General features: G+C 46.3%; 89 protein-coding genes, 1 other RNA gene and 2 riboswitches (1 of these 92 only partly in view). Of the genes, 19 read left to right on the top strand and 71 right to left on the bottom strand.

Annotated elements, in window-relative coordinates; translation table 11 throughout:
* Positions 1 to 82: 82 nt before the first annotated feature.
* The 9 genes from P771_RS18455 to P771_RS18435 all read right to left on the bottom strand — a co-directional run bounded on the left by P771_RS18455 (position 83) and on the right by P771_RS18435 (position 21,337).
* Positions 83 to 2,206 carry a hybrid sensor histidine kinase/response regulator gene (locus tag P771_RS18455; protein ID WP_051617331.1) on the bottom strand — a complete coding sequence of 708 codons (2,124 nt, stop codon included), beginning with the start codon at positions 2,204 to 2,206 and terminating at the stop codon, positions 83 to 85.
* A 3-nt stretch (positions 2,207 to 2,209) separates the two neighbouring features.
* Positions 2,210 to 3,463, bottom strand: coding sequence for an HDOD domain-containing protein (locus P771_RS0112715; protein ID WP_028575435.1), 1,254 nt, complete (start codon positions 3,461 to 3,463; stop codon positions 2,210 to 2,212).
* A 78-nt stretch (positions 3,464 to 3,541) separates the two neighbouring features.
* Entirely contained in the window at positions 3,542 to 6,493 is a 2,952-nt protein-coding gene (locus tag P771_RS18450; RefSeq protein WP_051617330.1) for a cache domain-containing protein, read from the bottom strand.
* Between the two features lie 69 nt (positions 6,494 to 6,562).
* Complete coding sequence (locus P771_RS17585) at positions 6,563 to 6,955, bottom strand: response regulator (protein WP_051617329.1); 393 nt, start codon at positions 6,953 to 6,955, stop codon at positions 6,563 to 6,565.
* A 111-nt stretch (positions 6,956 to 7,066) separates the two neighbouring features.
* Positions 7,067 to 9,103, bottom strand: coding sequence for a methyl-accepting chemotaxis protein (locus P771_RS0112700; protein ID WP_028575434.1), 2,037 nt, complete (start codon positions 9,101 to 9,103; stop codon positions 7,067 to 7,069).
* Positions 9,104 to 9,512: 409 nt separating this feature from the next.
* Entirely contained in the window at positions 9,513 to 10,919 is a 1,407-nt protein-coding gene (locus P771_RS0112695) for a sigma-54-dependent transcriptional regulator (protein WP_028575433.1), read from the bottom strand.
* A gap of 25 nt (positions 10,920 to 10,944) precedes the next feature.
* The gene (locus P771_RS18445) at positions 10,945 to 14,016 is read right to left on the bottom strand and encodes a PAS domain S-box protein (protein ID WP_208595971.1); all 3,072 of its coding nucleotides are present in this window, start codon (positions 14,014 to 14,016) and stop codon (positions 10,945 to 10,947) included.
* A 203-nt stretch (positions 14,017 to 14,219) separates the two neighbouring features.
* Positions 14,220 to 17,825, bottom strand: coding sequence for a PAS domain S-box protein (locus P771_RS18440; RefSeq protein ID WP_051617327.1), 3,606 nt, complete (start codon positions 17,823 to 17,825; stop codon positions 14,220 to 14,222).
* Positions 17,826 to 17,887: 62 nt separating this feature from the next.
* Positions 17,888 to 21,337 (bottom strand): PAS domain-containing hybrid sensor histidine kinase/response regulator, encoded by a 3,450-nt coding sequence (locus P771_RS18435; RefSeq protein WP_051617326.1) that lies wholly within the window; start codon positions 21,335 to 21,337, stop codon positions 17,888 to 17,890.
* 474 nt (positions 21,338 to 21,811) lie between these two features.
* On the opposite strand from P771_RS18435, the gene P771_RS19015 reads away from it, so the two are divergent.
* Entirely contained in the window at positions 21,812 to 21,985 is a 174-nt protein-coding gene (locus P771_RS19015) for a hypothetical protein (protein WP_162832165.1), read from the top strand.
* A 413-nt stretch (positions 21,986 to 22,398) separates the two neighbouring features.
* Here the strand turns inward: P771_RS19015 and P771_RS0112670 are convergent, their stop codons facing one another.
* Positions 22,399 to 23,100 (bottom strand): PEP-CTERM sorting domain-containing protein, encoded by a 702-nt coding sequence (locus P771_RS0112670; protein WP_028575432.1) that lies wholly within the window; start codon positions 23,098 to 23,100, stop codon positions 22,399 to 22,401.
* Between the two features lie 483 nt (positions 23,101 to 23,583).
* Positions 23,584 to 23,706, bottom strand: coding sequence for a hypothetical protein (locus P771_RS19165; protein WP_279614516.1), 123 nt, complete (start codon positions 23,704 to 23,706; stop codon positions 23,584 to 23,586).
* 49 nt (positions 23,707 to 23,755) lie between these two features.
* Positions 23,756 to 23,838, bottom strand: a riboswitch (cyclic di-GMP riboswitch).
* A 607-nt stretch (positions 23,839 to 24,445) separates the two neighbouring features.
* On the opposite strand from P771_RS19165, the gene P771_RS0112645 reads away from it, so the two are divergent.
* A complete protein-coding gene (locus P771_RS0112645) occupies positions 24,446 to 24,841 on the top strand; it encodes an AbrB/MazE/SpoVT family DNA-binding domain-containing protein (protein ID WP_208595970.1) in 396 nt (131 codons plus the stop codon).
* Positions 24,831 to 25,157 carry a type II toxin-antitoxin system PemK/MazF family toxin gene (locus P771_RS0112640; RefSeq protein ID WP_028575430.1) on the top strand — a complete coding sequence of 109 codons (327 nt, stop codon included), beginning with the start codon at positions 24,831 to 24,833 and terminating at the stop codon, positions 25,155 to 25,157. The genes P771_RS0112645 and P771_RS0112640 overlap by 11 nt, the downstream gene beginning before the upstream one ends.
* 124 nt (positions 25,158 to 25,281) lie before the next feature.
* Here the strand turns inward: P771_RS0112640 and ssrA are convergent.
* From ssrA to P771_RS0112625, 3 genes are all read right to left on the bottom strand, one after another.
* Positions 25,282 to 25,646: a transfer-messenger RNA gene (ssrA, locus tag P771_RS0112635) on the bottom strand.
* 74 nt (positions 25,647 to 25,720) lie between these two features.
* Positions 25,721 to 27,358 (bottom strand): 4Fe-4S binding protein, encoded by a 1,638-nt coding sequence (locus P771_RS17565; RefSeq protein WP_035244520.1) that lies wholly within the window; start codon positions 27,356 to 27,358, stop codon positions 25,721 to 25,723.
* A complete protein-coding gene (locus P771_RS0112625) occupies positions 27,358 to 28,206 on the bottom strand; it encodes a DUF362 domain-containing protein (protein WP_337833576.1) in 849 nt (282 codons plus the stop codon). The genes P771_RS17565 and P771_RS0112625 overlap by 1 nt, the downstream gene beginning before the upstream one ends.
* A gap of 330 nt (positions 28,207 to 28,536) precedes the next feature.
* Between P771_RS0112625 and P771_RS0112620 the strand changes: the two genes are divergently transcribed.
* From P771_RS0112620 to P771_RS0112610, 3 genes are all read left to right on the top strand, one after another.
* Positions 28,537 to 29,310 carry a TSUP family transporter gene (locus P771_RS0112620; protein ID WP_028575427.1) on the top strand — a complete coding sequence of 258 codons (774 nt, stop codon included), beginning with the start codon at positions 28,537 to 28,539 and terminating at the stop codon, positions 29,308 to 29,310.
* A gap of 101 nt (positions 29,311 to 29,411) precedes the next feature.
* Positions 29,412 to 29,726 (top strand): cupin domain-containing protein, encoded by a 315-nt coding sequence (locus P771_RS0112615; protein ID WP_028575426.1) that lies wholly within the window; start codon positions 29,412 to 29,414, stop codon positions 29,724 to 29,726.
* 15 nt (positions 29,727 to 29,741) lie between these two features.
* Positions 29,742 to 29,939, top strand: a complete 198-nt coding sequence (locus P771_RS0112610) for a ferredoxin (RefSeq protein WP_028575425.1) — start codon at positions 29,742 to 29,744, stop codon at positions 29,937 to 29,939.
* A 3-nt stretch (positions 29,940 to 29,942) separates the two neighbouring features.
* Here the strand turns inward: P771_RS0112610 and P771_RS0112605 are convergent, their stop codons facing one another.
* From P771_RS0112605 to P771_RS0112570, 8 genes are all read right to left on the bottom strand, one after another.
* Positions 29,943 to 30,611, bottom strand: a complete 669-nt coding sequence (locus P771_RS0112605) for an ABC transporter ATP-binding protein (RefSeq protein WP_028575424.1) — start codon at positions 30,609 to 30,611, stop codon at positions 29,943 to 29,945.
* 9 nt (positions 30,612 to 30,620) lie between these two features.
* A complete protein-coding gene (locus tag P771_RS0112600; protein WP_028575423.1) occupies positions 30,621 to 31,793 on the bottom strand; it encodes an ABC transporter permease in 1,173 nt (390 codons plus the stop codon).
* Between the two features lie 113 nt (positions 31,794 to 31,906).
* Positions 31,907 to 32,437 (bottom strand): DUF2318 domain-containing protein, encoded by a 531-nt coding sequence (locus P771_RS0112595; protein ID WP_051617324.1) that lies wholly within the window; start codon positions 32,435 to 32,437, stop codon positions 31,907 to 31,909.
* Positions 32,438 to 32,484: 47 nt separating this feature from the next.
* On the bottom strand, positions 32,485 to 32,934 hold the full coding sequence (locus P771_RS17560; protein ID WP_035244517.1) for an RrF2 family transcriptional regulator: 450 nt from the start codon (positions 32,932 to 32,934) through the stop codon (positions 32,485 to 32,487).
* A 278-nt stretch (positions 32,935 to 33,212) separates the two neighbouring features.
* Positions 33,213 to 34,352, bottom strand: a complete 1,140-nt coding sequence (locus tag P771_RS0112585; RefSeq protein WP_028575421.1) for a protoglobin domain-containing protein — start codon at positions 34,350 to 34,352, stop codon at positions 33,213 to 33,215.
* 2 nt (positions 34,353 to 34,354) lie between these two features.
* A complete protein-coding gene (locus P771_RS17555; protein WP_244147328.1) occupies positions 34,355 to 35,524 on the bottom strand; it encodes a M20 family metallopeptidase in 1,170 nt (389 codons plus the stop codon).
* Positions 35,521 to 36,060 carry a GNAT family N-acetyltransferase gene (locus P771_RS0112575; RefSeq protein ID WP_028575420.1) on the bottom strand — a complete coding sequence of 180 codons (540 nt, stop codon included), beginning with the start codon at positions 36,058 to 36,060 and terminating at the stop codon, positions 35,521 to 35,523. The genes P771_RS17555 and P771_RS0112575 overlap by 4 nt, the downstream gene beginning before the upstream one ends.
* 386 nt (positions 36,061 to 36,446) lie before the next feature.
* A complete protein-coding gene (locus tag P771_RS0112570) occupies positions 36,447 to 36,953 on the bottom strand; it encodes a PilZ domain-containing protein (protein WP_028575419.1) in 507 nt (168 codons plus the stop codon).
* 435 nt (positions 36,954 to 37,388) lie between these two features.
* Between P771_RS0112570 and wecB the strand changes: the two genes are divergently transcribed.
* From wecB to P771_RS0112525, 7 genes are all read left to right on the top strand, one after another.
* Positions 37,389 to 38,486, top strand: a complete 1,098-nt coding sequence (gene wecB, locus P771_RS0112565; RefSeq protein ID WP_028575418.1) for a non-hydrolyzing UDP-N-acetylglucosamine 2-epimerase — start codon at positions 37,389 to 37,391, stop codon at positions 38,484 to 38,486.
* Between the two features lie 304 nt (positions 38,487 to 38,790).
* Positions 38,791 to 39,678: a PEP-CTERM sorting domain-containing protein gene (locus tag P771_RS0112560; RefSeq protein WP_028575417.1), complete on the top strand. Its 888-nt coding sequence runs from the start codon at positions 38,791 to 38,793 to the stop codon at positions 39,676 to 39,678.
* A gap of 235 nt (positions 39,679 to 39,913) precedes the next feature.
* Positions 39,914 to 40,678, top strand: coding sequence for a metallophosphoesterase (locus P771_RS0112555; RefSeq protein ID WP_051617323.1), 765 nt, complete (start codon positions 39,914 to 39,916; stop codon positions 40,676 to 40,678).
* 46 nt (positions 40,679 to 40,724) lie between these two features.
* The gene (locus P771_RS0112550) at positions 40,725 to 41,984 is read left to right on the top strand and encodes a coiled-coil domain-containing protein (protein ID WP_028575415.1); all 1,260 of its coding nucleotides are present in this window, start codon (positions 40,725 to 40,727) and stop codon (positions 41,982 to 41,984) included.
* A gap of 196 nt (positions 41,985 to 42,180) precedes the next feature.
* A complete protein-coding gene (locus P771_RS0112540; protein WP_035244515.1) occupies positions 42,181 to 42,543 on the top strand; it encodes a response regulator in 363 nt (120 codons plus the stop codon).
* A gap of 90 nt (positions 42,544 to 42,633) precedes the next feature.
* The gene (locus P771_RS0112535) at positions 42,634 to 43,662 is read left to right on the top strand and encodes a sigma-54 interaction domain-containing protein (protein WP_084301895.1); all 1,029 of its coding nucleotides are present in this window, start codon (positions 42,634 to 42,636) and stop codon (positions 43,660 to 43,662) included.
* A 338-nt stretch (positions 43,663 to 44,000) separates the two neighbouring features.
* Positions 44,001 to 44,834 (top strand): PEP-CTERM sorting domain-containing protein, encoded by an 834-nt coding sequence (locus tag P771_RS0112525; protein ID WP_028575411.1) that lies wholly within the window; start codon positions 44,001 to 44,003, stop codon positions 44,832 to 44,834.
* 108 nt (positions 44,835 to 44,942) lie between these two features.
* On the opposite strand, the gene P771_RS0112520 is transcribed toward P771_RS0112525, so the two are convergent.
* The 44 genes from P771_RS0112520 to P771_RS17510 all read right to left on the bottom strand — a co-directional run bounded on the left by P771_RS0112520 (position 44,943) and on the right by P771_RS17510 (position 99,602).
* Positions 44,943 to 46,349, bottom strand: a complete 1,407-nt coding sequence (locus tag P771_RS0112520) for a mannose-1-phosphate guanylyltransferase/mannose-6-phosphate isomerase (RefSeq protein ID WP_028575410.1) — start codon at positions 46,347 to 46,349, stop codon at positions 44,943 to 44,945.
* 24 nt (positions 46,350 to 46,373) lie between these two features.
* A complete protein-coding gene (locus tag P771_RS0112515) occupies positions 46,374 to 47,645 on the bottom strand; it encodes a TIGR03790 family protein (RefSeq protein ID WP_035244571.1) in 1,272 nt (423 codons plus the stop codon).
* A complete protein-coding gene (locus P771_RS17550) occupies positions 47,635 to 48,999 on the bottom strand; it encodes a phenylacetate--CoA ligase family protein (RefSeq protein ID WP_035244513.1) in 1,365 nt (454 codons plus the stop codon). The genes P771_RS0112515 and P771_RS17550 overlap by 11 nt, the downstream gene beginning before the upstream one ends.
* A 21-nt stretch (positions 49,000 to 49,020) precedes the next feature.
* Positions 49,021 to 50,919 (bottom strand): asparagine synthase (glutamine-hydrolyzing), encoded by a 1,899-nt coding sequence (gene asnB, locus P771_RS0112505; RefSeq protein WP_028575408.1) that lies wholly within the window; start codon positions 50,917 to 50,919, stop codon positions 49,021 to 49,023.
* A gap of 72 nt (positions 50,920 to 50,991) precedes the next feature.
* Positions 50,992 to 51,843, bottom strand: a complete 852-nt coding sequence (locus P771_RS0112500; protein WP_028575407.1) for a DsbA family protein — start codon at positions 51,841 to 51,843, stop codon at positions 50,992 to 50,994.
* 20 nt (positions 51,844 to 51,863) lie between these two features.
* Entirely contained in the window at positions 51,864 to 53,402 is a 1,539-nt protein-coding gene (locus tag P771_RS17545) for a right-handed parallel beta-helix repeat-containing protein (RefSeq protein WP_051617321.1), read from the bottom strand.
* Positions 53,386 to 55,782, bottom strand: coding sequence for a HEAT repeat domain-containing protein (locus P771_RS0112490; protein ID WP_161635979.1), 2,397 nt, complete (start codon positions 55,780 to 55,782; stop codon positions 53,386 to 53,388). The genes P771_RS17545 and P771_RS0112490 overlap by 17 nt, the downstream gene beginning before the upstream one ends.
* Before the next feature lie 68 nt (positions 55,783 to 55,850).
* Complete coding sequence (locus P771_RS0112485; RefSeq protein WP_028575405.1) at positions 55,851 to 58,973, bottom strand: hypothetical protein; 3,123 nt, start codon at positions 58,971 to 58,973, stop codon at positions 55,851 to 55,853.
* Positions 58,974 to 58,991: 18 nt separating this feature from the next.
* Positions 58,992 to 60,365 carry a glycosyltransferase gene (locus P771_RS0112480; RefSeq protein ID WP_161635978.1) on the bottom strand — a complete coding sequence of 458 codons (1,374 nt, stop codon included), beginning with the start codon at positions 60,363 to 60,365 and terminating at the stop codon, positions 58,992 to 58,994.
* A 19-nt stretch (positions 60,366 to 60,384) separates the two neighbouring features.
* Complete coding sequence (locus P771_RS0112475; protein ID WP_028575403.1) at positions 60,385 to 61,971, bottom strand: hypothetical protein; 1,587 nt, start codon at positions 61,969 to 61,971, stop codon at positions 60,385 to 60,387.
* 88 nt (positions 61,972 to 62,059) lie between these two features.
* Positions 62,060 to 62,809, bottom strand: coding sequence for a hypothetical protein (locus P771_RS0112470; protein ID WP_150112196.1), 750 nt, complete (start codon positions 62,807 to 62,809; stop codon positions 62,060 to 62,062).
* Between the two features lie 110 nt (positions 62,810 to 62,919).
* Complete coding sequence (locus tag P771_RS0112465; RefSeq protein WP_028575401.1) at positions 62,920 to 64,119, bottom strand: ATP-grasp domain-containing protein; 1,200 nt, start codon at positions 64,117 to 64,119, stop codon at positions 62,920 to 62,922.
* Complete coding sequence (locus tag P771_RS0112460) at positions 64,119 to 65,282, bottom strand: ATP-grasp domain-containing protein (protein WP_028575400.1); 1,164 nt, start codon at positions 65,280 to 65,282, stop codon at positions 64,119 to 64,121. The genes P771_RS0112465 and P771_RS0112460 overlap by 1 nt, the downstream gene beginning before the upstream one ends.
* 3 nt (positions 65,283 to 65,285) lie before the next feature.
* Positions 65,286 to 66,350 (bottom strand): hypothetical protein, encoded by a 1,065-nt coding sequence (locus P771_RS0112455; protein ID WP_150112195.1) that lies wholly within the window; start codon positions 66,348 to 66,350, stop codon positions 65,286 to 65,288.
* A 148-nt stretch (positions 66,351 to 66,498) separates the two neighbouring features.
* Positions 66,499 to 67,116 carry a GNAT family N-acetyltransferase gene (locus P771_RS0112450; protein WP_028575398.1) on the bottom strand — a complete coding sequence of 206 codons (618 nt, stop codon included), beginning with the start codon at positions 67,114 to 67,116 and terminating at the stop codon, positions 66,499 to 66,501.
* A 23-nt stretch (positions 67,117 to 67,139) separates the two neighbouring features.
* Positions 67,140 to 68,228, bottom strand: a complete 1,089-nt coding sequence (locus P771_RS0112445) for a hypothetical protein (protein WP_028575397.1) — start codon at positions 68,226 to 68,228, stop codon at positions 67,140 to 67,142.
* A gap of 14 nt (positions 68,229 to 68,242) precedes the next feature.
* On the bottom strand, positions 68,243 to 69,364 hold the full coding sequence (locus P771_RS0112440; RefSeq protein WP_028575396.1) for a glycosyltransferase: 1,122 nt from the start codon (positions 69,362 to 69,364) through the stop codon (positions 68,243 to 68,245).
* A 26-nt stretch (positions 69,365 to 69,390) separates the two neighbouring features.
* Complete coding sequence (locus tag P771_RS0112435) at positions 69,391 to 70,410, bottom strand: polysaccharide deacetylase family protein (RefSeq protein WP_028575395.1); 1,020 nt, start codon at positions 70,408 to 70,410, stop codon at positions 69,391 to 69,393.
* Positions 70,403 to 71,503: an NAD(P)-dependent oxidoreductase gene (locus P771_RS18430; protein WP_051617320.1), complete on the bottom strand. Its 1,101-nt coding sequence runs from the start codon at positions 71,501 to 71,503 to the stop codon at positions 70,403 to 70,405. Before P771_RS18430 ends, P771_RS0112435 begins: the two co-directional genes overlap by 8 nt.
* A 16-nt stretch (positions 71,504 to 71,519) precedes the next feature.
* Positions 71,520 to 72,779, bottom strand: a complete 1,260-nt coding sequence (locus P771_RS0112425) for a Glu/Leu/Phe/Val dehydrogenase dimerization domain-containing protein (protein ID WP_028575394.1) — start codon at positions 72,777 to 72,779, stop codon at positions 71,520 to 71,522.
* A gap of 84 nt (positions 72,780 to 72,863) precedes the next feature.
* The gene (locus P771_RS18425; RefSeq protein WP_161635977.1) at positions 72,864 to 73,859 is read right to left on the bottom strand and encodes a glycosyltransferase family 2 protein; all 996 of its coding nucleotides are present in this window, start codon (positions 73,857 to 73,859) and stop codon (positions 72,864 to 72,866) included.
* A gap of 47 nt (positions 73,860 to 73,906) precedes the next feature.
* A complete protein-coding gene (locus tag P771_RS0112415) occupies positions 73,907 to 75,469 on the bottom strand; it encodes a hypothetical protein (protein WP_028575392.1) in 1,563 nt (520 codons plus the stop codon).
* A gap of 34 nt (positions 75,470 to 75,503) precedes the next feature.
* Positions 75,504 to 76,166 (bottom strand): hypothetical protein, encoded by a 663-nt coding sequence (locus P771_RS0112410; protein ID WP_028575391.1) that lies wholly within the window; start codon positions 76,164 to 76,166, stop codon positions 75,504 to 75,506.
* 22 nt (positions 76,167 to 76,188) lie between these two features.
* Complete coding sequence (locus P771_RS0112405; protein ID WP_028575390.1) at positions 76,189 to 77,313, bottom strand: glycosyltransferase family 4 protein; 1,125 nt, start codon at positions 77,311 to 77,313, stop codon at positions 76,189 to 76,191.
* Positions 77,313 to 77,528, bottom strand: coding sequence for a four helix bundle protein (locus P771_RS19245; RefSeq protein WP_161635976.1), 216 nt, complete (start codon positions 77,526 to 77,528; stop codon positions 77,313 to 77,315). Before P771_RS19245 ends, P771_RS0112405 begins: the two co-directional genes overlap by 1 nt.
* A 178-nt stretch (positions 77,529 to 77,706) precedes the next feature.
* Positions 77,707 to 79,020, bottom strand: coding sequence for an O-antigen ligase family protein (locus P771_RS0112395; protein ID WP_028575389.1), 1,314 nt, complete (start codon positions 79,018 to 79,020; stop codon positions 77,707 to 77,709).
* A gap of 3 nt (positions 79,021 to 79,023) precedes the next feature.
* Complete coding sequence (locus tag P771_RS0112390) at positions 79,024 to 79,965, bottom strand: polysaccharide deacetylase family protein (RefSeq protein WP_161635975.1); 942 nt, start codon at positions 79,963 to 79,965, stop codon at positions 79,024 to 79,026.
* Positions 79,966 to 80,008: 43 nt separating this feature from the next.
* Positions 80,009 to 81,496 (bottom strand): oligosaccharide flippase family protein, encoded by a 1,488-nt coding sequence (locus tag P771_RS0112385; protein WP_028575387.1) that lies wholly within the window; start codon positions 81,494 to 81,496, stop codon positions 80,009 to 80,011.
* A 151-nt stretch (positions 81,497 to 81,647) separates the two neighbouring features.
* A complete protein-coding gene (locus P771_RS0112380; protein WP_028575386.1) occupies positions 81,648 to 81,992 on the bottom strand; it encodes a hypothetical protein in 345 nt (114 codons plus the stop codon).
* 64 nt (positions 81,993 to 82,056) lie between these two features.
* Positions 82,057 to 82,899 (bottom strand): HesA/MoeB/ThiF family protein, encoded by an 843-nt coding sequence (locus tag P771_RS18420; RefSeq protein WP_051617319.1) that lies wholly within the window; start codon positions 82,897 to 82,899, stop codon positions 82,057 to 82,059.
* A gap of 84 nt (positions 82,900 to 82,983) precedes the next feature.
* Complete coding sequence (locus P771_RS0112370) at positions 82,984 to 83,727, bottom strand: class I SAM-dependent methyltransferase (RefSeq protein WP_028575385.1); 744 nt, start codon at positions 83,725 to 83,727, stop codon at positions 82,984 to 82,986.
* Positions 83,728 to 83,730: 3 nt separating this feature from the next.
* Positions 83,731 to 84,987: a TIGR04063 family PEP-CTERM/XrtA system glycosyltransferase gene (locus P771_RS0112365; protein WP_028575384.1), complete on the bottom strand. Its 1,257-nt coding sequence runs from the start codon at positions 84,985 to 84,987 to the stop codon at positions 83,731 to 83,733.
* A gap of 198 nt (positions 84,988 to 85,185) precedes the next feature.
* Positions 85,186 to 86,847 carry a TIGR03087 family PEP-CTERM/XrtA system glycosyltransferase gene (locus P771_RS17525; protein WP_150112194.1) on the bottom strand — a complete coding sequence of 554 codons (1,662 nt, stop codon included), beginning with the start codon at positions 86,845 to 86,847 and terminating at the stop codon, positions 85,186 to 85,188.
* 318 nt (positions 86,848 to 87,165) lie between these two features.
* Positions 87,166 to 88,224 (bottom strand): SDR family oxidoreductase, encoded by a 1,059-nt coding sequence (locus tag P771_RS17520; RefSeq protein ID WP_035244509.1) that lies wholly within the window; start codon positions 88,222 to 88,224, stop codon positions 87,166 to 87,168.
* A gap of 235 nt (positions 88,225 to 88,459) precedes the next feature.
* Entirely contained in the window at positions 88,460 to 89,500 is a 1,041-nt protein-coding gene (locus tag P771_RS0112345) for a FemAB family XrtA/PEP-CTERM system-associated protein (protein ID WP_051617317.1), read from the bottom strand.
* 256 nt (positions 89,501 to 89,756) lie between these two features.
* A complete protein-coding gene (locus P771_RS17515; protein ID WP_035244507.1) occupies positions 89,757 to 90,629 on the bottom strand; it encodes an XrtA system polysaccharide deacetylase in 873 nt (290 codons plus the stop codon).
* Between the two features lie 97 nt (positions 90,630 to 90,726).
* Entirely contained in the window at positions 90,727 to 91,590 is an 864-nt protein-coding gene (locus tag P771_RS0112335) for an exosortase/archaeosortase family protein (RefSeq protein WP_035244505.1), read from the bottom strand.
* A gap of 58 nt (positions 91,591 to 91,648) precedes the next feature.
* Positions 91,649 to 92,323 (bottom strand): exosortase C-terminal domain/associated protein EpsI, encoded by a 675-nt coding sequence (locus P771_RS0112330; protein WP_051617316.1) that lies wholly within the window; start codon positions 92,321 to 92,323, stop codon positions 91,649 to 91,651.
* Between the two features lie 8 nt (positions 92,324 to 92,331).
* The gene (locus P771_RS0112325; protein WP_028575380.1) at positions 92,332 to 93,633 is read right to left on the bottom strand and encodes an outer membrane beta-barrel protein; all 1,302 of its coding nucleotides are present in this window, start codon (positions 93,631 to 93,633) and stop codon (positions 92,332 to 92,334) included.
* 170 nt (positions 93,634 to 93,803) lie between these two features.
* Positions 93,804 to 94,382: a polysaccharide biosynthesis/export family protein gene (locus P771_RS0112320; protein WP_028575379.1), complete on the bottom strand. Its 579-nt coding sequence runs from the start codon at positions 94,380 to 94,382 to the stop codon at positions 93,804 to 93,806.
* 78 nt (positions 94,383 to 94,460) lie between these two features.
* The gene (locus P771_RS0112315; RefSeq protein WP_028575378.1) at positions 94,461 to 95,855 is read right to left on the bottom strand and encodes a TIGR03013 family XrtA/PEP-CTERM system glycosyltransferase; all 1,395 of its coding nucleotides are present in this window, start codon (positions 95,853 to 95,855) and stop codon (positions 94,461 to 94,463) included.
* A 70-nt stretch (positions 95,856 to 95,925) separates the two neighbouring features.
* Positions 95,926 to 96,720: a polysaccharide biosynthesis tyrosine autokinase gene (locus P771_RS0112310; RefSeq protein ID WP_028575377.1), complete on the bottom strand. Its 795-nt coding sequence runs from the start codon at positions 96,718 to 96,720 to the stop codon at positions 95,926 to 95,928.
* Positions 96,717 to 98,246, bottom strand: a complete 1,530-nt coding sequence (locus P771_RS0112305) for a GumC family protein (protein ID WP_028575376.1) — start codon at positions 98,244 to 98,246, stop codon at positions 96,717 to 96,719. Before P771_RS0112305 ends, P771_RS0112310 begins: the two co-directional genes overlap by 4 nt.
* Positions 98,247 to 98,249: 3 nt before the next feature.
* Complete coding sequence (locus P771_RS17510; RefSeq protein WP_161635973.1) at positions 98,250 to 99,602, bottom strand: sigma-54 interaction domain-containing protein; 1,353 nt, start codon at positions 99,600 to 99,602, stop codon at positions 98,250 to 98,252.
* A 624-nt stretch (positions 99,603 to 100,226) separates the two neighbouring features.
* Between P771_RS17510 and P771_RS0112290 the strand changes: the two genes are divergently transcribed.
* The 6 genes from P771_RS0112290 to P771_RS0112265 all read left to right on the top strand — a co-directional run bounded on the left by P771_RS0112290 (position 100,227) and on the right by P771_RS0112265 (position 108,956).
* Positions 100,227 to 102,641 (top strand): tetratricopeptide repeat protein, encoded by a 2,415-nt coding sequence (locus P771_RS0112290; protein ID WP_028575374.1) that lies wholly within the window; start codon positions 100,227 to 100,229, stop codon positions 102,639 to 102,641.
* A 98-nt stretch (positions 102,642 to 102,739) separates the two neighbouring features.
* A complete protein-coding gene (locus tag P771_RS18415; RefSeq protein ID WP_051617314.1) occupies positions 102,740 to 104,359 on the top strand; it encodes an AAA family ATPase in 1,620 nt (539 codons plus the stop codon).
* A 1-nt stretch (position 104,360) separates the two neighbouring features.
* Positions 104,361 to 104,987: a CAAX prenyl protease-related protein gene (locus tag P771_RS0112280; RefSeq protein WP_028575373.1), complete on the top strand. Its 627-nt coding sequence runs from the start codon at positions 104,361 to 104,363 to the stop codon at positions 104,985 to 104,987.
* Between the two features lie 105 nt (positions 104,988 to 105,092).
* Positions 105,093 to 106,673, top strand: coding sequence for a diguanylate cyclase (locus P771_RS18410; RefSeq protein WP_051617313.1), 1,581 nt, complete (start codon positions 105,093 to 105,095; stop codon positions 106,671 to 106,673).
* A gap of 344 nt (positions 106,674 to 107,017) precedes the next feature.
* Positions 107,018 to 107,116, top strand: a riboswitch (cyclic di-GMP riboswitch).
* Between the two features lie 48 nt (positions 107,117 to 107,164).
* A complete protein-coding gene (locus P771_RS0112270) occupies positions 107,165 to 107,935 on the top strand; it encodes a choice-of-anchor N protein (RefSeq protein ID WP_028575372.1) in 771 nt (256 codons plus the stop codon).
* A 133-nt stretch (positions 107,936 to 108,068) separates the two neighbouring features.
* A complete protein-coding gene (locus P771_RS0112265) occupies positions 108,069 to 108,956 on the top strand; it encodes a PEP-CTERM sorting domain-containing protein (RefSeq protein WP_028575371.1) in 888 nt (295 codons plus the stop codon).
* A gap of 54 nt (positions 108,957 to 109,010) precedes the next feature.
* Here the strand turns inward: P771_RS0112265 and P771_RS0112260 are convergent, their stop codons facing one another.
* The 5 genes from P771_RS0112260 to P771_RS0112240 all read right to left on the bottom strand — a co-directional run.
* Positions 109,011 to 111,068, bottom strand: coding sequence for a ThiF family adenylyltransferase (locus P771_RS0112260; RefSeq protein ID WP_028575370.1), 2,058 nt, complete (start codon positions 111,066 to 111,068; stop codon positions 109,011 to 109,013).
* 14 nt (positions 111,069 to 111,082) lie between these two features.
* Positions 111,083 to 113,338 (bottom strand): efflux RND transporter permease subunit, encoded by a 2,256-nt coding sequence (locus P771_RS0112255; RefSeq protein WP_035244502.1) that lies wholly within the window; start codon positions 113,336 to 113,338, stop codon positions 111,083 to 111,085.
* A 9-nt stretch (positions 113,339 to 113,347) separates the two neighbouring features.
* Positions 113,348 to 114,133 (bottom strand): outer membrane lipoprotein-sorting protein, encoded by a 786-nt coding sequence (locus P771_RS17495; RefSeq protein ID WP_051617312.1) that lies wholly within the window; start codon positions 114,131 to 114,133, stop codon positions 113,348 to 113,350.
* Between the two features lie 109 nt (positions 114,134 to 114,242).
* Positions 114,243 to 115,115, bottom strand: a complete 873-nt coding sequence (locus P771_RS17490) for an N-acyl amino acid synthase FeeM domain-containing protein (protein WP_150112193.1) — start codon at positions 115,113 to 115,115, stop codon at positions 114,243 to 114,245.
* A 163-nt stretch (positions 115,116 to 115,278) separates the two neighbouring features.
* Positions 115,279 to 115,343: the 3' end of a DUF1302 family protein gene (locus P771_RS0112240; RefSeq protein WP_161635972.1), read on the bottom strand. 1,591 nt of this gene lie beyond the right edge of the window; 65 of the gene's 1,656 nt are visible here — the last part of the coding sequence; the start codon falls outside the window, past its right edge — the gene reads right to left on this strand; it ends in the stop codon at positions 115,279 to 115,281.

The raw sequence follows: 115,343 nt of genomic DNA, 5'->3' as shown, positions 1-115,343 counted from the left end.
CAACATAAAAATTTGTTACTAATCATGCTGATTAAACGGGGGTAAGCGATCTCATTTGTGCTATCGGATCTTTGAAAAAATACTATTGAGTGTCCAGAACGTTCCGAACTTTGAGCACCAAATCTGAAATCTGATATGGTTTGCCAATAAAACCGGCAGCTCCAGATTGCAGTGCTTCCTTGGCCTGACCCTTGGAAGAGTACCCACTGGAAATAAGAACTTTAGCATTTGAATTAACCTTTAAAATTTCCTCCAAGCACTTATGCCCACCCATTCCAGGCATATTCAGGTCCAGGATGATCAGATGGATGTCCTCAAATTTTTGAGAGTAAATTTTCAGGGCTTCTTCGCCACTGGATGCTGTAAAGACTGAATATCCCATCATCTGCAGGGCCTCTTTGGTCAACTCCCTGATATCTTCTTCATCATCAACGACCAGTACGGATTCATCCCCTTTCTGCAAGGATATATCTTCTTTGCTGTCAGCCACATCAAGAATTGCTCCAGACACGGCTGGCCAGTAAATCTTGAATATACTACCCTGGCCAGGCTCGCTGTAACAGGATATATGCCCATTATGAGCTTTAACAGATCCATAGACAGAAGCCAGTCCCAGCCCTGTGCCTTTTCCTGTTTCCTTGGTGGTATAAAAAGGATCAAAAATGTGCTTCATGATCTCTTTGTCCATGCCAAGTCCGGTGTCGGTAACAGTTAACAGCACATATTCTCCAACTTCGGTTTTCATATACTTCTTTACAAAGTCTGAATCCAGGATGATGTTCCGGGTCTCAATCAGGAGCTTTCCACCATCAGGCATGGCATGACCGGCATTTATCCCAAGGTTCAGCAAGACCTGTTCGATCTGGACTGGGTCCGCATTAACAGGCCACAATTCTTTGTCCAGATGAAGCTCAATCTCCACCATCTTTGGAATGGTTCTTTCAAGTATCATTACAGCGGACTCAATTTCCTGATTCAGGTCAACAAAAACTCTTTGGGCCTCTGCCTTGCGGCTGAAGACTAGAAGCTGGCGTATCATCTGTGATGCCCGGTCAATCGAGCTGGAAATCTTTACCAAACGATGTACATCTGCATGATTTTCATCCTTCTCTCCTAATAAAAGCTGAACATTGCCACTCATGGCCTGAAGCAGATTATTGAAATCGTGAGCCACGCCTCCGGCCAATGTTCCGACAGATTCCATTTTCTGAGAATGCAGAAGTTGTCTTTGAAGTTCTTCTCTGTCTTTTTCCGCCTTCTTCTTATCTGTAATATCAACCAGGAACCCATCGTGGTAAACAACCGGGCCGCCCTGATGCTCCCTGACCTCCCTCATATTCAACAAGGCCCAGAACGGCCTGCCACTTCGACGTCTAAGACGGACTTCCCGGTTTTGTACAAGACCCTGCGAATTAAGCTGTTCCAAATGTGATTCCCTATCCTGACGATTCAGATACAGTTGATCCCCGATGTCTAATGATTCTTTCAACATTTGATCAGACGAGTCAAAACCTGCAATTTCTGCGCAGGCCGGGTTGACCTTTAAGAACTTTCCTTCTGGAGACGTCCAGAAGATTCCCACAGGGGAATTCTCAAAAACATTCTGGTAGAGCCGTTCAGTATGTCTGGCATATTTTTCCAGTTCCTGGTTCATCTCCCTCATCCGGTCATATGCCTCAATCCGGCCCAGGGCTGAGGCACTGGATAACAGGACAATGGATATCAGATAAAAGCTGGTATCTGAAATCTGCATCTTGTCCTGATCAAGAATACCGACAAACATCCCCCTGATCCTTGATGGAGAGGCCATGGATCCCAAAATAAGACTGCCACTCTGGCCGGTGCAAGACAATATCACCGGCCTGCTCCGATTAAGGACCCAGGCAAAAGTATGGTCTTCAATAAGTCTGTCGATCTCCTGATTCAGGACAGAGCTATCCTCTGCAGGGTTGCAATAGGCCTGATAAAATGAGTTGTCCTGGCTGGAAACCAGGTAGAAAGACACTGCCTTAAGCTTGATCAGGGTATTGAGTCTGACTGCAGTTTCCTTAAGAATATAGTCTGCATCCATTGAAGACCCTGGGTTCTTGTCAAACCTCCCCAGATTGGCAGCCATCTCCAAGGCATCAACACCTTTTCTTCTCTCTTCTCGAAGATACTGTATTTCCTGCTCCAGTCGGCTGATGATCTTGTCTTTTTCATCCATAAATTACTCCCTGCCTAAAAAGATATGGACGACGTCCTGAATTTGTCTTTCAGCCCGCTGAACTAATGGGTAAAGATCACTGGTCTCAATTCCTATGCCCTGCCATACTTTTTCCTCCAAATCCGGGAAGACACCCTCTCGATTATCTTCAGCTCTAGAAGCAACAGCCAGGAGGTTGGCCAGATTAACCACCCCTGCATCCAGCTGATTTCTTGCCTTAAGGGGTTCATGGTGAAAACGAACCATCTGTTCCAGGACTATGGGAAGTTTCCACTTGTTGCAAAGCAGTCCACCAACTTTTGCATGATCAAATCCAATTACATCCTGCTCGGCCAGATACAGAGGAATATTTTTGTTTCTTGAATACAGGAGGGCTTCCAGACACATCTCAGGCATCTTTTTAATCATTACCAGCCGCCCAAGATCATGCAGAAGTCCAGCAATAAAAAAACGCTCTTCATTTATGCTTTCAGTATATGACGAAATAAGTCCTGAGTATAAGCCGCAACTTATGCTGTGCTTCCAGAACAGCTCCATATCCATGATACTATTGGGAATCCCTTTAAAATTTTTGACAACTGAAATTCCTGCAGCCAGTGAAGTCAGTTCCTTTGTTCCCAGAATAGCTACTGCCCGGCTGACCGAATCTATCTTGGCCGGAAAACTGTAAAAGGCGCTATTAACCAGTTTAAGCAGCCTAGCCGTCAGGCTGCTGTCCTTGTTGATCAGTTCAGCTAAATGGACGGCCGAACTAAAAGGAGACTCCATGATTTCAATCAGCTTGTAAAAAATATCTGGCAGGGAAATCAGATCGATCTGGTCATCAACCAGATCGCGGGGAGAAATCCTGCCACCTGGGCTGGAGTAAGAGGTGGTATGATCCATTTTAAAAAAATCAGGCAAGGAATCGGGAAAAATTTCTCCTGAGGCAAACCTCCTGGCCATACTTTCAATGGCGATGCGGACAATTTCTTTCACAGCCGGATGATTCAGGTTGCAGTAGGACAAGAATGGCTTGATGAATTCTTCACTTTGTCTGATGTATTCAGGACCGATCATGGACATCCTGGCATCATCCATATCTTCTTGTTTCAGCCCAGCTATATCGGCCCGGCTGATACCCCATGCTTTACAGGTCCTGATCAAATCACTTTCAAAGACGGCCCCCTTTGCAAGGATCAGTCGGCCATGTGGGGTCAGCAAATCAGAAGCCAGAGTCATTCCCGACTTAATATCATCGATATTTATAAATCCCATAGCATCATCTCCACGGCCTGGGCTTGATAGCATAAAATATCTTTTAAAACTCTAGCACTCATACACCAATCCATATCATCAGTCATCCCTGTCCAATACTTCCCGAACCTTGTCCATAAGCTCGGTGATCCTAAAGGGCTTTCCAATATATCCTGCAGCCCCGGACTCTAATGGTTTACCAGCCTGGCCCTTAAGAGAGTAGCCGCTGGCTATCAGCACTTTAGCCTGTGGATTGATCTTGAGCATCTCTAAGAGACACTGCCCACCACCCATATCCGGCATTCCAAGATCAAGAATGATCAGGTCAATATCTTTGAAGCCTTTGGTATAAATCTCCAAAGCCTCTCTTGCCCCGGCCGCGCCAAGGGCATTATATCCTGCAATTATCAGAGCTTCCATTGTCAATTCCCTGATATCCTGCTCATCATCCACCACCAGTATGGTTTCAGTTCCACCTTTGATCTCTTTGTCTAGCGCTTGATCAACCTGCTCAGGATCAGAACCCTCCAATGCTGGCAGGTAGATCCTGAAAACTGTGCCCATTCCTGGTTCACTGTAACAGGTTATCTCACCTTTATGGGACTTTACAATCCCATAAGCCGAAGCCAGCCCGAGTCCAGTACCCTGCCCTACATCCTTGGTGGTGAAGAACGGATCAAAGATCTGTTCCAGTATATCTTTGTCCATGCCGACTCCGGTATCAGAAACACTCATGAGCACGTATGGCCCGGGCTTCAGTCCAAAGCCCTTTTCATTGTCAATTTGGACATTCATGGTCTCAATAAGCAGAGTCCCTCCCTCAGGCATGGCATCAGCCGCATTGGAACCGAGGTTAAGCAGGATCTGCTCCATTTGCACCGGATCACCCAGAATTGGTTTCAGATCCGGATCAAGCATAAGTTCAAGCTTGACCATTCTGGGAATGGTCCTTTTAAGCACTGAAGCAGAACTTTGAATTTCACGATTAAGGTCCAGAGCTTTTCTTTGAGTCTCGGCTTTACGACTGAAAATAAGCAGCTGCTTGACCAGTTGAGATGCCCGTTCAATACTTCTCTCAATAATTTTTAGGCGGTTTTTATCAGGATGGTCTTGAGACTTATTCATGTTCAAAAGCTGGACATTTCCGCTTATGGCATGGAGCAGGTTATTAAAGTCATGGGCCACACCTCCAGCCAGAACACCGATTGATTCCATTTTCTGCGATTGAAATAGCTGGGCCTGCAACTTTTCTCTTTCCTCCTGGGCCTGTCTGGCTTCGGTAATGTCCCGATCAAAGGCACAGGCCAGGAACCCACCTTTGTATTCAAAGTAATTGGTTGAAATCTCCACTGGAAAAACCCGGCCATCCTTGGTCAGGTGTCTTGACTCAAACCTCATGTGTACCTTTTTTCTAAGCTCATTCTTATGATCTTCCCACTTGTCAGCAGGAAAGTCAGGATCAATGTCAAATACTTTCATCTTAAGCAATTCGTCTTTGGAGTAGCCAAGGGAGGAACTGGCTGAGTCATTGGCATATAAAATATCACCCTCCTCTCCGACCCAGATAATGCTGTCTGAGGCTTTATCCATGGCAAACTGAGTCATTCTAAGGGCATCCTCAGCCTCTTTTCTTTTAATATTTCCCATGACCTGGGCCGCCAGGGAAGCCATGGTATCCATAAATGACTCTTCATCAGGATGCCAGGCTCTTTTTTCTCCAACATGTTCCAGACAGATCACTCCTGCCAGCTTGCCACCAACCATAAACCCGACATCAAGAAGAGAAAATATTCCTTTGGGAGCCAGGTAGCTGTCTTTTAGCTCAAAAGTCCTTGGATCATTATAGGCATCTATGGCATAAATTCTCTGGTCACTTTTAATCGCCTCAAAATAAGCTGGATGGTCGGCTATTGGAAACAGATGCCCTCTGCTGATTTCTCCAGTGTCTGCCTCATAAAGAGAAATACACTTCAAATCAGCTTCATCATCTGAAACAAGCCAAATTCCGGCTCGGGCCGCTTTCAGGGTCATTGAAGAAACCTTGGTGATCTTGTCAAAAGCTTTTTCCACGTCTCCGGAAAGAATCATCTGATCCAGAGCAAGCATTGCAATGGCCGTCCGCTGACTTGCTGTCCGTTCCTGGGTCTGACTTATAAATGCCAAAGCCTCTTCAGCCTTCTGGTGAGCGGATTTGGCGTCTGTCATGGCCAGTTTAGCTTTTTGGGCCTGTTCTTCAGCCTGCTGTCCCTTGGCCTCGGACCTCTTAATCAAATACCTCAAATGAGAAACCATCTTATTCAGGGAACCAGTCAGGGAACCAATTTCGTCCCTGTTTCTGACTTTCAGAACCTTGTCCAGATTACCGGAAGCAACGCTGTCGGCAAAGGCCACTGTTTCCAGAAGCGGCCTTAAAATATTCATCACAGTATAATAAACAACTACTCCGATGAGCAGGATAATCAGACTTGTAAAAAACAGGGACAGTCTTCTCAGGTCTTGAACCACTGTCTGAACATCATTGATGTAAACACCAGTGCCTACAACCCACTGCCAGGGCTCAAATCCAGCCACATAGGAAAGCTTGGGCTCAACCCGGGTTTCATCATCATAGTATTGCCAATCATAGGTTATAAAGCCTGAACCATGCTCATCAACAATCTCTCCGAATCTGTCAAAGAGCTGGGCAAGCCCGATGGCGTCATGGCTGGCCAGTCCCCTGCCCTCCATATCCGCTCTCATGGGGTGCATGACCAGCCTGTGCAGCGAGTCATTGATCCAGAAGTAATCCTGGCCACCTTCTCCGTACGTCATGGACCTCAATATCTCCACAACCATATCCTGGGCCTCTTCCTGACTTAATTGACCGGATTTCTCCAGTTGATGAAAATAATCAAACATGCCCAGGGCACTGTTGACCAGTTCTCTTGTCGACCGTTCCTTACCCTGATAAATTAGATCCCTGGACAATGGTATGTGGTAAAACATAATCAGGATCAGAAACAGTATGACCGGAATCACACCAATGGCTGCCAGCTTATATTTTATGCTCACTTTCCTAACCTTTGGTCTCTAATTATCAATATGTACGCCTGAATCACCAAACTGCCTGTTATCAAGTCATTATGAGCAGGCTACGCATTCCAGCTTGCCAATTGCTGCATTGACTGTTCTCAGCAGATCGTCAGCCTTAAAAGGCTTGAACAGCAGCCATTTGCAATTCATTTTTTTTAATCTGCTTTGGGTGTCCTTTTCCCCGTACCCGGTCATGGCAATGATTTCCGGTTTTCCACCTTGCCGGACCATGTTTTCGATCATTTCCAGCCCGCCCATTTTGGGCATCTTGATGTCTGTTATCACAAGGTCAACCTTAAGCCCTTGGTTTGATAAAACTTCAAGTCCTTCCAGCCCGTTGCCTGCCTCATAAACCATGAATCCATGTTTTTTCAAAATAATTTTCAGAGAAAAGCGAAACATGGCTTCGTCATCAACAATCAGTATGTTTTTGTTGTTCATAGTGCTATGCCGGGGTCATTGGCGCTGATTGAATGATAAAATATATCTGCCTGATTGCCTGCCAGGTATCCCGTGAATACCCGGCAGGTTTATTGATCAAGCACTGTTTTCCTAGCTCTGTTTCAGTTTATGAACCAGTTCCTGAAGATCAGAAGCCTGTTTGGCCAGCTCAGAAATGGCCTGGGCTGACTGGGCCATGACATCGCTGGTTTCGGCTGCTATCCTGTTAATGTCTTCAACGCTCTGGTTAATCTCTTCACTGGCTGAAGACTGCTCTTCACTGGCCGTGGCAATGGATCTGACCTGGTCTGATGCCAGCTCCACCAAGGATACAATTTCTTCCAGAGCCTTGCCCGAAAGATTGGCCAGCTTGGTGGCCTCACCCACGGCCTTGACCTCTTCCTGCATACCCTGGATATTGCTCCTTGTACCTTCCTGAATGGCAGTAATGGCCTCGCCAACCTCTTTGGTGGCATTCATGGTCTTTTCAGCCAGCTTCCGAACCTCATCAGCAACAACAGCAAAGCCTCGTCCGGCATCACCGGCCCTGGCTGCTTCAATGGCTGCATTCAGAGCCAGCAGGTTGGTCTGGTCAGCAATGTCATCAATTACATTCATGATCTTGCCGATCTGTTCAGCCTGACTTCCCAGCTTGTCCATGTTGCCCATCATGGCCTGGGCCTGATTTTCCACCTTATTAATGGCCGAGACAGCCTCCACCACCACTTCTGACCCTTCCTGGGCCTTTATTTTTGCCTTGTCAGAACCTTCAGCTGCACTTGAGGCATTTTTGGCAACCTCCAGCACTGTGGCATTCATTTCTTCCATGGCTGTGGCAGTCTCGCTGGTCCTGCTTTTTTGTTCCTCTGCCCCTCTGCTGGCCTGTTCAACCTGAGCAGCAAGTTCTTCCGACGCAGAAGTCAACCTTTCCACTACTTCTTCAATACTGCCGGCAGCCTGCAGCATTCCGTCCCTTTTGGCGGTTTCTGCCTGTTTCCTGGCCTCCTGGGCTTCCATGGTGGCTACCCTGGCCTTTTCAGTCTCCTGCTGGGCCAACTCAGTCTGGCTTTCAGCTTCCTGCATTTTCTCAATCAGGTTTTTGACCATGGCCTGGATACTTATATTGAGCTTTCCGATCTCATCTTTTTGATCAATTCCTGACCTGGCATCCAGATCTCCATTGGCCACAGCCTGGGCAAAGGCCATGATCTTATTCATGGGCGAAATAATGGTCCGACTGACCATCAGGGCAATGACCATGCCAAGGCCAAGAAAAAACAGAGTAGATACTGCAATTGCCCATCTTAAAGCGTAGACAGGGGCAAAAACATCATCCCTCATAGCGCCAACTGCTATGGACCAGCTTGTCCCTTCAATGGGTGCATACCCAAAAAAACGGTCCAAACCCATGAACGGGTACTGATCAAAACCGGATTCTCCCCTGGTCATGCGCGTAAACATGGCTGCCAGATCAGCGTACGCCGGATTGGTCCTGGCTTCTTCGATAAAGTTCCTTTGATCCATGACCAGCTCTCTGTCATCGTGGGCAAGGAGAGTACCTCTACCATCAATTATGTAGGAGTAACCTTCAAGTCCGTAACCAACGGTATCGGTGACATCGCTGAGGATGGCGCCGTCCAGCCTGGCGATTACCACGCCCAGAACTTCCCTTCTGTCGCCTCTGATGGGTGCGGCCACAATAAATACAGGTCGGTTGATCACTCTGCTGATGATGATTTCAGAGAAAACAGTTTCTCCCTGCATGGCTCTTTGAAAATAGTCCCGGTCTCTCAAGGAGGCTGTTGTTCCATCCGGATATCTGGCTTCACCATTGGGAAGAATTATCCCCATTCCCAGGTAGCCCAGCCTTTCAGTCTCTTCTTCCAGGGCCAGTCTTTGTTGCTGCCAGTTCATGGACTGGATCACATTCCTGTTGGCCACGCCCTCCACTGCCAGGCGGTGGTAGTCCATCCGACTGGTCACCAGCTGGGCCGCATCCCTGGCTATCAAAGGAATATTCTCTTGAACCTGGCCAATTACAGCCCTGGAAGCCCGGTCATAAGCAATAAAGCCAAGACCTGAACAGACCAGCAGCAATAAAACCATAAACCCGCCCAGCAACTTGACCCTGATGGAAATGTTCTTCATTTTTCACCCTCCTTAATGAAGCAGTCCTTATTCATCTCAATGTCTTAAAACCAATATTATCAGGCAGACATGTTTAAAGTCTTCCTAAGCATCTGGCGTGCCATTCTTGGCGACACCATAACCGTTTATAAACAAAGACATTATTCATTGAAGGGAGAATTGACAGAACCAGACGTCAACCTTGATTGACAAAAATCTTTTGAATAAAGAAATAGAATGGATTTCCTGCGTCAATCAGGGTTGACGAATTTATTTAGTCAACCCTGATTGACGAAAAGCGTACTTCTCCAGGTAGGATCTATAAAAGCAAATCAGAAAGGATACAGATGTGGTGGATGAACGATACCCATAAAGCTGCCTGACAGCCCGGGGTTCAGGTTTGCGGTATGACCGGCATGTTGAGTCAGATTCAGAATTGTCTTTTTTTCAGACGTTTGTTCAGGGCCTGTCTGGAAATGCCCAGGATCAAGGCTGCCTTGGCCTGATTGCCTTGCGTTTTCTGCAGTGCCTGGCTGATGAGTTTTTCCCCTGCTTCCTCCAGGGTTGGCAGGGGCTCAGGATAAAACCAATCCTGAAAACGGGCTGTTGACCCGTTGTTTTCAGGGAGTATATCCTCCAAGCCGCTCATCAGGCTGGCCAGGCTTTTTTCCAGATACTCCATCCCGCCGCCAGCCACCGCTGCATAGACCAGAGACCGAAGCTGACGCACATTGCCTGGAAAATCATAAGAGGAGAGTATGGTTATTATGCGTTGGTTAAGGGTATGTTTCTCAACCCCATGTTCCTTGCAGGCTGATTCAAAAAAATGTTCTGCCAGAAGCAGGACATCTGAACCACGTTCTCGAAGAGGTGGGAGATGGACCTGATAGGTATTGATTCGGTAATAGAGGTCAGCCCTGAATCCTCCCTGTTCTTTGCTTGCGTCCAGATCCTGGTTGGTGGCGGCTATGATCCTGGCATTGGCTTTCTTGGGTTTATCAGATCCAAGGGGCAGGTAAACATGGTCCTGGACCAGCTTCAAAAGTTTAATCTGGGATGACTGGCTCAAGTCACCAATCTCATCCAGAAAAAGAGTCCCGCCCTCAGCCTGTTCAACAAGGCCTTTTCTATGTTCATGAGCATCTGTAAAAGCACCCCTTACATGGCCGAAAAGAGTATCTGCAAACACGTTGTCATCCAGGCCAGCCACGTTAAGGCTGACAAATTCTCCACCTCGTCGGCTGAGCTTATGCAGGGCCGACGCCACCAGATCTTTACCGGTTCCGGTTTCACCTGTGATCAATACTGGATCTGAAGCAGGAGCTACCACTTCAAGGTAGCTGAACATCCTTTTCATTGCCTGATCTTGAGTGATTATCCCCTGAAAAGCCTCAGGACAATCCAGCTTCCCGGTTAAAAGCTTCTGCCTGAGCCTTGCGTTCTGGTATAATAGCAGCGAGTGACTCATGGCCCGACGGACTGTAGTTATCAGCCTGTCCTGCTCCACCGGCTTGACCAGATAATCAAATGCCCCGGATTTAATACACCTGACAGCTGTATCGGTTTCATCATTTCCGGTTACAACCACCACCTGGACCTGGGGACAACTGTCCCGGACCTGTTTTAAAACCTCTTCACCAGAAACCCCAGGCATGAAAAGGTCAAGGAGCATTACCTTGCACTCCAGGTCTGGAATCAAATCAAGGACTTCTTGTCCCTGATTAAATATTTTTATCTCACTAAAACCTGAAGACCTGAGGGCGATTCCGAAACTTCTGGAAAGGGATTCTTCATCATCCACAATATATATGGGGTGGCCCAATAAGTTGTCAGACATTTGATTCAGTTCCAAGTAACATAGCTTATAGTCTGGAAATCTTGAGCAGAACAGTTGCGGTTGTTCCCTTGCCAGGCTCCGACTCAAAGCCGATAGTTCCGTTATGGTTTTTAATGATTGAAGAAGATATGGACAACCCCAGCCCGGTCCCCCCTCCTTGACGCCTGGTACTGAAGAAGGGATCCAGAATACGGCTCAGATTGTCCGGATGAATTCCTTCACCCTGATCAATAATCTTAATGCCTATGGTAGCCTGGTCAGGCCAGTAAAAAGTTTTCAGGGAGATGGCTTCATTTTTATCGGTCAATGCCTGGCAGGAGTTTATCAGAAGGTTAACCACCACCTGCTCCAGTTTGTGAAAATCTCCTCTGATGACCGGGATATCCGGCTCCAGGGTAACCCTGAAGTTGTTGGTATATCTTAATATGGTCTTGCTGATCAGGGTCAGGGCCGATTCAACAATTTCGTTGATACTCACCAGGTCAGTAAGGCTTAAGGGGGACTGTCTGGCAAAATTTTTAAGTTCTGATACAATCTTGCTTATCCTTTTACTGCCCTCATTAATTCCTGAAAAAAGTTCTGCCCCAATTTCCTCAAGCTGAGCCCAGGGGATACCTGCCGGCTCAAAGTCAGGGTACAACTGATGGTGAGCCTCAATTATGGGCAGGGCATCATCCCATATCTTCTCCAGTATGGGTGCATTGAGCATGATCAGGTTGGTGGGATTGTTAATCTCGTGGGCAACCCCAGCCACCAGAGTCCCCAAAGCAGTCATCTTGGAGGCTTGGGCTAGCTGTTCATTTTGTCTTTTCTCTTTTATTTCCAGTTCTTTTTTCTCGGTTATGTCCATGACCATGCCCATGGCCACAGGATTGCCCCCCTGCCTGGAACTTCTTAAAGCCCCGGCAATTCTCAACCATTTTTGCTTTCCCAGGACAACCACTCGAAGATCAAAGTCAAAAGACTGGGGAGTATCAAGAATCAAATCCCGCAAATCAGTAATTCGGGACCGGTCATCCTCATGAATGACTTCAAGCAGCCGGGAAAAAGGAACACCCTTGTAATTTTTCAGGCCAATTATCCTGTAGGCCTCATCCGAGCCGGTAACCATATCCCAGACAGGATCATATTTCCAGCTGCCCATTCCGGCCATCCTTTCAGCTGTCTTCAACTCCTCATTGCTCCGAGTCAGCTCATTTTCAATTTTTTTACGACCGGTAATGTCCCTGCTGCAAAATATGATCTCCTGAGGACTGCCATTTTCACCTAATATCAGTCTGGCCACGGTCTCAATCCACAGGTAATCGCCTCTGGCAGATTTGTATCTCAGTTCAGCTGTCCAGACTTTCTCCCTGCTGACCTTAGCACCTTCAAAAGTTTTGATCAGGCTGTCCAGGTCATCAGGATGAATATGATCCATCATTTTTTTCCCCACCAGTTCATCCAGATCATATCCAAAAATCCTGTAGGACGGACTGACATACTTATATTTACCTTGCAGATCCACAAGGCAAACCAGATCAAACATATTGTCCGTGATTTTCTGGAGAAGCTGAGTCTTTTCCTTGAGCTCGGCCTGGTCATTGGTTTGCTGGGTCACATCCCTGACAATGGCCAGGAAATGATCTCCACAGGCCACCATCCGGCTCTCAAAATACCTTGGACTGCCGCTGATGGAAAGCTCATACTGATATGGTGGGGCTTCACCTGCTTGACAGATGCTTCTGATAGTTTCCAGGGTCATCTCGCCAATATCGGGTGCTAAAACTTCATGAACCCTTTTACCGATAAAAAATCCCGGATCCCTCAAAAGCATATTCTCTCCAGGGGCATGATAATCCAGAAACACTCCCTCTTTATCCAGTAAGAAAATCATATCTGGAAGTGCGCTGAGCAGGGCCTTGTTCCTTGACTCGCTCTCCCGCAAGTCAAATTCGGTTCTTTTGAGCTGCGAAATATCCATCAGCGAAGCAATGCTCTGATCAGTTCCTGGAATCATGGCCACAGAGAGATAGATGAAGTGTTCCTGGCCTGAGCGATCAATAAACCGAAATTCATAAACCTTAGGAGCGCCTGCTTCATTTTTTCGCCTGTCATGATGAAATTCAGTCATCCTTTCAAGGTCATCTGGATGAACAAACTCCGTCCAGGACATCTTTCCTTCAACCTCATGGCAGAGGTAGCCTGACAAAGCTTCAAACTTTGAATTTGCCCGGGAAATAATCGTGTCCTTATTGATAATGACCTGGGCAGAGCCAGTGGTTTCAAAAACTGCCCGGTAATAGCTTTCGGATTTTTTAAGGTCATGTTCAACCTTCTTGCGCTTGGTAATATCCCGACAAACCGCAAAAACAATGTTTTGCCCTGACACTCTTGCCCCAGACGCACTAACCTCAACGTCAAAAACTGATCCGTCTTTTCTTTTATGCCTTGTCTCAAAAAGACTTCTGGCTTTGGAAAGATTATCAAAGCCAGACTGGATTTGCTCCCTGGTCAATACTGCTTCCCAGTCCCAGGTATGCAGGGTGCAAATTTCTTCACTGGAATAGCCAAGCATTCTGGAGAAACTCTCGTTGGCCTCAATAACCCGGTGCTCCTGGTCGATGATCACGATGCCGTCACGGGAGTTGTTCATTAAAATTTTTCTTTGCTCTTCCTCTTTTTTGAAGGCTTCAAGATGCCTGAGCTTTTCAGCCATTTCTCTTTCAAGTTCGATTTGGGCGAGCTTTTGTTCGGTTATGTCCGTAGTAAATCCGTGATAATGGGTAATATTGCCCAGACCATTACGAACTGCCCTGGAGTTGAGAGACACCCAGAAAACAGTGCCATCCTTTCTGAGTCTTTGGCTGACAAAGTTAATGACTTTACCGTGCTTTTCCAGAAGGCTTTTGTATTCATCCCGGTCAGATGGATTAACATATACCTGTCCAGCAATGTCTGAGACTGTTTCCACGAGTTCTTCAGGTGAACTATAACCATACATCCTGGCCAGGGCCGGATTAGCCGAAAGGTAGCGGCCACCAGGGGTAGAAATAAAGATGCCAACTGGAGAGTTTTCCAGAATATCACGGTAATCAAGGTCTACAGACATCTTCATCTGTTCAGGTCCATTTTGACCAGTCTTATGTTCTGACATATTCACCCCGGCCTTCGTGGCCATATAAGCCTTAAACTGCCTGCCTCAGCACTTTCTGCAACTGCTCACACCCGGCTCTCCTTGACAGTTTCAGGCAGGTCACTGCCTGCTATATCTGTCCAGTTTCAGGGAAGCACCTGGATTGGATGCTTGCAGATCCGGGATCAGCTCATGGGAGGTTGGCTGTCCGTGCTCAACAGGTCACTTACTAAACACGCAAGCTTCTTTAACTGGTAAGGTTTGCCAATAAAACCTTTGGCCCCGGAAGAAATAGTCTCTCTTGCTTGACCGTCAGCCGAATAGCCGCTGGCAATGAGAACCTTGACGGATGGATCAATCTTAAGGAGTTTTTGGAGGCATTTGTGGCCGCCCATCCCAGGCATATTAAGGTCAAGCAGAACAAGGTGGATATTTTCTCTGTGTTTCTGAAAAATAGACAGGGCTTCTTCCCCACTTTCCGCACTAATCACGGTGTATCCCAGGCCTTCCAGGCTCTCCTGAGTCAACTCCCGTATTTCTGGTTCATCGTCGACCACCAGGATAGTTTCTCTTCTGCCTTGCGGCAGACTTTCCGGCTGTTGCTCTTCAATTATGTCGTCGCTATTTTCCATCACAGGCAGATATACCCTGAAAGCAGTGCCTTGACCTGCTTCGCTGTCACAGTAGATGTAACCTCCATGGGTTTTGACAATACCATAGACCGAGGGCAGCCCTAGCCCGGTTCCCTGGCCAACCTCTTTGGTGGTAAAAAAAGGGTCATAAATATGTTTTAGCGTTTTTTTGTCCATACCCCAGCCCGTGTCAGTGACAGCCAGGAGAACATAGGATCCAGGCAAAGCATCTGGGTGTTTTTCAACAAAATCCATATCAATCTCAACGTTGGCTGTCGTAATGGTCAGCTTGCCCCCGTCAGGCATAGAGTCCACAGCATTATTGGTAAGGTTGAGCAGGATTTGCTCAATTTGGGCTGGATCTCCTGATACAGGATCGATGTCTGGTTCAAGATCCAAGACTAAATTGATCATCTTGGGAACCGTACGTTTCAGTATTTGGACTACCTGCTGAACCTCCTGATTCACATCGACCCGTAACATTCGGGAACTTGCCTTTCGACTGAAAATAAGCAGCTGCTGAACAAGCTGGGCAGCCCGGTCAATGGATTTGGAAACAGCCTGCAACCGTTCTGAATTACGTAAATCAAGGGTTTCGCCAGCAGAAAGCAATTCAAGATTTCCCTGCATGGTATGCAGCAGGTTGTTGAAATCGTGGGCTACTCCGCCAGCCAAAATACCAACCGACTCCATCTTCTGAGCCTGCATAAGCTGGTCCTGCAGCTTCTCACGTTCGTCCTCAGACCTTTTCCTGCAAAGTATGGCCCACAGCCCAGACATAAGAAGCGTAAGCTGACGGACATCGTCATCATCATAATCAGTTTCCTTATTGCCAACGCCTGCAACAATGACAATCCGGTCACCATCAAATATGGGAACACTCATATAGCGTTCAATATGAATATGACCGGCTGCCGTCCCCTTTTTCAAGGGATTCGGCGCTGAGTAATCGTTTATAATTACTGGGCAGCGCTGTCGGATTGCCTCACCCCAGAGGCCAGTGTCTTTTAAATTGTATTGAACAGGCTTGTCCTTGATCGCACATTCCTTCATGGCTTGGCTGGACCATGCATACATATTCAAAACTGTCTCATCTTCACTGGGAAAGGCTATGTAACCAATGGAACTTCCGCTCAAAAGCACTGCCGCCTCCATTGCAAAATTTGTCAGTCTTGTTTCACTGGCATCTTTCATATCGTTCAGGTCAAGAAGGGCTTGGAGGCGTTTTTCATTCAACTGCATTTTCTCTTCAATATTCTTGCGCTCAGTAATGTCTCTAAGCTGTTCGATAATCTGAACGATATTACCCTTTTCATCCATTATGGGATTACTCCGGCATTCAAGGTAAATACCCAGCTCAGGAATATACTTTTCAGTCTGTTCAGGCTGTCCAGTCTTTAAAGTCTTTTGTGTTGCACAAATATCACAAGCCCACTCACGCCCGATAAGCTCAAAACACTTTTTTCCTTTAACTTCCTCCTGAGTCATGCCCAACAGATCGTACCCGGCCTGATTATAGCGCTCGATGCTTAAATCTGGGTACTGAATGGCCAAAACGTCTGAAACCCCATTTATAATACCTTCAAGCAGTCTTTTTCTATTGATCAACTCACTTTCCGACCGCTTAAGTTCAGTAATGTCTAGAAGTGATGCCACGCTTTTATCAGTTCCAGGTATCATATCAATATACAGGTAAATATTTTTAATGCTGCCCTGGCTATCAATAAATCTGAATTCATATTCGGTCAGAGCCTTATTTCTAGCTTCCCGTCTTAACTCGTGCTGCTGGCGCATTCGGTCAAGATCCTCTGAAGCCACAAACTCCATCCAGGTCTTTATGTTTTCGATCTCTTCAAGGGGATAACCAGCCAATTCAGCAAACTTGGTATTTGCAAGAGAGATGATTCCGTTTTTTTCCAGGATGCAAGTTGCAGTTCCTGTATTTTCAAAAACAGTCCGGTATCTTTGCTCGCTCTCCCGCAGAGCCTCTTCAATATTTTTGCGTTCTGTTATGGCCTCGGTATAAATTACAATCCCACCGATGGACCCGTTTTGTTCATACCATGGCCGGCATTCCCAGCGAGTCCACTCCACTGTACCATCGTCACGGTAATATGGATCATCTTCTGCGCTGACTACTTCTCCTTTAAGAGCTCTCTGGTGAACATCCCGCCATTTTTGAGGAAGGTCAGGAAATACTTCGTAATGATGTTTGCCAAGGATATCTTCTTCTTTGACCTTGAATTCATCAAGATACCGCTGACTGACATATATATAATTCAGATCCTTATCATGTACTGCAACAGAGCTTCTTGTATGCTCAACAATATACCGCAACAGATCATGGGAATGAGAAAGTGCCAATTCGGCCTGCTTTAGATCTGTAATATCCCGACTGATACCAAACAGTCCTACAACATTATTTCCACTGTCATCAAAGACCGGCCACTTGTTGGTCAAAACCCAGCCAGGACGTCCATCCTCGTCAAGATATGGATTTACTTTGTTTAGCAGAGGGATTCCTTTCTCCAGGACCTGATTCTCTTCATGATAATAAATGCCGGCTGTTTCTTTTGGAAAAAGATCAAAATCGTTTTTTCCGATCACTTCCTTCCAGTCACTATGGCCGGTGATTCTGGCCATGGCCTGGCTGCAGAAGCGGATACGCCTGTTGTAATCTTTGAAATAAATGAAGTCTGTTGTATTTTCCAGAAGCACCAGAAAGTCCTGGTTAAAATTTATCCAGGATGGTTCGTTTTGTTTATCCGGTAAAACATGGTTAACAAAAAATTGATACTTCAAAACATTGCCATCGATATCATGAATGGCATGCATATTAATTAATGCTCGAACTTCAGACCCATCCTGACCAAGCAGAGCACATTCATGGCTGGCTTCATTGCCCTGCGTTTCCCAAAGCTGGAGGCACTTATTCCAGTCACAACCATCAGTAAATATTTGATGCGTGACATCTTCAACAAATGAAGCCATAACTTCCAGTGTTTCATAACCCAGCATCCTGGCCATAGCCAGGTTGGCTGACAGAAACCGCCCCTCAACTGTGGCCAAAAAGATCCCCATAGGGGCATTCATGAACACATCAAAAAGGTCTTGAGAGGACAGCTTGCTCTTAAAATTCTCAGATTGATACTCGGGCATATTTGACTCCCATTGAACAAGTCACCATATGCTGAACAGCCGGGTGGCAGCTCTAAGCATTTTTAATATGAATATCTCTCCAGCACTTTTTCCAGATCCTCTACTTGCACCGGTTTGGAAATATAGTCATTCATTCCGGCTGCCAGAAACCGGTCCCGATCTCCATCCATGGCATGGGCAGTCATGGCAATTATGGGTATGTCTTTCTTTGAACCAAAGTCATCTGAAGAGCGGACCATCCTGGTTGCCTCGACTCCATCCATAATCGGCATTTGAATATCCATGAGGATGCAGTCGAATTCGTGTTTCTGGAGCAGATCAAGAACCTGCTGTCCATCCCCGGCAATTGTCACGGTATGACCCATTCTTTCCAGAAGCTTCTGTGTGGCAAACTGGTTGGTGAACTCATCTTCAGCTAAAAGAATCTGAAGATTCTGCTTTGCCTTCAGTAAATGCTCAGGCTGCTTATGGTTGGTCATGGTTACTTCACTGGACAGTCTGAAAGGAAGACTCACATAAACCGTAGTTCCCTTGCCTTCAGTGCTGTCAACACTGATGTTTCCACCCATGAGATCAACAAGCCGCTTAACAATGGCCAGGCCAAGACCTGCCCCCTGATGCCTGCGAGAATATGATCCATCCACCTGAGAAAATGGCTGAAAAAGAACTTTGAGACGATCTTCAGGGATTCCTATGCCGGTGTCGGATATTGTGAACAACAGGCGGAGCTGCTCACCTCTGCCCGGAGGCAAAGGCATAATATCCAGACTGACTTTGCCTTGCTCAGTGTACTTGATGGCATTGCCCACAAGATTGAACAGGATCTGTTGCAGTCGGCCCTCGTCTCCCAGAAAAACTCCAGGCAGCTCCAGGTCTGAACTGAATTCCAGGGATATGTTCTTATCCTGGCTGGTGACCATGAACAACTCATTTACTGCATCGCACAGCCTCTTTACATCCACCTCTTCCTTTCGAATTACCATCTGACCGGACTCTATCCTGGATAAATCCAGAATATCTGAAAGTAGTCTGGTCAGTCTGTTGGCCGAGGCCAGGCACATATGCAGGTATCCCTGCTGTTCCTGGTCCAGGCTGGTAGTTTCCAGGAGCTGCATCATGCCCATAATCCCATTCAAGGGTGTTCTGATCTCATGACTCATATTGGCCAGAAACTCGGACTTGGCCTGATTGGCGGATTCAGCCTGCTCTTTGGCCTGAACCAGCTCAGCTTCGGTCTGCTTCAGCTCAGTCAGGTCGATGTCAATGCAAAACATTTCAGATGGCTGATTAGGCCTCTGGACGATTGCATGGCTGGAATAGACGTGGATGCGGGACCCGTCTTTGCGTTTGAGCTGAAGTTCGGTGGCTGGAACTGGTATATTACTCTCACGCATGGTTTTCATTTCTTGAGTAACATCCTGGCGCATTTCGTCTGGAATAATCAGGTCCACAAGATTCTTTCCAATGGCCTCTTCTGATGAAAATCCATAAAATCTCTCTGAGGCCTTATTCCAGAAGAGCGTTTTGCCATCCATCCCATATCCCTGGACTGCCACAGTGGGAACGTGTTCAAAGAGATTGCGGAAACGAGCTTCACTTTCATGAAGTGCATACTCGGCTTGTTTTTGCTCGGTAATATCTCTGAATTCAACCACCCTGACATTCTTGCCCTTGTACGGAATGTTTCTGGCTTCCAGACGAACGGGATATTCTTGTCCGTTTTTGCGCACCCCAATGGCTTCGTAAGGCTTTTCATAACCGGCAAGAATGTTATTCATAACCATCTCACGGGAATGCTCAGCTATCAGAAGCAGACCATCCATTCCAATGAGTTCCTCGTAACCATAGCCGGTAATCTCTGAAAGCCCCAGGTTGCATTCCAGAATCAGTCCTTTATCATGGATGGTGATCCCCCCAAATGACGCATTATGCAGGGCTTTGAACCGCTCTTCACTTTCACGCAGAGCATCCTCAGTCAGTTTACGGTCAGTGACATCCCAAACAGTCGATACCATGAGGTTGCTGTCAGGCAGAGGGATATTTTTTGCCGTGATATAGAAAGGTTCCTCACCTGGACGGGACACCGGGACGTCTTTCCAGTACATGCGGGAGAAATCTTTGCTGGCACAGTCTTCAAGAACTGTCTTTCTGATCTTTTCCCTGTATTCGGGATCCTGATAAACTGCCTCCCAGAAATCCTTTTCAGTCAGCTCTTCTCTTGTAGTCCGGTAAAACCTGAGAAAATTATCATTCATGTAGATAAATTTCACTTCTGGATCCACTGAATTAATGGCTACGCCCACTGGAAGGTTGTCCAGGGTGGATTTGATAAAATTCTCTCTTTTCCGCAACTCATCCTCGGTCTGTTTGCGCTTGGAGATATCAGTATGCGCCCCAACGACTCTCAATGCCCTGCCTGATGCATCCCGCTGCAAAGCCTGACCCCGGGTGTATATCCATTTATAATCGCCCTGTTTTGTTTTCAAGCGAAATTCAGTTGCATATGTTGGCAACCGTCCACTAATATAACCCTCAAAGGCTGACCGAAAATTGTCAGCATCTTGAGGATGGATATTTTCTTCGCAAAAGCAACCGAAATTCTTGATTTCCTCAGGCTTATAGCCGAGCATCTCTGCAAAACGTTCTGAACAAGCAAAGCTTCCGGTGACCAGATCATAATCCCATATTCCGTCATCTGTAGCCTCCAGAACTTGCCTCAGGTATTCTTCATTTCGTTTACGCTCAGTGACATCCTGAAAGATACAGTGAGTTCTCTGGAATCGGCCCTGGTCATCACGCTGAATCTTGCCGTTAAAGTGGGCCAGAATTGTTGACTGATCCTTTTTGACCAGCTCGAACTCAACGCCCAGGATCTCTCCCACTGCCTTGAATCTGGGAAAATTCTCCTTAAAATGATCACGCCAGTCAGGATGCAGAATCTCCCCGAAATTCTTACCGATCAGTTCCTCGTGAGTGTAGCCAAGTACATCCAGAAAAGTCTGGTTAACGTCCAGAAAATTCCCCTGCTCGTCCAGGGACTGATAAGGCATTGGAGCATTTGTAAACATCAGCCGAAAACGTTCCTCGCTCTTATGCTCCCGAAATTCCGCCTGCTTGCGATCCGTTATATCCGTAGCAAACCCCTGATATACGACCTGCTCTTTAGATTTTTTAACAATCCGGGCACTCTTGGACACCCAGAACTCTGACCCGTCTTGACGGAGCATGCGACATTCGTGATTAACCACCTCACCGAAATCTTCAAGTAAACGCATGAACTCCTTCCGGTCTTCAGGGTCGACATATACCTGCCCGGAAATGTCCTTGACTGATGCTATCATATCCTCAGGAGAATCGTACCCATACATCCTGGCCAATGCCCGGTTAACCGAGATATAGCGGCCATCTGGGGTAGAGGTGAAGATACCTATGGGAGCATCCATCAGGATGTCATGGGAATCAGGGAAGCTGATCTGAATCAACTGATCTTGTTCCTTGGAAGACTTGGACATGATCGACTCCACAAAAAAACTTTGAAAGGAAAAACCAAGGGCTTGATTTTTTAACGTATATCTTCCTTGGTAAATGAATCTGCAGGAAAAAACAATATTCACCTGAAATGTGGGATTGTTTTCAATGGCAGGGTAAATGGTGGGGCAGAGGAAGGACTAGGGGCATGATCTAAAGAGCAGTCAAAAAAATACGCCCATAGCCATGGGGCATACCAGCTCCCTAAAAAGTAAGATTCGAAAACCATGTGGCTGAAAAGTCGTTGTTAAAATTACTGCATATTGATCTTGTCATGCTCATGCTTTACAATAAACATAAATCCAAATGATAATCATGGCAGCAGAATCACTGATGCAGATCAGGCCTGCTCAGAAAGCCGAAGATCGTACATCTGCAGTGGTTGAACTGATGTGTCGTGAATAATTCAACAAAATAATTCTAAAAAAGGTGTTTAGAAGCATAATCAGGAATATTATATGAACCGCTACCTGTCGATTGCCCTGCTGATATTTATTATTCTGCTCTTGATATACAGCACTTATTCTTTTTCTCAAGCCAGGTTCATGGAGGGGCTGTCAGTTGTTCCGGCCCTTATCGGCAGCTATTTTCTGGTTATGTTCCTGCAAAAGCGACAGGACAAGGACGAATAAGCATTAGCTCCCTTCCCCTGACTCATTTTTGTCCAAAAAGTGGGTGAAGCCTCATGATACCCTTGACCTTACTCAAGCTTACTCATGGGCTAAGGGAATGAATATGATCCAGTCGTGGCCATCAAGACTGAAAAACAGCCCAACCACAATGTCATTTTCATCGGCTGTATAGCCAGGCGATGCAATTCGGCTCAAAATCGGCCTGCAGAAATCTGAGATTTTTGCAGGGAAATCAAATAATATATAAATGTAGTACAATAATGGGCTTTCGACTTTCTATAAACATCTAAAACAACACTCCAATGCGGATTAGGGTGTCGATCTCCAGTACCTAATCGATCTCGAGCCGGATGAACAAAAAAAGGAGGCGGATTATTTCCGCCTCCCTCTTGGCTGATCAAATCATCTCTCAATCAGTTAAAAATTTTTCTGCGGCTGAAGAGAGCAAGTCCAATAATACCGATGCCGAAAAGAAGCATTGTACTAGGTTCTGGTATGGGTTGGAGGTCTGTAGTTGTTTGATCTGTAGTGGTCAGCCGGAAATTGTCGAAGACCATCGCACCTAAATTGTTGAGTGGCATTGCCTGGAGACGGATACCCAGTGAAGTCCATTCCTGGTCAATGGCATAGTTGAAGATCGATGTTATATCGAAGCTAAGGATATCTCCAACCGAAAGCCCCCCCGTGGTGAAGTTTCCCACTAAACCAGTCATTGGCTCTTGATAGTCGGAAATGTCTTCAGTATTGTTGCCTGCATATGAATAGATGTCAATATTATGATCCCCGAACGGAAAGGGATACTCATAAACAAAGAGGCCTACGAGAGAATAAACGTTGAAGGTAACGAAGGCAGTAGGCGATGAGCTCAGGCCAGTGAGATCGTACTCCGAAAGACCACGCACCTCCTCATTTTTAAATCGCCCGACCTCCGCCTTTCCAGCAGGATTGCCATATTCCCCTCCGGTACTTGAATGGAAGTGGGTACCAGTATCGTATGAGTACTCAGCACTTGCAACTGAAAACGTGAAACCTTCGGTGATAATGGTAGCATTAGCCGGTAAAACTAACAATAGAGATACAATAACGCTCAACAAAACCATGATACTATTTTTCATGTAATTCCCCTTTCTGCAAAAGATAACATTTCTTATGCAAACAACACCTTTCGACACACAGCTTATCTCTCAATTAACTTTTATTCCGGACTACCCCCTTTCAGGTTTAAGGTTACGAGCCAAGATGCGACTGCAAAAACTAATATTTGCAGTCGCAGATGTCAGAAGTCAGGGACCAGGAGTCAGTAAAAACAAAAAGATTATGGTTCAGCTTTCTTCTTGAATTATTCATTTCCCGACGTTTTACAGGTCGATCTTTGCCGCTTCATGCTACCATTCTCAGCTCGTCTTGTTCATTGCCAGTATATTTTTGGAGATATCGGCGCTTTATAGCCGTCTCGCCAGTTCTTCGACATACTCAACCGGATTAAGGCCTTGAAGTACAGCTATTCTGAACAAGGACATCAGAATAACCTGGGTCTGTGCGCCTGCCTCTGAGCTATTTTGCTGAAACATCCTCCTGCTGATAATCGCTGGACTCATTTAGTGTTCAACATGATTATTGTACGGACTCACGTAATGATCCAGATAGGTCAACAGCTCTACATGGTGACCTTTAAGCCTTTTGACATCCTTGTTTTTGCCGTAGACTCCAATGTTATTCAAGCCGCTGTGCATAAAAAAAGCCGGACCACCAATATGAAATATATTTCACTTTGGCAGCCCGGCTGTCCAGCACCTACTTCTGGACCCGTGACTTTCCGTCCCAGTCTTACGACTGGCTTGGCTTTATCTTTACTCTAATTATTGGCAATTATCATGCCAATAATTTCATTGGAGAGGACATGCGTATAATGATCTGTTTTGAAGGGATTTTTTGATGACAGCAACAAAATGAAAATTCGAAAACAGAAAAAAATATGCAATAAGGATCCATCCTATGCCTTTTGATGTATTCCTTGTGGAACTTGTTTGCATGTTAGAGTCTGGTTGATTGATGTAATGGGAGATTAGGCGCCTATTGGAATTACAAACAAACACATAAGCTGATTGATAGATTTAGATGTATCAGATTCTTATAGATAAAGGGTTGAATTTCTATGCGATTTTATTTTTTAATGGACGTTAAGAAACCTGAAGGCTGACGCCTCAGCCGGCACAGGCAATCGGGGAGCTTACCTGGGAGCTATCTTCCCCCTGTTCATCTGCCTAAATACGGTGAATATGCATGTTACGGAAAAGGAGTTTTGTGCTGTTATAATAGTATTCATATAAGTTTCTGAAGTGGTCCCCTGACAAAACACCTTTATCCTGAGTTGACCACAGATTCAGGAGGGAGGTGGGGAAGCATGATCACAGTGGAGCAGCATGAGTGTGTCACGGTTGGCGGCCGGATATATGGTAAGTGATCAAACATGACCTCCTCATCAGCAAACCTGCCCTGTCTTCATGTGTGCTCATGCTTGACATTGCAGAAAAATGTAATTACGGTACATACAAATCAATACGACCTGAGGGAGCAATATCTATGAAAAATCAAATACGAATAAGAGATGTTAAGTTGGTTCCCATTGGTAATTCTAAAGGAATTCGCATACCCAAGGCACTTATTCAGAAATATGGTCTAGCAAATACGCTGCTAATAGAAGAAACAGAGAGAGGATTACTGCTTCGTAAGAAAGAAGAAAAAATCCTTTCCTGGGAAGATACCTACAAAAGCATGGCTGAGGAAAATGAAAACTGGGACCACTTCAATGTAGCACTTCTTGATGGCCTGGAGGATGAGGACTTTGAATATTAAAAGATACGACATATATGTTGCTGATCTTAACCCCACCTTGGGCGGCGAAATTAAGAAAGTACGGCCGGTCGTCATTGTAAGTCAAAATGAAATGAATAAGCATTTAGATACAATTGTAGTCTGCCCATTAACTTCTAAGCTGCATCCTTTATGGAGAACGCGGATACAGATAAAATGTGCAAACAGAAATGCTGAAATTGCTGTTGACCAAATTCGCACCATTCGCAAGCAAAGATTGAGAAAAAAAATTGATTACTTATCAGAAGGCAAAGCAGCCCAATTACGGAAACTTATTACTGACATGTACGGCGAATAACTCTGTAGAGCCTGTAGCCGAATCAAATGATTCGGCTACAGGCTCTACAGAGTTATTCAAATATGGAAACCCTTTTTAAGACATATGAAAATTTGAATCGACCAAGTTAGGTTGTAAGGCAGAATGGTGGAGGCGGCGGGAATCGAACCCGCGTCCAAGAATGTTCAGCTAAAGGCTTCTACAGGCTTAGTCCGGACTTAGCTTCTCGTTCCAGGGTAAGCAGCCGGACAGGCATCCCTGAAACCAACCTTGATTTATCTTAACGATCAAAGTCTCAAGGTAGGGCTTTGACCGGGCAGCCTGATGGGGTTTTGGCGCTTCCATAAAGCTTATCAGGCATGGGCTTAAGGAAACGTGGCCGTCTAAGCAGCCAGTGCGTAATCGTTGTTTTTGGCAACTAATTTTTTGCTGCGTGTTTAACGAGGTCCCCACAGCACCTCGGCCTGCAACCTTTGCTTCTATCATCCCTGTCGAAGCCATGTCGCCCCCTGACCAGGCAGGTACGCATCCATGTGTTGCTAAGATTATTTATAATCATAGCCAAAGGTTTGGCAAGGGAAAAATCAGGAACTGAAACCTGGTGGAAGGTCTCCTGGATCATCACCATCAAAGAGATGGCCAGGGGGTCTTCTTTGCCGATCAGGGTCGGCCTCTAAATCGAGTCCTATGGCCCTTCCTTTGTCAATATAAGAACCTTTACTCATCCTTAGAGATTCCATTGGTTCAACAACTATGGCTGATCCGGCCTGAACCGGGCAGTGGTATTCACAGGCCCCGCATCCACTGCACTTATGATGAATCACGTACGGAACCGGGACTGGATTACCATCCACTCTTTTAAGTTCAAGGGCTGCGTATGGACACACCTCGTAGCAGACCAGACATTCACGTTTCCATTCCCAGGCCAGACACTTAAAGGGAATAATGTAGGAAGTTCCAATTTTGGCCCACATCTTTTCAGCCAGAGGCAGCGATCTCAGAGCTCCGGAAGGACAGACCATCCCACAGGCATTGCATAAAGGATCGCAAGGCCCTCTTCTAGGAAGAACCTTGGGACTGAATATCCCTCCAAGACCGCCATCCAGCCAGACAGGCTGCAGAGTGTTGGTTGGGCAGACTTTCATACATTGACCGCACCTTATGCACCGGCCCAAAAAACTCTCTTCAGGCAAAGCCCCTGGAGGACGGATAAGGCTGGAAGGCAGGATATTGCCTGGAATAAACTCACTCTTTACACTGCTGATGCCGGTCTGAATCAGCAAAGCCGAACCAGCACCTGCGGCCAGAGATGCCAGAACCTGCCTCCTGGCTGGTAGATATCCCGTTACCCTGCCAGATTTCTTTTCTCCAATTCCAAAATTTACAGCCTGCTCCGGACAAACCCGGACACAGGTCTCACAGGCAATGCACTCATGGTGGCTGGTCCTGGTGGGATCGCTGTCTATGGCGTCCATGGGACATTTCTTCTGACAGATACTGCAATCCGTACACGCCTCAGAGACCTTCCGGCCCACCACAGGGTTTCGGCTGAAAAGAGCCATAAGAGCTCCGGAGGGGCACAGATATCTGCACCAGAATCTTGGGGAATAATAGGCCAGGGCAAAGACAGCAGCAAAAAAAAGCAAGATAAACCACTGGGTAGCAAAGCGGTAGGGTTCAAGTTCAGCATAGGTAAGAAAAGAAACACCAAGTGCAGAACTCAGAGGCATAACCAGGGTAAGAAAACCCTCCCCCATAAAGACCAGTCCTGGATAGAGCACCAGGCCGTAGAATCTGGTGACCAGGGACAGGGGTGATGCCAGAAAAACCGAAGAAATACCCAACAGACAGGTTCCCAAGATGAACAGGAGAACCAGATACTTGATGTTCCTCATGACCGCATGCTTCTGGGCCGACAGCTTGGTGTTGTTATTCTTTCCAGGACCAAACACTTTGTCGGTTACATCCAGGGTGATGCCCATGGGGCAGATGTACCCGCAGAAAAACCGTCCCAGAACCAGGGTAAGCAAAAGAATCAGAAGTCCTGGAATTAAAGCGGTGATCAATTGCCTTGAACTGATCACTGTTCCCAGAAAAATCAGAGGGTCCAGACGCAGGAAAAAATCAACTGGAAACCATCCCTTCAGGGGAAAGGTGGTCATCCAAAGCAGAAAAATAAAAAAACCAAGGCTTAAAAAGCGGATAATCGTTCTGAAACTCATCAGGCGGTGACCGTTCTGGTTTCAAGATTCTCCAGATCCATCCTGCCCAGCCCTCTTTCATGGGCCTCACGGATATGAGCTACTTGATCAGGCCTGATATCCCGGCCATACCATGGAAACATTTCAACTGTCTTGGCATCAGCGGCAACCATATCTCTGGAAGCTATTATGGTTCTGGCGCTGATTACCTCGCCAGGGCCATATGGACCATGGCTGGACAGCACTCTTGTAGCGTCAATTACTGTCAGATCCGCCCGCAGCAGGGTGCAGAGATCCACGATGGCCGAACTCAAGTTATATCTTCGATGCATGATGCCCCTGTCCCGGATGAGTCCCATCATCCCTTTCATAGAAAGACTGACCCCGGTGGCAGAGTGAGACTTGGCCACAGGAGCAGCAATAAGCACGTCTGCTTCTAGAACATCTTGCATCACACTGGCCTGCCTCATATTTTTACCTTGATCAAGCCTAACCTCCCTGAAAAACCGGCTGGAACTGAAGGCATGAACTGAAGTCTGAGGGACCAGCCTGCAGGCTTCCTGGATGCCGGAACGTTCCAGGCAGAGCTCTGCTCCCTGCAATGGGTTATCCAGGACCATGACCGAAGCAGCCCCAGCCTCAATACACATCTCAGACAAAGCCCTGACTACTTCCGGATGGGTGTTGGTTGCCCGTTCAGGCGGATGGGCAAAACTCATATTGGGCTTGATCACCACTTTATCGCCTTGACTGACAAAGACCTTCATTCCCCCAAGGGTTGAAACAGCTGCCTTTGTTGCCTCTTCAAGTCCACCTTTGGCAATGCTGATATGCGGGTAACTGTCCGCTCCAGCATAAGCTGGAAACATAAACCCCGCTTTGGCAGCCGCTGCCGCAAACAAGGCTGCCTGGCCCTGTTTTTTGATAAAATTCCTTCTGGTTATCAACCGTCTGCAACTATAAATAGCACTTGAATTTTTTTGTTTTTTAACCATAATAACCCCCATCATTGGTCAAAAATTAATTATTCGACCCTTTTTAACGTGCATAATATTTTTTCTTACCCTGGACAACTGTTTCAGACACATCTCAATTTAGGCAGTCAACTCTGACTTTAATATTCTTGCATCAAAATACCTGGCTAAATCTGAAAAAATTGGGATACTGCCAGCAAACCTGATACCTTAGGTGAGTCTTTCATGGAATATGTTCTGATATGCTTTGCTGCTTTATTTGCATCCGGCCTGACTCTTTTTTCTGGATTCGGACTGGGAACGCTTTTGCTTCCAGCATTTGCCATTTTTTTTCCTGTGCAGGCTGCAGTTGCCATGACCGCAGTAGTTCATCTGGCCAACAACATCTTCAAGCTAGGCATCATTGGAAACAAAGCAGATTTAAGGGCAGTACTCAGATTCGGACTTCCAGCCCTCATAACCAGCTTTGCCGGGGCCATCATGCTAATAAGGCTTGCAGACCTTCCACCCATTGTCACTTATACCCTGATGGACAAAGAATTCAGTGTTTATCCGGTCAAACTGGTTATTGGAGTCCTCATGGCCTTTTTTGCCGGTCTTGAACTAATGACTCCTTTTAAAAAAATGGCTTTTGATCCAAAATTTCTCCCTCTGGGAGGACTTTTAAGCGGATTCTTTGGAGGCTTGTCCGGACATCAGGGCGCTTTTCGCAGTGCTTTTCTGATCAAGTCCGGTCTTGGCAAGGAAGCGTTTGTTGGAACCGGGGTGGTTATTGCCGTTGTGGTGGATCTGTCCAGGATAACAGCTTATTCCGGGTTGATCTGGAGTCCTGAAATCAGGGAAAATTTGAACCTGATCATTGCTGCCTCCCTGGCAGCCTTCAGCGGTGCAATTGCGGGAAGGATGCTCTTGAAAAAAATCACCCTGAGATCAGTCCAGGTCTTAGTCAGCATCCTGCTTTTTTTCATATCAGCTGGCCTGATCTCGGGGCTGATATAGGAAATCAATCAACCTTCCGGGACCATTGACTTAAGTCAAGGCGGTTCTTCTCAGTTATGGCAGTATTTTTTCAACATTATAACCAAACAAGGAGAAGAGACATGAAAACCATGAACATCCTCCAAGAGGGCACTTTCAGCGAAAAGGGCATGAAAAAGCTGCTGGTACACGACAGCCCTTATTTCAGAATTATCAACTTTAATTTCAAGGCAGGTCAGGAACTGCCAATCCATTCCCATGAACTGGAAGGAGAACTGAGCATTCAAATTCTTGAGGGCGAGGGAGAATACCTGGCCAAGGACAGATCCATTCCAGCCAAAACTGGAGACATTTTGATCTGCGATATTGCTGAACCTCATGGAGTCAGGGCCTGGACAGAAATGCGGGTCCTGGTGACCATTGCTCCTCCTCTTTAGCAGAAAGGAGATCAAGTGAGTCGCAAAGTTGCAATCGATGTGGATGAATGTATAGGATGTGGAACCTGCGAATCCATCTGTCCTGAAGTATTCAGCCTGGATGAAGAATCGGGCAAGTCACAGATCATCAAGGCAGAAGGTGGTCCGCAAGAGCTGATCCAAGAAGCCATTGATTCCTGTCCTGCCCAGTGCATTTCCTGGCTGAATCAATAATACTCACCCTGACAACTTACCGTCGGTCATGGTCAGCACCCTCCCGGCAAAGGAAGAATTCTCCCGGCTGTGAGTGACCATGACCACGGTTATTCCCTGCTGATTAAGCTTACTTAGAAGTTCCATAACTTCCTGGCCGGTCTTTGAGTCCAGGTTTCCGGTTGGTTCATCAGCCAGGATAATACGGGGATGATTGACCACTGCCCTGGCTATGGCCACCCTTTCCTGTTCTCCCCCGGACATCATTGAAGGCAATTGCCGGGCTTTTTTCTCGAGATTGACCTGGGCCAGAGCTTTCATAGCCATATCTTTTTTCTCACCATAAGAAAATCTGGTTACAGCCAAAGGGACCATAACATTTTCCAGGGCGGTCAAATATGGAAGAAGATGGAAATTTTGAAAAACAAATCCCAGGTACTCCCTTCTAAAATCTGCCTGCTGGTCATGGCCAAGGGCGTATATATCAATGCTGTCAACAGTGCATAGCCCTGATGTAGGAGTGTTAAGAGCTCCCAGAACAGATAAAAGGGTCGACTTGCCTGAGCCCGACCTGCCCATTACTGCAACAAATTCTCCTTGCTCGATATCCATGGTCACATCATTTACAGCCGGGAAACCGTCTTCATCGCCTGCATATTTTTTGATCAGGTTTTTTGTAGAAATAAATGTCATTTTATATTCCTATAGTGAACGCAACGCCTGGTTGGGATCCAGCCTGGCCGCAGTTCTGGCTGGATAATATCCAGCACAGAGCCCAACTACAAGGGCCAGCCCCAAAGACACAGCCAGTAGCAATGGATCAAATAAATGTCCGGGATGAAGAACGTGTTCAGCCTGGCCCAGGGTAAACAGGGGCATCAACTGTCTGGAAGCCAAGAGCCCCACTGGATAGGCAGCAAGTCCGGCCACCAGGGAAATTACTGTGACTTCCAGCAGAATGATTCTCATCACATGGCCCTGACGATAACCTATGGCTCTGAATATCCCGATCTCTGATGATCTTTCCCGAACGCTTCCCATCATGGTCACCAGCACCATCAGGCCTGCCACCAGAATGATCAGAACACTTACCCCGTATGCAAATCTCTGAAAGTGGTCCAGGGCCTCCATGCGCCCCATGACCACCTGCTGGATAGCCATAACCCTGGCATCGGGCAAGGCCTCTGATATATATATGACCATGTCTTCAATGGGACACCCGTGGCAGAGTGCAGCCACTTCGACCATTGAAACCTGACCTTCCTTATTGAAGAGTTCCTGGGCAGTACCAAGGGATGTAAACAGGATATGATCATCCTGTGAGCCTGATCTGTTTAAAGTGCCTGAGACTTCAAACTGTTTTCCATTAACAGAAACCAGCTCTCCAGGTTCAATCCCCAGCAGTTCAGAAGCATCGCTTCCAGCAAGGATCTGACCGTTTCCAGGAAGGCCACCGGTTATCTCCCACCAGGGCCGAAGCACCCTCATGCTCTGGAAGTCCACCCCGGCCACAAGAACCTGATTACCCATTACCTTGGCAACCCCTAAAACCACTGGCCCCAGAGCTGCAATATTCTGGTTAAATGGAATCTCATGCACCCTTTGCAGATCTTCTTCACTCAATTCGTTCAGCTCAAAGGAAATTCCGCCCAGGGAAATACCTCCATAACTCAAAGGCAGGCTTTCACTTTTGGGAAGAATGACTATATTTGCTCCATACCTTTCAAGCTGATGCAGCATATTATGCCCTGCCGTTCCAGAGAGGCCGAGCAAGGTTATGACCGTGGCCACTGCTATGAAAATCCCGGAAAAGGCAAAAGCAGCCTTGACCTTTCTGCGCCGGATATTCAAAAGAGCGATTCTGTTTAAATTCATCTTAATAACCGATAAAAATGGTTTCTTTATGTTTAAAGCTTTCCTTACAAAAACCAAAAACAAAGCTCTGAGCTATGTTGGAAGAATTGATTGAGAGGACTGATCACCCTTGATCAGGAAAAATCAAAGTATCTTGCCCCCTCCAGGACATCTTTTCTCTGAATATGCAGCTCACTGCCAACCACCTCCCTGGTTAAAGGAGCTGGATTGCAGCCACCCTGCTCAACATTGATCAAAGAACTGTGAAAACGCATCCCACAGTTGCGACATATCATGAACTCGCCATCCTGGACATAGCCCTTATCAGCAGTCCAGCACAGGTCGCAGGCATCAAAGGCAGTTCTAACAACACCGTCGGGCGACTTGACAACAAAAAACCTGATCTTTAGTCCGTTCCCGTCATCATATACATAATGCTTAGCTGTATTGTCCGCAAAGAGTTCGAGATCAAAAATAAATGTATCGTCCACCGGGCTGACCTCTTCTAGGTCCACGGATAATGTCTGCTCTTCCTGGGTTGATGTATAGTAAAACAGGCCTGCTCCTGTAATCAGGATGATGGCAAGTACAAAAAAAAGACCTTTAAACGGGCTGCCGGATCTGGCTTCCAGAACCATTCTTTTCTTGGAGTCAGTTTTGTTCATCTTGCATCCAGGGTTTAAGCAGGCTTATTTTTCATGATCAATAAAAGCTAAATTTGAAACTCCGGCTCGTCCAGCATTTCATCTTCACCAGGACAAACCGAGTCTCTAAGGTCGGACAGGCTGATCTTTTTGAGCTTGGTCCAGATTACTTGATTGATATCATTCCAGACCTTTCTGGTCTTACAACTCAAATGCTTTTCACAAGTTTCAGGCTCGCCAAGACATGGACAAAGTTCAATCCGCCCCTGGACTGCTTCCAGTATGTCAGCCAGGGTGATCTCGTCAGGTGCTTTGGACAGCACATAGCCGCCTCCCGGCCCTCTTAAACCGTCCACAAGACCCGCCTTTCTCAATAGACGGACTATCTTTTCCAGGTATTTTTCCGATATACCCTGACGACTGGCAATAGTCCTGATGCGTATGGGGCCCTTTCCCTGCTGTTCAGCCATATCCAGCATCAGCCTTGTACCGTATCTTACCGTTGTGGATAACTTCATAACTACTCCATAAAAATATTTGCAAATCAAATCATACCGATAAAGTATGCTTTAGCTATAACATGATATATCCTTTGTCCAGCATGATTTTACCAATAATTGCGGGGCAAACATCCTCCAAAGCATCTAACCATCTACACTTCTTAACAAACTAAAAATTTTAACAACTATTAACTGCCCCAAAATGGTTGGGACTAACTCCAAAGCGGAAAAAGCTGGATCAATTAATCCTTCTTGGGTCAAGGCAACTAAGGCCGTTTATTCTTTTAAGGAGTGAATCAACAAGGCAGGGTAACAACACACAGGACTCCCTGGTCCGGGACAAGACTGATTTTAAAATTACCATTATTCTTTCTAGCTGCAAGCTTAACAATGGGCAGACCAAAGCCTGTGCCCATGGATTTGGTGGAAAAAAAGGGAGTGAACATCTGGTCAATATCATCAGGTCTGGGCAGGTCGCCGTTGTTAAAGATTTCAATATCCAGGTAGCCAGTTATGGATGGATTCAGATGAGAATTGATCTTGATAAGCGGATTTTTCGAATCCACAACAGCTTCATAAGCATTTTGGAGTAAATGAAAGAGGATGGCCTTGAAGTCATTTTGGTCAGCACTTACCTCTGGACAACTTTCATCTAAGTCAATGTCAACCTTGCCCTTCAGCTTCTGCGGAGCAATCAGGTCAATTGCATCCTGCAAAAAGGCCCTGACCAGGCACTTCACAGGTTCAGGCTCTCTTTGAAAGACTTCATTGTAGGTCACAACATTTTTGACCATCCGCTCCAACCTTGAGGCCTCCAGGAGCATGGTATCGTATATTTTTTTTCTGGGATCCTGGCCTGGAGTTTTTTTCTGCAGGAGCATGAGATTCCCACCGATTACGGTCAAGGGATTTCTGACCTGGTGGGCTATTCCCTTTATTACTTCATGATCGCACTGAGTTGTCGAGGTAATGAAGGCGTCAGTCTCTATCAGAATGCATAAATCAAGAACTTTGTCGATAATCTTTAACAGGCCCTCGCTGTCTTCAATATCCCGGTGCTCGAGAACCATTCTGCCAATATACCTTCTCACCAGGCCATAGGCCATGTTCACATACCTGTGGTCCACCCCGGACTGGACATGCTTAAGACCGCTCTTCCAGTGGCGGGTGACAAATTTCTGCTGGTCCCGGACATCAAACAAAGATGAAAACCAGTCCGCCCAGGTCCTTTTCAGTCTGTCGTCATAGGTTTCATGCTCCAGAACCGCCCTGGTGTGAGGGATCTCAAAAAAATAGTCGTAAAGCCAGCTAGAAAAAGCTTCCTTTTCTAACTGGGCAATCCCGGATAAAAGCCCGAGCCTGCTGAAATCATTATCATCGATTCCCAGTTTTTCTTTGAAATAAAGCAGCCGTTCCAGTGGAGGAGGGATATTCATAATCAGTCAATTGATGGAGTTATTATAGTATTTCGGTCCAGAGCAAGACAAAGAGCTGCGAAAATTCTGGATGCCCCCACAACTTCAGCCAGGCTGGTATGCTCATCAGGAGTATGGGCGGTTTCAAGGGAGCCAGGCCCCAGGATAACCGGCTTTACCCCTGCCTGGTGAAAGAGATTTCCATCAGAATGAGACCTGAACACATCAACAAAATAAGGCACTCCAAGCTCCTCATAGATGGGTTTTAATAAACCGGACAAGTGGTTGTCAGCCCCAAGGTCATAACCTTGATATGCTGTGTCAAAACTGATTTCCATACTCAGGTCAGTAATGAACTCATGTGCTTCAGCCGCATATTTCCTGATAATGGTTTTGATGGTTTTAGGATCCACTTCCGGGGGGAGATGAATGTCTATCCATGTCTCGCACCTGTCCGGCACTACAAAGCCAGCTTGAGAAGAAGTCATCTCCCTGATGGAATAGACCAGATCTGATTTTCCCTGAAGAAAAACTTCCTGCCTGCCCAGGTGCAGAAGTACTTTTAGCATGGACTCCACAGCGTTATGACCAAACTCCGGCAGGGATGAATGACTTTTTTTACCGGTTGTTTCCATTACAGCTTCCAGGTAGCCATAATGGGAATAACAAGCTGCCAGGCTGGTCGGTTCTGGAATTACCACCCACTCTGGCCTGCGTTTTTCAAGAAAAGCCTGACTGCCGTCGCCGATCTCCTCCTCACCCACAACAAAACACATCCCCACACAAGGCATCTCCTCAGGCTTCAAGGCCCTGCCAAGAGCAATGCAGGTTTCCACCATAGCAGCACATCCGCCCTTCATATCTGCTGCGCCCAACCCCCTAATAACACCGCCCTGCTCTTCAGGTGTCTGTTCATCAAAGTCCCAGTAGGCTACCGTATCCACATGACCGATGAAATAGAGATCAGGTCTTCCTGAACCGATAACAAGATGCAGATTAAACCTGTCATCTTCTACCTCTTCTTTTTGAACATCAAAACCCGACTTTTGCAGCAGGTCTTCCAAGTATAGCTGGAGATCACGTTCCTTGCCCGACGGAGAGTAGATGCCAATCATCTCAGTCAGAACTCTTTTCAGCCTGACTGGGTCAATTTCCCGCAAGACCCTGTCCAGCCTCCCCTTATTGCGAATCACCCCTGCCTTCCTCGTTTTTTGCTGGCCCTTGCAGGCCGTGGCTTGCAGGATCTGGCTTTACGGCTCAAATTTAGACTCATAAACACATGCTTCTGAATATCACCAAAGCCCTGTTTCTGGAAAAAACTTATGGCTGACTTGTTGTCTGCAGCTGTGTCAACGATGATCATACGGACACCCATGGCTCGCATCCGCCGGAGAATCTCTTTGAAAAGCCTTCCTCCGACTCCGGCATGCTGCAGATTCTTGCGCACACCCAGCCAAATCAGATAGCCATACTTCCAGGCTGACCGTGTCTTATCCACAGTAGTTCCCAGGGCAAAGCCCACAATATGCTCGTCTATCTCGGCCACCAGACAGAGTTCGCTTTCTGAATTGAAAAGATTGGTGATTTCATATTCATCCCAGGTCCGGTACAGTGTAGTTGAATATTCAGCCGTAAAGACCTCTTCCCCGATATGAAACACCGGAGCCAGGTCATCTATGCCCATTTCCCGGATCTTAATCCTGGAACAGCTGGATTGATTCTCTACCATGTCATCCCCTGGTTACCAAACACGCCCTGCACACAATGATTCCCATATGTATTGATATCAGACAACTGAAAGTAACGTCAACGCCACAGAGAGGTGTCTTGAAAAGGAGGGTAGACTGAAATGAAAGGGACTCAGCCTGATCAAACATCAGGCTGTCTCGAGCAATTCAATACTAAACTTAAGGGGAAGAAGAGATGACTAAAAACAAGTTAAAATGACAAGGCAGGAAAAGATATTCAACGACCAGAAATCAGGCAGGAAACAAGACCAGCTTCGTATCTGGCCTGACACTTCTTCTTGAAAAGAAGTTTTTCTCCTTTCACTAAATCTATGTCATAGCTGTCAACTGTTTTGGACCTGGTCCAGTCAACAGCTTCTCAACTCAATTACTGCCTGAGATAATTGGTGAGCTGCTGGCTGCTGTATTCGTCACACTCAAGAAACGATCCTCCAACGCTGACCATCTGCTCTCTTTCTTCAATATACTTCAACTCGCACTTGAACCTGGAAAGCTCTTCAGTGTCCGACAGATAAAGGATGACTTCAAAATTGTTTCTGTTTTTCAAAAACTCGACCCTTGAAGTCCTTTCCATGGGAAGAGCCAGCTTTGCTCCGCCAATGGAAATATCAAGAACTGTAGTGGATACATATCTGCCCACGCCGCTGGTGGATGATTGCTCATAGACCAGAGCAGGTATTATTACTCTCTTCCTATGATACCTTCTTTTGTCAGCTTCGTCAGCAGCTCCAAAATCCAGCTTTTCATCAATATAGCTTTTCAGTATATGGTCCACCAGATCGTCCACCTCCAGTTTATTCGTCTCAGCCAGCGCCTTCAGACCGGCATAAGCCTCCTCTGTAATGCTCACCTGTCGCCTCTGGAAATCACCCATTATTCTATCCTGAATTCAGATTAAGATGGCTATAACTCAAATGGCCAGCATCAAAAAAATACTGATCATTTTCGCTGACTTTTGCCGACTGTTTTATATGGCTTTATCACTTTGTCCATATAAAAAATTCTATAATTCAAAACCATTATTCAATTATTATGCCACCTCACCAAGAATTTTCCAAGATCACCAAAATTAAAAAAACGGGTTTTATCCCTTAATGTTAAATAAGCTCTTCAATTATTTCATACCGAAAAGGCAGTAAATTCTAGATGCAACCCATGACCGTTTTACAGACTGTCTTTGCAAACTAATTCCATTTTGGTTACGTTTTAGGAACATGATTGCATATTGCATTAATTGACTTTTTAAGCCAGAAACATTTCTAGACATTCCGTCTGAAATCCCATGCCGAACCAGGATTATGGAGTTAACATGAATCCCAAGACCATTGACCTCATTGCAGGTGCAAGGCCCAACTTTATGAAGATTGCGCCGATCATCCGGGCAATCAACCAAAACAAGACTTACCAGCACAGAATAAAGTACAGATTGATCCATACAGGACAGCACTATGACCAGAATATGTCTGGTAATTTCTTTGATCAATTGGGAATCCCCGCCCCGGACTTCAACCTGAATGTCGGCTCCGGTACACAGGCCAGCCAGACCGCAGGGATCATGATGGGATACGAAGATATCCTCATGAAGCAAAAAAGTGATTTGTGCGTGGTGGTGGGCGATGTGACCTCCACCATGGCCTGTGCCATCACTGCTCAGAAAATGCTGGTTCCAGTGGCCCACGTTGAAGGCGGAATAAGATCAAATGACTGGACCATGCCCGAAGAGATTAACCGCATGGCTACTGACGCCGTCACCAACTGGTTTTTTACCACCAGTGAGTATGCAGATGAGAATTTAAGGCGAATGGGTGTGGTCAGAGAAAGGATATTTTTTGTTGGCAACACAATGATCGATACCTTGCTCCAGAATCTGGACCGACTGCAGAAGCCAGACTTCTGGGACAGCCTTGGACTTAATCCAAAAGACTATTTTGTCCTGACCCTGCACAGGCCGGCCAATGTGGATCAGGAGCTGAAGCTAAAAAAACTTATGCAGACAATAATAGACGGTGCAAAAGACAAAAAGATCATCTTTCCGGTCCACCCCAGGACAGCCAAGATCCTTAATAAGCTTGGCATCAGCAGCAAAAACCTGCACATGGTCGAGCCCATGGGTTACCTGGAGTTCAATTACCTGGTTCAAAGCTGCTTTGCAGTCATAACTGACTCGGGCGGTATCACTGAAGAAGCAACTGTCCTTGACGTACCCTGCATGACCTTGAGGGACTCCACCGAACGCCCGGAAACTGTAACCATGGGAACTAATGAACTGGTTGGCACTGATCCAAACAATTTAAGGCCATACCTTGAAAAACTCTTTTCCGGAAAATGGAAGACTGGTCAGATACCTCCCCTTTGGGACGGAAAAGCAGCTGAACGGATTGTCAAACACATCTGCACCCTTCTCTAATTCAGCTTAACCAGGCTTTTTTTTAGTCCACCTGCGATCAAAATACCGCTTTAATCTCCTTTCAATTTCACACCAGCTTAGTATGCAAAGGAATTCTCAAGCTGTCCTTGTTCTTCTCAAAAAAATGAAAATAATTGCACACTCAGTACCTGCTAAAAACATACATCTTATTCCAAACTCATATTTTATCTATAAAAAACAAACTCTTAACCAAGATATACTCCAGTCATTTTTCTCAACCCAGGATGGTACGCATAGTGCAATGAAAGCCTGGACAATAAAAACTTACCCTAGGAGAGCCTTGATGAAACGGATTTTCTTCATCTCCATTCCTATCTTATTTCTGGCCTTGGGGTTGAGCTACCTCTTTGCTGACCCTTATCACGCCAAGGAGGGCAACCGTTTTCAAAATAGCCAAAAAAGCGATCCTGGTGAAGACAGTTCCCTTGGAAAAGTTCTCCGAGACAAGCTGGCTGATCTAAAACAACTGGCCTCACCACCTGCAAGGCCTGGCAACAATTATTCCAATGAAATCGGGGTAGATTCAGACCCTCAAGCCCTGGCTGCACCAGCCTATTCTGGTAGATTCCAGATCCAAGACAGGCAGACATTGGATTCAGGCCAGGAAAGGCCAACCCCAGGCAGGGATTTGGCCTTAGGAGCAGCCACTAACCCAGGATTCTTGGCTGGTTTAGACCCGCTAACCCAATCTGTATCCGGCTCACAAGGAAAATCGTCTAGTGGATCAGCCGGCTCCTTTGGATCAACCCCCGGGTCCAAGCAGAGCAATCCAGACCCCGGGAACATGGACTTTGACTCAGGAGACATCACCGACCTGCAGAGTCTGTCGCCAGACAGCGGATTTTCAAGTGATCCAACAAGCCATGGTCCGTCCATCTCAACCGGATCCAGTGGATCATCCGGAACTACCGACAATAATTCAGGATCCAATCCAGGGCATTCAGGAAACCCAAATCTGCCTGGCGATGACTTTCTTGGCGATCTTTCAGACTTATTTCCGGGATTTGACCTTGATGATCCCCTCCCCTGTGACTTTGGAGACTGTCTAACCCCAAATGAGAATGAAATTAACCATGCCACTACTCCTGAGCCTGGGACCATGATCCTGCTTGGAACCGGGATACTGGCTTTTATACTCTTTGGCAGAAGATTTGGAACTTATGCAAACTAATACCCCTATAGAAGCATAATATTTTTTCTCCTGCACTATCCAGACCTCCCACCAGCTCCTGGTAATTGAGTGCCTTATCCATAAGCCATCAATTACCAGGGGTAATCCAGTCCAGCTTAGTCATAACTTAAAAATCCAGCATGGTAATCTGTTGGTCCAGCTTGATGTGCGGACTTGCAATTAAGCCCTTTACATCCTAATCAAGTTCCTGAGAAATACTGATCCTGGAATCTAAATGCTTTCATTACTATCAAAAATTATTGGACCTAAAGCCGGCCAAAATCAATTCAGAATTCCAGATGGCTGGCGGGTGTATGCTGTAGGGGACATCCATGGGCAGGCTGATCTTATCAAAAGCTTGCACAGGGCTATTTTAAAGGATGCTCATAATAACTCTCAAATCAATAAGTTGGTGGTGTATCTTGGAGATTACCTTGATCGGGGAGCCCAGGTCAGGGAAACCATTGAAGAACTGGTCCACCGCCCTCTGCCAGGATTTGAATGCAGATACCTGATGGGCAACCACGAGCAGTTACTGCTGGACTTTCTGGATAATCCGCTGACTTTGGAAATGTGGATCAGCCTCGGAGGACATTCAACTCTTATGAGTTACGGAGTAACTGCTGCTGGATCAGGTTTTTCCCTGGAAAGAGTGACCAGAATCCGCCAGGAGTTTCTAAACCTTATGCCCGGCAGTCATCTGGAGTTTATTCAGAGCCTGCAACCTTTTTTCAGGTTTGGAGACTATCTTTTTGTCCATGCCGGAATCCGTCCAGGTATCAATCTTGAAAAACAAAAACCTGAAGACCTTTACTGGATCAGAGATGATTTTCTGTCGTCAAACCTTGATCATGGCTTCAGGATCATTCATGGTCACTCCACATCTGAAATAATTCGAGAAACTAGATATCGTATTGGTATTGATACAGGTGCATGTTCCACCGGTGTCTTGACCTCTGCCGTCCTTGAGAAAGACCAGGTCAGATTCATTCAAACCTGACTGACTTTACTCCTGACAGCTGTATCAAACCTCTGGGAGTCTTAAGGTGGGTCCAGAAATAGCCAAACAACTCATTATCAGGTTAAAAAGACTGGTTCATACCCCAGGGGATAAGCCCCAAAGCAGCTTTTTGTCTTTCCGAATACTTTATCTATGTATTTTTCTTCCCCCAGTGCTGTATATCTTCACTATCCAGGGCCTGGAAAGATATCTGAACAATTCATGGAATCAGGAATTCTCCTCAATCCTTATATCAGACATGAGTGGAGTTGTTACCGGACAGACAAGACTCCAGGATGAAGTCCACAATAACGTGGAAATATTCATAACAGGTCAAAAATTAAGAAGACTTGGGGTAATGGTTCAGGCCTCGGTCAGGACAGGGCACGGCAGACAGCTTTATCCTGCCTTTGATCTGCAGACCGGCCTTGATGAACATCTGGAAGGCCGAGATGGCCACCACCTGGACGAACTCAGAAAGTCCCTGGTTGCCAGAGAGAATATCAGCATTCTGCAGGAAGGACTCATCTATAACCTTTCTGTAAGGATTCCTCATAACACGTGGCTTTCCAACATCATCCTTATCTTTTACATATTGAGCTTCAGCCTGGTGCTTTACAGAATCTATCACCAGCGGGTTCATCTCTCAGAGCTGGCCGCCCAGAAACAGCAGGAAGAGCTGGAGCTGACCAGATCAAGGCTTGCCCAGGCTCAATCCTTCCTGAATGAGTATTCAGACAAAGAAAAGACCTATACCAACGAACTTGAATCGCTGAGAAAAGACCTGGAAGCAGCTGATGACCGTCTGAAGCTGACAGAAGATGAAGCCCTAGCTGAAATAGAGCTGCTGGAAAAGAAACTCTCTGATGCCACTGCTCAAAGGGAGACCCAGGAACTTGAGATTTTAAATCTAAACGATCATCTTGAAAAGCTGAGTAAAGACATCAGGCAAAAGGATAAGAAAAGACAAAAACTGGTAGACCAGCAGCTGAAAAGATTTTCAACCTTATACAAGAGGCTAAAATTCCATGATAAAGCCATCCAGGGTTTTATGGATTTACCCAGTGATCTCCAGTTAAAGGCTGAAGAAGTCATTCATACCCTGAACGAAGATCTTCAAAAGGTGAGTGTCAAAAGAAAAGTTTTTTCCAGAGGAAACGAAACATCTTTTGAAACAGAATTTGCCTACCGGGGAAGAATTTACTGGAGCAGAAATCCTCAGGGACAGGCTGAAGTCCTGACAATAGGAACCAAAAACACCCAGACCAAGGACTTGAAATACCTGGAAGGACTAAACAGGGACTAAATGCTGCCAAGCAATCCTCTGCCATGAACTGCCTTGGACTTAAAGAAGGACAACATTAAACTGGCTCTGTTTAAAAATATATTTTTCGTAATTAATCCCCATGACATTGTCGAAAAAAAAATATAGGTGAAAGTTGAGAGCTGACTTACAGCCCATTTTAACTTACAGTAGATCAAACCTTTTTTTGGAGCATGTCATGAGCAGTGCTAAAAGAATCATGATCATTGATGATGATGAAAATATCAGAACCCTTTTAACAGACCTCCTTGAATCCAATGGCTTCGAAGTAGAACTGGCTGAGGACGGTCTGGAAGGAATGGAAAAGCTCAAAAGCCAATCCGTGGACCTTATTCTGATTGATATCAGGCTTCCCTATGTAAGTGGAATTGGTCTGGTTCGAATCGCCAAGCAGCACCAGCCAGGCACTCCTATCATCTGTATGACAGGATACGGATCTTCTCCAGAGTCCATTGCTGAAGAAGAGTGTGTTGGGGCTGTTCTCAGCAAGCCATTCAAAACTCAAGAACTCATGGATGCCATTGACAGACTGCTTAAGTGACACCTAACATTTGCTCCAACGGCCCGTTTCTGTATTAATTTGAAATTGAACTTTCCAGCTTGATCAGCACGTTAAAAGAAAATTTATTTTATGCCGTTCCCAAAACCCAATCTAATAGGCCAGAGCCAGGCCATGCAGAAAATCCTCGAGCTCGCCAATAAGGTGAGTGATGTGGATTTCAATGTTCTGATCACCGGAGAAAGCGGAGTAGGCAAGGAGCTGGTGGCAAGATCGCTTCACTATTATTCTTCAAGATCCCACCGACCTTTTGTCAAGGTGAACAGTGCCAACCTTCCTTCAGAGCTTGTGGAGTCAGAACTTTTCGGCCATGAAAAGGGGGCTTTTACCGGGGCTGACAAAAGAAAGACCGGTAAATTTGAACATGCTGCTGATGGCTCGATCTTTCTGGATGAAATTGGGGAGCTTCCGCTACAGCTCCAGGCCAAGCTGCTCCAGGTGCTTCAGGACCGCTGTTATCACCGGGTTGGCGGCCAAAAGGAAGTCAAGGTCCAGGCCAGGGTAATTGCTGCCACCAATCAAAACCTGGACAAAGAAATCCAGGAAGGTAACTTCAGGGATGATCTGTATTACCGTCTAAGCACCATTTCCATTCACATCCCCCCTCTTCGACAGAGAAAGGAAGATATCCCGGATCTTGTTGTTTTTTTCCTGAAAAAAATCAGCGATAAGAACAAAAAGCCCATGATATCCATCCCCCAAAGCCTGATGGATATTTTTTATGAATATCACTGGCCAGGCAATGTCAGGGAGCTTGAGAATTATCTGAACAGACTAAGCATTCTTGAAAATTTCCGGGAACTGGAAGAAGAGATTACGGCATCTTCCCACAAGAATAAACACGGAGCAGACAAAAAGCATGATAATCCAGCCAAAACCAGCAAAAAATCAACACCAGAACCTGAGGAGCTGGACTCCTTCCCTTCTTTAAAGGAAGTCAGGGACAAGGCTGTTAGAAAAGTCGAACTTGAAGTGATTGAAAAGGTCCTGCTACATGTCAATTGGAACCGCAAAGAAGCAGCCAAGATCCTGAAAATCAGCTACAGAGCTCTTTTATACAAGATCAAAGAGCTTGACCTTTCCCCCCCTGGCCGCGGATAACAGAACAGCCCTCTCAACCTGATCTCCCCGACTGCAGCTGAGGTTGCAGCCACACCTAACCTTTGCTCCAGGCATTTTCATTCCAGTCAGCAGATCATATCTTTTGACTGCCCCCAGAGGGTGTGCAATCAGATTCTCATTTTTCCTTGAATGCACATTAAATGGAAATCTGTTGCAACTTTTCTTTTGCATTATCCAGCCAATTTCAAAATAAACCTTTTTTTAAAGATAGTTAGCAAAAACACCGCTAAGACAGCACGCGGCACTATTTTTGCTAGTAAAGATAAAAACCCTTGTTATTAAATCACTTAATCAAACTGGATAAAAGGAGCAGGCTCATGTTTAAACGAATCTTACTTTATTTATTACCTGTAATATTCTTCTTAGGGGCTTCAACTGCTCAAGCTAGCCTGATTACCCTGACCAATTATGATACCTATGTGACTCCGCAAAAAAGTGGGGCTGGATTCACCCAAGGTGAATGGTACGATAAAATTGAAGCCCCAACTTCTAATATCTTTGCAAACCACGGTGTGAGCCTGACTGCCAATGCTTCAGGATTTCAGTTTGAAATAAACACAAACTTTTCTGGTTATACCAATATTGGCAATGCAGATCACTATATTGGAGATTTTTTTCTTTTTGCTGGTAATAGGTATTTTGGTTTTAATTTAGGAAAATGGGATAGTCCAGATGCTGCTCCAGATGCAAGCACCCCTTATCAGGCTAGCTTTTTCCAAATCTGGGATATACAAAAAGCCTATACTCCTGATCATTATTTAGGCAGCTACCAAAATTTGATTTACGGTGATGGATACAAGGCAACATCCTTTGATTTCACCTGGGAATTGGAACCATTCGTAACAATGTATGACAAATCTGATCCAAATTATGGAACTCAAATACAATCTCCATTTGTTGCTGATTTTTATCAAACAGCCCTTGAAGATGGCAGTTACACCTACACCCTTGCTGGCGAATTCGACCTAATATGGGCCATGAACCTCAGCTGGGGAGACAGCTTTGATTTCCTTTTTGCAACTGCCACCTGTGCCAATTCCGGAATGATGGGTTCAGTCGCCACAACCCCTGAGCCAGGAACCTGGCTTCTGTTTGGGACTGGCCTTCTGGGTATCTCCTGGCTGGGCAGAAAAAGGCTTATCAAAAAATAACCTTTGCGGGCTTCTTAAATACCATCACTATTGACCCCAAAAAGTCGGCCAGGATCCCGGCCGACTTTTTGGGGTCTTGGTTTGGGACATGAGGTCTAAAAACACACCTTATCTCCTGCCGTACTTGTCTTCAAACCTGACTATATCATCTTCACCAAGATACGATCCGGACTGAACTTCTATAAGTTCAAGAGGAATGCTGCCAGGATTCTCCAGGGAATGAGTCTGACCCACTGGTATGTAAGTTGACTGATTTTCAGTAACCAGAAATGACTCCTGACCATTGGTGACCTTTGCTGTTCCGGAAACCACTACCCAATGTTCAGCCCGGTGATGGTGCATCTGTACTGAAAGCTTGGCTCCAGGCTTAACTGTTATCCGCTTGACCTGATACCTGTTGCCCACATCAATGCAGTCATAGGAACCCCAGGGACGAAAAACTTCCCTGTGAATGATGTGCTCACTGCGCTTATTTTTTTCAATTTCCAGGACCAGAGATTTTATGTCCTGAGCCTTTCTTCGGTCAGCCACCAGAACTGCATCTCTGGTCTCCACAACTATCAAATTCTCAACCCCCAGGGTCGCGACCAGCTTGTCTTCGGACATGATAAAACAGTTGCTGGTAGCCTGGGAGATGACATCTCCTTGTAGAGCATTGCCGTTTTCATCCCGGGGGGTAATATCCCACAGAGCAGACCAGGACCCCACATCACTCCAACCCGCATCCATGGGCACGATGACCCCCTTGTCCGTTTTTTCCAGCACAGCATAATCAATGGAATCTGACGGACATGATAAAAAAGCCTTTTTATCGACCCTGACAAAGTGCAGGTCATGTGTCTTATTATCCATGGCCGCTCGACAGGCCTCAAAAATCCCTGGATTGTGAAGCTTAAGCTCCTCAAGGTATAGTCCGGCCCTGAACATGAATGTGCCGCTGTTCCAGAAATACTCTCCAGACTCAAGGTAGGAAGCAGCCTTGGCAGATCCGGGCTTTTCAACAAACTGCAGTATTTCAAAACCATCTCCTTTCACTGCAGAGCCTTTCTTAATATATCCATAGCCTGTTTCCGGAGAATGGGGAACTATGCCAAAGGTAACCAGCTTATCTTTTTTTGCCAGAGCCTTGCCTTTTAACACGCTTTGCTGGAAAGCATCTTTGTTCTTAATATGGTGATCCGCAGCCAGAACGAGCAAGATTGGATCCTGGCCGTTTTTCATGGCTTGCATAGCGGCCAGAGCAATAGCTGGAGCAGTATTGCGCCCTTCCGGCTCAAGTAAGATGGAGAGATCCTCAAAGCCAACCCTGAGCATCTGTTCAGCAGCCAGAAACCTGTGTTCTTCATTGCAGACCAGAAGAGGTTTTGCGCAGTCAAGACCCTGAAGCCGTTCAGTAGTCTGCTGCAGCAGACTGAGCTCCCCTCCAAAGGCGATAAACTGCTTGGGATATAGTTTTCTTGATAGAGGCCACAACCTAGTGCCGGAACCACCAGCCATGATTACTGGAACAATCATCACCATCTCCACACAGACATTATATCAGTTTAAGTGTCCTGCATCTTTCCAACGACTCATGAACGGACGATACAGAGGGTCTCCTACCAGGACCATCTTCCAGGACCAGAAAGGATTGGACAGAACAAAAACCTCAGCCAGGCTTATTCTTCCGTCTGTCAGCAGCTTGAAAAAAATCTCAGGAGGCGGAAATGCCTGAACGTATGGTTCACCTACCGGCCCCAAGGTTGCAGCAACACCTTCTTCCAGCATTCGTTTGCACCAGTACTCACCTCTTTTGAGACTCTGACATTCCTGACTGGCAATATGGTAACCTACTGATCCTGGCTGCCATTCAAAGGCAGGTACATATCTGGCTAGGCTGTACCAGCCTACATATAAAGCTGCCTCAGGGCATTCGCCGGGCTGAAACAGTGCACTTGTCTCTTCAATCACAACCGGCATAATGCCTTCCTGATCAATATACCTAGCCGCCTCATGAATCCAGTAATCATACTGCCCGTATCCCTGTCCGCCCGGCATCGTATCCGGCCTGGGCCATCTGGCGTCAAAGTAAGCCGTACCTTTAAGGCCCCGCTTTTCAGTCTCGATACTGTCATGGATTATCCTTTTGACCGTGTCCTGGTCAGGGCCGTCCAGCCTGGAAACCATCAGCACATCTTTTCTTGAGACTGGTAGACTCTGCTGATTCTGAAAAGGTATGAAAAAAGGATTGGGAATCCACATGGACAAAGAATAGGCATCAGCTTTGACCAGGGCCAGCTCAGAGTCCACAGATGCTGATGTGTTCCTGCGCATCCTTTCCTGGTCAATACTCCTGCTCAAGGCCATAAGCTGGCTATCTATTTCCACTCTTTCTTCACCTTCAGCAACTTTGATCAGCTCCTGCAGATGGGCTCTGCGTTCAAGCAGTTCTCTATATCCAGCTTCTTCTGCCTGACTCAAAGGGGCTGACTCCACTCTGAGGGGTGTGCCGTACATGATCAGGATACAGCGAATGGAAGACCCATTCTCATTCTCTAAAAGATATCTCCTGACAGGTGCTGCAATTCTGCGCTCATAATCATCCCGGCTGACCGTCTCCCTGTCAGCAACCCACAGCTGAACCAAGTTCTCTTCAGGCACACCTCTTTTACGCATATAGTAGTTGGCAAGACCGACACTGCCGGAAGCATTTCTGTTGGCAACAAGAAGGATTTCAGAAGGTTCAAGAGAAGCCCATGCCAACTCATTCTGAATGGCGACTAATAAAATTGAAAAAATAAATACTGTACTAATCAAATATTTAGCAGTCATAATTTCCGCCGACATTGGAAACAACATATCTGAATTTTCCCGAAGCATCCCTGGGAATCATCTCAACATGCTCAATCCTGACTTTTACTTCCCCTCCCATCCGTTTTTTAAATCCCTGCCTAATTCTCCGGTCACCATTGTCCGGGTATAAACTGGAATCAGTTCGGATCAGGACCCGGACCAGATCAATCTCTTCCTGAACAATCTTAAACTCGGAAACCCCTTCAATGTCCCGGACCACATAGATCAAAGACAAGGCATGCTGCCAGCGGCCATCCGGCGTGACTATAAAATCAGTGGTCCGGCCCTGTAAGCTGGCCATGGAACTGAGTCCTCTCCCGCAGGGACACTCCATTCCATCAGACTTGGCCATGTCACCGGTCCTGTAACGAATAAAAGGCATTCCCCAGGCATCCAGATGAGTTATGACCACTTCCCCGGTTTCACCTTCCAGCACAGGTTTTCCGTCATCATTGATCAGCTCCAGGATATAATTGGGATCCATCACATGATAGGTTCCCTCCCTGCATTGGTGGTTGATAAAACCTCCTTCCCTGCTGCCGTAAGAGTCAACAACCGGAATTCCTCCCAAGGCCTGGTTGATAATTCTCTTCTGATGCTCATACAATACTTCGGCGGTTGAAAAAACCACTGTGATCCCAAGTCCGGAAAGATCGATATGCTGTTTTCCAGCCATGGAACAAAAAAGGCTGATGGTACTAGGGTATCCGAACAGGCATTTGGGCCTGAATTTTTCCAGTCTGGTGACTATTTCAGGTACCATGTCCTGAGAAATTTCAAATGCACTATACAGATATTCATTGGTCAACCTATCTCTTATCTGCTTAAGTCTGTCCTGGCCAGCCATTTCAAGTGGAGACCCCCACAAATAAAACTCTCTGTCACCGATATCTACCCCCCACCATCGATGAGTCATGATCCTTGCAGCCTTATCAAATGCCTGACGCCTGCGGTCAAAGTAAAAAACCAGAGGCTGGCCTGATGATCCCCCTGTGTTGTACCTATGCAGACCGCCAGGACACTCTTTCCAAAGCATGGCTTCCAGATTGGTCCGTATCTCCTCTTTGGTCAGCATGGGGATATCCCTTATGTCTTTGATTGACTTGATTTCCTGGGGATTGAAACCGAATTTCCTGAACCGCTCATTGTAAAATGGTATGTTATCAGTTGCATGCATCAGCAGGGATTTCAACTTGGCAAGCTGCAGCTCCTGGATTTCTTCAGGTTCAGCCCATTGCCATTTCTCAAGTTCATCAAGACATGACATAGTCCTTCTGCCCATGAATTTTTCATGAAGCGGAAAAATAAGATGCTTAACTATTTTTGGATACATGCTTCACCTGCTAATTCTGATTCAGAACCTGTTATCTGCAAATTTTTCATGCCAGAGTTCCAGCATAAGCAGTGCCCAAATCTGATGCGAATTATCTTCTCTTCCTTGCTGATGTCCTTGCCATAATTTCTGCAGTTTTTCCTGTTCACAAAATTCATTCAGGATCCCACCAGAAAACAAAGTATCCTCAGCAAACTGTTTCAAGCCATTTTTCATCCAATCAGAAAGGGGTACACAAAATCCCTGCTTTTTCCGATAAAGTACTTCAGGAGGGAGTCTTCCTTCATTCATTTTCTTAAAAATATACTTGGATTCTGAATTCCTTAACTTGAGGCTGGCTGGAAGTCCGGCAACGTATTCCATAAACACATGGTCAAGTATTGGAGCGCGGACTTCCAGGGAATTGGCCATGCTCATCCTGTCAACTTTGACCAGGATATCTTCGGGCAGGTAGGTCATCATGTCCACATACTGAGCCCTGCTCAATTGGTCAGCATTTGCGGCTTCTCTAAAGTAACCGCCCAAAAACTCAGCAGGATCGGCATCCTCAGTCATTCTTAAATATTCCCTTCGAAAAAGTTCCAATTTGTCCTCAGGCCGAAAATAAAAAGACATGTCCCTGAAATATGCCACATCAGCGCTTACTCCTATATTTTGCAGAAAGGATCTCAGCCTGAGAGGCCTGGGGAAATTATCAAGTCTGGGATAAAATCGTCCAATTCTCTGGACTACTCCTTTCCGAAAAAAGGATGGTATCTTCCGACGAACTTTGTCTTCAAATGCAGTCATGGAATAGCGGCTGGCATATCCTGCAAAATTTTCATCACCACCATCTCCTGACAAAGCCACTGTAACTTTTTTTCTCGCCATCCTGGAAACATAAAATGTAGGTATAGCTGAAGAATCGGCAAAAGGTTCATCAAAGTGCCAGACAAGCTTCTCAATCACATCCAAGGCATCGGGTTCAACAATAAATTCCGTATGGTCGGTTCCATAAAGCCGGGCTACTTTCCGGGCAAATTCCAATTCATCAAACTTTTTATCTGAAAAACCTATGGCTGAAGTCTTGACCGAAAAACCAGGATTCTGGACAGCCATGGAAGCAACCACCGCGCTGGAGTCTACTCCGCCACTTAAAAAAGCTCCCAAAGGAACGTCACTGATCATGCGGATTTTGACTGATTCGTCAAACAGCTGGACAAGTTGATCCAAAATGTCCTCTTCTCTGCCATAATCAGTATCAGGTTCCAAGTTAAGCTTCCAGTAGCGCCAGGATTTAAAACCTTCACGGGAACAGATCGCCGCATGGGCAGGGGGAAGCTTGCGGATCTGCTTAAAGATGCTCAGGGGAGAAGGCACGTACCCATAGCTGAAATAACAGTCCAGGGCAGCATGATCGAGATTACGGGGAACACCTGGAGCTGCAAGAACAGCTTTCAGTTCAGAGCCAAAAACAAGCTTATTGCCATCGGCCAGGTAGTATAAAGGCTTTTTTCCGATCCGGTCCCTGGCCAGTACCAGATGCTTTTTCCGCTCATCCCATAGGGCGATGGCAAACATTCCTCTGAGATGTTTAACAAAATCAAGACCCCATTCTCTGTAGGCATGCAGAATGCTTTCGGTATCGCTTTTGGTCTGAAATACATGACCTCTGTTTTGGAGATCCTTTTTCAACTCCAGAAAATTATATATCTCTCCGTTGAAAACAACCTGCAACTGGCCGTCCCTGGTGGCCATGGGCTGGGCTCCGGTATCAAGGTCGATGATTGCAAGGCGTCTATGCCCCAGCCCAAGAGAGCCTTTGACAAAAACTCCCTCTCCGTCTGGACCCCGGTGAACCATAGTTGAGGCCATCTTTTTTATGGAACTTTCAGCAACAGGCCTGCCATCAACATTAAATATTCCGCATATTCCGCACATATTTTTTTAACTTGGAAAACACAACTCCAAGATCATTTTTTTTTGAGTTGGCAACTTGAAAATACTGGGCGCTTACTCGCACTCCTCAAAATCCCCCAGACACATGTCATACTCGTTGTCCTTTTCAACAAGACCATTGTCCTGGTGCTCCTGCCCGGTGATCATAGCAATCACTCTGTACAATTCCTGCTGAGAAACAAACCCATGCAGCATGATCCCGTTAACCAGGATAACCGGAGTCCCAAGAATACCCAGTCTTTCAACCTCTTCCAGATCCTTGTCCAGTATGTTTTGAATTTCGGGGTCTTCCAGAACGTCCCGGACAGAATCAATATCCAGACCAAGCTGAGCAACAATCTCATCCAAAGTCTGACCAGGATCACTGACCAAGGCTGTTGACCGTGAAAAAACCAGGTCTTTGAACTCCAAGGCCTTGTCCCTGTCCAGCCTGAATACAGCCTCAAAGTACATGGCTGCCTTCCTGGACGCCTCGCCCCTGACCACATGCTTCAAGATCAGCCGCGTCTGGTTTGAAAGCTCCTTCACAACGTCCTGAACCTTCTGACCAGCTACATGGCAGACCGGACAGAGAAAATTAAAATACTCGATAATAGTCACTTCAGCTTCCGGACTGCCAAGGATTATTCGTTTTGGATCTATTGCCGGGTCAAGAGGATCGTTCATCTGCCTCATCAAGTCCTGGCGCCTGGCCATTTCTCCAAGCTCTCTTGTTCCCTCATGCACCAATTGAGCCAGAGTTGTCTTATTGTCCTTGATGATTTCCATAATTAGTTCCGGATTGTCCCGGAGAACTGACTCAATAAGTGCCCTATCCTCACTTCCGCCTCTATCAGCTGATTCGCATCCAGCAATACCGATCATGAAAACCATCAAAAAAGTCAGGGTCAATCTGATCCTAAACATATTTGGTCCCGCTACCTGTTTTAAAAATCCAAGAGTCTGCACAGAGTGTGTTCACTGTATTCAAAAGGCCCTAGGTCAGGTTGATCACCTCTATTGTGGCCACATATGTCCTCTTTCAGTTTGTCATGCCTTATCCCCTGAGCAACAACGGGCCCTGGTTTAAGCAGTCTGAAATCCGCACGGTCTGGTTCCACAAAAAGATCCTTAAAGTCAGGCCTGAACATCCCTCTGACTCCACTCCCTGTAATCAGATTATTGTTTTCAATAAAAGTTCCTCCATCCCGGGAGCGTATCCTGCCGTCCAGAATATTGTTGAAGATTACGGCTGAACTAGCCTCAAAACGCACGTCAATGCCCATGGTCCGGTAAAATATATTGTTAAGAACCGTGGTCTTTCGAGCCTTATTCAAATAAAGCCCCACATCAGAACAGTTCATGACCACATTATTGCGCACCAGGCCTCCTGTGTGTTCAATGGAAACAACGTGATCACGGGCAGCTGAACTTCCTGTTCCTCCACCGCCAAAAGACAGTCCCAGCCTTACTCCTCCTGAATGGGAATACTCACAGACAACCAGGTTATTTTCAAAAACACCGTTACTGGAATTGCCTTTGATAAAAGCCCCGGTACTTACCTGATCTCCCTGTCCCTTGGAAAAATCAGCAATGATGTTTCCCCGGATAACCCAGTGGTCCGTGCCCACCAGGTCCAGAGGAACAACAGGCGACCTGGTGTTTCGAATGCTGGTGTTGTAAAATGTATTGTTCTTTATTAAGGCTCCGTCTGGGAAAATCCTCTGTCCATCCGATCCATCAATGGCATTGGCTTTGATTGCCGCATTGAAATCACTCACCCTGCTGTTCCTGAGCACAAAACCATTCCCGCTGCCCACCACGTGAAAGGCATGTTCGCACCGGCTGTGAGTGGAACAAACTCCTTTTATTTCCAGGTTTTCAAATATCCAGTACGGTGCACTGACCAAAAAGCCTTCCAGGGTATCCAGCTCCAGGGACACTTCGCCAACCCTTTCAGCCCTGACAACTATGGGCTCGTCCACAGTTCCTGGCCGGTTCACTGGTATTGTGCGCCTGCTGATAGTATAGCTACCTGGAGAAAGAGTAATGGCATCCCCGGGGTTGGCTCTGCCTAGGGCACTCAAGAAATCAGATGCAGTATTGACTTTAAGGGTGCGTGACACACTCTGCTCCGAGTATGATCCGACTTCCCCGGAAATCAGCCATGCCCGGGGAACAGGGAGCCCTGAAAGATTAAAGACTACCGGCAGCAGATTATTATTCAGACTTGCACCGTGCCCCATCCAGTCAAAGGCATCAAGAGGAGGCAGATCAAGACCTTCAGGCCTGGCCGGTTTTCTTTCAACCAATGCAGCTAGAAATGCTGACTCCAGTCCCGCCCTCTCCAGCACTTTCTGGGCAACAGTTCTGGGAGGCTGGCTGGTTGATTTCAGCAGGACATACATGGCCACTCCAAGTCCAATTATTCCCATAAGCCCGAAAACTGCCAGAACATTCCTGATCAGGTTAAAAAATCTTTTCACACTCACATCCTTTCTCTCTGTCATGTGAACCAGCCAGCCTCACCCATTCAAATGGCTCAATATCCAAAAAACTGTCCAAAACAGCCAAATCTTTTTCATCCCCAAGAACGCACAAGGCACACGCAGCCAGAGCCCTCATGTTTTCATCCTGACCATGAAGTTTGATATGCATGTCTGGGATGATGCTGCTGTCTCCAAGCATTATCAGAGCCTGGCCCGCATAATAGGTAATCATGGGGTAACTTGCCTTTCTAAACAACACCCTTAAACTGTCTCTGGAATCAAAATCACCCAGCTGACCCAGAGCTCTGGCTGCCGCTGCAGTAACATTGAGATCCCTGCCAAGAAATGGACGAATCGCTTCTGCAGCTGCAGGATCTCCAAGAATACCCAGGCTGCGGATAATGGAGGTATGGGCCTGCCATGAACGGTCATTCTCAATAATGATGCTTTCCAGGACTCTGATCAGGTATGGAACCCCAGCCACATCCCGGCTGGAAGCCAGAATATTTCCTATCAAGGCCGAGATATTATACCAGTGTCCCAACCACACCAGTCTGTTCTCAGGATCATCTTTCCAGCGAACTCTGGGAGAATTATCTAACAGCTCCAAAAACACCGGACGGGCTAGGTCAGGATTAAGCAAATAAAGGGCCTGGATGGCCATCTCTTTTTGAGGATGAGACACTGATTCAAGAGCAACTTCTTTAACCCCGACAAAGGCAGTATCATCCCCAAGCACCATCAGACCGCTCAGAGCCTGGATCTGTCTGGATGGATGATCAAGGTCAGCAACATACTGTTCCAGGCTTTTCAAATCGCGGGGATAATTCTGACCAACAATGTCCTTGAGTGGAAAAGCCTGGGCCGGGCCAATCTCTTCAAATACATCCAGCTCACTTTCCCTGATAACCACTCTGTTGCCTTGTCCATTTGCCGGGATAACCTCCAGGATGATTGAGCTTGTGACCACATCATTCCATCTCCGCCCTGAAGTTTGGATATTGTAGGTATAGGGTGCTTCCTCTACCACGACCCGGCTTTTCCTGTTCCGTCCTTCAAGATCTTTCCAATTGTAGGTAACCGCAAGTCCCTTGCCCCTGGGGATATATCCGGATACGGTTATTTCATTGGTCCCGGGCCAGAGCATGGGCAGGGAAAAAAGATTGTGCTGGGTTATTGTGACTATTTCCAGATGATCCAGACCGACGCTCATAACATCCTGGTATGCCTTCATCCTGACCCTGACCAGATAGCTGTATCGACCAAAAGGATAAGCAGTATTCTCAGGAGGAGCACCGTAAATATCAAATTCTCCGGACAGGGGCTGCTCAACCAGCTGGAATGCTCCTGATTCCTCCCCGCTCCAGACCTTATTCCAACTCTCCCCCTCATCAGTTGAAATATCTATGGACAATTCATCCCTGCCATCCTGCCGGAAAAACGATCCGTTGATCCAGGCTCGGGATATGATATAAGGAGAAGAAATTGAAAAAACGGCCTGGGCATACCTTCCGGGTTTATCCGGTCCAAGGAGTAATTCCCTGCCCGGGTCTTCTGCCTGTCTGACGGCAAGTCCTGAGCTGTGATTATGACACAGGGCATCCCCATTGGAAAAAACAGGAACATACTTCAGGATACCGTTGCCAAAAGTGACAGGATACGGACCATGTTCAAAGTCTTTTTTCCCTTGGGCAGCAAAATTGTCCTGGTATGGTAGATCAATATTTCCCCACAGTCGGGTGAAAGTCTGACCAGGGTACAGATCGATATCCATCTTGTGGGAAGGCCAGTCCAAATGAGGTGCATGGATCCAGTTGTACATCCCCCAGTAATGGGCTCTTCTGGGAACTGGCCCCCTGGATGGCCTGAAAATAAGAGAATAATCTCTGGCAATCTGATCTGGACCGGCAATATGCTTTCCTGAACGGTCATATACAAACCACCCTTCTGAAATATCCATCAGATGCCACCGGGAAATCCCGTCCTGATCCTTCCATTTGACATTGGTCTGAGTATGCCCACTTCGATAAAGCTTTTCAGCCCGGCCATTAAGGGACCTCCAGGCCATCTCCATCACCCTGCTCAGACCGTCGCAATGATGTGCCCCATAAACATTAAGCACCTTTAGAGGATCATCAATATAGTTGTCACCCAGGACCGGCTCCCTGGGAACATTCCCGTCAGTCCTGGCCGTAAACATTCGGATGAAATAAAAAAGTGCCAGGGCTTTTTCTTCACTGGTCTCAGCCCCCATCAGACGTACAGCGTCTCTGGCAAAGCTATCCATAGTGGAGGGATCAGGCCAGCGCTCATTCACGATCCTGATCCCCTGAATCTGATGTCCGGAAGCACTGACTGGATCTGCTGCCAGGATCAAAAAGCACCAGGATCCGATTATTAGACATATGAGGATGTTTTTTATCATAAGCAGGGCTAGCGGCCGGATTAAAGTCCCTCAACCATATCAGAGCATATATCAATTCTGACCATATTAGATACCGGGCTTAAGTACCCCTCATTATCCCAGTACTTCATGATAAAGTAGTACGTTCCCGGGGAAAGCATGGAGATGTTAAAGACCTCCGTAGATCCATACCAGCCATGGGGGTCCAGGGTCGTGATAATCACGGACTTTTCTTGGCCTGAACCAGCTAAATTCAGCTCCTCCGAGATATTGTCGGCCTGATAAAAACCCCTTTTATTACCCAGTTCATCAGGAAACAGGGGATGATCCACAATGGGAAGCTCAGAATATTTTATCCAGTACTGCTTTGGGGAAAAGGCAGATTTACATCCTGGCCCACAGGGGTCTGTCCAGAAAAGGCCTGCACCTTTACCGTCTATCCATTCCACTCTGAGGTCCGTGACAGGATTTGGGACTGGAGCAGGCTTATCTTTTTTCTGAAGACAGGTCAGGACATAGGCTGCACTTTGCCCGGCAGGATGCTCCAGAAATTGACCCTTTCTAATTTCGTGCATGCCTGCTTTTGCCCACTGTCTGGTCATCTCCAGGGCGCTCGCATCACCCAGAGACACGTAACTAAGAGGTGCAGCCACACCGGGATACCAATGGTGTTCAAACTGTTCACTTCTTTCACCCCGCTTGAAACGGTGAGGCATTCCCCTGTCCGGCTCAAAAGCCTCATGCCACGCCCATGTCAGCCAGGAACCCATGATATCCAGAAGGGCTCTGTCTCCGGTTTCCCGGTACAAAGCATAAGCAGCTATGGCCACTTCAGCCTCCTGCCAGGGCGGAATGCTGTTCCATCTGTTTTCTGGGGTTAACACCCCGGAATTCTGTCTTTGCAGATAAAGGATCCTCCTGGCCAGCCATCTGGCAAAAAACAGACTTTCTTCATCACCCGTGGCTGAGTACTTCCAGGCAGAACTGATCAGGTGTGTCGCATAAATCCTGGTATAAAAGTACCTGGGTATCCGCTCAGGATTTTTTTGATCATTATAATAAAATGACTCGCTCAAATCAGGAGGAAGGCTTTGAATGTCTCCAAAAAAATGTCTGTGAACTGAATACTTGGCCTGGTTGCCTATGGCTTCCACAGCTTGCCGGGCAATGGGAGAACCGGTCAGGAAGTACCACTCCAGAGGCCACATGTGGATCAGGTGTTCTCCGTCGGGAAGGATCTTGGGCGGTGCTGTGAAGGCTGGGATATTGGTGGTATAAGGAGTCACCCATCCACTTATGTTTGCAGCCTCAGGATAAGTGTACAGTTTTTTTGCCCCCCAGCCCACCAGATGATGCTGGGGCCATGGATCATCTCCTGAATAACTGTATTCATGAATCAGCCAGGGTAAGGATTCAGAAGCCCACTTGGAGTGAGCAACTCCCCTTTCCCAATGCCAAAGTCCTCCTCCCTGGAGATACCGGTGAAATACTGACCAGTAATTGTCATGCATGCCTCCACTGTTGAATCCAGTGAGCATGCCCGCTGTCCGCCAGTTGGCGGTATATACATTCCTGTCCCACCGGTAGTGTGGATACCAGTGGCTGCTGTTGCTGCCATTCACTTTCTGATTTCCGATATGCCTTGGATATGCCCTGCTTTTTGCATACTGGCCTGGACTGGTTCTGACGTGGAGAGGATGCAGAAAGGCTTGGGCATGATCAAGATTGTACTGAAGAGCCTCAGCCCCCTGATGAAAGGCAAGGGTCAGTTCATGGCTTTTCCGGCTTCCCGGATGAACCTGAAATTGTTCAGGGGAAAAATCCGGCATGAACACGGCATGCAATTGATCTCTGGATAACCGCATGGCCTTGGGGCATTCCACCCAGAAACGCTGCATGAAAAGAGAGACCCCTTTTTCTCCAAAGTCAATCCCGCCGAAACCTGGAGCCTGATCGCCCCTGGCCAGTGCAACCGGTGACTCTGACCGGGCTTGGCCCTGCACGACTTTATATCCCCTGAACAACGCAGGTCCCAGCAGAGCTCTTGCCCTGAAAAAATATCCAGGAATCTCTTTTGCATCATCTCTGGACTTGCCTTCCAGTCGATTATACAAATCCCAGCGGTCGGCATTGGCAGAATCCTGAAGCAGACTTATCCATTTTGTTTCCGGTTCAAACTTCTCATGACCTCCATCTTCAGTTCCCAAAACAAAAGAAGGAGCTGCATCTCCGTCAAGGGCGAACTGCATCCTGCATTCCTTTATCCGGTAAAGATGCATGGGATAGTCACGGCGCTGATTATCCAGGCTGTGGGTTATATTGATGAAAGACAGGCCTGCGAAAAAGTCCAGCCAGACAGTGTAGCTGTAAAAACCTTCTTCTCTGATCCCCTGACCATAGTTGTCAGGCATATGTCTGCCTTCAATCCTGACGGTGGTGCGTACCGGGCCTTTTGCCTCTATCACCACCTTATCCGGAACTGCCATCCCAGAAGCATATTCATGTTCAGTAAGATGACCCACCGACCGGTAAGAGGCAGAATCGATCCGTCCGCTTCCGTGTCCCCACATATTGTAAGACTGACTCTCACCGTATACCATCTCTTGGGAATCACTCCGGATAATACTCCCATTCACCAAGTCCGGTCGAATTATCCGGTCATGAGAGCTAAAACTACCGGTTCCATCGGAGTCGATATATACTTCTTCAAGAATAGAACCCCTCTTCTTGCTGATCACAGCCTTCAACGGTCCAGTATAAACCGTGATATCAACCTCGGTTTCCTGAATCCGGATCGGGTCATCTACAAAGCCCTGGGCATGGACCAGGCGGTATTCTGCCTTTCCCATGGCCGGCACATCAACCAGGAGGTCAACAAGCAGCCACTTGACTGATCCGTCCCTGCCCCACCACAGGACAAAAGGATCAAACTGGGCCGGAACCACCTGTCCATCTGTATCAACCACGGATAATCCGGAAACATCTTCAGGCAAAAGCATACCTGCAGGTAAAGGTATCCCACCCCTGGCAGGCCAGGATTCACGGTTTACTGCAGTATTATTTTCAATAATAAGAGGAAGATCAAGGGATGACCTTGCTGCCAGGGCTACCTGACAGAAACACACCAGCAAAATCAGAATCAAAAACATTTTCATTATTTTCATTTCATCATCCCGAATTCATCACCCTTTTGCCCTTCCCTGGACTGAATCGGATTCACTCTGGATCCGACCAAGTACGTCGGCCATCTGCCCAATGGTCACTCTGCGCTCAAATTCAGAAGGATCATACCTCTGAAACTCTTTTCCATTCTGGACATGGTTCCTGTGGAGCCTGACCAGGGCAGTTTTTATTCCCGGAACATCATGTTGGCGGACAATCAATCCGGCATTAAGTCTGCGAATCAAGTCTGCGGCAGCGCCTTCATCCATCAGTCCCAGGATGGGCTTTTTAAAAGCCAGATATTCAAATGTCTTGGCCGGGATCTGGTAGTAATAGCTGGGGGCCAGGAGAACAAGCACTGAAGAAGAAGCCATGTACTCAAGGGCTTCGATGTACGGGACCATTCCGGTCAGGCTGACCTGGTCCTTCAGTCCTGAGGCGGCAATCATTTCTTCCACGCAACTCCCTCCAGCCTTAAGCACATGTCCCACAAAGTTAATCCTCAGATTTTTCCGGCTCAGGGTTCCTTCATCCACCAGTTCAGCCAAGGCTTTGAGCAGGTATTCCGGGTTGCGGTCCCGGTAAAACGTTCCCACATAACTTATAGTGAATATACCTGGGGTTATGGTTTTGGATTTGACTTCCTCAATATCGTGCGCATCATACCCGTTATAAATGGTCACAAACTTGTCCGCTGGCTGATCACCATGGGCTGAACGCAAGGCATCCCGGTATTTTTTTGTGGTGGCCACCACTGTATCAGCCTTGGATATCACTTTTTTTTCCAGCCAGGATTCGATTCTGGTGGAAACAGGACTGACCACCTCAGCAGGCTTGCGGTCCTGAAGATGGGTCCAGGGATCCCTGAAGTCCACCACCAGCCTTGCTTTGGTGATGCAGGCCAGGACAGCGCCGATAACACTGCAGGTAAACGGAGGGGATGTAGCCAGTATCAGGCTGATCCTGTTTTTTCTGATAATTTTCAGACCGGCAGCCACTGCCGGAACCATCCAGCCCATCCGGCTGTCAGGTATCCAGTTCAGGGATACTAGGCCCCTCTTGGCAGAAGCCATCCACCCTTTATTGCCTGGTTTGCCAGTATCTTTTTCAATCTGAGAACATTTGGGATGGCTGTTTCGGGGCTGCCCGCCTTTTCCGGGCAGAGCAGCCTTCAAGGCTACGGCCAACTGCAGGGGGGTGGGCCAGACAGTAGTCCTGGATATTTCAACTCCTGGCAACTGTTTTTCCAGGTCAGGATCTATGTTGCTGATATATTTTTCCCTGATGGTCAGCACATATGGTTTCCACCCCAGTTCACCCAAAAATTTTACTGCCTTCTTTGGCCTGATGGAGCCAACTGCCAGCTCAGGCGGAAAATGGTATGCAATTACCAAAACTTTCTTCTCTGAATTTTCACGCATGCTTTTTTTTGAGGTCACAGGTCAATTCAATATATTTTTTTGCCCGGACAATGATGACCCCGTCCTGGCCTCCAATCGTTTCGACCGAGGATCCATCAACCCTCCACCGGCCGGATAAGTAATAGCAATATGTCCCAGCACCAAGCCTGTCCTTAATGGTCACTCTTTTCTTTACTGCATCCACAGCGACACGTCGAACAATCTTGAACAGACCGGTTTTGATTGTCACCCCCTGCAGCACCTTTCTGATAAAAGGAATCCTGTTGCAAATCCTTCTCAAGAAACGGCTGCCCAAGACCAGAACCGGAAAAGCCTCCCCTGAAATCAGACAACCATTATTATGAACTGTAATCTCGGAAATACTGAAAACGTGAGGAATGAGCTTAAACCCTGGTCCATTATAAACCGGCAACAAAGGCAATTCAGGATTGGCTGGATTAATTCTGGCTCTGTTGATGGAAAGCAGATCTTCCTCAGTTCCTTCATCGTGCCAGATCTTCATGGGAGTCAGCCCTGTATAGCGGTAGCCTCTGAAGTCACTGCCCTTGTCCGGGATACTGCAACCTGCGCTGCTGATAAAAGAGAAAAACTTTTCTCTTTTGACAATCACTCCCACCGGGAGGGTAACAACAGTCTTTTCAGCCTCCTGGGTATAATCCATTACCGGATTCAAAGTATCAGATAGCAAAGTCCGGGCCAGAAAATAGGCTGTATACACGCTGTCATATACATAGGGATCTCTGAACCCATTATGGGGAACACAGCGGATCAGGGTGTCATTACGAGAGAATTTGCCTTCAATGTATTTCCAGACCCTGGTTTTTAGGCTTTCAACGGCTTGATGTCTTTCCAGCATGGAAAGAACGCTCAGCACATTGGCATAACCAAAAAGGGTGTTGTCAGACCTGCCGTAGTAAAGGGCTTCTCCATCAGGAGCTATAAGGGAAAGATGAGTGACCAGGTTTTTTGGAAGGAACATTTCAAGCCTGCTTTGCAGCTCAGGCTCAATATCCAATGACCTCAAAAGGCCTAGACATTCCATGAACAGGGCCTGGATTTTGAATGAATATGTCAGGGGAAAAGCCTTGTTTTCTTTTACAGCCTCTGCCCAGGGCGGTGGAAAGTCACAAAACATTCCCCCCTGCTCAAGATCAAACATTTGAAAAAAGTAGTGACGGAACTGCTCCAGATCCTGCATCCTGCTGTAAAGGGCATAAAGCTTAAGATGCAGAAACATTCTTAATACAAGCCAGTTGTTACCCGTCCTGGTCTTGAAATCAACTGAAAAGGCAAGGCTTAGGGCAAGAGATTGCACTCTTTCAGCAAGATCAGCACGTATTGCACTGGAATGCCGCTCACAGATCAGGAGCAGCGCGTGTTTGTTGAACTCAGGATGTCCTGTCTTTTCCAGATTCAAATATCCGGAAAGAAGCATGTTTCCTGCTTCCATCCTGTCCAGCTCAAAAGCAGCCAGGGCCATCCAGGTGTGAAAATAATGACTGCCTGGAACAAGGGCTTGATCGTTGCGTCGATCATACCAATATTCAAAAGTGTTGTTGGCCATGTCACGGGAAAGCATGTTATTTCAGTAGAATTTTGTCCAAGGCATGGCAATTGACGACCCGGCTCCAGCTTGTGCCTGAATCAAACCTGAAGCTATATTGCTCCTAATGATCAATTCTTGGAAATTTTATATAGTCTCGTCGGGCATATCTATAAAAATTGTATAAGATTCGGGCTTTGAAGAAATCAGTTCCAGACCATCTTTTCTGATGAAGTTTACCCTTGTAGATTTTTCTCAAGTCAGAAAGGCTGATATCCAGGTCAAGGTGGCTGCTGATTCTCTGCAGATATTCATCAGGCTCCACCAGGAAATCCTCAAAGGTCAAATGCAGATAAGAAAGACCATACCTGCAGAAAAACACAGAACAACTTTTTTTGTAGTTATCATTCATGAGGTTATGCTGGCTGTAACTCATGGGAATCTTTCTTTTAAGAATCAAACCTGTGTAGCTCTGGTCCGGTTCCCTTTCAATAAAAATGAAGTTTATGTTCTTTAAATCCAGAAAATGAGCCCAGAAATGTATGGTAAATGACAACCTGGGATCCTTCCACAGCCAGGGAGAGTGCTCCTGGCTCTTCTGAACAAACCTGACAAAACGGTCAAGCCCGTCAGGGTTTTTAGCCAGTCTCTCAATTCTTTCAATTCCTGGTCCAGGAATGTCGTTGCAGTCATACCGGTTGAACCCGGATAGTCTCAAAATCTCAATATCCAGATCAACAAGTTCGGCATTCTCATAGGTGTCAAAGCCTAACTTTTTGGTCTCATCTCCCAACCATAAACCCTTTGACCCTATTGTTCCGGCCAGGACTGAGCTTCCGCTGGAGCCTGTGGTCAGAATGATTAAATTTTTCACAGCCATCAGCTACCCCCAGGCCTGACACCAAGGTTGAAATTTTTTCATGTCTTGATCAGCAGGGCAAAGCAAGCCTTGGCCCTGCTCTGGTTAATTACAAGAAGTCTGAGTCACACCTGGGGATTACGGACTTTTTTTCTGAGAAAAAGGCTCCGTATCCCTTGAAAAATATCTACAACACCCGGCAGTGGATCCCTGAGAAGCTGAACTTCCTGCTGTCCAGGCTTTAAAAAAGGCTTCAAATAGTCAATGGTTGCATCTTTAAAGTAAGATAAACTTTTTTCCCGATAAATACTCTTAAAGTAAACCTTGGTGACACCGCAAAGATTTCTGACCCTTACCCCAGGAACAGGTGAAACATCACAGATACTTGAATCTCCCAGGCCCACAGTCCTATATAGCAGATAGGGAAAATCAACGCCGGCCCTTGAACAAAGGGTGGTTGAACCCCAGAATCTCCCATTAATTTCCAGGAGGATATAAGAAGAACCAGAGTCTCTCCTGATAAAATCAAAAAGAGCCACCCCTTCCCAGTCCAGGGCATCCAGCATCTTTTTCCCATAGTCATACAGATATCCGTCGGTTTCAACAGACTCCTTTATCGATGGTATGCCAGGAATTTCCGAAAGACCTGCAAAATTAAACTGGCAATGGGCTACAATTTTTTTCTGATATCGCAAAAAGGCGACACAGGTTTCCTCCCCCTGACAATGCTCCTGAACTAAACAGGGATACTCCAGTTCAACGTATTTTTGAAGAAATTCTGCTGCTGTTATATATGAGGTAAAGTATTTTATACGAAAGTCATTCTTTCTTTTCTCACTGGAGTTATAAGAACGAAACACAGGTTTGACTATGAAGGGTAAAGGAAAGGAGTATAGAGATTCCATATCACCCTTATCCTTTATAAGTGTGGTTTGCGGTACGTCCAGTCCAAGAGACCTGGCAAGATCGATGGTCTTTTTTTTGTCAAGGACAATCTGCATTTTTGAATCTTCAGGAAATAAAAATTTTGAATATTTTTCAAACAATGACCTGTGCTCATTCAATGCGCATATCTGAACTTCCCCAAGAGCTATAATAAACTTTATCCTGTATTTTTTAACATAAGAAAGAATAATGTCGATATTCTGATAAATATTATTACTGGATATCATCAAATGTTTATGAAGGTGCCTTGAAAAGTTAGCAATATCCATCCTGCTTGATGAAACTCCATAAACCGAAATACCATTGGAACCAAGTGACCTGACAACCTGCAGGGCCATGGGCGTGGACATTCCAATGACCATGACTGAATCAGTATTCATTACACTATTTCCAGCTGTCTGCATAAACTTAAAGTACCAGAGACATCTTTAAAGCTTAACACATCATCACGGTATGTTAAAAAGATAACAATTGAATGGATAAGCCTTGCTGATAATCTTTCAGATGGATAGTCAAAAGGCTCAATATCTCCAGAAATACTTTGCAGAATATATTTCATAAGAGATATCCGACTGGTCACAGACTTTGTATTAAGGCAAGCCAGGGACTTTTCAGCAGCACCATAAGCCTGCAGGGCCAGCATGGGTTCATCATAGCCACACGCCAGGACCTTGGCTGTGGTCCCTCCAAGCCTGGCATTGAGTTCCATAAACCAGGATTCCTGCTTTCTGGGGTCAAACAGAAATTCAAAGTGGTAAGGCCCTGTAACATCAAATTTTTCTGTGAAGGCGGCACACTTTTCAAGCAAATCCGAACCGACCTTGCAGGCCTTAATAGTCAGGGTCACACCTTCAAATTTTCTCTCCACCAAAAAACCCTGCACTTTGATATCAGGGCCGCCATGGCTCCTGGCCCCATGAATCACCATATTGGGGAGGTTCATAAAGGGTTGAGCTATGATCTTGGCTTGAAAGACATTAACCCTGCTCAAAAAATTTCTAAATTCACAGGGGTTGTTGATCAGTTTAACCTTGAATCCGGGACTGATAGTCCCTCTTCCGGCCGGACGGATACACAATGGATAGTGGCCCTGTTCAATTCTGGTCAGATCATAGCCAAGAGAGTCGATGAAATAAGTTGGAAGAACCGGCAAGCCGCATTCAGCAGCCGTTTGAATCTGCTGTTCCTTGGACAAGACGTTTTGAATGGATTCAATGGAAGGAAGCCATATTTTTACTTTTGCAGGAAGGCTTGCCCTGTTTTCCTGAATCCAGCAGGCTATTTTTTCATTAATACAGGTCAATCCACTGGCCCGGAAAGACTCAAGGAAACCCGCAATCACCCTTAGGCCCTCAACAGTGTAAAGCCTGTCCTTGGGCAGCAGACAGTACTGGCTCAAATACCGTGATCCAGGAACAGTATGCTGTTTTTCCTGAACGCAGATCATCCCTGTGCTCATCCCAGCCCTGCCCCAGCTGCGGATACAGGCCAGAGTCGGGGGACCGAACTGGCCCAGAATCACAGGACGAGTTGCTTCAGGCACTGACTAAATCCTTTTGAATTTTGACTTCAAAGTATGCCAGAATGGACGCCAGTCATCAACTGAGAACAGGGAATACTCCCGTTGACTGGAGATTACTTCTTTAAAAAAATACTTACCCGGATGAAGCATATTCTTAAGCGCAAAGATCATGTAACCTACATCATCAATCCATATGGCCGGGCTGTTTTTACTGTGTCTGGAAAGCATTTCATCAACTTTATCCTGCATGCCCAGTCGATAGTAAATGTCCAGAAGGGTATAATTCATCCCCAGCCTGGTTGAGAGCCTGTGCTGCATCCAATGTCTGGGATTGATCTCGATTACAAAAAGATCATCTGTTCCAGCTTCCACTATGATCTCGGTTTCAGCAATACCGTCATATTTCAAGGCATTAATCACCCTGCTGCCGTATTCAAATATTCTTTTGTTCTCAACAGTCCGGCAAAGCACAGCTGTTCCGAATCTGTCTGGATACTGAATGAGCTTCTGGGTAACAAACCCGTGAAGTATTTTACCATTTCTGTCTGAATAGGAACAAAAGGAATAATTCTCCAGGTCCTTTTGTTGAATTATTTTCTGGAGGATCACCTGCCTGCTGATGGGAGAAATCCTGGTGTATTCCCTTACAAGATCATCCTTATTATTAATAAGCACAACCTTGTTCGCTCCCACCAGGCCCTCAGCCTGCCCGGTTTTCCATTCATTGGAGAAAACAGGCTTCAGCAGACAGGGATGACAAAAATCCGCCAGATTGCTGTCCGGTCCTGGCGGCCGGGATACCAGAACAGATTGTGGATAACTCAGGCCATGGCTGTGCAGCTCATCCTGAAGCTGGAATTTGTCCACAACCACCTTGAGCACATCTGACCTGGGAAGGCAGAGGACATACTCTCTTTCCAGCCTGGATCGATGCCGGTCCAGAAACAGCACTTCCTCATCAGTGGCAGGAACAAGCACTTTGGTGGCTGCAGAATCTTCTCCAAGCTTTAAAAGCTTTGCCAGGACTTCACCTTCATCTTTTTCCAGGCTCAACTGATACTGGATGACAGGTATCCTGGTTAACGCCATATGATCTGAACTGGACAGGACAGTTACCTGGGCCAGCCCGTTAATATTTCGTATTATACTGTAATGATTAGGCCCTAAGCCCAACAGAAAAATCAAAAATTTATTTTTATCAACTTTCAATGACATTTCCAGCCCAGTTAAGTGTTGGCTAACTTTTTACTGACTCAGGAGGATAGTGAAAATTCATATAAAATAATTTTAAAAATTTATAATATCCGATTGAATCCCACTTCATATTCTGAAGAGATCGGATGGATGATTTATTCCAGGTATGAACTAAGGCCCAAATACAATTGTAATCCATCTGTTTTAAATTATAGAAATTAACTTCCTTCATAAAGTGATTTAGTTTTTTACCTCTATAGTCTTTATGTACATAAGTACTGTATGAAAAGGCATGTTTTGGCTTAATTTTTATATAACAGTTAAAATCATCAAAAAAAACCTTCTTGACTGCCGCCCACGTCCAGCCAACTATCTCTTTATGCTCAGTTTCAGTTATTGTTAGAAAATATCCCAAGCCAAACCTTTTTCTTAGCTCCTCGATATTGAAATTTGGCTTGAAATCCATTTTGCTAAAAGCACTGAGCATTCTGCTTTCAAAAACAGAATCGCTTTTTTTAATATGCTTAAAGTACAGTTTCTTCATATCAGATACACCAGAGTCAATCTCTTCCACAGGAATCCTGTTATATGAGTCAAGATCATAAGCAAATGTATGCATCTTATGAAGAGAATAAATATTTTTCTTAATATACCATTTCATAAAAAACCTTACTCTACATTAAGTTAAGACAGGCCAAAAGTATCCATAAGAATAAAATTCAAAACCGGCTTCACCATATCCCTGTTTTGCACCTCATAGTGAACCAGCAGACAGGGAGTGGTATTGACTTCATTTATCACATATCCTTTACAAGGATCGCTGATATCCTGGGCAATAACGTCAACTCCGGCCAGCTTGACCCCAAGGCAGGCAACTGCCTTTGCGCAGGTCTGGATGATTTCCGGAGCAATCCTGTCTGAAACATCATAATATTCACCCCCTTTGAGCCAATGACAAATATTCTGAAGATGAACAATAACATCCTTTTCCGGGACCGAGTCCAGTTTAAAGCCCTGCCTGGCAATAGTTTCCTTGAGTTGCTGATCTATCTTGATTTTATATCGTAACGGCCTGGAATCCGGTCGATATCTGACCACCACCCCCTGCTCCATCCGGCCGAAGTTGGTTTGATCAATCAGCTGAGAAATCGTGGAATTGCCATCCCCCACCACCCTGGCCGGAATCCTGGAACAGGCACTGAGCAACTTCCCCTTGAAAAAAAGCAGGCGGTAGTTGGTTCCATGCACAAACTCCTCAACAAGAACATCTTTTCCGTACAGTCCGGCCTTAAACATGCTTATCACAATTTCCGCCGTATTTTTCAGACCAACAAAGACCCCGGTGGAGTCCCCGGTATCCCTGGCCGGCTTGATTACGACCAGTTCTTCAGGATTCTTTCTGAATGCCAAGGCTGATCTGAAATCTCCATTTTTTATAAATTGATGTCTGGGAACCGGAATATTGTTCTTGTCCATGACCGAATAGGAATATTCCTTGTCTCCCGCCAGAATCATTGTAGGTTTTCCGTCAAAATCGGTGTAGGAACCAGAAAAATTAAATGCAGTTCTGCCGTCTGTTATTTGCACGATTTTACTTTTGCATATTTCATAATTCAGGTTCAGAACCCTGGCCTCATATTCATAATATGAGTGAATCAGTTCAAGAAGATCTGCACTTTTCTTTGTGCGCAGGTAATTCTTCAAGCGTACCCCAAAGAAGACCGTGGAAGACAGGCTTGAAAAAGCCTTATAGTATACTCCTTGGACATTCATGGCAGGTTCCGGCCTTATTTCAGATAAACTGTTTCATAACATTCAACCATTTTTTCCATGGTATATTTCCCCAGATTCTCGCCTATTCCAGATATAATATTTGATCTTGCCTCCCTGTCTTCAAAACATTTCAACACATTTCCGCAGAGTGCATCCAGATCATTTATTTCAAAAAGAAAGCCGTTTTTGCCATGTTCTATCAAATTCGGTGTTCCACCTGTAGAGCTTGCAACAGGAACACATCCTGATGCCATTGCCTCTAACAGGGCTACAGAAGTACCCTCAGAAAATGAGGTAAGAACAAATACATCCATGGCCTGCAGGATCTCAGGGATATCCGACCTGTAACCAAGAAAATGAACATGATCTTCAAGTCCCCGTTTCACGGCATCCTGCTTGATTCTTTCCCCGGCCGGAGTCATGGGAGCAACCAGCAGATAATGAAATCCAGGGATCATATCCTTCAGCCTTTCAATCATATCCATCTGCATCTCGATATTTTTCACTTGAAAAAACCTGGTTACTGAACCGGCAACAAATGAATCCGCCGGCAATCCTAAATGCTCTTTGGCCTGGCCTTTGTCTTCAGGAGGATGAAAGGCCTTGCTGTCTATCCCATTGTACACAACATCTATTTTAAGAGGATTGATGCCTAGTCTAAAAACAAGCTCATCCTTGACCTGAGGCGATACAGCGGCAATGGTTCTGGTAAACCACGATGCAACTCTGCATTCTGCAGCCAAGGTTCGACTGAAATTTTCCATATGTCCGTGCTTGGTGAAAACGACCTTTTTTACACCACTCAACCGAGCCGCAATGGTCCCATAAATCCAGGACTCAGTATCATGACAGTGAACAATATCCGGACGAACAGTCCTGAATGCGGATACCATCTCCATGACCAGGCGAATGGCAGAAATCTTCCGTTCATACGCATTGAACACCGTCACCCTGTGTCCTTTCCGGGAAACTTCTTCGGAAAAAGGACCGCTTCTTTGCAGGACCGTTACCCCTGGAAGAAACCTACTGCCGGAATTAAGGACCAGGTACTTTATTATTTTTTCCAGCCCACCGACCCGAAACGATTTTACTACGTGCTCAACCTTTATCTTTCCGGTTGCGTTGGTTTGAGTCATGTCTGGTATATCCAGAGAGCAAAAGGTTACAGAATAAATTTCTTGCCGCTGATCAACTCGCCCAAAGCCTGATCAGCCATTCTCGACAATGAGTATCTGAAAGGAACCACCGGCAGTCCTGATCCTGAATTATTGTCAGCTCTTGCACATGCCAGTCTGGCAAACCCCTGCAACCCTGAAGTCTGGAATCTTTCCCTGTTCTTATTCAGAAAAGAACAGAGCTTTGTATATCTTTTTACTACATTCATCCTGATGCTGCACTTGGAGTACTGTGGATCGAAGGCCTTAATGAAACTGAATGAATGCATTACAATGGTTACAGCACTCATCCTTGAAGCATGCGCCTGTTCCAGGACATGGCGCATCTCCTGGAAGCCGGCCCCATTAATGTCCATGGGCCTGACCTGTCCACCGTCTGTAATACTTTTTTGAACAAAGCTGGTGACAGGAATTTCCAGTATTCCATTTATTTCACCGATATCATTGAAAAAAGGACCCACATTCATCCGTCCGGCCCGGTGATAGCGGCGGTTGTAAGAGCTGTCCATGACAAAGCCTGTTTTGGCCAGAGCAAGCAAAGTATGGGAATCAGCACCATAATTTCCCGCCCGGAAAGCCACAGGTTCATATCCTGTGTATGAGGAAAGCAGCTCCTTACCGTATCCCAGGATTTCAACCTGTTCTTCAAAGGTGTAGGCGTACATGTTGTCCGGTTTCTTGCCAGGAACAGGGTTGTTGTCTCTGAAACTGAGAAAAACAGGATGAAGATGAAGCTGCACATCATGTCCCCTTGCAAGTATATACTCACAGACCTGACAGGTCTCTGCTTCACCAAAATAGTGCTTATTGAGAACCTCCACAAAAAATGTCAGCCGGATATCGAAGTCATCGGCAATATCAATGATCAGGGGAATTCCGTATTCTTTACCATTTATCCGTCCGAAAATCCGTTTATCATTGCCCACCGGCTTAAGGCTCGGATCACGAAAAGCCCCTCCGATGCTGTGCTCGGTGTCTATGGTTATGAGCACATTTATTTTATCCATCTTTCCTGTTCTCAATAATATTCAGCAATGCTTGACCTGCAACATAATGTTCAAGGTTGTTAAAAAAGACACCCAGCATGTCTTTAACCGACTCCGGGGTGTAAAATGCACTGTAGCTCGTGATAATCAGGTTGGAGAGCCTGTAAAAACGACTGTTTCCAGGCAGGGGCCTTTCATCTTTGAACACGTCGATGCAAGCTCCCCTTATCCTGTACCCGTCCAGGGCTCTGAACAGGGCATCCTCATCTACCACGGCTCCTCTACTGATGTTTATCAAACACGAATCCGGCTTCATATAACTAAATTCTTTTTGAGAAATCAGGTTTCTGGTGCTTGACGACAATGGAACTGCAAGTACCAGATAATCCACGCCCTGGAGAAACGGTTTCAGTTGATCAGGTCTGAATATTTTGTCCACATGGTCAGTGGAAGCTTTTGTTTTCCTGATCCCCCAGACCTCCATGCCAATATTCTTTCCCAGCCGGGCAACTTTGCCGCCGATGTTTCCCAGACCTATTATGCCCAGGACTCTTCCTTCAATCCTGTCTGACATGACAGGCTTCCAAACCCGGTTCATGCCCTGACGCACATGCCTGTGCAAATTTTTGGCCAGGGCCAGGACCAGGGCCAGAGTAAACTCAGCTATAGCCTGACTGTTTACCTGACCTGAATTAGTCAGGACATATCCGGGACTGGAGGGTATTCTGTCAACTCCCGCTGTCAGCGAATGAATCCAGTCGGGTTTGAATTCTCTTGTGAGGGTCAGTCCGGTTTCAGGGAGCATCCCTGGAGGCCAGAGCAAAACCCTTGTTCCCTGTGCTTCCTCAGCAGAGCCATCCATCCATACGATATCCTGGGCTTCTGCCCTCTGATCCAGAATCTTTTCAAATCTGGAGTAAACCGACCAGGGTAATATTTTTCTAAGCCCCCCCCTCAATTTTCTGACTGTCTGGTTCCTGAATAACACCTTATACGCCCGAATCTGGGCATCAGGCACTATTGAGTTGATCTTATGGATATTTTCCCTAGTTGCATATCTGGACTCAATGGCAACACAAATTTCACTGTTCTGAGAATTTTCTTTTTCTTTCATGTCACAGCAAAACCTTTCAACTGAAAAGCCTTTGTTGGATTATTTTCCTGGCCAGACTCCTGCGTAAACCTCCTCGAGCTGCCACAGCACCCTGAAGCAGGGGCCAGACCAGAGTCCTGGTGATCTCCTTTACTCCTGAGCACCTGAGCCTGATAAGTACCTTGCCAAGTGTTCCATACCTCTCTGCTTCAGACTCCATGGCAAAACGCAGCTGATTCTGACTCACTCTGGCCAGAGCCGCCTCAAGAGGGGAACATCCTCTTTTATCGGCCTCAGACAGAATATTCAGGGTCTTCCAGTGAATTCCCTGATATATGGCATTATGGAGCTCGTCTTGATCAAAGGAATACGAACGAAAAATGGGGCCAAGTATCCCTCCTGAATTACATACAAATCCAGGAAGATAACAAATGCCTTTCTCGTGAAGAAGTTTTTCCAGATCAGGTCTGGCAGTAACATTACAGGCCGACACTACAGCCCCGGTCTTCAGTTTATGGATATTCTGGTCATCAATGGGATGGGATCCTGCACACAGGCAAAGGATATCACACTCTTGCGCCAGAAGTTGATCCGGATCAACAATCAGGTCAAATCCGCCCAGATCCTTGAAATAGTCTTCACCTTTATTTGCCAGCTCTTCAAAAAAACTATTGTTCAACCTCTGGCTGTTGAGTACAGCTCCATGGACCGTGCTCACTCCGGTAATTTGAAAACCGCCTGCCCTGGCAAGTCGGGCCAGCTCCAGGCCGACCTTGCCCAAGCCCTGAATGTTCACCCTGATCCTGGCAAAAGGAATGCCCAGCCTGGATGCTGCTGCACTCAGCGCACCATAGACTGCATATGCAGTGCACTTTCCAGGGTTGAGAGGCGAACCACTCCGAGCTTTTTTTACTTCAGCTCCTGTAAATACGTTCTCCACGTCTTCAGGATATGTTCCAAGGTCAGTGCCGGGATTATACCTTCCTGACCTGAGAAAAGAAGCCATGGCTTTGCCCGCTTCCTGAAAAAGACAAGCTCTCTCTTCAACTGATAAGGTCCTCGGACAATTGATGCCGGATTTGGCCCCACCCATGGGCAGGCCCAGGAAAGAAAACTTCCTGGTCATCTCCCGTGCCAGCTCCCGGACTTCATCCTGGGTAATGTTTTTTCCCAGGCGAATTCCGCCTGTGGACTGACCTCCACCCACACTGTCCACCACAAGCCATCCCCGGCATTGATATGGCAGATCAAAGTTAAATATTTGCTGCTCATCTGCTGAATGAAACCAGGATGTCATGAACACTCCACCGTGTTGTAAAAATTAAGCAAAAAATTTAATCAAGCAAAAGTCGAGCCAGCCCGATTTTCGCAGTTCACTGATTCAAACTCCGAGCTTATCCTTCTGGTGAATGATTAACCTCTTCAATGTCCTGGCCAGAGAAATCATTTTCCCAGGGAACAGCAGGGTGAACATGTAAAGGACGAAGATCCTCCAACTTGCCTGCTCTTCCTTCCAAAGATGCCTTAAGTGCTCACGCGCCTTGGCATGGTTTGATCTGAAAAAATAATCCCGGGCAAGCGAAAACCGGGCTTTATTAGCTGAATTTTTCAGCCAGTGTTTATTTTCATCACCCACCCAGGGATATTTTTGGGCCTTTTCACCAATGTGAATGGTGTTCAGCAGAAAAGTTTCCTGATTTGTTGATATGTTGCTGTCATGAAGTCTTCGATTGACCAAAGGTTCGTCAATAAATCCAATCGATAGCCGGTGCATGCTGCGCACAAGGTATTCATACCCCTCACGTGGAATGCAGGGACTGAGAAACATATTCTTTTGCAGCCATGACTTTCTTCTTGCCAGAATAGTTGATTGAAGGATGTAGTTGCCGTCCAGATAGGAGCCAAGGGCATCTCTGCTCAACCTGTACCATTTGCGGTTTGTGGACACAGGAATTGAATGACTTTTCCTGCTGGTGAATCTATCAGCAAAATATGAAGAATCACTAATGCCCTTTGAATCAAAATTAAAGAAATCGGTGAAAATAAAATCCAGATCAGGCTCAGCATCGAGAAAAGCCACCTGACTGGTCAATTTTTCAGGCAACCAGAGATCATCAGCATCCACCAAGGCAATATACTCTCCACTTGAGGCTTCTACTGCCACTCTTCTGGCTCTGGGCTGGCCCTTGTTTTCCTGCTGAATGATCTTGAGGTTAGACTTGCGGGGAAGATCCTTGACAAATCCATTGGTTGAGCCATCATCAACAATTATCACCTCAAAATTCCTGAAGGTCTGTTCCCACACACTTTCAAGAGTTTCCAGCAGATAGCCTATGTCGGGATTGAAGGCTGGAATAATGACACTTACCTTGGGCATTGAATCACCATGATTTCCATTTGATGTATTTCTCAGCATGTCCGGCATCAGCAATGACCAGGATGGACACTGATCTTTCTTTGAATAAACCCGGATATTGCCCTTCCCAGCCCCATGGTTGCCTCCCGGCAGAGCATATCCTCTTCGTCAGTCACAGCAACGGAATACCCGTCAGCAAGTACATGAGCAATGTAAGGCCGAATATCATTCACTTTTCCCATGGCAAGTTTCTCAGGAAGTGGAATTGTAGAGATATTTTTTTTGGCTCCCAGGTAGCATGGCCCATCCGGAGTAACCAGCAGGTAAGTCCTGAAGGAAGTAACAAACTTTTTTTGTTTTCCCTGGACATTCATGATCATGGTATCCGGTTCAACAAACTTATAACATAAAACATTATTTTCAGCACACTGCTCTGGAAGTGTAGTGCTTTTGAAAAGGGTAATCCCCTTGGCCTGATCAAATCTCTTATCCTTCATGATGATATTGGGAAAAATTGAGTCCAGTGTAACTTCAGGAACATGGTCTTCAGCAAGGACTTCATCCTGTAGGCGGACAACATCACCCAGCATAATTGCAGACTGACGAATTTCTCTGTCAAGAAGGCCTTTTTCCGCTATCAATAATGACAAGGGGCTGACCACATATCTTCCGTTGACTACCAGCATATTCCCCTGATCCAGATCAACAAAAAAGCTCCTTTGCCGCTGCCAGGGAGATCCAACCACTGGATCTTCTACTACCTGGAAAATGATATTATATTTCCTGGCTGTTTCTTCCCATGCTTTCTGAACTTCCCTTTCCAGAAAGACATCAATGCTGTGGGGAAAAAAACATACCCGCCGATATCCATGGTCTGATGCCCGGGCAAACAGCTTCAGAGCTACTGGATCCCCGCCAGGGTCAAGATTCAGGCGGTAGCTTTGATGACCGGGGTTAAGATTGCTTTCAAGGTAGTAGAACTTTTTTCCAGATGATAAAAAATCTATACCTATCAGGCATGTCCCAGTGATGTTTTTATCTTTGCAATGAAATACAGGACCCAGCCTTGGATCAACCGGGATTTCCTCAACGTAATCAAAAACCATTCTCCCTGGATCTAGAGAACAATACTTCCAAAGTGCCAGAAAAAAAGGAGACCGGTATAATACGGAAAAACGAAAAAACTTGAGAAATGCCTTGGAAGACAGCCTGGCCAACAGGATCACCCATCTTCCCAGACGCGTGGTCCTGTTGGGTTCTATTTGCTGTCCGTTCCATTTCCAGCCCAGACTGACCAGCGCTCTACCCAGGATAAATACCGGGCCATGGGCCAGAAACCTGGTAATCCGAGAAGTCAGATAATAAGCCTCCTGAACATGATAAAGAGCTGATTCTGACATTGACCTGCAGACATGTCCGGGCAACTGGCTGAACGATCCTAGAAACTTCTCCGGCTTCTCCAGGATGTTGACCAGCTCCTGGACCGAAATATTGTTTCTTTTCAAAAGACTCTTTATCTCAGAGGCAGCCCTGCTTCCGGAAACCTCCCCGGAATTTCTTTTACAAACTTCAAAAAGGTCGCGGACAAAAGCTTCAGGGCTTTGATGCTGGAGCTGATTATTTCCGTTCATGCTTGTTCCCCTGATATCTGCCTGTTTTTCATCATTAATTACTGAAACACACCAGGAAATGATCAGTACTACCCAGCCTGGCCCGGATTCCCAGATCAGCAGGAATTTTAGGGTTCACGTAATATTTACTCAACATGTAGCCGTACTCCACTGTTCCAACCACCCTGGCGTTGTTTTTGTGGATAGACCTGATCATCTTCTGGTTTTTATCAGACACATAGCTGAAACAATCTTTTACACCACTTTTCTTTAAATCAATGAATGCCTGTTTTCTTATAGATGGCTGTACTGACATGCCCCTAAAATCTTCCCTGACAAAAGTATTATATGAAATGGTTGAAATATTATTTATATCAAACCAGCATTTCAAATCTCTGGAATAGACACTATTAATAGCATACCATGAAAATCCTACTATTTCATGTTTGTCTTTGGAAAACGCTGCAAAGCACATATGTCCTTCATCAAACCTTTTTAAAACTTCCTCTTTGTTAAACAGGTAGTTCCATTTCATGCAGTACAAGTCATGAAACAACAGCAGATCGTCTATACTTGAATAGTCAGCCTTTCTTATATAATAATCATCAGTTTTGCTTATATTATCAAATGAATCATGTACCTCCATCATAAATATTATTACGATTTTTTTTGAATAAACCAGATCTTTATACCAGAGCAGTTCCTTTTTAGTAAACATTGCTTCTCTGTCCCCAAAACATTCAATTCTTCATATTCTTTCCACATTCAGCAAACATATTTCTCATCATTGGCTGGATACGTTCCCAGGAGTACCTGGAGGTTTCAGCTCTTCCGGCCAATGCCAGAGACTTGCCCAGATCAGGGTCATGCAGAATGCGCAGAACGTTTTCAGCCAGGACCCGGTAATCTCCCACATCACACAGCAGCCCTGTTTTTCCATGCTCCACCATGTAGGGGATGCCTCCGGCATTGGTAGAAACAACCGGCAAGCCACAGGCAAAGGCTTCAAGAATTACCCCTGGGAGGTTGTCCACCTGGGAGGCATTGATATAAATGTCGTAATCCTGATAAAGCTTTTGAATCTGATCATGGCTGACCTGGCCGTAAAAAATGACTTTGGATTCAAGACCAAGATCAGCAACCAGCTCTTCAAGCTTTCCTCGCTGACTGCCTTTGCCCACAATGCCGAGAAGTGCATCCGGATGGCTCCGGGCCACAATTTGAAAGGCTCTGATGACTGCTTGAACATCATAAATGGGTTCAAGACTCCTGGTGACCAGGAGCTTTGGTCTGAACACGCTTCTCTCCTTGAACTCGAACTGCTTCAGATCCGCAATATTGGGAATGACCACGGTTTCAATTTCCAGAACATCTTTAAAAGCATCCTGGAGAAAGCCTGAAGGGGTGGTTATCAGGTCAACTTTTCTCAGGACCGGAACAACCCTCTTTTTATATTTGAGGAAGAACCTGCGGGCATCGCCACCCCTGGCGCTGAGTATTACCGGCTTGCCGGAAAATAGAATCAGAATCAGGGCCGGATAGGTCACCCAGAAAAAAAAGTTAAAGAAACCAGTAAAAAAGTAGACCAGCTCCGTCTCTCTTAGCTTCTTACGCAGATTATTCAAAAAAACAGACATGTTAATCATTGTTCGAAGGACAGGAATACGGGAAATAATGCCTGAACCCGGATAATCAGACGGATTTGTCCTGACTCTTGAGACCTGACAGCCAGCAGCACTGAGCAGAGAAGCCAGCTTTTCCGCCTGAACTGCCATACCGCCGTAAGGCGGAGGGAAGGGAGAAATAAGGCAGACTTTGACTGGAAGCCTGGATAGGTGGGAATCCGGAATGAAATTTTTATTCATTATGCTGTGCGCCCTTGTTTACTGGCTGATAAAAACTCCAGAGTTTTAGGCCAGAAGCTTCGTACTGGCCTTTCAATGTCTGCAGAAATGGATTCATCCTGGTGTTTCATTGAACTGGCAGGGTGAAGCAAGTATTTTGTTTCAGCCTGGGAACCAAAAGAAATATTGACAAAGTGGGCAAGCTCTTTGTCTTCATTTTGCGAGCACCCCTCCACCACTATACTGGTTGTATGGACAATGGTGCACGACGAAACTGAAATGTCAGTCCGTCTTTTTCTTCTACAGGAAAACGAGCCCTAACCTTGCAGTCCAGGTCATCCCAAATCCTCCGGGCATCCTGGCTTTTCCACCTGTAACTCAGAGCATCCGCCCAACATCCCAGCCTCAAGGCTTTCAAGCCTCATTGCCTCCAGGCCTAGCATCATCATACAGATCATTATCCAAAGCGCGCTTTAGAAAAACCGGCATCATGAGCAGCCAGTAGAATTCTTCAATAAATACAGATGAAATGAATATGGCCGCTGTAAGATAAACCAGAATGGCGATCTTAAGGGCAAAGGAGTGCAGGTAGTAATCCATTCCACGGTCCTGAGACAGATGTTTGGCTGATCCGTCTATCCTGTAAAGCATCCAGAATGCATTACCGATCAACAGCACCAGCATCAAAAGGCCATGAAATCCCAGCTCTGCCAGACATCTAAGATAGGTGTTGTGGATGTCCCTGTTCTCCATTTCCGGCACATATATCCCAAGAAAGTTGAACGACTCGTTCACACCCACGCCTAAAGGATAGTCCTGAGCCATTTCCCAGGCCCCTCTCCAGGCAACCAGCCTGCCCACGGCCGAAGCATCCCTGGATTCAGTGATTTCATCGCTGACCTGCAGAGTCTCCATCCTGCTCCAGAAACCAGGATCAGTCAGATACACCGCTCCCACAACCCCCAGCACCATAAGAGCAGCTATCTTCTTGCGATGCCCTCTCAGCCAGATGGTCAGGAAAATCGCTGCCAGTGCTCCAACTCCAAGGGCCAGAAAAGCCCCCCTGGACCTGGTGATGACAATGGCGTTGAGGATAAATACAGCCGAAACAAGGCAGATCCCTCTAGACTTCCAGGTTCCCTTTAGAAAAAGAGCCCCGATCAGGGGAATCACATAGGCAAAATGGGCTGCCAAAAAATTTCCCTCGCCAAAATCAGATCCGCCTACTCCTGCATGAAACCTGCCTCCGATTCTGACCCCTGAACCGGAATACATCTCAAAACCCAGGTAAAGTCCGGAAATTATCAGCACCCAGAGCATCCCTTCATAGAAGGAGAACGTGGTGATTATCCTGGAAGCCAGAAGAATAATGAACACGACCTTGGTCATTTTGATCACATTATAGTGGACCCCCCATCCCTGGCCCAGAAGTACAGACAGCCAGATCACCCCGAGAAAAAGAATAAGCAGCACTTCCTGTCTTTCCAGCACGGTCTGCATCCTCAATTTGCCCCAGTGCAGAAATACCCCGATGGATGTGGCCACCGCCAGAATAAAGGCATATCTGGTGGCAAAGTCTGGCAGGTATCCGCCCCACCACTGGCCAAGAGGATTGACATTATATGTGACCAGATATGCGTAGATTCCCACTATGGGATGATAAAGTATTGCACCAAGAACAGCCAGGCTGAACAGCCCAAAATAGGCCATGGTCCTCAGAGGAAGCATGCATTATCTCCTGGAAGACAATAAAAAATCCATCCTGCCCGACAACTCCATCAGACTCATAAGCACCGGGAACAAGGATCTTATCCCATGGTAATCAGAAATGTTTCTTCTCTTCAAAGAATACATGTTCTGGCCTGGACGGTTTGAGCCGAAGCAAGTGGTTACAGCACAGCTGTAACCAGACTTTTCAGCCAGCCCGGCAAGCTCATTATTCCAAGCGCCCCGGGGATAACAAAAAGCCTGGATCCTTGCTTCGCACATCTGCTCCAAGACCTGTCTGGATTGACTGATTTCACTTTCAGCCTGCCCCAGAGTCAAGTCTGTCAGGGGGTTATGAGAAACAGTATGGGATCCGATTTCAAAGCCCAAATCAATCAGTCTTTTCAATTCGCTGATGTCCATAAGGAGCCTTGGTCCCTGATAAGGTCCGAAAAATAAGGCAAGCTTGGACAGATATTCTTCTCTGTTCTGTCTGGATATGGAGTTTAGTCTTCTGACCAGATCTCTGGCCGGACTTCCGGTCAAAGGCTCCCCGGTCACCTTATTTAAACCAGAAACATCGTTTATCCAATCTGGGTCATTATCTTGGGTCCAGGCCAGAAAATCCTGGCCTGATTCTCTTGCTAGATAATCAAGATAATCCCACCAATAAACTTGCTGGGTTTGAATATGATGAACAGGTACAAAAAAAGTTGCAGGCAGGCCGGTCTTTAAAAGAACATCAGCAGCATGCTCTAAATTGTCCAGATAGCCATCATCAAACGTAAGACAGACAATCTTTCCTTTCAGTTCATTTTTTCTGATTTTTCGGACAGCATCACTTAGATGCAGCACCTGATATCTGGAAGCCAGCGCCCTTAAAAGGTCTGCAAAGGTATCAACAGCCAGGGACATGGGTGGGATAAAGTATTTTTCCCCTTTAGGGAGTATACGGTGAAAGGTCAAAATTTCCAGTCTCCAGGTCAAAGCACTTTTTCTCCGCTTGGAATCACTGCCTGGCATCATCTGCCCTGGCGTGGATTTCTTTTGATTTCAGGTTTCTCACCAGGCCCTTTAGCTTTTTCTTCTCATCAGAGCTGAAAAAACCGGTCAGCCAGAGAATGAGAGGAAAAAGAGTCAATACCAGTCCCTTATAACCCAACTGAATCCAGAAGGTACTGTCCACTAGCTGAGACAGAACATAAACGCAGAGTCCGGTAAAAAACACTTTTATAACCCGCCCATGCTCCATGCTGATGTAATATACTTTTTGAGAATAATGATAATTCAGCACAGCCAGGACGGAAAAGGTAGCCAAGGTGGAAACAGCGGCCCCCATGATTCCATACCTGCTGATGAGCAGAATGTTCAGGAAGATGTTCAGCACAGTCACCACCACCTGAACCCCGGCCAGTATTTTAGTCCGCCCGGTAATCATGCAACCAAGGTTGAAGAATCCGGAAATACTGATCATCAGGTAGGCCAGGACCAGGATCGGGACCAGACTGGCAGCGCTTTGGTAGGCCTGGGCAGCCATGATGTGGATGGCTTCATCAATAAAGACACAGAGGATCAGAGCAAAGGACGTAACTGCAAGCAGAAAATAAGTGAACATTCTTCCGAAAACTGAATCAGGCTTTTCCTGTCTTGCTATCTCAAAACGCTGGGTATTCCATATCTTGAAGATTGGACCGGCAACCAGCACTGAGAGAATCATGCCGAATTTGTATGCCAGGGCATATATGCCCAGTTCACTTAAGTCGACATAGTGACGGATAAAAAATCTATCCGAGAAATGCATCAGAAACATACCTATTGAAGCTGGAACCAGAGGCAGTCCATAATACAACATGTCTCTGAGTTTTATCCATGAAAATGATATTGATACGTCTTTAAAGGTCAGGGGAACAACTATGATCAAATTAACCAGCTTAGCTATGAGCATGCTGTAAAGAATTCCGTAAACTCCCCAGCCGAAGCCCACCACGAACAAAATATTGAGGGTCAGGGAAATGGCCAGGGTCAGGATGGAAAGACTGGAATATATGGCTGATTTTTTTCTAGCCAGCAGGTAGTTTTCACCGACAAGGTAGATGTTCTGAATGACAAGACTTAAGAACATCAGCCTGAAGGCCTTGGCATTCTCCGGTGTCCCTGAAATGAGTGAAGATATCTGAACACTGTACACCTGCAAGAAAACAAGCAAAAGCAGGCTGATCACGGAAACCGAAATGAATGTGGTTGAAACCACCTCACTTTTCTGCCCTGGATCATCGAATTGATGATAAAAACGGATCATTGTTCCGCCCAAGCGCAGACCAAATATAATCCCGGTTATGATAACCGTCATTTCCAGAAGCTCCAGCAGGCCATAATCTGCTGGAAGCAAAAAGTGAGTATAGACCGGGATCATCAAAAAACCCAGGCCTTTTTTAAGAATCTCAGCTGTCCCGTAAATTGCCGAATGCCTGGTCAGAGTTTTCAATTCCTGGAGCATTTGCCACTCAGCGGGAAATCCCGTCCAAATAAAAAGGAAAGCCGGCTTTGGCCATCAGATGCACTCCCTCAATAACCACATAAACCGGCCTTCGCAGGCCGTTACTGATAAAGTGATGTGCCGCACGGGCACTGCTTCCCTCGTGAGGTCCTCACGGGCAGTAGACGATCAGCACCTGCCCTGGCTGAAACGGAAGCCGGTTGGGATCAATCCTGGGAGGCAGATTTTCAGTCAAATGAACCCCGCCCAGGATCAGATGGCGGTCTGAATGAGAAATAAGGACAAAAAGGGCTCTTCCAGCCAGGTAAAGGGAGTAAGCATGCTCAGAAGTAATCCGGGGTATTTCCGGATAATACTTGGGCACTGGCATCAAACCAACCTGAACCAGCTGCTGATTGATGGGATGGATCTGTCCCCTTTCCTGAGCACCGGCCATACCTGCCATGAGCAAAAATCCTGCGCCCAGAAAAATGACTGACAACGATTTTATTTTCATAATCAGCTCCTGCCCGGTAACCCAACCTGGTCTCAGATTTAAGACTAGAGGGATCGGAATTCATCTACTTTAAAGACAGCCTGGAGCGACCCACGCTCCATAACCTTTTCAGATTGTCCGGATTAAAAGGAGAACGAGAGTTCCTGATCTTCATCCGGTAGTCAAAAGTGTCAAAAGTCAGATAGTTCGGGTAAAGAACGCACTTTCCTTTTCCTGAGAGCAATTTTACAGCCTCAGCCACAATAAGACAGCCCACCATATTGGTGACAAAATTCAATGATGGAGCAGTTGGATGCACATGCTGCCGGTCGAATTCAGCAATCTCATTGCTATTCATTCTATCCAGCGGCTTTGAATCTTTTCCAAACTTGAATTTCTGCCACCGATCTTCCAAGGGGCTTTCACAGGTTGAACAACGGTAATCAAAGGTCTGCACCCTGCCTCCGGTGATGGTGGCATGGCCATTGACCAATGGTATTTTATGTTTCCTTCCGGCCAGATAAAACAGCCTGCAGGATGGATGATCCGCATTTTGAATCAGGATTCCGGCTCCCCTGGCAAACCGCTCCACATTTTCATTGTCCACTCTTTCCGCAAGGATCATTTCAACATCAGCATTGGGGTTAATGTCCCTGATACGCTGGGCCGCCACCTCCACCTTGGGCTTTCCAAGGGTCAGAGAGGTGGCAAAAAGCTGGCGATTAAGGTTTGAGGGATCATACCTGTCCATATCCAGAAGACGAAAGCTTTTAACTCCCCACCGGGCCAGCAGCTCCACAGTAATGGCTCCAACCCCTCCCAGACCGGAAACTGCAAAAACAGTGTTTTGGACCGCTTCCACTTCCTCCTGGCTGAAAAACAAAAGGGTCCTCTGCAGCATGTCCTGGACATAGCTGTTGTTCTCCATCCTGTCCTCCTTGATGATTCATGTTATCAGCCGTCTTGCAGCCCAACCATCAAAATCTGATCCAGAAAAACTTAAAACCGACCCTTAGTTTTTCTTTGCCCGTAAAACAAAGCCGTGGCTGCTCATCAGACCCACCAGGGGGGCCTTCTGCCAAAAATTTCGCACTACCGGTATTTCCAGAACATTCTGAATCCGATGCAGCCGGGCTGGAAGAATTGGCAGCCATAATATGTCAACCCGGTTCCAGCCGAGCAGCTTAAGCTTTTTTCTCATGCTGTACGGACACTCATAGCGCAGGTGTCTTGGTTTTCTTTTGATCCTGCGCCACAGACTGGAAAAAAAGTGGACCACACACCATTTGTTCAGACCGTCAACCCAAAGCTCGGAGTCTTTGACAGCCACCCTGGTCAACTCATTTAAAAAAAGATCGGATCCAGAAAGAGCCTGGCTGACCCCGAAACAAACCACCCCGCTAAAGACCCTGTCTTCAAAAGGGACCAACTTGACATCTCCGGCAATCCAGTTGATAGCCTGCTGACTCCTCAGCCTGGCTTTGGCCAGACTGGGGCAAGAATAATCCAGTCCAGTCACACTGAGTCCATTTTCAGCCAGCAGACGCGAATAATTGCCTGCACCACAGCCCGCATCCAGCCATTTCCCGGACCTTTTTCCACCTCTTGAAAAGTAATGCTCAAAATGATTCTGCCTGGCCCGCAACCCAGTGACTGACCACCCTGCTATCCCGGCATCGTGTTCATGTTTTTGGGCAAAAGCCTGAAATATCTTCTGCCAGCGCTTTTCAAACCCGTTTGGCTGATAACTGTTCACTGGCTATTCCCTGACGGACAGATCAGAATATACCTTATCATACACTGACGTGGTTTTTTCCCAGGCATGATTGTTCCTGACCCATTCGGAAGCATGATCCTGGATGCTCTGGCGCTTATCCTCATCATTCAAAAGAACTTCCAATGCCCTGGTCAGATCATTCTCATCCCCGGCCTTAAACAAAATCCCGGTTTCCCGGTCCCTGATCAGCTCCCTGTGTCCGCCAACATCGCTGGCCACCAGGGCTTTGCCCATGGCCATGGCCTCCAGCGGTTTAAGTGGGGTTACAAGATCGGTCAGACGCATCCTGTACCTGGGATAAACCAGGATATCCATCAATGAATAAACACCTGGAACCTGTTCATGGGGAATGCGTCCAGGGAAAAGAACCCGACTGCTGAGTCGTTCTGTTCCGGGTGGGCCATGATGCCCGGCAAATGTCTCATCAAGGCTTGCAACAAGCTGCCTGAGCTCTGCTTCCATTTCACCTCCACCCACCAGAAGCAGGACCAGGTCAGGATTGTTCCTGGACAGTTCAGCAAAAGATTTAATCAGCAGATCAAGGCCTTCATAGCGATAAAAAGAGCCAATAAACCCAAGGATTCTCTTATCGTTAAGGCCGTATTTATCACGAAAATCCCCATCAGGAGGCACGGGTTTGAAATCAAAAGGATCTATTCCATTAAACACAGGGGTAATCCGGGACGGGTCAATACCTCTCTGGACAAGATCCTTCTTAAGACCATTGCACAAAACAAATACATGCCCTGCTCGCTTGCATACCCTGGTTTCCATAAACCTGACCAGTCTGTATTTCCACGAACCTTCTTTATATGAGCCATGATCAACCGCAGCATCCTCCCAAAATGCCCGTATTTCATAAGCAACAGGAATCCCAAGCTGCCTGCCCACGTCCAGGGCGGACATTGCATTGATAAAGGGGGAATGGGCATGAATGAAATCTGGTTGTTCAATTTCAATAACCCGCTGCAAAACTTTTTTAAGGGTTCTGACCATCATGACTTCAGGAACAACCGGCAGAAAGCCTTTCTTTTCCACAGGTCCTGTCCTGTAATATGTGAATCCATTGATCACTTCTTTATCTTTATACGGTCCCTGCCAGCTTTGCTCGTGCTTGGGACTGGTTAGGACAACAGGTTCCCAGCCTCTATTTTTCTGGGATCGAAAAATATTCTGACTGCGGAATGTATACCCGCTGTGCAAAGGCAGACTATGGTCAAGGATGTGGAGTATCTTCATTTCAAAAATCTATCCATTGGAGGTTTTTGATCAAACTAAAATCAAGTAATAAAGCTGAGTAGATCATGCGGTCTTAGCATTGCAACTGATATACCATCCAACAATGCCCTGAAACCTGAAACAGCAGGCATTACACCCTGATTTATGTTAAAAAAGTTGCATACATAGAAAAATTTTGCATACAACATGCAACAAGTTTCACTGTGATGAACCAGAGCACCAGTACCTGTATGTTGCCAGGCCGATAAAAAGTCCGACTATGTTCGTCAGCACATCGGTCAGAGAAAAATACCTTCCCGGGACAAAAAGCTGAAGCCATTCAAGCAGAACACAAAGGCCCAGTCCGGCTCCTAGAAAGAGAAGCATTCTTTTGGCAGGAGAAAGTTGAAAATTCTGAATAAAGTCAAAAAAAAGCAAGGAAAAGCCTGCAAACACGGGTAAATGCAAAAAATTCTGCAATCCGGGCTTAATCAGATAGGTGATGCTTGCCCCGGGGGAAGTTTCCTCCATGGGCCACAGAATGGTCAGAAACATCAGCAGGATATAGCATGGAAAAAACAGGGGATTGAGACAGGACCTGGATGGGATGCTATTTTTCTCCTGGACGGAACCTGGTTTGAGCATTTCATCCAGAGACTTGAGGTTTTCCCGCCAATCATAATTTTCCAGGACAAAACTTCTTCCCCTTTTAGAGACATCTGACCTCAGCTTTTGATCACTGAGCAGGCTGATAATCCCCTGACAGAATTCCTGTTCAGTATCAGCCACCAGTAATTCGCGGCCAGGTTCAGCCTTTATGCCCTGGAGTACTTTTGAGGTGGTTACTACAGGTCTGGCCATGGACATGGCCTCAAGAACCTTGTTCTGCACTCCTCTGGCCATACGCAAGGGTACAACGCACACATCCGCCATCTGGTAATATGTCCTGATGTCGTTCACATAACCAGTGACAACGACATTTTTCCCAGCCAGCCTCTGTACTGCAGGAGAAGGATTCCCTCCAACTATGTAAAACATCAGACCGGGAATTCTGGAAGTCAGTTCAGGAAGAATGGATTGGCAGAACCAGACTACTCCGTCAACATTGGCTTCATAATCCATGGCTCCAGTAAACAATAGAACCGGGTGTTGGTTAAGCTCTGCAGGTATGACCGGCGAGAAGAAATCATGATCAACACCGTTGGGCATGATCCTGATCCTCTCCGGATGTCCGGCCCAGGGCCTGAAAAGATCAGCTTCAGCCTCGGATATGAAAACAGAATAATCAAACAGCCTGTTTAAGCTGCATTCATATTTCAGCAACAGTCTGGCCTCCCTGGCGTAAATCCTGGACATGGGCCAAGATGACCTGGAACTGTACTGCAGCCACTTATCCGAATCCAAATCACAATAATCAATGATCTGCAGCCTGTCCTGAATCCCCGAGAACCTGCTCAGGACAAGGTATTCTGCTGTCACCGATGAAAAACAGAAGATTACATCAATGTCCTTGTTCTGGAGAATTGAGTCCACTTTTTTCTGCAGCACTGAACTGTAGAAACAGGGGACTGACAGGGGAAGAGAACTCAGAAACCAGGGCAGAGCAAGGAGTTTTGACTTAAAAGTCGACCTGAATTCAAGGTTAACACTCTTGCACCACTTTAGAAGCTTTTCTCGATGGCTGACATCACGCTGCTGATCTGCCAGACATACAAGATGAACATCATGGCCTTGTTCAGATAAATACTTAATCTGATTGAAGGATCTGATCTTGTCTCCCTTATTGGGAGGATATGGAATGCGATGACATAGATAAAGGATCTTTCTTTTCTGCAAAGGCGCTTCTGATTGGGCTGGGTCCATACTGTGTACTGGTTGCATTCTGTTTATTGCGTCCACCTGGATTAAGTATCTCACCGGTTAACAAGCCTGGTTTGATCAGACAAAACCACCTCAGACGGAATGCCTGCACATCTGTCTGCAACCTTGAAAAGAAGTTCAAGAGTAAAAGAATCCGTGGTCAATGTGCCTGAGAAGGAGGGAATTTAAAAAAGCCTTAGCAGTCTGTCTTCGCTCCGACACTCCACATCCAGCCACCAGGATGCCTTTCAGTCTCTACTTTTCCATATTATGCACACCGGGATCACCATAAATGAGCTCTTTCCAGACAGATTCAGGATCCTTCCTGCGCTGATGATTTCAGGCCAAAGCCTGATCCTCTGATGACCTTCCAGCAAAACTACAATACCAGTCTGCAGTTTTTTTCAGACCTTCCTCAACCGAGTAAGCCGGCTCATACCCAAGAAGGCTTCTGGCCCTGCCAATGTCGGCCAGGGAATGGCGCACATCACCGGGTCTGAAATCACGATAATCCGGCATGACATGCTGAACAGGGTAGCCAGACTCCATTACCATTTTATTGATCATGCTGAAGAGTTCATTAAGAGTCGTCCTTTGACCAAAGGCTACGTTAAACACCTTGTTCAGGGAATCGGGATTGGTGGTAACTGCAGCCAGAATGTTAGCCTGTACGCAATTATCAATGTAACAGAAGTCACGGCTGGTTTCTCCATCACCGTTAATATGAATCCGCTCCCCGCTGATAAGACCTGCAAACCACTTTGGAATGACAGCTGCGTACGCTCCCTCAGGGTCCTGACGTCTGCCGAAGATATTGAAGTACCTGAGGCCGATGGTCTTAAAATCATAACATCCGGCAAAGACTTCAGCGTAAAGTTCGTTGACATACTTGGTTACAGCGTATGGAGATAATGGTTTCCCAATCTCTTCTTCAACCTTGGGCAGACCTGGATGATCACCGTAGGTTGAGCTTGAGGCGGCATAAACAAACCTCTTCACCCCGTTATCCCTGCCCGCCACAAGCATATTCAGAAATCCACTGATGTTGTTTTCATTGGTGTAAACAGGGTCTTCAATGGAGCGGGGAACAGAACCCAGGGCTGCCTGATGCAAAACATAATCCACACCTGCACTGACATCCATGCAGGTTTCCAGGTCACGGACATCACCTGGGAAAAATCTAAATCTAGCCCACTGGTCAGGAGTAACAGCATGCTGAACATCGTCCAGGTTATGCTGATGACCGGTGGCAAAGTTATCCAGGCCAACCACCTTCTGATCAAGCATCAGGAGGGTCTCCAGCAGATTGGAACCAATAAATCCAGCCACACCGGTAACAAGCCAGGTCCTGGGATTGTTGCGAAGCAATCTTATGGCTTGATCGTAATTGTTATTCATTTCCAGCCCTGTATTAACTGCGTGTTGTAAAGATCCATGTTAATCAAACCCTTTGAAAAAGCCAGGTAGCAAAGATAAAAATGTAAAAAAACAAAAAATAGTCAGACCAATTCCATCCAAAAATCTTCCAAGCATCACAGCAGGTTGAAATATTTCATTATCCTATTAAACTTTAAATGCCCTGACAGCAACCTCAAGCAATGATGCAGCAGCTGTCAGGAAGCTTCTGGAAATCTCAGCACAGATACCTGGAGATCCTGGGACCAATGATCTTGGTCAAGCTCAGAGGCATCCTTTGCCAGGTCTTGATTTTACTCTGGTATTTTGGATTGTTCGGGCTTAAATCAGGAAGCTCATCTTTTTTATGAAGGACGTACTGATAGGCAAGGCTTCTGGGTTCAAAACCCCAGTGGGTCTTAAACCTGAATGAGCCAGTACCTATTTTGCTTCTTCCAAAATCGAAAATCCTGCTCCCTTTTTCCCATGCATATTCCATCAATTTCCAGTACATGAAATCGTTGGGAGCAAGGTTGCGGTATTCTACAAGAGAACCAGCATAATAGGGCATCACCCTGTTTTTGTAAAAAAAACTCATCACTCCTGCTATATGATTACCCTTTTCATCCTTGACAAGAAGCAGCAGACAATTCTCCTGAAATGATTCCATAAGCCCACTAAACCAGGAATATGGGAAAATAGGTGTACCCAGCCCATGGAAGTTTCTGGCCATGATGGCATAGAATTCCGGCAAAAGGTGGCTCCCCACAGCAATCTGAAGGTTGTTTTTCATGCCCTGTCTGACCATTCGTCGGGACTTCCTGGGAATGGCCATCAGATTATCTTCAAGATCAGACAATATCTCCCTCTGAAACCCATAATACAGATCCTTACACAACAGGTCCGGCAATGGATCTACATTCCTCATTTCCAGGTAATCCAGGTTATTTTTCTTGAGTTTCTCACCAGCCAAATCCACCAGCCTGATCCTCAAAGATTCATGATCAGCAAGGGGACCACCCTGTTCAGCAAAAGGGACTGAAACCAGGTAATCCCCGAATAAAAAACTTCTTATCCGAAATAATGGGATCAATCCTTTTACTACAGGCCTTCCATCCTTATTATCCAGAAGCATTATTGAATGTTCAGAGTGGCCAAAAACAGCCTTGACGGTTTCCTGCCACAACCGGGTGTGAAAAAGGCTCCCCTGGAAATGATTGTCAACGTATTCATCCCACATAGACCTGTATTCAGGGGAATATAATTTTGATTTAAGCAAGGCAGTTTGTCCTGACAGCTGTTCGTAAATCTTTAACAAATTCAAATTGATTAAATGTTACAGGTCTTTTTACAAGTTGCATGCCAGCCACTGCCATTAATCACCACCAACCTAAACAATAATCAATCAGGAGCTACAAATCATGATTGAACGAATCAACAGGGCAAAGACAACAAGCTGCATTATTTTGCAACCAATAACAAATGCAGTTCATATAATGCAAAAAGATGCATATATTAAAGCTGTGGTTCAGAATTCAACAATCGGAAGAGACTGCTTTAAGGTACTCCCTGCAGGTGCAAAAAGAGCAGTGTCGAAAAGAAGAAATCAGATTTTCCAGCCTGGGCAGAGTCTTTTTCAGGTTATGATAATGCCTGAACCTGGACAAGGCTGATGCCTGGTTTTGCCTTGGCTGATCCGGGTCGGTCTCCCAGGGATGAAGATAAAAATGATACGCATCCTGCTTTTTCAGGATGTTACGTACTCCAGCCCTGAAAACAGCTTCAGGAAACAGACGGAAATATCCGCCACCAGCACAGGGGAGACAGCCGCCCGGAACCTTGAGATTGGTCAAGGGAAGCTCGTAAAAACCATCTCCCAGATCCAGGGCAATACCCTTGTTTGGATACCTGGTTGAATCCAGCTTTCCATAACGACCGTTGAGACCAAATGAATTGTAGCTGGCGTCATATGCATATCCGGCTTGCCTAATCACATTCAGAACCTTTTCTGATATGGAAAAACTTGGGGCGCGATATCCCGAAACATCATCACCGATTATGTCTTCCAGAAGTTTTTTGCTTTCCTCCAGGTCTCTGCGCAGTTCACTCTCCGCCTGTTCCAGGCACAACTGATGGCTGAAGCCATGAGAAGCAACCTCATGCCCAGCAGAACTGATCTCTTTGACCAGATGAGGCATTCGCTGGGCTATCCAGGCTAATGTAAAAAAAGTCGCCTTAACCCTTATTCCGTTTTCTGCTGAAACCCGGTCCAGCAGATCCAGGATATTTCGGGTGGCATACTCAACCCTGATTTCCTGAGAAGCCCAGGATTCCATGGGAAACCAGGGTCTCAGGTTCTCGACCTGAAACCAGTCTTCCACATCTATGGTTATCAGAAAAAACTTCATTTTTTAATCTGATCCTCGCGCTAAACCCCATTTAAATAAAGACAGCCCACTACAATTATCAGGTCTTCCGGGCATTGGTCCCTGCAGCTCAGAACGATCAGGAAGTCCCATTTCTATCCCGGCCGTCCCATTTAATCAGCATTCCCTGAAGCAGCATCAGGGCAATCAGGCCAAAGACAAAGAGCAGCCAGCCTGAAAAGTCGTGAATAAATCCTTCAGCCACTACAGTGCCATACTTCCGGGCCAGGATAGCCGTTCCTATTAACCTGACGATATTACCGGCAATAGCTATGGGTACAGCTGCCAGAAATATCACTGTCTTGGAAATCCGACCCAGGGGACTCAGATAGGCAACCAAAGCGCTCAGGGCAAACATGGTGGTAAGGGAGCGAAGGCCTGAACAGGCTTCTTCAACCTGAAGGGTCACATTGGGCAGGTACAGGATATTCCCTTCCCTGAGGATGGGCATACCCAAAAAGTTAATGAAGTCAGCAGAAATCTTGGAAGCCATCAGAGAAAGAGGAAAGGCGATCTGATCCCAGATAATTGCCGGCAATGGAATCATGAAGATCAGGTATAAAATGGGCACAGCCAGCTTCCAGGTGACCCCCCTGCCCCAGAAAAACAGACTGATGCCCAGGAGCACAGGGATCATGGATGCAGCTTGAAGAAAGTATTCACTTCCAATCCAGGCCAGCATGAGCTGGGCCAGGCCCATGGAAACAAAAAAGATTCCCAGAAAAGGAGACGAACCTGCAGGGGTAGAAAATAGTTCCTTTCTTCGACTCCAGATCATGAATCCAGCCAGAAAGGGAATGAAATATCCATGGGAGTAATTCGGATCTACTTCCCAATCCTGGACGAGTTTGATGAAAACCTGATAATAAAGAAGAAAAAAAGAGACAATTACAGGTATCGCGTAAGCTATTATGGTTCTATTCTGCCACACAAAGTTTTTCATGGAAAAATATCCAGGTTATCTGTTTGCAGGACAATCAGGGACCAGCTGTCAGGAAAGATCAAAGACCAGGAAAATGCTCTTCAAGCTGTGGAATCACCAGGGCTGCAAAACTTTTCAATTCGTCCAGGGCTTCTCCTTCCTCATCGGAACCCGTAACTATCAGCCGGATGAAAGCTCCGTCGGTCCTGCCGTAACGAATGGAATCCAAAACCCTGTAGAATCTTTCCCAGTATTCAGAGGCAATAATTCTGGAGCGGCATTGATACCAATAGAGGCTGACCTGATAATGTGACCCACGTTTCAAAAGCATTTTTCTGACCCGAACAGTTGAACCGTCAGGCAGCACAAGGTCCACTTCGTCAGTTGAAGAAATATTCCAACCTGCCCCTGGCATACAGTTAAGGGGTGAATGAAACCCCTTGTTTCTGTTGTTGGCGGCAAAATAGCTGGCATAAAAGTTTATGGTTGTACCATATGGAGAACGATAATCCCTGAAGGCATAATCATCCACTCCCAGTACCGCAGCCACACTGTCCAGAAGTTCCATGTTGTTTCTGGCTTCCCATGTGCCGAACTCATAGGGAAAGTACTTCAGAGGAACCTTTATAGCGGTTTCAGTTTCAGAATCAAAAGAGTGCACAAAGCCGGCCGCTCCAACAAGAACCAAACAAAGCACCGCCACCTTCAGAATATGAGTTCTGTTAAATTGGTGCTTATCCGTTTTTGATGTCATAACTATACCTAGTTCAACCTTTTGGGTTGCGGTCTCCAGTTCAGGGTCAGGGTGGCTCGATTCTCGTAATATTCTTCAGCTTTGATGTTTGAATTTACGTTACGATAATCATAATCCAGTCCCAGGCTCCACTGCCTGGTCCACATGTAACTGATCCCGGTCCCCAGGTTGTAGATATTGTCTCTGCGCTCGGGATCCCTGTCCTTATACATGTTGCGACGATAACCACCGGAAACATTCCAGGTCAGATCCTTTCTCAAGGCATAGGAATAAACAGCAGACCCATGGTAAAATATGGTAAACCCTTCGTTATCTGTCCCCCGAAAATTTTCAGCATAACCACTGTTTCCCCTGAGAGTAAAACTTGATCTCTTCCTGGCCCAGGTCTGGTTGATATCAGCGTCAAGCACAAAGCTCTCATCAGTGCTCCTGCCTTCCCTGTCCCTGAAGTTGTAAGCCAGTCCAACCCTCATGTGTCCGTCCTGGGAAAACCTGTAGGAAACGCCCAAAGACGGCTCATAAACACTGTATCCGGGTCTGTCTCCACTATAGCGTATATGGCTGTGCCGATACTGGATATAACCGTCCAGAAACCTGGTAAAATTGCGCATCAATCTGACTCTGCCATCCCAGTTCTGCCTGTTTTCAGACTCATCATATCGGCCATAGTCGTAGCCCATCGCTGTTTCAACCCCGTAGAGCCTGCTGAACCAGTAGGTGACTCCGGCTGAAGGAGAATGAATAGCACTGTCCTCTTCCCCGACGTTATCATTCCATTCATTGCGCAATCCGTACTGAACATAGGCCGAATCCCTGGGCCCGAACCGGTAATCCATCCTGGCTCTGGCCGTGTTTATGGTTCTTGGCTTTCTGCTCCTGCGCACATCATCCTCATCAAAAAAACCAGCCTCATATTCCAGGTCCGGATCATCCGGATCATAAGGCTGCTCCCTGCGATCAAGGGTATTATGAAATGAAACACGCAGGTTCTCCTGGATATTCTTCCACATTTCAAGGTCAGCTCTGTGTCGAAGGGTATCAAATTCGTCATACTTGTGATACATGGAGTAGCTGGGTCGATAACTCATGGCCATGCCCTGACTCTTTCCCAGAGCTTCAAGGCTGAGTCCGGCTCCGATTACAGTGATCCAGTCGCTTCTTCGATCATTTCTGGCTTGAAAAATATTGTCATTGTACTGCTGCTGGATATTGGCATCAGGAGTGATGGTCCACAAAGCTCCGGCAGAAACCGGTTGAGAAAAAAACGCCATCAACATTACCAATGCCGGAACAACAAATCGTTTTTGCATTACTTACCTCATCAGAATTAGAGGTTCCTTCATGAAGCAAAATCAATCGCCAGCTGTCCCTGACAGCCTTACAGGCCGATACTCAAAACACCCTCGGCCTGGACATTGATCATCTCCACAAGGGCCGGAATTATTTAGATATTACTAAAAAACCGGCAAAATGATCCAGCCTAATATGGTACCACCAAAGTATCACCGGGCATGATTCGAATATTCTGAGCAGGATCATTGCCTCTGATTATTTCCCTGTAGTCAATGCTGATCCTTTCTTCCCCATCATCTGTTTGTCTGAGAATAAAAATGTTTCTCTTGCTTGCCCACTCAGTGAGTCCCTGGGATTTGGCCAGGGCCTGCAGCAGGGTTATATCCTTCTCTATGGGGAACTCCCCCTGCTGGGCTACCTCGCCCAGGACATAGTATGATTTGCTGATCTGATTCTGAACGATTACAGTCACTTCAGGTCCCTCGATAAATTCAGACAAGTGTCCGGTCAGTTCTTGCTTCAATTCAACCGGAGTCATTCCAGCTGCCAGTATGTCATCGACCAGGGGCATGCTGATCCTTCCATCCACCCTGACCTTGACCTGACTGCTCAGTTCCGGCTCTTTCCAGACGATAATATCCAGAACATCACCTTTACCAATTATATAGTATTCGTTCTCCTGCCCCGAATGAACAGGACCGGCAAGGATGGCAGAAATAAACAAAATAAACAAAATACCGGAAACTTCTCTTAACCTGGCCTTCATACAGTCCTCCTTTACAATGATTAATTGATAAAAGCCTTCAAGTAGATGAAAGGGAAAAACACAAACCAGGCACAAGGCTCACCTTGCACCGCTTCCTGCCAAAACAGTTTTAACGGTCTTTAAAACAATGTACAAATCAAAAATCAAAGACAGGTGCTTGATATAGAAAAGGTCATATTCGAGCTTTCTGAGGGCATCATCCTCTGAAGCACCGTATGGGTAACTGACCTGAGCCCATCCAGTGATACCCGGTTTAACTGTATGTCGTTCCCCATAATAGGGAAGCACCGTTTTAAGCTGTTCAACAAAAACCGGCCGTTCAGGCCTTGGACCCACAAAACTCATCTCTCCCTTGATAACGTTCCAGAACTGCGGAAGCTCATCAATCCTCAGTTTCCTGAAAATTTTACCCACTGGGGTGATCCTGGGGTCATCCTCCTCCGCCCAGACAGCACCACTCTTAGCTTCGGCATCCTGACGCATGGTCCTGAACTTAATCACCTTGAACTGTCTGCCCATCTGCCCGACCCTGACCTGCTTATAAAAAACAGGACCCGGAGAAGTTGTTTTAACAAGCACAGCTGCAGCTATCTGGACTGGGGCACTCAAGAGAATGCCGGTCAGGGAGAAGACTATGTCAAGTCCCCTTTTGGCCAGGATGGTCAGACGGCTTCTTCGGAATCCATCGGAAAAAACGAGCCAGCTCGGCGGGATGCTTCCGGCCAGTATCTTGCCTGTAACCTGTTCATAAAATGAAACCCCATCCAGGACCTTTATCCCCTGCATTTTGCAGTTCAGCAAAGACTGGATAGGAGAACGGCCTCTTCTCTCTTCAAGGGCAACCACTATTTTACTTATTCCGTTATGCAGAGCATATTCGCACAGCTGATCATAATCATCCTTTTTTTCCACACCAAGTTCCTCAGCCAGGCCGGACTTTCCAGGATTCGAAAAAAAAGCACTGATAGAATACCCGGAATCCAGGTTTTGACGGACTTCATCGCTGATCATCCTGGCCAGGTTTCCATCGCCTAAAATCACTATTTTTTCGTTCCAAAGCTTTCTTTGTGCTGCATACTGGTAAATAATCCTCCAGGAGACCAGGAATGAAAGCATAATAAAAATGCCAATAAAAAATATTCCCTGTTCCAGAACCAACTGAGGAAAAAAGTAATAGAGCCCGGCCAGAATAAGACAAGACACTCCTATGGATTGAACAATTTTGACACTAAGCTCAAACATCCCGGTTTTATATCTGAACTCATAAAGATCGTGATAATACATAATAAGCTGAATCAAGACCCCTATCAGAAGTATTCTAGCCCATATGCTTATCTTTTCCGGATCATAAGGCATTGATCCCGAGTAGATCAACAGAATTACCATCCATATGCTCAGAAAGATCAACCCACCTTCAATCATGAAGAAAAGCAGATTGCGCACCGGATAATATTTGTGAAATATCTTTATCATCTTCGCCTCCCATTCAGATTATCTGCGAAGACCGACAACATCTGCTGGCAATCCATCTTTATTGCTGCAACTAAGCACTCTTGCCTGACCCATATCCATAGCCATAAGAATAGTACTTGGTTTTTGCTATATCAGGGTCTTGATTAAAAATTACCCCTTTGACCTTTTCTTTTTGAAACCGCTCCAGAGTTGATTTGACTATGTGTCTGGGTGTCTTTCCCCGCAAAAGCACAACAAAAATCGCATCCACCTCCTTTGCTATGACCATGGTCTCCGGAGCAAGGTTGACCGGGGGGCTGTCAAAAATAATCAACCGATCCGGGTAGCGATCCCGTACTTCGGAAATAAATGAATGCATCTTCTGGGAGGAAAGCAGTTCGGAAGGGTTGTCTGTTTCCTGTCCAGCAGGCAGGATTGTGAGCTTGCTGATGGCTGTTTTTTTAAAAAGAGAGGGCAGCGGTTCATTGTACTCCAGATGTGTTGCCAGGCCTTTTTCAGCCCGGTCATAACCAAAAAAACTATGCACCCTTGGACTTCTCAGGTCTGCATCAACCAGCAGGACATACTCATCCATTCCCTGGGCAATAGTCACAGCAAGATTACAAGCCGTAAAAGTCTTTCCTTCACCCTGCAGAGAACTCGTAATAAGAATGGTTTTAGGGGCTGAACCCTCGATAGGCCTTACAATTTGTGAGCGCAGGAACCTGAACTGCTCTGCAGCAACAGACCCCGGCCTATTCACAACCACAAGCTTCTCCGAGAGATCTCCTGTGACATCGACATTTTCTACTGAACTGAATTTCTCAGATCGAGGAAGCACATTCTCCTGCTCGGCCCTTTGCAAGGCTTCAAATATTTTGCTCATCTTCTCCACCGAAAGAATCTTTTTTTAATTGTTCTATTGTTTTTTACTGGGGGCAGACTGATCAGCATCTTTGGTTTTAAGACATGCTCCACCTCATCAGAACTGTAAAACGCCGAGTCCATTCCTTCACGCAGGAAGGCCATGCCTCCGCCCATACCCAGACCGAAGACCATGGCCAGAAACATGATCCTGTTTCTATCCGGCTTAAAGGGTCTGTCAGGTGTAATCGCCGGGTCAATAACTCTGAATTGTTCACCCTGTTGTCTCCTCTCCATCTGTTCGGCCAGTTCAGCATCCAGCTTACGCCTGAGCAACACCTGAAATCTGTCGTTAACAGCGTTATAGTCCCGCTCCAGGTTTCTCAGCTCCAGCTCAACTTCCGATGTCTGTTCAACTCTATCTTCATAAAGTCTGATCTGTCCTCTAAGCTCCCTGGTCCTCCTTTCATTGTCATTAAGACGGGTTCTCATCTGGCTCAAATGCGAGGTGAGCATATCTTCAGCTGAGAAAACCGGATTCTGGGCAACAGCAGGCGTCTGGGAAAGTTCATTTTCCAGACGTTCCAATCTTCTTTTCACTGCCTGAACCTCAGGGTGTTGCTCTGTATACCTGTCCCTCAAGTCATCAAGGAGCTTTTTCAAGGATGCCAGCTCTGGATTGCCGAACATATCTGCATCATAAGTATCAAAGTCATAAAGATGCTGTTGAGCCTGCAGTTGAGCCTGGCTCTGAGTCTGCTGAATCTGCTGCCTGATCTGATCACTCTGGTTTTCCGCCCTGCTCAATTCTTCCTTGAGCTGACTCAGTATGTTCAGGTTTGATTGCAGCTGGCTGGGAAGACGTCCCATATTTGATCTTTTGAACTGTTCCAGGGCCACTTCTCTTTGTTCCAGTTCATGTTGAAGTCTTCTAACTTCCGAGTCCAAAAATCTGGTAGTACCCATTGCCATTTCTTCTCTGACTCTTAAATTCTGGTCAATAAACTGTGAGGCTATGGCATTGGTGACCCTCGCAGCCACCTGGGGATCAGGCCACTCAAATGAAATCTCAAAGGCCTGGTTCCTGGCTCTCAAGGTTATGTCTATCTTGCTCCTTACATTCTGCACCAGCTGCTGCATTGAGGGGGGTTCACTCTCCTGCTCCTTAGCCGCTGCCTGACTGAATCCGATCATCGATAAAGCCTTTCTCTTTGCCCTGGAAAAATAACCAGGCATGACCTCATGTTGCGCTGGATAGAGCTCAAAACGCTGGATTATGCTTTCAAGGTTGGTCCGACTGTGGACCTGTTGTGAAATTGTCTGCAGTCTTGTCTGAAGGTTGTCTGAAACCGTGCTTGGAACAAAGTCCCTCGGAACACGCTGGGCTTCTACCAGGATCAAGGTGGAGGCACGATAGGTTTTGGGGCTTTTCTTAAGGTATATGCCTCCGGATATAATGGAAAGCACAACCGGAATGATAATCCACCATTTTCGCCTGACCAGTACTTCGACATAAGGACGCCACTCAATCTTTGGTATGTTCTTCATGAATTACAATCCGTACATTTTAATTTTTTTAAGTAAACACTTGTAGCTTACATTCAAGGCTGCAGCTGCAGCCTTTTTTTTGCCATTAAGCATCTTGAGAACCTTTTGGATAAGCTCGGCTTCAGCCCTCCCGGCCACTTTATCAGTCAAATCTTTCAAAGAAACTTCATGACTGAAGACACGGTCAGGATCAACTTTGAAATCAGCCCATCCGATCTCAGAGCAGGCCATATCCTTTTCCGGAATCACTGTTGACAATTCCTCCCTGACCATGTCCTCACTGCCCATGGCCACCATTTTTTTGATCGTATTTTCCAGTTCGCGAACATTGCCCGGCCAGGCGTATGACTTCAAAAGTTCCCACAATTCATGAGAAACCCGGAAGCATGATCCCTTGTTGTAAGTCCGGGAAAATTTATCAAGGAAGTATTGACCCAGCACAGGAATATCTTCCTTGCGCTCTCTTAGCAGGGGAAGGTCTAACCGGACTACGGCCAGTCTGTAATAAAGATCACTTCGAAATCTTCCATTTTCCATGGCACTTTTTAGATCAACATTAGTAGCAGCAATGGTCCTGGCGTCAACTTTGATATTTCTTTTGCCTCCAACAGGACAGAACTCCTTTTCCTGGAGTACCTGGAGCAGCTTGGCCTGCATAAAGGGTGACATCTCAGCTACTTCATCCAAGAACATGGTTCCATTACCAACCAGCTCAAAAATTCCGGCTTTGTCCTTCCAGGCTCCTGTAAAGGAACCTTTCTTGTAACCAAACAGCTCGCTTTCCAGAAGCTCTGAAGGTACAGTTGCACAGTTCAAGGCAAAAAAAGGCTTGTCCCTGCGTTCTGAGGAATTATGAATGGCCTGAGCCACCACCCCTTTGCCCGTTCCGGTTTGACCACAGATCAAGACGCTGACATTGGATTCACAAACCTTGGACACTTTTCTTCGCAGTTCACGTATCTTGCTGTTGTTGCCAATCAGGTAGGGCTCTGTCGGAGGAATATCCGAATCAGCTATCTTGTGGGTAGTGGCCCAGTGAAATACACTCTGTACAAACCTGGTTCCGTCCAACGGTTTGTGAAACACCGTCAATCCGGGCCTGGGAGCAACATCATGTCCATTATTGGTTATGAAAAAAGTCTGACAGCCGTTATGTTCATATTTAAAGTCCGGTCTGCTGTTCATCCCGGCTGAATCAGCCGCAACAACAAACAGACTCGGTTTGAACTGGTTTTTCGACAGAAGGTAAGAATCGTCATTGACCAAAAGCTCATCACCAGGCCCAGCCAAGCTGACCAGGCTCTTTATATATTGACCATAATGATCGCTATCTGCACAAATTATTACTTTGGACATAATTATCAGCAAAAAAACAGCCCAGAATGCCTGACTCCAAGGGTTATTGGGAAATTCCCTGCTTTGAACAGGCAATTTCCGTTGCATGGTAATGACTTGAATTTGCCATTACCATGCCAGAGCATGAAAAAAGAAATAATCAATATTAACTACCCGCAATAATTAAACTATCAACACAGGACTACGTTTGAGGATCATTAAAAAAGCAAATTTTTGCAAAACCAATGAAATATTTTTGCATATGATCTGCAAATGTTTGCAAGATGTTTTTAAAAAGCTTGCCCAATCAATCTCCAACACTGACATGCTTGATTTTTTATCAATAAAAACAGAATATTACCCCATTGCTCTTATTTCAAACAAAGATCTGCCTTTCACAACACCAGGCAATTCCCAGCTCCCCTAACCCTCCCCTTTAGTAAAAGGTGTTCTGAAAAAACCTTTGATTTTAAGAAGATAACTCATGTTGCAACATCAGATCCGGTAAGGAAGGGCAAGACTGGTTTCAAAATTGCAAGCTAACATCAAATCAGCTTTGCTGCCTGGAAAGCCTTGGGTAAACACTGACAGGTGCAAGCTGAGCCAACAGGCACAAAATAAAAATCCTAATCAGGGAGACCAGCAATGCTGAAGAAAGGTTCTTTCATCAATTTCAAACTGCCGCTTATAATCAGCACATTCATGGCCCTTCTGGTGATTCAGGCCTGCGCAAGCCCGGAAGAGAAATTTTCCCGGCATCTTGAGGACGGGCAAAAGAGCCTGGAACAGGGGAAATTGAATGAAGCAGAGATATCTTTACGCAACGCTCTGCAGATTGACCCAGGCAGTGCTCAGGCTCACTTTGCCCTGGGAGAGGTGTATGCAGGCATGCAAGACTTTGGGCCGGCATTCAGGGCCTATAATCAGGCAATCGAAAATGATCCTGTGCATATCAAGGCTCTGGCCAGGGTGGCTACCTTGTATGCCTTGGGAAATCAGCATGACGAGGCCATGGACATGGCTAGAAGGATTTTGGAAATTGAGGCCGACAATCCTCATGGCCTTTTGATCAGGTCAAGGGTCCTAGCCCAGCAGGGGAATCTGGTCGACGCCATTGAGGACGGGAAAAAAGTGGTCCGACTTGAGCCTGACAACCTTCAGGCAAGAATGTTTTTAAGCCGACTTTATCTGGCTGGAGGAAAGACCAAGGAAGCTGAACAGGTGTTGATTGATGCCCAGGACATGAAGGTTGATACATCGCCTGCTGGGTATCAGCTTGCTACGATTTATTCTCAGCAGGACAAGTTAGAGCAGGCAGAAAATGCTTTGCGGGATATCGTGATCAGATATCCGGATGAGCCTATGCATAAGGTCACTCTAGGCAGATTCTTTGCCCAAACTGGCCAAAACGACAAAGCCGAGGAGTACCTATTAAAAGCCATAGACCAGGATCCCCATACCCCGGATTTTTATCTGGTTCTTGCCCAGTTTCATCTCCAGCAGGAGAACCATGAAAAGGCCTTGGCCACCCTTGAGAAATCACAAAAAAACAATCCTGGAAAAATCCAGCCCCTTTTGAACCTGGCTGAATTTCATCAGGGATTTAATCAGCATGACCATGCCTATGAGTATTATCAAATGGCTGAAAATGAATTCCCGGATGACATCCGACCCACCAGGAGGCTGGCTTCATTCTATTTTAACACTGGTCAGTTTGAAAAGGCAGACCTCAGAATTGCCAAAGTGCTGGAGACGGACCGCAATGATGTTGACATACTGTTGCTGAAAGCCAGACGTGAACTTCAGGAACACAAACATAGTGCAGCCGAAAGCACCCTGCAAAGGTTGCTGGAGATTAATCCTGAGCATCCTGATGTGCATTTCAATATGGCTCTGGCCAATATTGGACTGGGAAGGGATAACAGAAGCCGGGAACACTTGAACAGGACACTTGAATTAAACCCTGAACATGTCCGGGCCAATATGTTACAGTCAGAACAAATGTTTGGGAGGGGAAATCTTGACCAGGCACTGGAGTTTGCGCGCAGAGCAGCTGTGCTTCAACCAGGGCTGAGCCGGGCGTATCTGATGATTGGGCAGGTGGGGATGGCTCGACAGGACTGGGACATGGCTGAGGAATCATTCAAGACGCTTCTTGAAACTGATCCAGACAATCCTGATTCTTACTATTATCTGGGCAGCGTTTCCATGGCCAGAAACAAGCCGGAGCAGGCCAGGAACCATTTCAAGGCCGGACTTGAAAAGGCGCCGACCAATACAGTCCTCTTGCAAAGCATTGTTCAGTCCTTCATGGCTCAAGGTGATCCTGATCAGGCATTACGCTTCATTGACATAAAACTTGGAGAATACCCCCAAGATCAAGTTATGAGGTCATTTCTTCACAACAGCCGGGCACTTGTACTCATGGGAAGAAGAGATTTCGATGGAGCTGAACATGACCTTTTGCTGGCTGTACAGGCGAATCCGGACTGGTCAACACCTTACCAGAACCTTGCCGGACTCTACACTGCTCAAGGAAATATCGACAAAGCTATTGAAAGCAACAAGAGCTTATTGAAAAACCAACCAGATGCCCTTCCAGTACTCATGAACCTTGGTATATTGTTTCAGGAAAAAGATGACCTGGAGCAGGCAGCCGAGTATTTCAGACAAGTATTGAATCAGAATCCTGCTTTTGCACCTGCAGCCAACAACCTGGCCTGGATAATTGCTGAAACCGGGGGAAATCTTGATGAAGCCCTGGGACTTGCTCAGCAAGCCAAAAGGCAGCACCCTGACGACCCGGCCATCAGTGACACCCTGGGCTGGATTTACCTGAAAAGAGGAGCATACGTCAGTGCCATTGCCCAGTTCCAGGATGCCCTACGGGGTGCTCCTCATAGCCCAACCATAAACTATCACATGGCCATTGCCCAGCATGGATATGGAAATCCTGCTGAGGCCAAAAGACATCTTCAAACAGCCTTCAGCTCGGATCAACCGTTTCCTGAGCATGAAAAAGCTCAGGCCCTTATGAAACAGCTGGAAGAAGAAGGATAACCAGCTTGAATAACTAGATTAAAGCGGGCGGGTGTAGTCACTCACCCGCTTTTTTAACTCCTAAGAAATCTTGAAACCAGTTCAATTCAATAACTATCATGTATCTTGATCATTTCGGGTTCAATAAAGAGCCTTTTCATATAACACCTGATCCCTACTTTTTCTATATGAGTCCCAGCCACAAGGAATCATATGCCTCCTTGATCTATGGGCTGAAGAACAGAAAAGGTTTCGTCTCCCTGACCGGTGAGGTGGGTCTAGGTAAGACAACGGTCATCCGGACCTTTCTGAATAAATGGAGTGACCGGACAAAAATCAAGACAGTATTCGTCTTTAATTCCAATCTGAGTTTCAAGGGTCTTTTGCTGACCATATATTCAGAACTTGGCCTGGAACTGCCCGGAGCCCTCAGCTCACTACCTGAAAAAGACCAGCCTTATCACGCCCTGCCTCTGGAAGATGAAATTTTTGAACTGGTCAGGCAACTGCACTCAACCCTTATCCAGGAGTACCAGAATGGATACAATGTCATTCTGGTTATTGACGACGCCCAGAACATGCCAGTCAAGACCCTGGAAAACCTGCGGATGCTCTCCAACCTGGAAACCAGCAAGGACAAACTGCTTCAGATCTTTCTCATCGGCCAGAACGAACTGGATGACATCCTGGACAAAAAGGAAATGAGACAGCTAAGACAACGCATCGCCATAAGAGCTACCCTCAAGCCTCTTTCAGAAGAACACACCAGGGACTATATCCTGCACAGGCTTAAAAAGGCTGGAGCCAAGTCCGAACATATTTTCACCAAAAGAGCGATTAAAAAAATTTTTCAATATTCCACGGGTATTCCCAGAAAAATCAACATAATTTGCGATAACGCCCTGGTCACTGCCTTTGGATATGGACGAAGAAAGGTCGGATCTTCGATTATTAAAGAAGTATATCACGATCTTGAGGGACAGCCAGTCAGGACCAGATTCAGATATGCCCTGATTGGAAGCATCATCCTGATGGTAGCTGCTGCTGGATTGTGGCTCAGTCCATACAGAGAAAACATCATGGCCGGGGTGCTTCTTCTATCCCCGTGGAAGACTGAATCTCCAGGTTCTTTTGAATCCATCCATCATTCAGATCAGCAGACCATTTTACCTGACACTGGTGCATTTGAAGCCAAAAGTGATGATCCCCTTGAAGCACAGATGCACACTCAGCCTGAACTGAAATCCTCATCCCCTGAGACAGAAGCATTGCAAGAAAATCTTGTCTTAGGTCAGGCTAAAGCGGATCATCTGGAAACCACAAGGGCAGACCAGCCAGCATCAGCTGATTCACTGATTCAAGATGATCCAAGGGAACCAAGCTTGCAGTCAGATCTCTACCATGAACAGCCAGAGGAAGAGCCTGCTCTAGTCAGAGTTGAATCAGATGTCCAAGCCCGGATGAGTCCGGAAAATCAAGCCATCCATGAAGAGCTGGCCAGGTTGATCCCGGTCTATAAAGATCTTTCCAGTACCAGGCAGGAAGTACTGATCAGGATGACCAGACAGACCTCTATCCAAGGACTGCTGAGTTTTGAACGGATGCTGGCAGCCCTGGAGAGGGAGGACTTTCAGGAAGCTTCCAGACAGATGGTTTATTCCAGATGGGCCAGGACAGTAGGAGAATACGCCTATGACCTTGCTGAATCCATGAGAACTAACCAACCAGGCTGGGAGTAATATGTTCAAATATATCGCACCATTTGCCCTGTTTGCAGTCTTAACCTACCTGCCTGAAGTAACAGGTTTAAGCCAGGCCGTTGCCTATCCAGTCAAGACCATCCTGGTGGGTGCACTGATCATTATATTATGGAAGACATTCAGACCTGAAATCAGACCTTTCTGGGACTGGACAGCTGTTGCAGCCGGAGTTGCGGTTTTTCTGCTCTGGATCGGGCTGGATGGTTTGTATCCCCAGCTGGGAACTCCCAAAGGGTTTGACCCCTATACCCTGTCTGAAACAGACTTTGAGACATATATCCTTATTGCCTTCCGAATGGCAGGTGCTGTCCTTGTGGTCCCGGTAATGGAGGAAATCTTCTGGCGATCCTTTGCCCTGAGGGTGCTTATAGATTCAGACTTTAAAAAAATACCCCTGGGTCAGTATTCCTTTTTTTCCTTTATTGCTGTTTCCATTGCTTTCGGCTTTGTACATCACCAGTGGCTGCCAGGGATTATTGCCGGAATGATTTATGCTGGAGTCCTCTACAGAACCGGAAACCTTTTTTCACCAATTATTTCCCATGCAGTGACAAATCTTCTCCTGGGTCTTTATGTTCTATGGTCCCAGGAATGGTTCTACTGGTAATTGCCCTCAACACCGGCTTGAACCTACTGGCAGACCTGCTTTGAAGCTGACTGGTAGCCGGCTGTTTGTTAATTTCATGGCATTGGTTAACTTCCCGGACTTATTATGCTTAAAGACAAAGCAATGTCCCTGCTCTCCGATTCTGAGCTTGGCTTTTTAACCAAGGATGAAAGCGGACAGGCAGATGCTGGAAAGACCAGGGAAGAACTGCGTTCTGAACTTGAGTCTTTGCGCAAGCGACTGGCTGATGTTGAAGGCTGGAAAAGAAGAATGGAAAAAGAATATAAGGAAAGCGAAGACCGATTCTGGTCTTTTTTCCGGGGAAATGACACGCCAAAACTGCTTCTTGACCCTGACACAGGCGAAATAGTTGATTTCAACCAGATGGCTTGTGCCTTTTACGGGTATTCCCCCCAGGAAATGTCCCAGGCCAACTTTATGGACCTTACTCCGCTGCCTGAACAGGTCATGCATAAAGAGCTGCACCGGGCCGGCCTTCAATGGATCAAACCGGCCTTTTTCATGCAGCGTCTGGCCGGAGGAGGCCTAAGCGAGGTAGAGGTAAGTGCTGGCCCGGTTTATCAAAACGGACGCAAGCTGATCCTGTGTCTTTTGCACGACTCTTCAGCTGCTCAAAGGGCCATTGAAGCCCTTAAACACCGATCGCAAAAACCCCCTGCCCGCAGCAGACGTCCGTCCGTCAGTCAGGGCAAATCAGAATCTAAAGAATTTGAAACCCTTCTGGATTGTGTCCAGACCCATATCTGTTATTTCATTGATCCCTATACCTACGGCATGGCCAATAAAACCCATGCTGACTTTCTGGGGATTGAAAAAAAGAAATTCTACCGGGCCAAGATATCGGATATTTTGGATCAGGATCTGGCCAGACAGGTAATTGAAGAAAACAAAAAGATTTTTTCAGAAAAGATACAGGTCAGGAGCACCAAATGGATGCCAAGTGCTCAGGGCGAAAGCCGTTTGCTGTCAATTTCCAAGACTCCGGTTTTTGATCCAGATGATAAGGTTGTCCTGGTAGTCTGTACTGCCCAGGACATTACCAGGGTCCGTCAGAATCAGGAAGCTTTGAAGGGCAAGCTGAAGATCTTGAAATCCAAGGTCATGATTGACGGCCTGACTAATATACCCAACCGCAGATACCTGGACCAGGCCCTGTCCAGAGAATGGGGAAGAGCCAAGCGGGATCAGTCCCATCTATCCCTTTTGATTCTTGATATAGACAATTTCAAGGAATTTAACGACAACTACGGTCATGTAGACGGCGACAAGGTGTTGCAGCGGGTTTCCAATGCCTTAGCCCAATCTCTGACCAGACCAGGAGACATTATTGCCAGGTATGGAGGGGAAGAGTTTGTGGCCCTTCTTCCCCAGACTGATGTTAAAGGCGCCAAGGTCATGGCTGAGAAAATGCGCTCCCTGATAGAGGGTTTGAAGATCAAACATGAATTTTCTCCAGTGACCAGCGTCCTGACCGTAAGCATAGGCGGAGCCAGCATCCAGCCCTTGGTTGGCTTGAAGGATCTCCCCCCTGAAATTTTACTGAGAAGCGCAGACCGGGCTCTTTACCAGGCCAAGCAGTCAGGCAAAAATAGAGCTGTCACAAGGATGCTTAAATTCAATGGAACAGCAGCTCCTCAGGAAGATCCAGATGACATTAACAGTTAAAACCCTTTAGACCATCCCAAACCTTCGTCACCACCAGCCCGACAGCCTCCCCCACCCAGTCAGTCTTTAGATTTCACGGTCTAAATCAAACAATTCCAGCAACCTGAGTTATCCCCGCCAAAACACTCAACATAATATCCTTAAATAACAGATAATTACACACTAAATGCAAACAAGTTCCATTATGCAATCAGTTTCACCTGCAAATCACGGAACCATCTTGCATACATTCAACCAGTCCTCAAATCCGCTAGTTTAGCAACACTCAATATGGCTTTAAATGCAGATAGTTAGAATCAGCAAACAACCCATTCCATATGGCATGTTAATTGAAGTACCTGTGGATAAGATAAGGCCAAACCAGTCGTGAGGCTGGGACGGAAAGCCACGGGTCCATTGCTTAACCAAAAGAACGGTAAGTACTCGACAGCCGGGTTGCCAAGTGAAAACAAGTTCACACTGGCAATCCGGTTTTTTTTACGGAGAATTAAATGAAAAAACTGTCCATCTTTAAGATCATTATCAGCCTTTGCTTACTGTTGGCTGTTGTAGCCATGCCCTCAGCAGCTCAGGCAGTTCCCAGCCTGCAGCTCTATATCATGGGTGCTCAATACAATGAATCCACTGAGTCGTGGATGTCTTACGACAATCCATTCACTCTTCTGGTGGCTGGTTCCAACAGTGGCAATGCAGCCAAACTCACCAATCTGAAACTGCACATAGGGATACCCACTTCTGCTCCTGACGCATGGAGCGGACCTTCAGACTGGTTTCTTCAGCCTGGAGGAACAGTCAGTATTCAGGGACCAGGATATGAATCAGCCCAGACCATCATTTTTACCAGCAGTGGGCCACATGGGGTTCCTGGAGAACTGCCCGGAAACGGCACTCCTGAGCCCTGGCCAGGATATTATTTAAGTCTGGATTTGCCAGACATGGACTTTACCACAGGCAGCAACCTGGTATCCATTCCAAATTTTGATCCTGACTATGACTCCCAGGACCAGGGCTCTGGACTGGGAGTCATCTACGAATACATCATCAGCTACCAGGCGAGTCATCTATTCGGTGTTCACCTGGATGTTACAGCGATGCTCCATGGTAACAACGGAATCATCAGGCCTGTATTTGCACCGTATTCTCATAATGCTGATGCACCATCAATTCCAGAACCAGCCACCATGCTCCTACTAGGGACAGGACTCCTGGTTCTGGCAGGCTTTTTAAGAAACAGACCCTTTAACAATAAACAAAAGGAGTAATATGAAAGAAAAGCCATATCCGCAGCCTGGACAAGTCCGGCGGAACCCAGGCTCGGACGCAAGAGATCCGCCAGTCAGTCATCCAAGTTTGTGGTACAAATATTTACTCATCAAAAATACAGGAGAAATTACTATGAAAAGATTCAAAATGTTTTTATGCGCCATGACATTATCTTTGTTCATGGCTGCAAGTGCTCAGGCACTCCCATTGATGTTTGGATGGGACCTTGATTTAACAAGCCTGGGTGGACCAAAATATGAAAATATCAGGTCTGTGTCAGTTGTGGGATCATCCTACCTGACCCAGAACCTGACCGGTGTGGGCGGTGGAGGAGCTTACTATTACATGCAGGAGGGCGACGCCTTTTTTGAAACCTCCATCCTTTACCAGCTCTCTTTTGTGCCTGAGGGAGGCGGTCTGCCCCAGAACATGCAGCACCTCTATCTCTGGGGAAACAACATCACCGGTACTGTCAAGAACGTAGACAATGCAGGTGCCAGCCCCAATCCTGCTGATTGGGATTTTGACTATTCATTTGATCTCGGCCAGACTAATCTTGGAATGTACTACTATGACGGCCCGGCTAATGTTCTAGATCCTTTCAGCTTTGATCCCACAGCACCCGGAGTTACCCAGCTGGCCCAGTTTCAACTTGTTGCGCCTTCTGCCGGGACAGGACCTGAAGGCTTTCTTGGCGGAGGAGATGAGTTCACCGGCAAAACCAGCATGACCGGTCTGTTCATCGATTTTGAGCCAGGAGTATGGTTTACTCCTGGTGGCAACAGCTTTGAGTCTATGGTTGCCATGGGCTATGACTACTATGCCCTGCTCAGCCTGGATAACGTTATTGCCCCTAACAACTTCAACTTCGTGTTTGGAGACGACTTTTTTACATCTCTCATCGAACATGACGGAAGCTACAGACTGGCTGAAGTACCTGAGCCCACCACATGGCTTCTCTTTGGAACCGGCCTTCTTGGCCTGGCAGCCCTTGGCAGAAGGAAAATGCAGAAAAAATAATCCTGTCATCAACGACTAAAACAGAAAGGCCCCCTTAAGGGGGCCTTTTTGTTTTTAATCGTCAACCATGAATGTATACATGTCCTTTCGCAGGGTCCTGTGTCTTATCCCAGGTCCATAACCAGCCCTGAACAGCATGACCAGCCCCTGGCCTTGAAAATCCACTTCAGGAAATAACTTCTCAAATCCGGCCCAAACCTTTTTCAACAACTTGCGATGTTTTAAAGAAAAGGAATCCTCACCTTCCCATAGCCATCTCAGCCAGAACAGAGTGATGGCTGTCATGGGCTGCATCTGCAGACCGTTGTAATCCAAAGCCAGCCAGATCCTTTGCAAAGCCCGCCCGCCCAGCAAAAAATCTTTCTGTCCCATTCCAGAAACACTCACCAGTCCCACCAGTCCACTGGAAAGGATACCCTGGGCTGAGTGCATTGCAACCATCCGGCCCATACCGATTTTGTTGACAACATTCATGACAGGCCACGGCTTGGTAAGCCGCAAGAACACTTCACCGGCAACACCTGCTTCGAGGTTCTTCAAAGGCAGTCCGTCCCGCTTATCTGTTGCATCATTCTGACTGAACCTGATCATCGAAGAAAAATGCTCATGAAGGGCCCGGTGTTCAGTCCGTATTCGGTCAGCAAGATAAACAAGCCGGGCCATCTTCCTGATCCCAGCCCTGGAAGTGAGTAAATCCAGTCCAGCTCCCTGAATATCATTTATTCTGGCAAGCAAATCTTCCTGGACCCACTCCGGTACGGGATGCTTTGAAAATGGACGGCGGTTGGTACAGCGCGACCAGACAGCCGATGCCAGAGGATCAGCAGGGAGGTCCTTGCCAGCCCGCCTCAGGGATATCCTGGAAACAAGGCTGTCCTTTTCCTGATCCGGATAATACTCAACCTCGTGTTTTAAACCCGCCTCAGATGACGATATGCAAATATTCTCAATTGCAGCACCACAGGAGATAATTGAAGCAACCTGGCGCACATTGAAAAAAGAGTTATCCACCGACGAATCCAGGAAAACCGAAATTGATGCCTTGTCTGCCTCAAGTGATGAGCTGAACTTCCATGGCTGGGCATTATCTCCTGAAGGAGCCTGAACAGCTGATCTTATGACATATTCAATATGCCGGTCTTCTAGGGGCATGTCATCCACGACCCTGGGAGGCTTTTGGGAAACAGCTGGCCTGGACTTGGCTGCTGAGGCAAGGAGCATGTTTTTGACATACCATAATTTCAGCTTCTGCCTGATGGACCGGTTGCCTGCTCTCAACCGGCCTTTCCGGAAAGCCTTAAGATAAGGATCAAACTGGAAATAATCAGGTACAGGCTTTAAACCAGGCTTCCCAAGGACAATTCTGACTGCTTCGGTAACTGCCAAAGCTGAACAGAGTTGACAGGCAATGCCCAGAGATGGACCTTTTCCGCTCTTGAGGTCAACCCTGCCCAGGTCCATATAAGATATATGGGTGGGGCTTGGAGCAAGCCCCATGGCAAAACAAAGGTATTTCTCCTCTTCCGGCATTTCCTTGGCAACGTCAAAATAAGCATCAAACCCCATGCCCTGGGGCATGAAAACCAGCAGTGCCGAGCTGTATCCCAAAGGTCCGGCAGTTATGACCGGAACCCCCATATCTCTGGCTGTATTGAACAAAAGTCTTCTGATTTCAAACTGGAAAAAATCCAGTCCATCCAGCACCACATCAACGTCCTGCAGAAATTCTCGGACATTTTCCCTGGTCAGGCCTGAAGAAAAAGGGCTGATTTCCAGGTAAGGATTGATGCTTAACGCCTCTTCCATCATGACTTCCAGCTTCGGCCTGCCAAAGGATGAGACTCTGGCTCCACTTTGACGATTGATGTTCACGGGCTCAAAGTGATCAAAATCAGCCAGGTTAAAGACCCGAAATCCGGTCCGAACCAGATTGATCAAATGCACTCCGCCCACTCCACCCATGCCAGGAATGGCAACCTTTGACCGGCTGAGGTGTTTTTGTTCTCCAGCAGACAACAGCCCGATGTTTCTGGCAAAAGCCTGAGTAAAATAATCTTCTTCAGAGAGTATGCCGAAATCTTTAAGTTTGTGTTTCATTTCCTCAGCGTTCAAACCGAACTCCTTTGTTATTGGGTTTGTCTTGTCCTGCTCATCAGTATGGCCGGCAGAACTACCAAATCGCCGATAACAGCCGTCAGCATGATAAGCGCACTAAGCACCCCGAAGTAAACGATGGGCATGAAACTGCTCAAAACAAGCACCCCGAAACCAATGGACAATATTGCCGAAGAGCTGAGCAAAGCCCGACCTTTGATCATTATGGTCTGTTCAACTGCAACACTTATACTTTGTCCTTTTTTCCGCTCCTGATTGTACTTGGAAAGAAAATGGATGGTATCGTCAACAGCTATGCCTATGGCCACCGCAGCAATCAGAGAAGTTGCGGTATTCAGGGGGATACCCAGCAGGCCCATAATGCCAAAATTCAGAAGAATGGGAAAGCAGTTGGGCACAAGGCTCAGAAAACCCAGAGGGATTGATTTGAATACCAGGAACATGAGTACAGATATGATCACTACGGCAATGCTCAAACTGTAAATCTGCCCAAAAACCAGGGCATCGATGATGTTCACGTCCTGGACAGCCTGTCCTGTTATCTGAAATGAAAGATTATCTGTTTTCAGTTCATCCAGAAACCCTCTCAGATCCCTTATGATCTCAGCATGCCGGGCTGAACTGTGTTCGCCCAGCCTGACCATAATCCTGGTATGATTGAAATCAGTATTAACAAAGTCTTCAATGTCGTCTGAGTCATAGAGCAGAAGGTACTGAGCGACCAGTTGCCTGCTTTCCGGTATCCGGTAGTATAAAGGGTCTTCATTGTGAAAGGACATATTCATGTCCTTTATAAAATGATTAAAGGAAGTAGTGACATCCACTCCTGAAATATCCTGGATATAGTCTTCAATCTGTTCCACAATTTCCAGGTTAAGCGGATCCTTAAATGCATCCAGCTCAGCTCCCCTAATGGACACATCCAGCATTCCAACTCCGCTCAAACGTTCTTCCACAAAATCAATGGCCTGCCTTTCCGGACTGCTTTTTTTGAAAAACTCTACCAAGTTGGTCTCAACCTTGACTTTTCCTGCAAAAAAAACCGCTCCGCAGACAATAACTACCGATATTACCAGAATCTTATATTGATTGGATTGAACAAGAGTATTCAGTTTGCCCAGTATTCTGGGAATCCTGTGGGATTCATTCAGTCGAAAATACAGTTTTGCCGGGTCAAAAAGAAGGATAAGGGGAGGCAAAAGGAAAAAGGAAAAAAAGAATCCAAAAACCATTCCAGATGCAGCCAGGATGGAGAACTCCCGAATCGGTTCAAGATCACTTATGGACAGAGATAAAAACCCCACAACAGTAGTCAGGGTGGTCAAAAAACAGGGAACAGCCACCTGGTTCAAGACCCTGGACAAGGCCTCAAATCTGTCCTTTGAGCTATCCAGGACAGATTTTTCCATATGGGTAAAGATATGCACAATGGCGGTCAAAGTCAGGGCCATGACCAGGGGGGGGACAATGGTGGTGACATTGTTTATGGGAATATCCAGCATTCTGGACAGGCCCATGGTTGAGCTGACACAGGCTGAAATGACCACCACCGCCAGGATGGTCAACCTGATATTTCGAAAAAACAAAAAAGTCACCAAAGCGATGAGCAAATAGGTGACCGGTATGAATCTGGCAAGATCCCTCTGCATGTACTGACTCAAACTGAAATTGGTAACAGTCCAGCCAGCCAGGAAAAACTGGGTGTCTTCTTTAAATGGTTCAAGAACGGCTCTTGTTTTGCCAAGAAGATCTCGCCGGTAATCAGGGTCATCAGGATGGTCATAAGCAAAAACTACAATAGCTGCAGTTTTCCCGTCAGAAGATATCAGGTTTTTTTCATACAAAGGGTTGGTAACCCCCTGCTGTTTCAACCTTTCAAGGCTGGACCTGGTCCCCGGTATGTCCGTCAGAAAAGGCTGGACATAGAAATAATCCTCATCTCCGATAATACTGTCCACATTGGCCAGGCTGACAACATCCCTGGCCAGACCCAAACCTTCGAGTCCGGCTGTAATCTCTTTAAGGAGAGCAAGGTTTTCCTGTGTAAAAATATCATCTTTTTCAAAGGCTATGACAAAAAATTCATCATTACCAAAAACATCCTGAAAATCCTCGTAATACTTCTGATCAGGATGATCCTTGAGCCTGAAGTAGTCGACATTATTCACCGTCTGAATAAACGGAGCCCATGATCCGAATATCATGAACACCAGAATGGAAAGGACTAGGAAAAATTTGGAACGTCTGACTACAAAAGACAAGTCCATAATGAAATTCTACCAGCTTTCCAGGTATCTAGTTGAAAAAAAGGACGGATCTATCTGAGATGAATTGTATTCAATTTCCAGAGTAACAAGGACTGTCCGGTGATTCTGCTTGAGGTCATGCATAAGAACATGGGTCGGAGTCCATATCCCCTGTACCTCCTCCAGGCTTAAGACCTGGTAGGTTTTGACATGATCTCCGCGCTGATTAAAGAATAATGTTTTGACTGGAATGGCCATTTCCTTGGGAATCCAGCTTTTTAATAACGAATACTGGGAATCGGCTGCAGGCAGGGGGCGGATTTCAAGAATCCAGCACTCCCTTCCATCGACAATTTCTTCGCCAGTTACGATATGTTCTGACTCATCAACTGGCCGCCTTTCCATATCTTCGTATGTAAAATCCGAATTTACAAAAGACCTGCCTCTTTGAGTAGAAACAATCCTTCTGGTCCGATCCAGGGCCGGTAGATAAAGAAACTGCTGGGTACTGCCATCCCCCTGTTCCAGGGAAAGGAATCCGGTCCCGGCAATATCCGCCGGCTCAAGGAACCGGATCAACGAGCTTCTAATGTTGTTGTCATCCATGGTAATGGTTATGAGCTGACGCATCCTTGACCGATCATTCCTGTCCACCAGCTCCATGGTCATGCGGGCTATTGAATTATCACCCATGTAATAATCATGGACTTCACTGGCCAAGTCAGTTCCATCCGGGAAAGAATCCCGGGCTTCAGCCTGGAAATAAACCAGCCCAAAAATAATAACCGCAATCAGCAACTTAAACTTAAACAGCATCTATTCTCCAGGTCGTTTATTGGTTAGACGCACTCAGCATCTCATGGTCAAGAACGTACCGTGACCAGAGATTGAATCGAACTACTTAAGCAGGTTAATAAGAGTCTCTCTACTCAGATTCAAGCCCTGGATACCATGAGTTCAAGGCTTCTTTCATAGCTTCCGTTACGTTCTCCAGCAGTGAGGAATCTTTGGAAAGAAAATATGCTACAGTGTTTGAATCCAGTCCGTTTTTAGTCTTGCTGGAGCAAAAATCATTGGGCAATACCCGAGCTACCTTTTCCCCGGGAGACTGCCTGGCCACATCATGAAAATATGAATAAAGCGGTGTATCAAACTCAAGATCCTGGCAAATCTTGATCATCACATCCTTTGATTCTGCAACCTTGGCCCGCAGGGCAACGGCAGGGGCATCAACCCTTGGATAATGCCGGACTGGTCCAAGTTCTTTAAATGGAAACAAATTTTTATAGTAGCGGACATGCCTGGGGTTAACCGCAATACAGACGTCATCAACTCCCTTGTAAATCGAATACCAGTACATGACCTGAACAAGGTAATGGAAGATATTTTTCCAGCGATGTTCTCGCGGAGTAGCTAAGGCAGAAAGCTCAACAATTTTGCGACCCTGATTACGCAGCTCATCAAGCTCAGGCCTGTAAATTACATCCATAGGCAAGCCGAATTCAGGGGTATCAAATATCTGGGTAAGGTTTGATATGACAGATAAGTAAGACTTGGCAATGATATGAACTGTGTCTGGCAAAAGAGAATAGATGCTGTACAGCATCTGATGCGGTTTAGGCTCAGTAATGAATTTTTTTTGCAGGTAAATCTGATAAACCAGAGAAAAAGCCTTTTCCAGTTCTTCCCTGGTTTCAGCGAATTTGACCGCTGGCCGATCCAGATCCAGCAGGTCTTGGTTATGAAGACCTGAACGTTTAATCCGAAGGGTTCTTCTTCGTTCCGGCTGCTTAAACACAGCCCCTCCTCGAAATAGAACCTCAGGTATTCTCTGGCTTTGAAGCTGCATGATTTATCACCCCTGGTTGAATATTATCGGCAACAAAAGATGCGGACGTTAATCCCGCTCGGTTTGGAAAACCGTTCATGCCAAAAGTGAAATTTGCAAGATATGAACCAGGTTAAAAGTGATACTTAACCCTCAAATATATTTGATCATTATCCTTATATTGTCCCAGTATAGTAT

Source organism: Desulfonatronovibrio hydrogenovorans DSM 9292, from assembly GCF_000686525.1.
GTDB lineage: Bacteria > Desulfobacterota > Desulfovibrionia > Desulfovibrionales > Desulfonatronovibrionaceae > Desulfonatronovibrio > Desulfonatronovibrio hydrogenovorans.
The sequence above is the reverse complement of the archived record's forward strand: the minus strand, read 5'-3'. Positions and strand labels throughout refer to the sequence as shown.

Bases quoted from the DNA above. Each gene is read 5' to 3' on its own strand.
- P771_RS18455 (WP_051617331.1), bottom strand. From the start codon at position 2,206: ATGGATGAAAAAGACAAGATCATCAGCCGACTGGAGCAGGAAATACAG.
- P771_RS0112715 (WP_028575435.1), bottom strand. From the start codon at position 3,463: ATGGGATTTATAAATATCGATGATATTAAGTCGGGAATGACTCTGGCT.
- P771_RS17585 (WP_051617329.1), bottom strand. From the start codon at position 6,955: ATGAACAACAAAAACATACTGATTGTTGATGACGAAGCCATGTTTCGC.
- P771_RS0112700 (WP_028575434.1), bottom strand. From the start codon at position 9,103: ATGAAGAACATTTCCATCAGGGTCAAGTTGCTGGGCGGGTTTATGGTT.
- P771_RS0112695 (WP_028575433.1), bottom strand. From the start codon at position 10,919: ATGTCTGACAACTTATTGGGCCACCCCATATATATTGTGGATGATGAA.
- P771_RS18445 (WP_208595971.1), bottom strand. From the start codon at position 14,016: ATGAAGATGTCTGTAGACCTTGATTACCGTGATATTCTGGAAAACTCT.
- P771_RS18440 (WP_051617327.1), bottom strand. From the start codon at position 17,825: ATGCCCGAGTATCAATCTGAGAATTTTAAGAGCAAGCTGTCCTCTCAA.
- P771_RS18435 (WP_051617326.1), bottom strand. From the start codon at position 21,337: ATGTCCAAGTCTTCCAAGGAACAAGATCAGTTGATTCAGATCAGCTTC.
- P771_RS19015 (WP_162832165.1), top strand. From the start codon at position 21,812: ATGAACCGCTACCTGTCGATTGCCCTGCTGATATTTATTATTCTGCTC.
- P771_RS0112670 (WP_028575432.1), bottom strand. From the start codon at position 23,100: ATGAAAAATAGTATCATGGTTTTGTTGAGCGTTATTGTATCTCTATTG.
- P771_RS17565 (WP_035244520.1), bottom strand. From the start codon at position 27,358: ATGAGTTTCAGAACGATTATCCGCTTTTTAAGCCTTGGTTTTTTTATT.
- P771_RS0112625 (WP_337833576.1), bottom strand. From the start codon at position 28,206: ATGTTTCCAGCTTATGCTGGAGCGGACAGTTACCCGCATATCAGCATT.
- P771_RS0112620 (WP_028575427.1), top strand. From the start codon at position 28,537: ATGGAATATGTTCTGATATGCTTTGCTGCTTTATTTGCATCCGGCCTG.
- P771_RS0112615 (WP_028575426.1), top strand. From the start codon at position 29,412: ATGAAAACCATGAACATCCTCCAAGAGGGCACTTTCAGCGAAAAGGGC.
- P771_RS0112605 (WP_028575424.1), bottom strand. From the start codon at position 30,611: ATGACATTTATTTCTACAAAAAACCTGATCAAAAAATATGCAGGCGAT.
- P771_RS0112600 (WP_028575423.1), bottom strand. From the start codon at position 31,793: ATGAATTTAAACAGAATCGCTCTTTTGAATATCCGGCGCAGAAAGGTC.
- P771_RS0112595 (WP_051617324.1), bottom strand. From the start codon at position 32,437: ATGAACAAAACTGACTCCAAGAAAAGAATGGTTCTGGAAGCCAGATCC.
- P771_RS17560 (WP_035244517.1), bottom strand. From the start codon at position 32,934: ATGAAGTTATCCACAACGGTAAGATACGGTACAAGGCTGATGCTGGAT.
- P771_RS0112585 (WP_028575421.1), bottom strand. From the start codon at position 34,352: ATGAATATCCCTCCTCCACTGGAACGGCTGCTTTATTTCAAAGAAAAA.
- P771_RS0112575 (WP_028575420.1), bottom strand. From the start codon at position 36,060: ATGGTAGAGAATCAATCCAGCTGTTCCAGGATTAAGATCCGGGAAATG.
- P771_RS0112570 (WP_028575419.1), bottom strand. From the start codon at position 36,953: ATGGGTGATTTCCAGAGGCGACAGGTGAGCATTACAGAGGAGGCTTAT.
- wecB (WP_028575418.1), top strand. From the start codon at position 37,389: ATGAATCCCAAGACCATTGACCTCATTGCAGGTGCAAGGCCCAACTTT.
- P771_RS0112560 (WP_028575417.1), top strand. From the start codon at position 38,791: ATGAAACGGATTTTCTTCATCTCCATTCCTATCTTATTTCTGGCCTTG.
- P771_RS0112555 (WP_051617323.1), top strand. From the start codon at position 39,914: ATGCTTTCATTACTATCAAAAATTATTGGACCTAAAGCCGGCCAAAAT.
- P771_RS0112540 (WP_035244515.1), top strand. From the start codon at position 42,181: ATGAGCAGTGCTAAAAGAATCATGATCATTGATGATGATGAAAATATC.
- P771_RS0112535 (WP_084301895.1), top strand. From the start codon at position 42,634: ATGCCGTTCCCAAAACCCAATCTAATAGGCCAGAGCCAGGCCATGCAG.
- P771_RS0112525 (WP_028575411.1), top strand. From the start codon at position 44,001: ATGTTTAAACGAATCTTACTTTATTTATTACCTGTAATATTCTTCTTA.
- P771_RS0112520 (WP_028575410.1), bottom strand. From the start codon at position 46,349: ATGATTGTTCCAGTAATCATGGCTGGTGGTTCCGGCACTAGGTTGTGG.
- P771_RS0112515 (WP_035244571.1), bottom strand. From the start codon at position 47,645: ATGACTGCTAAATATTTGATTAGTACAGTATTTATTTTTTCAATTTTA.
- P771_RS17550 (WP_035244513.1), bottom strand. From the start codon at position 48,999: ATGTATCCAAAAATAGTTAAGCATCTTATTTTTCCGCTTCATGAAAAA.
- asnB (WP_028575408.1), bottom strand. From the start codon at position 50,919: ATGTGCGGAATATGCGGAATATTTAATGTTGATGGCAGGCCTGTTGCT.
- P771_RS0112500 (WP_028575407.1), bottom strand. From the start codon at position 51,843: ATGTTTAGGATCAGATTGACCCTGACTTTTTTGATGGTTTTCATGATC.
- P771_RS0112485 (WP_028575405.1), bottom strand. From the start codon at position 58,973: ATGAAAATAATGAAAATGTTTTTGATTCTGATTTTGCTGGTGTGTTTC.
- P771_RS0112475 (WP_028575403.1), bottom strand. From the start codon at position 61,971: ATGCTTTCCCGTGACATGGCCAACAACACTTTTGAATATTGGTATGAT.
- P771_RS0112465 (WP_028575401.1), bottom strand. From the start codon at position 64,119: ATGAATACTGATTCAGTCATGGTCATTGGAATGTCCACGCCCATGGCC.
- P771_RS0112455 (WP_150112195.1), bottom strand. From the start codon at position 66,350: ATGGCGTTAACCAGGATACCTGTCATCCAGTATCAGTTGAGCCTGGAA.
- P771_RS0112450 (WP_028575398.1), bottom strand. From the start codon at position 67,116: ATGAAATGGTATATTAAGAAAAATATTTATTCTCTTCATAAGATGCAT.
- P771_RS0112445 (WP_028575397.1), bottom strand. From the start codon at position 68,228: ATGAATGTCCAAGGAGTATACTATAAGGCTTTTTCAAGCCTGTCTTCC.
- P771_RS0112440 (WP_028575396.1), bottom strand. From the start codon at position 69,364: ATGACTCAAACCAACGCAACCGGAAAGATAAAGGTTGAGCACGTAGTA.
- P771_RS0112435 (WP_028575395.1), bottom strand. From the start codon at position 70,410: ATGGATAAAATAAATGTGCTCATAACCATAGACACCGAGCACAGCATC.
- P771_RS18430 (WP_051617320.1), bottom strand. From the start codon at position 71,503: ATGAAAGAAAAAGAAAATTCTCAGAACAGTGAAATTTGTGTTGCCATT.
- P771_RS0112425 (WP_028575394.1), bottom strand. From the start codon at position 72,779: ATGACATCCTGGTTTCATTCAGCAGATGAGCAGCAAATATTTAACTTT.
- P771_RS18425 (WP_161635977.1), bottom strand. From the start codon at position 73,859: ATGCCCAAGGTAAGTGTCATTATTCCAGCCTTCAATCCCGACATAGGC.
- P771_RS0112415 (WP_028575392.1), bottom strand. From the start codon at position 75,469: ATGAACGGAAATAATCAGCTCCAGCATCAAAGCCCTGAAGCTTTTGTC.
- P771_RS0112410 (WP_028575391.1), bottom strand. From the start codon at position 76,166: ATGTTTACTAAAAAGGAACTGCTCTGGTATAAAGATCTGGTTTATTCA.
- P771_RS0112405 (WP_028575390.1), bottom strand. From the start codon at position 77,313: ATGAATAAAAATTTCATTCCGGATTCCCACCTATCCAGGCTTCCAGTC.
- P771_RS0112395 (WP_028575389.1), bottom strand. From the start codon at position 79,020: ATGCTTCCTCTGAGGACCATGGCCTATTTTGGGCTGTTCAGCCTGGCT.
- P771_RS0112385 (WP_028575387.1), bottom strand. From the start codon at position 81,496: ATGCTCCAGGAATTGAAAACTCTGACCAGGCATTCGGCAATTTACGGG.
- P771_RS0112380 (WP_028575386.1), bottom strand. From the start codon at position 81,992: ATGAAAATAAAATCGTTGTCAGTCATTTTTCTGGGCGCAGGATTTTTG.
- P771_RS18420 (WP_051617319.1), bottom strand. From the start codon at position 82,899: ATGGAGAACAACAGCTATGTCCAGGACATGCTGCAGAGGACCCTTTTG.
- P771_RS0112365 (WP_028575384.1), bottom strand. From the start codon at position 84,987: ATGAAGATACTCCACATCCTTGACCATAGTCTGCCTTTGCACAGCGGG.
- P771_RS17525 (WP_150112194.1), bottom strand. From the start codon at position 86,847: ATGCAACCAGTACACAGTATGGACCCAGCCCAATCAGAAGCGCCTTTG.
- P771_RS17520 (WP_035244509.1), bottom strand. From the start codon at position 88,224: ATGAATAACAATTACGATCAAGCCATAAGATTGCTTCGCAACAATCCC.
- P771_RS17515 (WP_035244507.1), bottom strand. From the start codon at position 90,629: ATGAAGTTTTTTCTGATAACCATAGATGTGGAAGACTGGTTTCAGGTC.
- P771_RS0112335 (WP_035244505.1), bottom strand. From the start codon at position 91,590: ATGAAAAACTTTGTGTGGCAGAATAGAACCATAATAGCTTACGCGATA.
- P771_RS0112330 (WP_051617316.1), bottom strand. From the start codon at position 92,323: ATGACATCAAAAACGGATAAGCACCAATTTAACAGAACTCATATTCTG.
- P771_RS0112325 (WP_028575380.1), bottom strand. From the start codon at position 93,633: ATGCAAAAACGATTTGTTGTTCCGGCATTGGTAATGTTGATGGCGTTT.
- P771_RS0112320 (WP_028575379.1), bottom strand. From the start codon at position 94,382: ATGAAGGCCAGGTTAAGAGAAGTTTCCGGTATTTTGTTTATTTTGTTT.
- P771_RS0112315 (WP_028575378.1), bottom strand. From the start codon at position 95,855: ATGATAAAGATATTTCACAAATATTATCCGGTGCGCAATCTGCTTTTC.
- P771_RS0112310 (WP_028575377.1), bottom strand. From the start codon at position 96,720: ATGAGCAAAATATTTGAAGCCTTGCAAAGGGCCGAGCAGGAGAATGTG.
- P771_RS0112305 (WP_028575376.1), bottom strand. From the start codon at position 98,246: ATGAAGAACATACCAAAGATTGAGTGGCGTCCTTATGTCGAAGTACTG.
- P771_RS17510 (WP_161635973.1), bottom strand. From the start codon at position 99,602: ATGTCCAAAGTAATAATTTGTGCAGATAGCGATCATTATGGTCAATAT.
- P771_RS0112290 (WP_028575374.1), top strand. From the start codon at position 100,227: ATGCTGAAGAAAGGTTCTTTCATCAATTTCAAACTGCCGCTTATAATC.
- P771_RS18415 (WP_051617314.1), top strand. From the start codon at position 102,740: ATGTATCTTGATCATTTCGGGTTCAATAAAGAGCCTTTTCATATAACA.
- P771_RS0112280 (WP_028575373.1), top strand. From the start codon at position 104,361: ATGTTCAAATATATCGCACCATTTGCCCTGTTTGCAGTCTTAACCTAC.
- P771_RS18410 (WP_051617313.1), top strand. From the start codon at position 105,093: ATGCTTAAAGACAAAGCAATGTCCCTGCTCTCCGATTCTGAGCTTGGC.
- P771_RS0112270 (WP_028575372.1), top strand. From the start codon at position 107,165: ATGAAAAAACTGTCCATCTTTAAGATCATTATCAGCCTTTGCTTACTG.
- P771_RS0112265 (WP_028575371.1), top strand. From the start codon at position 108,069: ATGAAAAGATTCAAAATGTTTTTATGCGCCATGACATTATCTTTGTTC.
- P771_RS0112255 (WP_035244502.1), bottom strand. From the start codon at position 113,338: ATGGACTTGTCTTTTGTAGTCAGACGTTCCAAATTTTTCCTAGTCCTT.
- P771_RS17495 (WP_051617312.1), bottom strand. From the start codon at position 114,133: ATGCTGTTTAAGTTTAAGTTGCTGATTGCGGTTATTATTTTTGGGCTG.